Below are 115,343 nucleotides of genomic sequence, written 5' to 3' on the forward strand. Positions count from 1 at the left end.
CATGCATCAGGGGGATTCTGCTCATCTCCTGCCTGGCAAATGGTCGATCTTTGAGAGAGACCTCGGTTCCTGTCACTCCACATTCCAGGTTACTGTCGCTGGAACACACTAAACATACTGACAGATCAGTATTATCGGGAGGCATCCCAGCGTCTCCCCGTTCAATCCATGAGCTCCCGATTCCCCTTCAAAACCGCAGTCCTGCTGTGCCTTCTTGTATTGATACTGGGCTGGGGAGTCTTACGCAGTACGATCCGTACCTCCGGGGAAACGGAACTCAGTAAGAATGACATCAGGCAGGTCAAAGCCCGCAAACCCGTCATCGTAGATCAACTACCTGTCGACTGGGAACAGCCGGTCGAAATCGTGACGTTCCACAACCGACCGCGGTTTCCTCTCTCGATGCAAAAGGGCGACGACTACCTGCTCATTGTCAACAATCTCCAGTGGGATCCAGCCAAAGCAGAAAAAATCAGGCTGTCAATCGTCAGGGATCCTGCACAGCAGACAGCTTCGGGCTGCTACTTCCAGAACGCTCCGATGTTCTATGAAAAACAGGCAGACCAGGTTCGCCCTGTAGGCGCAGCACCTCGTTCCAGTGAAACGAACCGGGAAACCGAGACCCAGACCGACAAACCGGCCCCCGAGGATTCACGCTCTTTCTACCTGTTCGTGACAGATGGAGACCTTTCGGACAAAAAACAATATACCCGTGTGACAGGCAAGCTGATAAAGCACAGTCCGCGCGTAGCCATCTACCTGGATGAGCAGCAGCAGCCAACAGAGCTGGCAGCCGGGCTGATCGATGAAGTCATCAATTTACTGGAAGAACGGGTGCTGGACCATCTGGCGCAACACTGCGGTTCCCTGACCGATGTGGACGAGAACGGCCGGTTCACCGTATTGCTCTCCCCCTGGCTGGGAAAACTCCAGGGAGGCAAAACTTCGATCAATGGCTTCGTGCGCCCCAGCGATTTTCGAGAGAAGGTCGCTGCCCCATTCAGTAATCACTGTGACATGCTGTATCTCAATTCCGCTCTCAAACCAGGTCAGGAACTGTTCGACCTGCTCAGCCACGAGGTCACTCACGCTGTCGTCTCCAGTATTCGCATCAGACAGGAACAGTACCTGGGACACATGCTGTTGGATGAAGAGGACTGGCTGAATGAGGGTATTGCCCACATTATGGAGCCTGGGTTTACCAACCGGGATTACCGCATCAGTGAATTCTATTGCCAGCCGGAAGCATACCCGCTGATTGTCCCTGACTACTATCGGGCTCGTCTCTGGCGTAACCATGGCTGCCGCGGTGCGGTGAATCTGTTTCTCAAATGGTGTAATGAACTCGATCCCCGGCAGCGTTTCACCTGGGAATTCACCCATCATCCCCTGACCGGCGTCGACAAACTGGAAGACCTGACAGAGGTTTCCTTTGCGGAGCTCTTTCGTCAGTGGTCACTTTCACTGGCCAGTCAGGCACTGCAGAGTCGCTTCGCCTATGCGGGTCTGTCAGAACACGCGTCCCCTCTCCATTGTGGCAGGTTCCTGTTGGGAGGTCCTGCCTTACGCACCTGGGATCTCTCAGGCAACGATCAATACACGTTAAAAATCTCATCCACCGCATCGGCGTTCATACATCTGAGAGCTGATCAGAAACTGGACGTCCCGACAACGATCAGAGTGCGCGGTTTTCCCGGAATGCAGCTGACACTGGTCAGAATCCCCCGCAGCGTGCCACAGACATCATTGTCTGCAGAACTCGTTATTACTTCTGATTCGGAGCAAAACGCGACAAATAGCATCGAAATCAGGCTGCGTTGCCATCACCCGGCACAGTCGGAATTAGCTCTGATTGGCGCCGAGTATGTTGGCCCTGGTCTCTCGCGGTCCGATCGGCGGCCACGACACTTCAATACAGAAGACCTGCCGGAAACCTTATCGAGCACGACTGCCAGTCAGATTCAGATTTCCAGACCGGAAACGATCGGCAACGAATCAGGCAATGTCTCTGAATTTCAATTGAGAGTGCCGATAGCGACACAAAAACGGGACAATACCAGCCAAAGTCTACTGGTCAAAACCGTGGTTCGAACGCAGGCAGGTCAGCAACTGGTAGTACAGACCAAAATCGATCTGCCTGCCTCTTCAGGCTCGCGTCTGGCAGAAGTAGAAACGGCCCCCCGGCAGTGAGTTTCACCTTTAGAATCCGGTCGCGTCGTCCTGGTTTTCTCCCGAGTATTTCAGACGGGTGGCGAACAGTTTTTTCAGTCGGGAAACGGGATACATCCGGACGATCTTGTTTTTGTAAGTGATTCTTCCCTGATCGTCGCGTCCCAGGTGAGTTGCCACATCCGGTTTCGCCAGACCTGCATACAGACCGGCAAAGGTTTCTGGATCAACGCCATTTCCCGCTTCCAGATCTTCCAGGGCATTCACACCACCGCAAGAGGTCGCGAACGCGTTGAGACCTTTGGTCGCGGTCCGCATGAAGTTTTCCTGCTCCAGGGCTGACTGTGCTTCTACCAGCTGTTTCACACCCCGTTTGATTTTATCTTCGGTTTCCTCGGTGGGAGTTCCTGAGTTCTGCTGGGCATGCAGCGTTGGACTTTGGAAGCTCTGAGAAGCTCCCAGAACATAGCCTGCAGCAAGCAGCAGTAAACCCATCGCGATCTGGCTGAACCTGGACATCAGAGACTCCCCATAAAATCAATTTTTGTTATGCTTTGTGTGCTGTTAAGCAGATTTTTAAGCTGTTTAAATAATCTGAAGTCTTCAATTTGTCAGATTGAACCTCAGGAAGCAACAGCGGATGCACTTATTTACTAATAATTGACAGGCCCAGTCAATAAGAACCCTGAAAAATCAGAGTCTCTCCCCCGATACGACAAGGTCATGCAGAATGACACTCCCCGAATTCCAGAACAGTCTGTCCACTCTCGTGATGCAGTTTCAGGTAGCGAATTACGATGCACGCCATCTGTTGCTCGACCGCTCTGACCAGATCCTGGAACTGGCTGAGCAGACTCCAGCAGGTCTCCCGGACCGACTTTTAACGGAATGGCAGTCCATTTGTGCCGAGGTCAAATCAGTACAGCCCGAGTACAAGAGTCATCACAAAACATCGATTCTGTTCGACCGACAAGGCATGGGACAGCCCGGCGTACAAAAGGCCAAAACGCTGATCACCCGCATCGTTGCCCTCACCAGAAGCGTCGAGCGTCTGGAATCGTGAACCGGCTCTCAGAGTACAATTCGACCTAAATAATGCGAGAGCAGCTCCTTGTGCTGGACGATCATGACCGGATCTCCAGTTTTGCAGGCCTGCTCCAGTTCCGCTGCAATGCGGGACAGTTCGTCGAATCCGTAACCGGCTCCCGAACCTTTCAACTGATGCGCCAAGACCTGGATCTCCTCCCGCTGATCGGTAATGCTGGCCTGATTGAGAATCTGCTGTTTCTCAGCGATGCCATCAATAAACATCTCGATCAGTTCCTGGAAATCCTCATCATCACAAAACGCGGAGCGAACAGGGGCATTTTCTAAAGCGTCTAACATAGCTCTGTTCCATTGTAAGTAAGTTGGCAAATCTCTTCGGCCCTGGTAGGCCTATTCCGCGCCCCATCTCAGGGGTCCGATGTCGCGAAATAACAACTCTCCTTAATTAATAGGTTGAACTTTGGTCCCTGCTGAAAAAATGCTCAATTTATCCAGTTTACATATGAAGTACGTCGCTCGAGTGAATTAAATGTCGCGTTTGTATCAGTTTTGCCGATACCTGAATCAACAGGTTCTCAAAAACAGGCTGTAATAGTGCCGGATTCCCAAACTGCGGCCTGTCGGGAACGCATTGTCCATGCGTTCACAACCCAGGGGTCTGATATTGACTCAATCCTGCATCTTGACTTATACAGCTTTGGTCAAAGTTCCGACCATTGAGTCTGTTACAGCGATTTCGAGAACAAGTCCTGAGAGCAGCCCGGATTTACTCCCCTTCTCTTACTCCTGAGATTTAATTCACCAGTCATGCGATTGTTACAGCGCTATATACTTTTTGAGTTGTTGCGCGTTTTCACATTGATGATCACGGTCTTAACCGTCCTGCTGGTCTTTGTTGGTGCCTTCCAGCAAGCCACCAGCCAGGGACTGGGTGCGCTGCTGGTGTTGAAAATCCTGCCCTTTATCGTTCCCAGCATGCTCCCCTTTACGATCCCTGCCACGCTCCTGCTGACGGTCTGTGTGGTTTACGGTCGCATCTCGGGTGACCAGGAAATCACGGCAGCCAAAGCGGCCGGCATCAATGTACTCTCATTGCTCTGGCCCTCCTTTATCCTGGGGGGATTTCTGAGCCTGAGTTCGCTGCTGCTCAGTGATCAGATCATTCCCTGGGCGGAAAAGAACATCGAGAATACGATCGCCACCGAGCTGGAAACGATTTTCCTGGAAAAACTGCGTTCCCAAAACCAGATTCATGATCCCAACAGCGGCATTTCCATCACCGTTATGGGGGTCAGGGACAAAACGCTGCTCGTGCCGACGTTTCGTTATTCGCCCCCTGGTAAAAAACCGGTCCACCTGCAGGCGGAAGAAGCGACCCTGGAATTCGACCTCACTCACCAGCAGGTCATCCTCCACTTGGCAAAAGGACACATTGACTTTCCCGGGAAGCCCCGGTTCTACGTCGAGAAGGATTCATTCCCCTTCCCCCTGCCCAGTCAGACCTCGACGGCCAAGCCGCGCCATATGAGTGTCCGTTCCATTAAATCAGAACTGGGCGACATTGATAACAAAAAGAGTGACTTCGAATTTCAACGCGATATCGAAGTCGGCATGCTGCTGGCACTCGGCGAATTCGAACGCTTCCAGTCTCCCGAAGTCAATGCGGACCTCCCCCAGAATCAGCATGAGGAAAAACGCAAGAACAAATTGAAGACCGCTCTTTCCAGCCGTTTTGCTCTCAGCTGCAGCTGTTTCTTCTTCGTTCTGGTCGGCTGCCCCTTTTCGATCGCCCAGGCCCGCAGACAGTTCCTCACGAGCTTCTTCCTGGTCTTTATGCCGATCCTGCTGTTCTACTACCCCATCGTTCTCTTGATGATGAACCTGTCGAAACTGGGCAAAATCGAACCGAGCTGGTCACTCTGGCTGGGCAACGCAGGTCTCTTGATCGTCGCGATCCACATGCTGCGAAAAGTGCTGCGGAACTAAGAAATCGTCCAGCAGCATTGATTTCGCAGCTGGTTCAAAAGTCTGACTTACTTCTTTTCCCAGTTCGAGAAAAACGTCGTCAGCCGCTGGGTCTCGCCAAAGATATACAAGGCAGCGGAAATATGCCCCGCATCCAGCCAGACCAGTTCGGGCTGCTTCCCGATTGATTCCCAGAGCGCCACTGAGGTTGACGGAGGCAGAATCTCATCGTGTTTGGCAGCCACCATCAGCACATCCCGGTCTTTCAACAGGTGTCCGTAAGTATGCGGATCGACGGGTGACATGATTTTCACGAACGACTCAAACGTGCCCCCGTGTTCCAGCCACTGCTTGCGGAACAACCGGGCATGCGGATGCGGATTCTCCCAGATTCCCAGCGCCAGATTTCCTCCGCCAAGGTAAATCGCGACTTTGGAAAACCGCGGCTCCGCTTCTGAGGACAAGGCAGACATGATTCCGCCCAGGCTGATCCCGGTCACTCCCAGACGGTCTGCATCAACTTCTTCCCGACTGGCCAGCCAGGCTGCGGCACGACGGATATCCAGCACGGCCTGAGTCATTCCTGCAGCGGTATGTTCCGGCACGAATGAAATCATGCGTCTGCCACTGAATTCGCCGGTCCCCCGACGCTGGGCATAGTAAGGCATCTTAATCGTCAGTGCTGCAATCCCCTGTCGGGCGAGCGCGTTAGCTGACATTTCTGACAGTTCAAAACCTCCGCCCAGAATATGCAGACAGACACATGCTGGAAAGGGCCCCTCTCCCTCAGGCTGATAGTAATGCCCGTGGACAGTATTGTTTTCTTTCACCTCTGTCTTCACAGGTGATGGAAAGCTGACATCATACACTTTGACCGGTCCACTCATCCGTTTGAACTGGCACTGGAAAGGAAACGTATGCGGATCGAGGTGAAACCGCTCGGGAACCCGATCTTCTTTACTGGTCGTTTCAAAGCGAACCTCCCCCTGCTCTGGAATGTCCACATACAGAGGTTCCATCGGCTTGGATTCAGCCTGCACAGCAGGTGAGATCAGGGCCAGGCAGCCCAGAACAGCCCAGAGCATACTCCATGCTCGACGATGCAGTTTTAAGGTTTGTGGAATCGGCATTGTCAGTCTAACTTCCTGATTTATGACATGAAAATACGGGATAGATTCTCCTCCGTGAGAGTCTCGGGAGGCTGTGCCTATTCTACGCCAAAAGCACGGGAAACAGTAGACCGATTCTGCCTCAACCGAGGGCACTTGTCCCGGTCATTGGAAAACGTTTTTTTGTCTGGAGATCGAAAATCAAAGCTCGTCACCAGGCTTGGAATTTCACTAAATTATTTAATATCAGCGTTTTCGGGAAAGATAGTAAATTGACTCCCGCACCGCTGCTGATAATAATAAGAGTAGATTGGAAAGAAATTCTTAAAAAGAGTTCATCTTTCCGACAGGATTTGACGTAGTAATTACGTACTCCTGCTTACGGGGGCGATCGGATTCGACTGGTTCGCCGTATGTTAGGGTGGCGTGCCGTGGTTGATCAGTTGGCCACGTTAAAAGCTGATCACAACATAATTGCAAACAAGCAATTTTCAATGGCTGCTTAATTTAGCAACCCCGGCTTAGGAATCCCTGTCTGAGGAGTCCGAAGGCTGGTCACAAAATCAGACTGGCATCAGATCAATGTCCGCTCCGTCTGATGCGAGATTCGTGGTGGACTGGTTTCCGAAAGGCTTTGTTTGTTGTGCCCGAAGAAACGAGACTCAAACGATAAAATACGCACGTAGAGGCTTTAGCTGAGGGTTCACAGGACGCGGGTTCAATTCCCGCCGCCTCCAATTTGGCCAATTTGCGAGAAATCGCAAGTTGGCCTTTTTCATTGATTTACGGCTAATCCCTTGATTTTCAAAGCTTTCCAGCGTTAAATAGGTCCAATTAGAGGTCCAATTAAGCGGTTTCCTGGGTCCAATTAGACGTTAGTGGATAGAGCTTCGGAGGTCGAAATCAGCCAGCCCAACGGAAAGATCACGCGGCGGCACAGCCGTCAGAAATCGGGCCGAAACGGCGAAACCAAGGGGGAACGTTTTTTCCTTCAAGGTAAGCGGTGGCGGTTTCCCCGCGGTCTTACCCATCAGGAAGTGCAAACGCGTATTTCGCGGCTTCGGGAGCTATGGAATGACCATGAGCGATTCCAACACGCTCAAGTCTTCATCACCCCAGGAATCGTGGAAACTCTCCCAGAATTTGCCCTGGAGGATGAAGCGAAGCGTTTCCGGAAATGGCAACTGACTGCAGAAACCTCTGTCAGCGACTCCGAACAGGGGTTATCGTCTCACGGGTGGCCACCTTTCGGCAGCAGCGGGCGAAACGGCGGTGTAACTACGGGGGGAGCTGAAGCTGAATGGTCCCCCTGGCCTTATGGATTGCCGAGCAAATTAAAAAGGGCGTTCAACCCGTCCCACTACCGCCATTGCCCGAACTGCTGAAATCCATCTATCAGGAAGACCGCATTGATTACCGCTTTGGACATATCGCCCAGCTGTTTTCGGGGCCTCCTGAGTCGCACCCACCAACGACTGGTGATTTACGCTGGCAGGATGCGTTCAAGCTGCTGAACCGACTGACGGAAGCCTATCCATCCGTGCCATGGACCATGTCGCAGCGTCAAGTTGAAGAAACGGCCCAGTTCCATGAACAGACAGCCAGAGAGGCAATCGCGACAACAGCAAAGGTCCGTTCACAGAAGTCCCCCGAAACGAAGATCCCGCTTATTTCAGGAACCTTTCATCAGGCCCTCAAAGAATACTCCAAGTATAGAAAAGCACACTTTACCAAAGCTGGTGAGTTTGACGGTAGCGGCCACTACATGCTCGGTATGATTGAGAACTTTCAGAAACGACAACCTAACTTGCCCCTGGCAATACTGGACTTTACGCATTGCCAGGAAATTTATGACTTCTGGAGAAATCGTCCGCTGAACCTGAGAACAAACAAACCACTTTCCAAAAAGCACTGCTCCAGTCACATCGGTGAACTCAAGAGATTCTTTATCTGGCTCCACACCTCAGACAAGTTTGCCTGGCGTCGACCTGAAGATTTTGACCTGATCGAGACCAAGGTCCAAAAATTGCCCTCAGACCGACGGTCAATCCATGATATCGAAATTAAGACATTCAGCGTCGATCACCTTAAACTTTTATATAAGCACGCTCTGCCTGCACAGCGACTCAAGATAGTATGGTGCCTCAACTGTGCCCATGGTGCGGCAGAAATTGGACGGGTCGAATGGGAAGACTTGTTTCTGAATCAGCCCCATCCATGGACAAATGAAGGCCTTAAGATCACCAGCGACAATAATGATTCCTGGTGCGGACTGTTGCGGCCAAAGACAGACGTAGTCGGCTGGTGGTGGTTGTGGCCAGAGACAGTTCAATTGATTCAGTGGTGGAAATCAGATCTTCAGCGACGAATTAAACGGGATCTTAAGTCGTCCGAACGAATCATGCTTACGGACAAAGGAGCAAATCTGTATCGCGATTCATCCCGAAATGCCCAGTCATCATTTTCAAATGAATGGAGCCGCCTGCGGACACGCGTTGCTAAGGCGGAAGGTAAGGACGCGATACCAAAACTTCCCTTTGGTACCCTTCGGGATCAGTTCAGCAACTGGCTCGGCAGTGACCAGAACCGGGCCGTGATCGCCAGCGTCGCATTGGCACATGGAATCCCACACAAGGGCGACAAGCTGCTTTATAAGCACTACTCGAATCGCCCCTGGGCCCATCTCTTCGAAGCCCAAAAAGAATATCGTCAGGCTCTTCAGCCGATGTTCGACGAAGTCACTACGCCAGCTACCTGACAGTCACTTCAGCAAGTAATTCGAGCTAACCTGGGGCAATCGGTGAATTCTCTCTCCTTTTGCTTCCTTTCAAGAGAATAATAATGGAACTTTGTCCCACTGAGCTCTAACTTCGAATGGAACATTTACGGTTCATCCCGACGGTAACATGAAGCCGTGGATTCCCAATCCCGGACCAAGCCCGCCTCCCGAAGAAAATGGCAATACTCTTAAAAATTACGCATGCCCCCTGCTCTTTAACATGGTCAAATAACTGCAGACCTACCCGGGGACTTGTGATTGATATCTCGGTGTTCGGCTGGTTCAGTTAAACCCAAGACCATTGAGATTAAGTGACGTACAGAGAATAAAACCACTATGTTGCAACTTTAGCAACCTCCTGACTTTGCATCCACTCAGCTACATCCTTCTCAGCACGCTTCCCGAACTCCTGACCTCGCGACCATGCTTCATGGGCTTCTTCTGCAGTCAGAGGTGCCATATTAAGCCCAACGTGGGCGGCAAGCTGGCGAATCTGATCGGCCACAGCCGGAATAGCGGCTTCGTTGATGGCCATGGATTTCTGGACCAGCCACTGGCAGCCTGATTGAGACACATCATGTTCCAGTCTGAGTTTGTTCTTTTTCAGTCTGGCCCTGATCTCCAGCAGAGAAGCTTGTAACTTGTCCCAGGCCGAATGCCCCAGTACTGCGTTCAGGTCGCTGTTATTGAGCTTGAGATTGAAGCCGAGCCATAGTACGTGATCATTGCTGGTGAGGTCATAGATGGCGTCATGCTGACTTTCTTTGACCTGAAGCCCAGCAGATTGAAGGCGTTGGCAGATGGCCCCGTACGCGTTGACAGCGTCTTGTTTCGTGTCGGCGAAAACAGCGATGTCATCAGCATAGCGGACAAGAGTCGTGCCAGGGAATTGTTCGTTCCACCAGCGATCAAAGTAGTGATCGAGATAGACATTTAAACACAATGGCGACAGGCTTAGTCCTTGTGGAATCCCCCGCTTCCGTTTTCGGTCCAGAAGTTCTTCGATCAACCCTATGACAGGGGACTGGTGGAGACGTGATCGCAGGATCTTAAGCAGTCGAGCCTTGGGAACTGATCCGAATGCGTCCTTGACGTCGCAGACGACCATATGGTGCTTCCCCTGATCCACCAATAATTTCGCCGCGGCGATGCCGTGAGCCAGTGATCGACTGGGACGAAAGCCGATGCTCAGGTCATAGAAATTCGGATCCAGCATCGGTGTAAGCAGCGTGCATAGGTTTCGGGAAAGGATGCGGCTCGAATCGTCGGGAATCTCGATAGTGCGGAAACCCTCTTTGCCAATTTTGGGAATCTTAGCCTTGCGGTATTTCCCCCGTCGAAAGCTACCACTGAGAACTTCTTTCTGCAAATTACGCAGTTGATCCCAGGGAAACCAGTTTGGATCAGCTAATTCTGCAATATCGCCGAGCATTTCATACCGACCAATTTTATTGATCGCAACGGCCAGCAGCCTGGGATTAGCAGCAGCCTTTAGCAGGCACTGGCAGTGTTCATGCATTCGTTTTTTCGCGGTGCGAGCCCACTGGTTGAGGTCTTCGTGGTACGACTTGATGGGGTCAACGAATTCGGATCGGTTACCGAGATAATCTCGTTGAAGGTAATTGTGGCGTAGTCTGGAAACGGATTGATAGGGCATGTGTTGGGCCTTTCATGGAATGAATGAATTAAGAACCGGGGCGGAGCAAGTCTACCCAGCCCCGGCTGAAAAAATGAGGTTACGGCGGTAGCCGAACTTATTAAGAAAGCGAGCCTTGGCCCGCCTTCCTGTCTTCAGCTTCCCCTCGACCGGCCTAAACATGCCCAAAATAGTTAAGAGTAGGGATCAACACATGGTCTAGAGAAAATGACCGGAAACAGATCCTGGTAGTTTTCATTCATTGGCTATGCGGATCGAGAGTAGATGGAGTCACCTGTGGTGTAATATTGTTGTTTTATCTTTTCCCTCTCCATCCAGGGAATGAATTGTCCTCCTTCTGTTAGGGTTAAAGTGGTTCCGGGATCAACAGATATTGCCTTTGTTCTTTCCTGCATCCCCTGTTCAGAAACTGTATTTCTCTTGTGGAACCGAATTCTCGAAAGAGAGCTCGGTGCCCGAGAAATTGTTCGAGTTGGGATGCTGATTTATTCCTCGGTAGTCGTGTACTCCCGATGCGGATCTTGTGGATCGGCTTGAATAGGTCAGTGGGAAGGAATTAGGCAGAACTGGAAACATTCGTTTTCATTTCGCTTCATTGGGGCTCATTTGTTTTCGTGATCTTCTCAATTTAAATTCCGGATTTTAAATTGATTCAAAATGATCTTACTTCTTTGGTGATTTCTTTCGTGTCATTTCGCGTTGGTAGAATCGCATTGTATCTTGTTCGGCCCGGTTCATGATCGCATCGTGCATAAAGTCGCTGATGGACATTTCACATTCGGCTGCTGCCATCTTGATGAGCTTGCGTTCTTTTGCTGACAGTTTGACTTTCAGGTAGACTTCTTTCTCGTTCTCCTGAGTGGTTGCACTTTTCTTCTTTGCCATTGGATTCTCATTCATATATCATTGTTTGTCATGCGGCCAGAACACCCATATGGGGTGTGTTGACCAATTCGTTTTTCATGATACAATTTCAACCTGAGCAGTCAACGGCAAAATCACCAGTTCCGTTAGGAAGGCCCAACGAGTGGGCTCACGCACCACTTGTTTCAGGGTTTTCAATATGACCAGACCTGAGAGCGAATACGATTCGCATGCTTCTCACAATAATGGGCCTGCAAGCCAAACCGAAAGGAAGGATAACCGCCTCAACTACAGTGCAAGAAAATTTCTGCAATTTGTTCATGCCCCTGGGAGCATTATCCAGGTTTTCGTCAAGGAGGTGGACTTCCTACCTAACGGAAACCTCATCGGTTTCTATGACTTGGATCACCTGAATGAGCTTGCGGAGGATGTGAAGCAACATTCAGGCCAAGCCACTGCAATCTTCTACAGCTTGAACCCAGTCACACCATCTTGCCATAACCGGGCGAAGAACTGCCTGAAACCAGGCTCAGATACTCAACCAGCAAAGAAATCAGACATTCAGTGTCGACATTTAATGCTGATCGACATTGACCCTGTACGCGATTCAGACTGTTCGGCGACGGATGTTGAGAAAGAAGTTGCCTACTGGGTCGGGCGGATTGTGTCGCGTGATCTGAGAAAGGCGGGCTGGTCCAGACCGGTTGCGGTCGATTCGGGTATCGGTAACCAGATCCTGATATTGTGTGGCCTGAATTTACAGAATGCAGTCATTACAGAATCCATGGCCTGCTCTCATAAGGCTGCGAAGACTGGTAGCCCTGGCTGTGGCTTTTCCGGAAGGATGGTAACGCATTTACGCCGGAACAGATTGAAGTTCCCCAGCAGGTTCCAACAACAAGTATAATTTCAATCTTCAATAAAATAATCGGAATCAATCCGCTTAATGAAATATGACTGAGCTGTACTCACACCGACATTGAAGTCAATCATAAGCTGAGCGAGACGGTTGCCATCTATCAACACAACTTTGGGATCAATTGTCTCAACATATTGATGAGCATCACGGGAGAACGTGCTGGTCGTCAGAAACACGCCTTTCCTGGCCCGTTTACCATGTAAGGCACCTACAAACTTCTGAATCTCGGGTCTTCCGACCTGGTTTTCCCATCTTTTGGCCTGCAGATAGACAATATCCAGTCCGAGTTGATCTTCATTTATTACACCATCAATACCTTCATCGGCACCGGCAACGGTTAATGAACCTGCGGTATCCTGAGAGCCTCCGTACCCCATGGCAAGCATCAGATCCAGCACAAGCTTTTCAAAAAAGACCGGAGTCATTCGTTTCACTTGGTAAATTAAATCTGCTGCCAAATCTTCACGTATTTGCTTGTATGCAGTCTGTAATGCTTCTTCTGGTGTCTCTATCTCAGTCTTCTTCTCGACTGTGGTCTCATCATCATTTTTATCACGTGACTTAAAGTCTCTAAACTCATCAAATTGGAGTAAGAATGATTGATCAATTCGATCTACTGAGGAATTTAATACTTCACGACCACGGTCTGTTATTGTGAATTGACCTCGAGTGACCGTTTCCAATAATCCAGCACGCTCCATATAGGTCTTGGCCCAAGCGACACGGTTATGGAAAACAGTTTGCTGTCCGCTCGGCAACAACTTATGTCGCTCTTCATCAGAGAGCTCAAGATAATCCGCCAAGGTATCTTTCAATATGCGAACTGTATGAATTTTTCCATCAGAAATATGTTTTAAAAGCGGTAGCATAATGGTTTGAAAGTCGGGGATTGTCACGGTTGGCCCAGTCTACTATTTCGAAAGAGATGCGATTCGACCTTGTTCAATTATCACAGGCATAAGTATTGTCGCTCCACACTCACAATCAAGGTTATGTAGTGCTGTGATTCTGCTGCCACGACAACAATATCACTACGTTTATGGCTTTATTCTGAACAATATCCCACTTAGCTGGTCTGAGCACAACAATAAACAGAACGAGACACCGCAATAATCAAAAATCGACCGCCTGTTTAATCGCCTGCGGGATCTTCAATGTGATTCCCCCCCCTCCATATATTTAAAATCCGGAATTTATATATTTCACCAACCAGAAGCCAGGATCAAGTAGATCATGAATCGTTACAACATCGGTAAGCAGATCCTGAAAATGTATAGCCCGACGTCACCACACGGAGACGTTGCAGAAGTCAGCTGACCGCCCCAGCATCAATTGTGTTGCTGACCAGGAAGCGAGAGCTCTGATTCACAGCCCTACAAAAACCTCTCCAATAATCACAGTCGGTTTACGGCAACCTCCCTGGCGAGCCATAATCTCCGCCTGAAGCCGGTGGCTGCTCCAGCGGTGCCGGAGGGCCTCCCGGGTAAGCAGATCACGCCCCTGCCCTTCGGGCCAAGTGATGTTGCTCTAACGACCATCGTTTTTTGCCAGCAACCGGGGACTCATGGTATACAGTCAGACTAAAGAATCGAAAAAAACCAACAGTCAGACGACGGCACCAATCTATCCGATCGGCTGTCTGAGGGGTTTAAAAGACAGTGGACATGGCCTCCATCTTGAAGCTGGATGGCTTCCACAAATGCAAGAAGTTCTTGTTCTAATAGAAGTTACCAACTCCCAGAGTCACGAGTCATTTGTAACCGATATGTTTCTCTTACGTCATTCACAGAACCAACCGAATGAAGTTTTGGCCCTATACCATTTTGAGCCCTGTATACAAAAACGGAAGGTCCTTAATTTGACTTTTTGTAATCGTCGACGCCGTATTGACGCATTTTTGAAATGATTGTATCCGTTCGATACGGATTTTGTCTGTTTACGAAGACGAACCACACGATCGGCTATGTCTTCCTGAAATTCATTCGGCTCATTCATCTCGCCAGGATCTGGCAGTTGGATTGAGTAAACTCCCCATTTCAACGAATCGCGATTTATGGATTTCCTGATTATTTTGGCCCCTTTGCCGTACCTGTGGCACACCATTTTCATGAAACCACTTCACCAGTGGTAACCATTCTTCAGCTCGTTCATTATCTCGAACATGATTCTTCACGAGCGAAAGCATTTTATTCTTATCAGTTTTCGGAAGTTTGCAGTTGAGGAGCAGCCCATGCTCAGGGGTGCCGTTGTATCCAGGTGGTAGAAATGTCTTGGCTACTACATATTGACCATCATATTCAATTGGGCAATATCCCAGGCGATACTCGAAGCAGTCGTCGTCCGAGTCGTAATTCTGCTCTCCCAAAATTCCTTCCACATACACTTCGTGCGTGAAATAGATCGAACTCCCGCAGGCCCTGAAGAGAACAACGGCAGGTTGATTGTCGTGCAAAGTTGTCAATTCAACCCGTGGTACGTACGCTACAAATCGAACAATATCCATCAGGTCTGAAACGTGCGTTCTCCATCTGGGAGCGATTCGCTCACAGACCCGCTCTAGAGCATGCGTAGTGAAAACAAGATGCTTCGTGCCCTCCGCAACCTCAAGAGATGGAGTGTTCAATCCAAAATGAATATTTCCCTGCAAGGTCTTCTGAGAGATCACTCTCTGACAATTCAAAAAAATGATCTTATCTTTTGGCTGAATGATAAAGTAATTGTGAGGCATGAACCGGTTCTTAATGCTTTCAGGGATCAGTGAGTAGATAGCCTGCGAAAGTCTATTTTGTTCTTCCTGTAGCCAGGCGTCCCCAGCATTGGGGTTAAATTCCGCACGTTCCTCGTTCACAATTTCGCATAATGTTTCAAATGTGTGGAAGCCACAATGAGCCACACAATTCCAAGTCTTTTTGTCGAGGCTGTCAAAGAACTTGGTATCCTCAAAGTTGACTTTCTGGGCAGCAGAGTAAACCGCATCAGTGAATTCAGGGGCTGCCGTACAACCCGATGCGACCTTGAATTTCGGGAAGCGACTGCCTCGTTTCCATTGATCCTTGCGAACTGCATCCTGTTTTTGACGCTTACGACGCCTGAGTTCCTTTCGCTTTTTCTTTTGATGGCGTTTAACTGACTTTGTACCCGGCATTGATTTGCCTCCGCTTCTGTTAATGGATACTTGAAAATCCCTGAGTTGCTCTCTGTCGAACGAGCCTGTGAATTGCTCCTGGGACTCACTCTATGCATATCGAACCGGCGTAACACAAACTGGCTTCGGTTAGGGAATCCGTGGCAGCAAAACAAGGGCGACTTGAGGATGCTGCCTGAAACGTTAAAAAGCCGCCTGCAGACGAGTCTGCGGCGGCTTTGGAGTTATTAACACTGGAACCAACCCAACCAGACGTGTCGGCCATATCAGCCTCCTACGGACTGATACTTATCAGTCGCGATCACCTATAATCATTCCCAAAAAACATCGTAAAAGTGTCCATGATTGTCAAAAAGCCTAATTAAGATTCTTCCATATTTGTATCAGGGCTCAAAATGGTATAGGACCAAAGCTTTAATTTTCTCGTTCTCAAGCCGATGCCAGAAAGAATGCCGGACACAAATGACTCCTTCCCCTGGTTGGTAAAAATCCCACAAGAACAGAGATCTCTTGTATTTATAGAATTCTTCCCGTGTCAAATTGAAAGCCCATATCCATGTCCCTGAGATGCCTCACACAGCAGACATCGAATTTGTTTCCGGCGTCTGCTATCTACTTGTCTCACCAAGTAACATGAATATCCAGCTGATGGCAGCTACAGATCAAATCAATTGGCTCACACGCTCTCGCTAAACCGCTTAACGATGGGCTCAAACACTTTCCGCGTCTCGTCAAGACGCATTTCCAGGATTTCATCGTAGCTTTGAACCCCCTGTCTTACCTGCGGGATACCGTTTTCATGAAACCATTTCACCAGCGGTATCCATTCTTCAGCCTGGTCGTGATCCCGCACATGATTTTTAGCGAGTGACAGCAACCTGGTCTTTTCGCTGCTCCCAAGTCCGCTACCGTGAAGAAGGTCATATTCTGGGGTCCCCTTATACCCGGGTGGCAGGAATGTCTTGGCTACCGCAAATGGACCATCAATTTCGATTGGGCAATACCCAAGACGATACTCAGGCTCGTTACCATGTACATCGAAATTCTGACGCCCAAGAATCTCGTTTACGTAGATCCCATGAACAGTTGTGTGCGGATTTCCACAAACTGCAAATAACACAATCGCGGGTTGTACTCCATGTAGGTGGGTAGTTTCAAACGGAGGCACGTCCACTACAAAGCGAACAAAATCCATCAGCTGTACGAACTCGATTTTCCATTTAGGGGCAATCCGCTCACAGATTCGCTCCAGAGCGTGTGTCGTAAATCCCAGTGCCCGCTTTTCAGCATCAGATTCAAGAAATGGCGTTTGCAAACTGAAATGGATATTTCCTCGAGATGTTGGCTTTGTCATCAGGCCATGGCAGTGTAATTGTAATACCTTGTCCCTTGGTTCAATAATGAAGTGGTGATGGGGCATGAACCGATCTTTAATGCTAGCCGGAATCTGGGAATAAACAGCCTCGGCAAGTTTGGTCTGCGTCACTGCATATAAGCAGTCTAACTTATTTTTTGAAGTTGCCGCAAAGGGCCGCCCCGCTTTCCTCCAAACGTGCTTGACATATTGAAAGCCCATTGTGGCTATCGCCTCCCAAAACTCACGATCGAAGTCGTCAAAATTATTGCAATCATAGAAGTTTACCTTTCGAGCAGCAGCGTACACTGCATCAATGAATTCAGGGTCTGCCGTTAAGGTAGGCTCGACCACAAACTTAGGAAAGCGACAGGCACGCTGCCTTTGAGCCTTGTGAACTGCCTCCTGCTTCTGACGCTTTCGACGTTTGAGTTGCTTTTCCTTTTTCTTCTTTTGACGTTTAACGAACTTTGTACCTGGCATTGACATGTCTCCGCTTCTGTTAATGGATACTTGAGAAATCCCTGAGTTGCCCTCTTCCGAGAAGGCCTGTGAATTGCTCCTGGGACTCACTCTATGCATATCGTACCGGCGTAACACAAACTGGCTTCTGTGAGGGAATCGCCAACGGTAAATCAAAAGCGACTTGAGACTGTTGCCAGGGACGTGAAAAAGCCGCCTGCAGACGTCTCTGCGGCGGCTTGGGAGTTATCTAAGCTGGAACCAGGTCAAACCGCCGTGTCGGCTGTATCAGCCTTATACGGGCTGATACGGATCAGCTGTGATCGCTTAAATCCATTGACCAGGCCCTCAAACGCATCCAGATTGTGTGGACGGTAAAGTGCCATCCACTCAAGCCGGAGCACAGCCACCATGGCTTTAATGATGTTGTCATGCGTGACTTTTCCAAACATTTTTCCCTTAAGAGCTGGACGAATGCAGTACCTGTTTAGCTCTTTCGAAATTTCACAGTCTTTTGGAATGATCTGAATGCCAGAATGGCATAGCTGGACCTTGGGCTGACCTTGTGGAACATTCTCGTTCACGAACGGTACAACCATCTGGACGGTTACCAAGGCCTCACACCAAGTATGAGGACCATAATTAGATCGCAGAAATGGTAATTTTTCATCGTTTAAAGTAACACGTCCCCATGCAACAACCTGATACCCCTCACGTGCCGATACTGGCACTGCCAGTAACGCCCGGTAGGCCTTTACCAACCGAAGTCTTACAAAACACCAGGGGCACACCTTCGGATTCTTACAGGTCTTCGTCTTCGGAAGAGCGTTAAACCCACTCGGAGGGCAGTTCAAGGCGTAAGTATAAGCTCGCCTATTCTCCGGTTGGGCCGTAATCGCCCTGTAGTATTGATACCGATAGGCATTCAACAGAACCTGAGCTTTCGCCAGATCGGTACTGCCGTAATTCTGGGGCATCTTGTCGAGAATACAATGTCGAAGTAATAAGAGAGAAGTCGACTTGGCCTTCGGTGTTAGTTTGAAATCAATGGTGCTTTTGGGTTTCTGCGATTCCATGATCATGCCCCCTTCGAACTGAAATTATGGGGACTTAACCTGACAAAGTTGTCAAGTAAATCGTTTCTACTCTCCCTAGAGAGTATGTGTGGCGACAAGTCGCCCACGCATACAGAAGATGAAATCGCACATTGAAAGCATCTTAAAATCCGGATTTGAAGTTTCATTTTACTGCCTCGATTCGTGAAGTAAATGTTCCGCGGTGGTCTTACATTGAATCAAAGCCGGTTGAACTGAATTCTCCTTAGAAGGAACACTGATTCATTTCTTTGCGAGTCTTGTCTCAGGCCCGGATTTCATCCGGCCTGACATACTCTCTGAAGGAGAGTAGAAACGACTTATCTGACAAGTTTTGCAAGTTAGTTCCTGACTTGGGAAATCATTCCGACTTGATTCACCCATATCTATCGCGACTGCGTAACACGGGGTGGTTTCACGAAGCTTCCTCTTCTGAATGTCGCCCTGGCACCGAATGGTGGGGATACAAAATAACCTCACTCGAAACCAATAATGAATTCCGAGTGAGGCGAGAGGATACACAAGCGGTTTGTCAGTTATTAAGTGAAAAACCACTTCGCAACTACAAATTCAGATCGCTGGAGCGTAACACGACTAAAAGGTGCCGGTACCCAGAGCCAGAAAAGGCCGTCAACCACATTGACTAGAAGCAGGCCCCATGTGAACGGGCCCCACAAATAGGAAAGAAAAAGCCCGCCGACCGCGATTAAACGCAGCCGACGGGCCAGCAGGTGCACTCAGATCAAGATCTGAGCCATTGGCAGCGAAATCTCAGCATCAGACAATCTTAGGATGATCCTGGCTGATCACGATGCCATCCGAATCATCATCGGAACCGTTATCAGGACCATCATCAACTTCTGATTCCGTTTCATCAACCATGAAGAAGCCGTAACGATATGTGGCTTTTCCATTCTCGAATCGTTTCCGCAGCTTCTCCAGTCGGAACTCGACGCGTTGATCTTCCTCATCCTCAGAAGGTATTACGAACTTCTCATCCACATGAGCACTCAGCACTTTGCCTAGGCCCCGCTTTTGAGCTTCGTATGAACTCCGTTCATTCTTAGGAATGAGAGGATCAATAAGTCCCAGACGACCGACTTCAGCCACGACATCGCTGATGGGTAAACACTTATCTAATAAGTGTGCCCCCAGAACTGCGATGCTACTACGAATCGGATCGTCAGCCACACGTCGGTCAGCGTAGTTATCGAGGAAGCCCTCGATCCCGTTGACCATCAGAATGCCACCAATCACATGAGCCCATCCCGTACAGGGGTGGTACTTGGATTTATCCAGCGGCTTTCCTACTGCCCGCCAACGAGCGATCATGCCGTAAGCTTCCGCGGCAATCTCCTCTCGATAACGGGGCAGATACTCATGACGTGGATTACCAATGTCGCTATGACGGTCCGTTATGCTGCCTTTCGGCTTCAGGTGAATCGGGAGTCCCCGATTCAACAAGTCCTCTGACAACACCCCGAAGTTCGTCGACATCGACATCACGATCTCGTTGCGAATCCGTCGTGGTTCCGCCCTGCCCCCCGGGGAGAACAGCATCGGCGATGGATCCGTTACGAATCGTTCGACGAAAGCCGAAGCGATCTTCGACCTGCCACTCACACGGGCATTCTCAAGCCGAATCATTCCCAGTGAGGGATCCGTATTGAGACTGGCGATGATTGCCTTCTGAGTCGCCCAGTCTGCTGGTTCCCAGCTGACTGAGGTTTTAGGCGTCATCCCCGCGATAAAGTCCAGAACGGTATCCTTACCACTGTGGCTCTTCGATGCCGTCGCCAGGATGATCGGCTTAGCACCAGGCCAATGGTGCCTGAGTAAGACCGTCAGTAATCCGGCAACCGCATTCGCCCGGTCGGCCTGCGTGTGGAAATCCATCACGTCCAGGAACGTGTCAATCCGTTCCATTGAATCGGATTCTTCTGGAGATTCACCAACGAAGAACACTCGATGTCCAACACCACCGTCGTTGTAACCGGAATTCGTCAATGTGAATCCTGGCAGATACTCAGGTTGCGATGAAATTCGATCTACCGGGGCAAACCGAGAGAGAAATGCTTCGGTGTGAAGCATCTCATCCAGAGTCCCTGCCGAGATCCGACTGGGCTTCTGCTTTTCATTGTGAAACCGGTGCAAATCAATGCGATCGGCAATCACAGCGGAAAGCTGTTTGCCCTTGGTTATGCTTCTGGGCGTGCCATCAGGTTTGACCAGAAACAATCCACCATCGTGACCAGGCTGACGGAACAAATCGCCCGACATGGCCAGAGCCCTGCCGAGAGCCTCGAAGTTTTCCCGGGCTGGCGACTCGTCATGCCAATACACCTGCGTGCGGCCAGTTACGCTGCTGGTATTATTTGAACCATTTTTCACCTCATTTAAACTATTAGTTATCATAAGATTGTCCTTAAAGAAGGATTTTGTTGTCCCCACACACCTATCACACCATGCACAGTACTGGGATACTGCGTTCGCGTTAATCACCATGACTGTTGCACTTTATGATTGTGTTGTGGGATTGTGCGTTGGCCCCAATGGCCAATCATCACAGACAAACTGGTCCTTCCCTCCTTAGAGACCCGGAAGCTGTCGTCGCCAACGAGGCGACCCGAGTAGTGATTCGTTATGAATCGTAATCACATTTGGCAAGAGCTCCGGCCTTGTGTCGAATCTCAAGCCGCCTGTCACATGACATCCCAGTTTTATTGATGCCTGTGCCAGGATTGGGCCCTGGCGAGTGTCTTCCCACGAATATTTGGTTCGCAGGTCGACTTTCGGTGTTGTCCGGGCCGCATGGACCTCACCACCCCGCCTGCCCGTCAGCTCAACGGGCTCGACGCCGATCTTACCGTTCTGGTGATCGACGCCGATTGATGTGCTTTGCCTGGCTCCTCCTTACATTTACGTGTTACTCGGGTTTCCACTCAGGTTTCCTGGCCTGCTGTGACAGCCGTGTTGGGCGTGTCGGGGTACATAGACCATTTTTTCCTGACTCACCCAATTACTATCGCTGGGGCGTAACACGGAATTATCAGAATTTTCTCAAGCGGCATTCAGAATCTGGTTTCAGGGGAGAGAGGTAGCAGGATCTGGAAAGAATTTGTGAGAGGCGTGTGAGTTGTGCAGGGCTATATAAGAGAGAAAAAAACTTCGCGTGGAGTCTCAAACCTCATAATTTGAAACTCAGTGACTGCCTTCTTAATTTAATGAAAAATTCGATGATGCGAAGCTGGCCGGGTAACCAGAGCTCATCCCCGGGAACATTGTTTAAATTCCGGATTTTAAACATCTCCAAGGTCCCTACTCCAATTGTACTCCTCACATCGCGACCATCTTAATGGTGGCATTCTGTTACAGGCATTGTTACGCTTCAGTGGACAGATGCGACTACTGTCTCCGTCCACCGATAGGATTCTTTTATCCTCAGAAATAATTATCAGGTTGAATAGAAAACAATCATGACCACATTTGACAGCACGAAAGCCTCGCTCAAGGACCTCCTTCGAGAAATCAAAATGGGAGAGATTCAACTACCTGATTTCCAGCGTGGCTGGGTCTGGGATGATGACCACATTCGTGACCTGCTAGTGAGCATTGCCCGATCCTTTCCTATTGGTGCCGTGATGCTGCTGGAATCGGGTGGCGAAGTTCGATTTGAAACACGGCCCGTCGAAGGACTGGAGAATGAAATTTCCAAAGCGAAAGTACCGGAGAAGTTGATCCTTGATGGACAACAGCGACTGACGACTCTCACACAGGCACTTTCGTTGACAGAAGCGGTAAATACCCGAACCGCTAAAGGGAAAAAAATAAAGCGGCATTACTATTTCGATATCCAGCAAGCGGTAGACGCCCCTCACTCTCTGGAGGATGCGATTATAGCAGTCGATGAAAACAGACAGTTACGTACAAATTTTGGTCGTGACGTACAGCTGGATCTGTCAACACCCGAGTTGGAATGCCAGAACCTGCACTTCCCCTGCGATCATGTGATGAGTTCAGATGACTGGGAAAGCACTTTACATGCAGTCGCTCCCGACCAATTTGGGATGTACATGAATTTTCGGAAACAAATTTTGCAGCCTTTTCGTGACTATCAGTTACCCCTGATTCTACTAAAAAAAGAGACAACCAAAGAAGCGGTCTGCCTGGTCTTTGAGAAGGTCAATACAGGAGGTGTTCAACTTTCGGTGTTTGAGTTGATTACGGCCAGTTATGCAGCCGACGGTTATAACCTGCGGGATGACTGGTTTGGCTCAAAAGTTCGCAATGTCGACTCCCGCCGGAAACGTCTGGAATCCGATCCTCTTCTGGAAGGAATCGAAGCCACGGAATTCCTGCAAGCAATCAGCCTGATCTATACACATAATCGTCGTCAGTCAGATATTTCGGAGGGAAAAACAGGAAAGCAGGTTCGACCAGTCAGTGCGAAACGAGCTGATGTATTGCAATTGCCACTGAGTGCATGGGAGGAATGGGCTGACCCCTTGGAAAAAGGATTCAGACAGGTGGGGAGCTTTCTTAAAAAGGAATGTTTCTACAAACGTCGAGAATTACCGTACAGCACACAACTTGTCCCCTTGGCTGCGATCATGACTCAGCTCGGTGATCGCTGGCTGGAACCGAAAATCTACGACAAATTAACACAGTGGTATTGGTGCGGTCTGCTGGGTGAACTCTATGGGGGAGCCGTCGAATCGCGGATGGCGAATGACTATGAGGAAGTACTGAATTGGATTGAAGATGAAGAAGCCATTCCCCGAACAGTTAGAGATGCAAACTTCCAACCCGAACGTTTCGATACCCTCCGCTCACGTTTGAGTGCTGCCTACAAAGGAATTCATATTCTCGTTCTTCGGGAGGGCTCGAAAGACTGGTTTTGGAAGGCAAGTATTAAAGAGCTGGATACCGAAGAAATTGCTCTGGATATCCATCACATTTTTCCACGAGCCTGGTGCGAAAAAATGAATATCAGCAAAGATCTGTATGACAGCATCTTGAATAAAACCTCGATTTCCTACAAAGCCAATCGCAAAATCGGTGGAGAAGCTCCTTCGGATTATCTGCCACGCATCCAAAATGAAAAACAGGTCGCGATGGATAATGCGAAAATGGACGAGTTATTGCTCAGCCATGCCCTGTCTCCAGATCTGCTTCGAAGCGATTCCTTCCATGAATTCATAGAAGATAGACGAAAGCGGTTGAGTCAATTGGTAAGTAAAGCTATGGGTAAACCAGTCAGTCAATTCTCAGAAAGCGAAGATTACGGTGACGACGATGACTAATGGTGGCCAAAAAGAAAGAGCGACAAAGCCTGTATGGTGAAATAACCCACTAACACGCAGTGTTCCGGAAATAAGGGATATCGTTATCTCTGCAGCCGGGCAGACGGCGGTTCATTAGCAACACCAAAGGGAATATTCTTCGGAATTTCCTTCCACCTAGAATCGCAGGATTACAACGCTGCTTGGATCACCAATGCCCCGCATTAGCTGCACAAATCACCCCCTCGACAATCAACTTATATACCTCTATCTGCTTCAAATGGCTTTGATGATGAGTTCACTGCCGTTATAGCTAAGCAGATTATTTAGACACTTTCTTCTAAATGGTTATTCAAGATTGTTCGCACATCTTCGAGATGTAACTCCACAAAGCGGATAGAATGATTTACTCCATTTTCTATTGAAAAATCAAAAATGAAAGAAGGTGACTCTATTCCATCTAATGATGAAACGAATTTTTCGAGAGCAGCATCATCCTTTTTCAAGATGTATTTATACTTTGCGGCACACACTGGACAGAGTGCTAAATTAAGCTGATATACTTCCTCAGGATAATTGTCATTAACCTGGACAGCTTCAAAATAGTACTTGCCATTCAAAAGCCGAAATGGCATTTCATTCTCACACATCTGACATATCATTTTGTCATCATCATTTGTGTAAAGATCTCGAAGGTATTCTTTGGAATCCTCAAGAGGTTGAGATACTCTAACGGAACGTTCTCTGGTCTCATATGACCTGGAACCAGCACGTTCTTGCTGTTCTTTTACTTTACCACTTCTGCGTTCAGGGTTTTTCGAACTGCGTTCAGGAAATGGAGGTTTTGTGCTAGGCTTTTTTAAGACAAGTTGTAATTCAGAGAGTCTACTGGGCTCATTTATTAGTTCCATAATAAAGCTTGCATCATTTTGATTGACCCCCAACACCTCTTGCAACTCTATAATTCGGTTTTGCTTCTCCTCTGAATCACTTGGTTTAATACCGAGAGCATCGACTATCTTATCTTCTACTTTGAACTCTCTTGGCAACTCGTCAATTCTACACTCTGACGGTACCTTCCATTCTGTTTTTGTTTTGATCCATTTTGTTGAATCTAGTAATTTACCAAATTTTGAGACAAGATCCTCTGTTTCAGCATTACTAAAATCCTGCCGAGTAGCCGTTTCAATTTGCCCACGAATGAACTTGGAATACTTACAAGCAATTTCATTCCAGATGTAGACAGATAAGCCTGGAGTGATATTCTTCAAAGCATGTTCTAACCCAAAGACCTCTGCATCAGGGTCAAAACATTTTAGACCTCTACGGTGAGAGCCACGTTCGACAACTAAATCAATCTTTGCTGATTGATATTTATTACAATAAAATAAGCTCTGCCGGTGCATCCAGCCCGGAGAGTGTTTTACTCCTAACTCAGTCAGAATAGTTCGTTCATGCTGGTAGTCCTCACACACAAACCATGCTTCACCATTATCTCTGAAATACTGCTCTAACTCAGCAGAAGCCAGATATACCGCATTTGCTTTTAGAAACTTCTCATCTCCGGTTTTTGCATTCCGTGAAAGAATCCACGGTGTGCTCATCAATCGTCTTCTTAATTCAGAATTCTGTGGTGATATAACTAAATTGAAAGCTTCGCTAATTTGGTCTACATAGTCTTGATAATTCTCTTTTAGACTTTTGAACTCTTCTTCAGAGTGAGATTCAAATTTCCCAAGAACATTTTGCATGACTTCTGCACATATATCGGGCTTATTTAATCGAAGATCTCGCTCTAAAAATTCCTTTGCTTTCTGATTATGGTAAATCCTCCACTTTACCAGAGGCACATCTACTTCGGTTTTTACTGGAAGAAATACAACTGGAACTTCATCATGGGTATCTTTTTCAACTTCGAATGGAGGTCGAATCATGTCATCCTGACATTTGATGAATGGCTTTCGTCGAAGAAGCCCTTCTTTATAGTTTCCTGCTGCTCTCCAGAGAGCGTTTTGCCCTGAGAGAAATTCATATAATTGAATAAACCACTCATCCGACTGTTGTGCTAAAAATACTTCAGATAATTTGCCCGCAAATTTTTCGGGTGTGATTTCCTCAATACTGAGATGGTCTTCAAAATAATCATATAGTTCTTGATTTTTGTCCCTCGTAATATGCCCTGTTATCCACTTTATTTTTTCTTTGCTTAAAAGCATCTCTGTTAATTGATGAGTGTTAATCAAACTTCGGAGATCTTTTGTTCTCGAAATCTTTGCATTACATGACCTCGTAAAACTACCGTCGTCAGTTGGAAGTAGTTCAGAAACCTCAAATGCGTTCTTTGTAGCCTCATAGAGGGGACCGACAAGCCATTCGTCATGAAGCAGGACGTCGCGAATTGGCAAGCACTCTAGAAAGCTGACTGATAATAAACCTAAGTCTTTTACCACATGAAGAGTCTCAGAAAGCAGATCCCGAATTACCAGAACTAAGTTCTTATTCCATTCATTTTGCTTCGGAATATTGTCTCTTGCAGGTGTCGTTTTAAAAGGGCCTTGAACCAAGAACCCTAGGTGCGTTTCCTGGTCAGTGGGAAAAAAGACCGTCAGAAGAGATGACTGTATTGGAACTATCTCATGAGAGTTCTTTTTTCCTTCTTTTGTTTTGAGATGAAACGCAATTTCGGTCTTGAGATCATGGTATGGATCGGGAAGAGACTTGGAAAATATGAGCCATTGCTCATCAACCTCTTCTTCATTTTTTTGACCGATAACTTTAACGCGAGAGTGAGTTTCATGCTCCTCATTTTCTCGTAAGTAAGAGCCTGAAGATCCCCCTTCAATAATAAATGATATTTGTTCTAAATTTTTGAGAAACAGTAGAGTCCGTATCCCCAGGGATTTCAATCGATCTGATATTTCATCAAACGCTTCTTGGCTTGTGATCTGATTTAATTCTTCATTCTCTCTATCAAAAGGAAACACAAAAAGCGTAGAAAATGGTTTCGGTATTTTCCTCACAGCGATTTGATGAGGACGCACATAATGCTCGATGCAAAAATGATTGTCACCACAATGGATTTCCGGTTTTAGCGTGTATCCATATACGGATTTAAATCCTATACCAAAAGTCCCAATCTGGGTAAGGTCTTCGGATTTGGTCCCATCTCCTACACCACATATGCCTCTTACATCTTCTTCATTAAATAAGCGGCCGTTATGAGAGACTTCAAGACAATGAGCTTTGAGATGAAAGTTTATTTCAGACGCTTTTGCATCTTCAGCATTTTGAAGAAGCTCGTAAATAAAATGCGTTCTATCAGCGTACAAATTACCCAGAAATGACAAATGATGAGTTTTTTCACCATAGTCTTTTATGTTTTCACTACATATTTTCTCAAAATCAATTGTCATTATGCTCCGCTTCCACTCTCAAAATACCAAATACAATCGCACGAGCATGAATATCAGAACTACTTTCGGCTCCTTCAATATGGGCTTTCTGTCGTTCATAATCTCTGATAGCATTCGCGACTTGTGCCTGTTTCATCCTTCGAATTTTATCATTCGTTGATCTTTCTAACTGTTCGTGGAGTACATTCATCCTGCCTCGATGACTTGTATCCAGACTCTCTCGTCGAAAGGCACATATTTTGTGTTCTTTTTGCAGATGAGTTTCCTTGGCACTCTGCCACATTGCATGATGAGTCTTGTTTAGACTTTCGAATTGTTCTTCATGGAACAGATTAGAATCAGGTGATGGTAATGATGATCCACATTCCAGATAATCAAAGAAATTATCGCTCAATTCCTGATTATCAAATACAGGAACTAATCTAAGGTCTTCTCTGATTCCCTTATATTCCCAAGCATAGATGGAAAAGGGATAATCCCCACTTGGCACTTCATCAGTATAGATTTTAAAAGCCGTGTAAACAGGTTCGACAGCTTCAAGATAATTAGCCGCCTGTTTAACAAAGGGGTGTAGCGGGTAGATGAAGTGTGAATCACGTCTGTCAGAAGCACATGTAGAATCAAACGTCATAGCACAATGCTGGTCTGAGCCTTTAAGCCATTGCTCCCAAGATCGATAAACTGGATTTTTTTGCTGCTTATGGGAAGGGAGATTACGAAAATCTTCTAAAATAATTTGACGTGCTTCTTGTGACAGACGAAGTGTTTTCAGAAGTTTATCCCCCAAAATGTACTCACCTTCTCCACATCTCTTCGCAATATATCGCTCGATAAGAAATTGTATGGAATTAGGGGTCAGCCAATAATTTTCAGCCTGTTGGATATCATCATTGGTCTGGGATTGGGGCAAGCGGACTCCAAACAGCTCGTGTTCACGATCCTCCAATTCAGTCTGCTCCTGAATTTTCCTGACTTTGTTATCAGAAAGCTGATCCAGTTTTTCTGCTTTCTCTTCCTCTGTCAGATCAAAAGACTCAGCGATGGAGTGAATTTCCTGGGTAATTTCACCAAGTATCTCTTCACAATCTCCCAGACTTTCCTGAAAAACTCCAATACGTGAAAGGCATCGATCATAGATAGTAGCATCAACGGTCCCAGGCGTGATTAAGTTATTGATCACGACAACTTCGTTTTTCTGACCACGCCTGTCGATACGTCCAATACGCTGCTCAATTCGCATAGGGTTCCAAGGGAGATCGTAATTGATCATGGCATCACAAAACTGATAGTCGAGCCCTTCACAACCAACTTCAGAAAACAACATCACATCAAGAGCTTCTTCGTCCTCTTTCGGTTTTTCAAACTTTCCACGCAACAACCTGCGTTCTTCGTCTACAACATCACCATGAACTAGCCCTACCCTGTAACCTAATTCATCTAACTTGTTTTTCAGATATGAAAGCGTATGTCGAAAACTACTAAAAACCATCATTTTGTTATTGGGAAGTTTATTCTTTTCTTCAATTATTTCGCAGAATGCCTCTAGTTTTGGATCCCTGGGAGGAAGTGTTCTTGCCATCGCAGTAATTACTTCCGCCCTTTCCTTGAGAGATTGCAGAAATCTGTCCGGAATGTCTTCGACGATTTCTTCATCGGTCGTCTCTAACCATGCCAGGTGAGAAAGCCTCCTTGCGAGAATATCATTTATGAAAGGTGCCAGTCCAAAGATACAACTGGCAGCTTGCCGACGAATCGTAGTCATCATGAAGTTGACGTTTTGATCTCCATGAATCATGGTCAACGTTTCAGCTTCGAATTCCAAAAGCAGATCATGAAGAGCAGCTTGCTCCTCAGTGAATGGACATTCCACAGTTTCAGGTTTACGAATACAGAAGTCTTCAATATCCCTCCTTCTTGTTCTGTTAATCAGCCGAGAGAAACTATGAAAGCTCTCAATTTTCCGGGCAATTGCCAGACGTTCTTCCTGGTCCAACTGATTGTCAGTCAGGTCCTTGCACGTCGATTGAAAATCTGGATTTGAAACGAGAAGTGAACGCCCCCAATCTGTTCTTGCAGCACTCATCAGTGCTCGCTCAGCCCTTTCCTGCCAATCATCTTTACCTGATCGAACTTGCCTTAGAGCTTCATTTACATGTGGATTAGGCTCTGCCATGTGTGCAAAGGTCTCTTCGTCAATGACAAGGTCTGGACGAAGTGTATTCAAAAGTGTGAATAAGTCTTGATTCCCAAGTTGGACAGGTGTGGCTGTCATGAATACAACGGCTTCTGCATTTTCACAGAAGTAGCGTACTGCTTGATGTCTCTCGGTTGACGCATTTCTAATATGGTGAGCTTCATCAACAATCACTAAGTCAAAATGCGGAGGGGGATCGAGGTCAAGAAGACCTACCCTTTGTCGTCTTCCTTCATGAACCCCATGCAGCAGTCTTCTATCTAGCAGAGAATATGGAATGATTGCTTTTGAGAATTGATCTGGCCACTCCGCCTCGAGTTCAGCATCTGTAACACACTTTTGAAGTAATTTACCATCCAAATGAATAAAACGCTCATCGAAGCGTTTCATTTCAAGTTCCCACTTTCTTTCAGCAACCAGTGGTTTTGGACAGATAATTAGCACTGATTCAATATCCGTTCGTGCCTGCAATTCTCTTAAGATCAATCCTGCTTCGATTGTTTTACCAACACCTACACTATCAGCAATTAAAATTCGTGGCTGATCAGACCGGAGTAGCTTCAATGCAGGTCGGAATTGATAAGGAACAAAATCAATCCTCGCGGCATTTAAAGAATAGAGGGTAGAAAGTGAGGGATGCTTGACATGAAAAGATGTAAGAAGCGTATGTAGTTCTTTAATTGATACATTTTTTCGCTCATTCTGCTCGATTACTGGCAGTACTTGAGACGCATAAAAAAGGCGTCTCTGGTTTTCCATAAAAACTGCATACTGAGTTGAATCTCCCGTCCCCAGGATTTCTATGACAGCTCCTTGCCGGCTTGGATCACTCTTCAAAGAAATCATATTTCCAAGTTTTATCTCTCCAGATACTGGAGAGTTTTGCTGTTCTGGTTTCGGTACTGCTGAAGAGAGTTCTTTGGGCTCTTCTTCTTTTTGGGGGGAGTTTATTGATATGATCGAGGCCTTGAGTTCTTTGGCCTTAACTACTAATTCTTGATCTGCTTTTAATATTCCAAGAAATCGCTGGAGAGTATCTACGTCACGATACACGTCATCTTGTGGGATTCCTTCTGCCTCTACATGTGCCCATCGGTTTCTAACAGTCTGCATTTCCTTTGCGATATTTCTGTCAGTGGCAGTGAATTGTAACTTCTGGGAAATGAGGTACCAATTTTTATCGAGCAGTCTTAAAAGTGCTGCTAAATCCAAATTTTGTAATCGAGTCACTCCATCATTCTCAACGCGTAGTCTTTGTTGATGAGAAAGATTATTGAGAACCAGCTGATCCCACCAGTCCTCTCTTTGCGTTGAAAGTTTATCTAGTAACCAGTCGGAAAGAACATGCCCCGTAGAAAGCAGCAGTACTGTCATCTGTCCCGCAGTTGAATTAAAAGACATCGTTTGATTGTTCTCCCATTCAGATCCTTGTGACCTAAATCAAAAATGGTGGGTGACCTAAATCAAAAATGGTGGCTCAACGAACGCTGTGAATCGGCCAACCATCAATTGTGATTCTGTCCATGAGGTACATTGGCTGAAAATTGATACGTTTAGAATCAACTCATACTTCTAATTCTCCCCACGGTAAACAAGAGCACACTCAACATCAATGAACAGTTATGTAAATGTCTAATTGGTTCTGGGTAATAAAGTACTGTCCACTTCTCTCCAAACACATTATTCAAGCCTTTGCGGTTTTCATCATTTACTTCCGGATAATATTGCACTTCTGGTGCCAGAAACTAATCAAGAGCTTTGATATTTGAAAAACCAGCTAGATATGTTGCTTTTAACGAGCATTTACGCTCCGAAAGCATACCACTCAATTGCCGTACACGTTGCTCAGCTGTACAATCTGATTTGTGATTACACAATTGGAATGGTGATATGACAGCAAAGAAACGCATTCTTGTTCAATGGATCGGCCATAGTGACTTTCGGGCATTGGCTGGAAGTTTACCTGCGAACAGAGCAAAGAAAATCTTAGATCGCCTCAAAGGTTCTCCCTCTGAAGAGGAAAATCTGGGACCAACCAAGACCCTGCTCTCCACTCAGAAGTTTGATGAAGTACGCCTTCTCAGTAACTATGACAAAGAGTGGAATAAGTGGTTTCAGAGCTGGTTGAATACCCCCACTGATCTGATTCAGGTAGATCTGGAAAAACCGACCGATTATCGGGGGATCTTCGAGATTGTCGACCGGGAATTGTCCACATTAAAGGAGTCAAAAAGCTGGTCCAATTCTGAATTGTGTCTCCACTTAAGCCCTGGCACACCGGCCATGTCTGCCGTTCTGTTGTTGCTGGGGAAAACGCGTTACCCTGCTACTTTTTACGAAACATCCAGGGATGGGAAGTCATGGATCACAGATATCCCTTTTGATCTGATCGACATTATCCCTGAGATTTTGCGAAAACCTGACGCCTATTTACAGCATCTATCAACACGGGCACCGGCTGAAATCAAAGGGTTCGAAGACCTTGCTGGCGATAGCCGTGCGATCCGAGATGCGGTGGGGAGAGCTCAACGTGCTGCCATTCGAAGCGTTTCCATCCTGTTGATCGGAGAGAGCGGTACTGGTAAAGAAATGTTTGCCCAGGCCATTCATAAAGCCAGTCAACGCCATGACAAGCCCTTAAAAACAGTTAACTCTGCTGCCCTCTCTAAAAGTCTGCTTGAATCAGAACTCTTTGGTCATCGAAAGGGGGCATTTACCGGAGCTGATAGTGACCGGGAAGGCCTTTTTGAAGCTGCTGATGGCGGGACCCTCTTCCTGGACGAAATCGGTGAGTGCGATTTGGAAACCCAGGCAAAACTACTTCGCGTATTGCAGCCAGTGACTGGAGAAGGCCCCTCAGTTCGATATATCTGTCGTCTGGGAGAGAATAAAGATCGAAAGGTTGACGTTAGAATCATTGCGGCAACCAACAAAGATCTGTTTGCAGCAATACAGTCGGGAGAATTCCGGGAAGACCTTTATTACAGGCTGGCGAACCTGTTGATCAATCTTCCCCCACTCCGAGACCGAAAGTCTGATATACCAAAAATCGCGAATCATTTACTGGGAATGCTGAATCAGCAGTTCGAAGCAGAAGAACCGGGCTACATTCACAAATCCCTTTCTGCTTCCGCAATTTCATTTGTGAAATCACAACCCTGGAAAGGGAATGTACGACAACTGTACAATGCTCTCATGCAGGCGGCGATCCTGACCGATGGCAGTGAAATCGGGAAGAAAGAAATTGACGCATCCATTGCCCAAACTCCTGATTCAGCCCGGACTCTGAACTCGGTAATGGATCGTCCTCTCGGGGATGATTTTAATCTGGAAGAACATCTGAATGACATACATCGTAAATACTTAGCACGTGCGTTAGAGGATGCTCATGGGGTCAAAGCAGAGGCTGCAAGGTTGTTGGGAATTAAAAACTATCAGACACTTGACGCCCAGCTGAAACGTCTGGGAGTTCAGGATACCGGGGATAAGAAAAAGAGAACCAAACGAAAATAGACCAGAAGATTGGCACACCTGTTGCTTTACTCTTCTGGCATGTTTACAGAATCCGAATTCAATATGAAATCAATCAACTTTGAGTTTCTCAGACCAAAGTGGCCAGAACTGGCAGGCTTGGGGGGATTTGCAGAAGCTTACGCACATCCGGATCCCGTCGGTGCTATTTCCAAGCTCCGAGTCTTCTGTGAACAAATTGTCGAATGGATTCATGATAACCAGCGACTCCCCAAACCCTTCAAGGCAAATCTCAACGACCTTCTCCACAACCAGCCTTTTAAAGACGTCGTTCCTGAAGTCATTCTTGCTAAACTTCATGCACTTCGTATGGAAGGGAATAATGCGGCCCATGGAAACAAGGGAGATACGACAACCGCTCTCCGGTTAATCAACGAGTCCTACAATATTTCTCGTTGGTTGCACGTTAATTATGCCAGCGGCAATGTCGCAGATTGTCCTGACTATGTAGAACCACCAGAGGGAGGTGTCGAAGGATACCAAAAGCGTAAAGAGAAGAGAGCGATCCTGGAACGCATTACTGCCCAGGAAGCTCAAATGCAAAAACTGCTAGCTGATCTGGAAAAAGAACGTTCTGACCGAGAAAAAGAACGCTCAAGAGCAGATCAGGCAGAAGCGACAGCCCAAGAACGTCAGGCCGCTTTGGAAGCAGCTCTGCAGGCAACCCAGCAACTGCAGACCATTGATCCTATGGCATTCAATGAGGAAGAGACGCGAAATTATCTAATCGACCAGATGCTCACGGATGAAGGCTGGGATGTGGGTAAAGGGTTCACTGACACTGAAGAAGTCAAGAAAGAAGATCTCTTAACAGGCCAACCTACAGAATCAGGCCAAGGGAAAGCTGACTATGTATTATTTGATGATAATGGTAAACCATTAGCGGTTATTGAAGCCAAACGGACTAGTAAGGATGCCAGCTTAGGCCGTAAACAGGCAGTCCTCTACGCCGATGGAGTAGAGGAAAAGTATGGCCAGCGTCCCGTCATTTTCTATACCAACGGTTATGATCTCTGGATCTGGAACGACGCAGCTGATGAGCCACCACGCAAGATTTATGGTTTCTATTCCAAGGACAGCCTGCAACATCTACACTTCCAACGAACAGCAAAACTTCCTGTCAGTGAAGTCTCTGCCAATCCGGAAATCGCAGGACGAATGTATCAGATTGAAGCCGTCCGGCGTGTGGTTGAAAAGTTTGCCGAAAAAAAACGAAAGGCTTTAATAGTTCAAGCCACGGGGACAGGAAAAACCCGAGTTTCGATTTCACTCTGTGACGCAATGGTCAAAGCAAACTGGGCCAAACGAATTCTGTTCCTGTGCGACCGTCGCGAACTCCGACGCCAGGCGAACAATGCCTTCAATGAATTCCTGCCATCCTTACCACGCACGTTTGTTACAGGGAAATCTGCCGGAAATACTGTCGATCGTATTTTTCTATCAACCTATCCCGCCATGATAAAGGTCTATGAATCATTTGATGTCGGATTCTTTGACCTGATAATTGCCGACGAATCTCACCGCAGCCTCTATAACCGTTATCGGGAGCTGTTTGAGTATTTTGATTGTTATCAAGTCGGTTTAACCGCAACTCCCATTGCATATCTAAAGTCTGATCGAAATACGTTCAAAATGTTTCAGTGCGAGATTGGAGATCCGACAGCTCATTACACATTCGAAGAGGCAATCAACCATAATCCTCCCTACCTGGTACCGTTTGAAGTAGATAATCATACCACCGAGTTCTTAAGAGAAGGAATCAAGTACTCGGAAATGTCAGATGAGCAGAAGGCTCAACTTCTTGATGACATTGATCTCCCCGAAGGTGTTGACTTTGATCCCAGTCAGGTAAACAAGCTGGTCTTCAACAAGGATACAAACCGTCGGATTCTTCGCAATCTGATGGATAACGGAATCCGGGTCGGCAGTCGGATCGGCAAAACGATTGTTTTTGCCTGCAACATGAGGCATGCCCGATTACTGGAAGAACTGTTTAATGAGATGTACCCGCAGTACGGTGGAAAGTTCTGTCAGACGATTGTCAGCGATGATCCCAGGGCTGAATCTCTCATTGATGACTTTAAAGGTAATGGGACTAATCCGGATCTGACAGTAGCTATTTCAGTGGACATGCTGGATACCGGTATTGATGTCCCAGAATGTGTCAATTTAGTTTTCGCAAAGCCGGTTGGGTCTCCCGTGAAATTCTGGCAGATGATTGGGCGAGGAACTCGGCTATGCAAAGACCTGTTTGGACATGGAAAGGATAAAACCCACTTTCAGATTTTCGATCACTGTGGAAACTTTGAAAAATGGGAACAGGATTACAAGCCTGCTGATCCTTCACGAGATAAATCACTTAGCGAACATGTCTTTACTGCTCGTATTGAGCTGGCAGAGCTGGCTCTGGAACAACAGAATGTGTCTGCTTTTGAGATCGCCACAAGCCTTATCCATCAACAGATTGCCGATCTGCCCAGAAATAGCATCGCGATCAAGGAAAAATGGAAGCTGGTCCAATCCGTCTCTTCAGAAGAGACAGTAAAACAGTTTGATGCAGCCACGAAAGCGACATTACAACAGGACATTGCCCCTTTGATGCAGTGGGTCGACATCAACAAGTATGAAGAAGCTTATAAATTCGACCGTCTGATTGCCCAGCTCCAGTCTGAACTCATTCGGGGCGGAGGGAAATTTGCTGATTATCAGGCTACAGTAAAAAACCTGGTAAGCAGCTTGCGAATCAATCTGTCCCAGGTAAAAGCTAAACTTTCAGTTATTGAACGGGTCAAGAGTGACGAGTTCTGGGTTGAAGTCACCATCGAGGATTTGGAAGAGGTCCGTAAGCAATTGCGAGGAATCATTCAATTCCGTCGTAAAGATGATCCCAGCCGTTTTGAACCAGTTGTCCTAGATGTCACGGAAGACGAATCACAGATCCAGCAAAACAAACATAAGGTTCGCCTGGATAAACTTGATGACCTGGACATGGTTGCCTATCGCAACCGGGTGAATCAAGTTCTGCAGACGATCATTGATCAGAATGAAACTCTGCGAAAAATACGTCTCGGACAACCGGTCACTGAAAAAGATCTCGAAGACCTCTGCTCTCTTGTACTGACTCAGGAACCAGGACTCGATCTACACGACTTGATGGAATATTTCAAGCAGGCCAAATCACTCGATCAGGCCATCCGCGGAATCATCGGCATGGATGCGGAAGCGGTTCATCAACGTTTTACAAAGTTCGTACAGGCCCATCCCAATCTGGCTTCACACCAGATCAAGTTTTTGGATCTGCTGCAAAACCACATAGCAAAATACGGTTCCATTAAAACTGACGAACTGTTTCAACCACCATTCACTTCCCTGCACTCAGATGGCCTGGACGGCCTGTTTGAGGGAACACTGGCTGATGAGTTGTTTGACATTATCGACTCATTTCAGGAACAGAAAGAATAAAACCGTTACCGCTGGTAGTTACCGACTGAAAGACCAGGCTTAATAATAAAACAGGAATTATGCTGCACGGTTTGAACAAGGTCGTGCAGATTCAAGAACAAGGATTTTAGGAATATCAATGATTACAGGACAGTTACGCAGCAAAATCGACAAGCTCTGGGAAGAATTCTGGACAGGCGGTATTACCAACCCGCTGACCGTAATTGAACAGATTTCCTTCCTGATGTTTGCCCGTTTGCTCGACATGCGAGAAAGCACCGAAGAAAAAAAATGGTCCCGCAAGCATAAAAACAAACCGTTTCCCGGCGTGTATTTCTCCCCCGATCAGCAGCACCTCCGCTGGAGTCAGCTCCGTCAGGAAGCCGATGGAGAGAAAATCCTGAAGATCGTGCGGGATGAAGTCTTCCCTCATTTTCGTCATCTTGGACAGCAGGCAGACCAGGCAGGGGCAACCGTCCCCCAGAACACCTTCAATCAGTATATGAAGGATGCCACGCTGATGATCAACAAGCCGACTCTGCTGGTTTCGGCAATCACCATGATTGATGCCCTTCCGCTGAATCAGGGGGACACCAAGGGGGACCTCTATGAATACCTGCTCAGCAAGCTGACCACAGCTGGCATCAACGGTCAGTTCCGTACCCCCCGGCATATTATCCGCACCATGGTCGACCTGGTGCTGGAAGGGAACCATGAGGAAGCCATTTCCTGGACCGTGGGGGACCCGGCCTGTGGAACGGGGGGCTTTCTGGTGGAATTCATGCAGGCACTTCGCGAGCATTTTACCTCTCCGCAAGGCATTCATGTTGACGAAGAGACAGGAGAAAAGACTTATACCGGCGACCTGATTGAACCGGCCCAGTGGAAGCACATCAAAAGCGAGATGTATCACGGGTTTGATTTCGACGTTACCATGCTGCGGATTGCGGCCATGAACCTGATGCTGCATGAAATCGACACGCCAGACATCAACTACCAGGATACCCTCAGCACGAACTTCACCGATCGGAAGGAAACGCAGCAGTGGGCCGAAGACGCCTTTGACCTGATTTTGGCCAATCCTCCGTTCAAGGGGTCGCTGGATGAAGAAGATGTCCACAAAACACTGACTGGGAAGGTTAAGACTAAAAAGACCGAACTGCTGTTTCTGGTTCTGATGCTGCGAATGCTCAAGCTGGGAGGCCGCTGTGCAGTGATTGTGCCGGACGGTGTGACTTTCGGATCTTCCAAGGCTCACAAAATGCTGCGTCAGATGCTGGTAGAAGAGAACCAGCTGGAGGCAATCATCAAACTCCCCTCCGGGGTCTTTAAGCCATACGCCGGTGTGAGTACGGCGATCCTGCTGTTTACCAAAGGGGGTCAGACAGACAACGTCTTCTTCTTCGATGTCCAGGCCGATGGCCGGACGCTGGACGACAAGCGGGACAAGATCGGAGCCGCCGACGACTGGCAGGACCTGGATGTCCTCCGGAAAATCTGGCCGAAATGGAACGGGGGAGCGGGTAAGAAGCATTTCCAGGACCGCACAGCTCAAGCCTTTTGTGTGCCGAAAAAAGAGCTTAAGGAAAACGCCTATGATCTTTCGATTAACCGGTACAAGGAAATTGTGCATGAAGAAGAGGAGTATGATCCACCGAAAGTGATTCTGACTCGTCTGAAAAAACTGGAAGCAGAAATCGCCTCCGATCTTGAAGAACTGGAGGCAATGCTGGGATGACCTTACTGACGAAAACAGAGATGCGGCCTTTGGGCGACGTCTGCGAAGTTTTCGCTGGCTATGCCTGGAAATCGAAGCAATTCAATACCTGCGGACGCGGACTTCCGGTTATCCGGATTCAAAATGTTGGAACAAGCGATCATTCTGATCTTGTCTATTGGGAGCACGATTACAATTCGCGTTTCCTGATCAATGAAGGCGACTTGCTTCTGTCTCTGTCAGGGAGCTTTCGAATTGCCAAGTGGGATGGTCCGCTGGCATTGCTAAATCAACGCGTTGTAAAGCTCACCCCAAATGAAGAGTTGAATGAGCGGTGGTTATACTACGCAATAAGCCGCCAACTCGATCACATTGAACGGATGGGGAAACATGCCCTAGTAAACAATGTGTCAATTGCCGATCTTCGGAGACTTGAGATCCCTCTCCCGCCGCTGTCGGAGCAGAAGCGGATCGCCGACATCCTCGACAAAGCCGACGCCATCCGCCGCAAACGGCAGGAAGCAACCGTAAAATATGGAACGTTGGGGGCTTCGGCGTTTCTTGAATTTTTCGGAGACCCATTGACGAATCCGCAGGGTTGGAAACTCGAAACACTTGATATAGTCGCCAGTCAAGGGAGTCGCGGTCTAAAACGCGGTCCTTTCGGTGGAGCACTCAAGAAAGAGATCTTCGTCGATCAAGGATTCAAAGTGTATGAACAAAAGCATGCGATTGCCGACGACTTCACCATCGGTAGTTACTATATCGACGAAGATAAATATGAGGAAATGAAAGCGTTTTCGGTTCTTCCTAACGATCTGATCGTGAGTTGCTCAGGTACGATGGGGCGAGTAGCTATTGTTCCTGAAACAGCTGAACCGGGAATCATCAATCAAGCACTACTGAGAATTACTCCCGACACGTCAAAAGTATCATCACTCTATTTGAAAATGCTGCTTGAAACGACGCCTGTCCAACGGCATTTGTACGGTTTCTCACGCGGATCTGGGCTGAAGAACTTTCCCCCTATGTCTGAGGTTCGGTCGCTGCCAGTTCCCATCCCTTCCTCGGAGAGACTTTCAGACTTCCACAAATATATGGTCAAAGTAGATACAGCTGGTAAAAAGCTTGCCGAAGTGGAGAAGGACACGGAGAAGCTTTTTAACTCTCTCGTTCAACGTGCATTTAAAGGGCAATTGTAGATAAAACAACACACCGGCATGCTAGTTTATACTCCTGCTAATGAAGAAGCGGATACATGAGTGCCCCCGAGAAGTACATTCTGCTCGATGCCAATTTGCTGGCGGGATATTATGCTCCTCAGACGTTTAATAAGTATTCAAAGCCTGCAGAAGATAAAATTACCAATTTGATCGACGCCGTTCGGACTGGATGTGCTCCTCATGCTCGATTACTGACTCCTGAGATCTGTGTCTCCGAAGCCCAGACAGTCCTTTCCAAACATGCCAATAGCAAGTGGAAGGGAACTATGCCGAAGAGCGGGGATACGGAGGCGATCCATGGTAAGAGCTACAAGACGATCGTCAAAAAAATGCGGGAGGATCTTCATGGTGGAAACGTGATTGAGTCGATTCCGCTGGCACGGTATCACGTCCTGGCAAAACACCTGATTACACCTATTGATCACAATTTACATCTGAAACAACGCGTTGGAAATAAGCCGGTTAAAGAGATGGGTGGGACAGACCAGCTGATCTGTGGAATGGCGATCTGGCTGACACGTTTTCTCGGTCATGAACGACTTCATGTCTTCACTGCCGATTATCGGATGTACAAAGTCCTGGAGAAGGCACGAAAAATTACTCCCCGGCAGATGGAAACCTGGGGGATCATTGAAATGGCAGAGAAGAATATCGGTTTCTCATGGAGTGCTGATTATTTTCCACAGTATGTTTATCTGCCTCAAGCATCTGATAAGCAGCTTCGGGATATATTCGGCTCCTGGCCACTCCCTACCACAAAAAAGAAAACTCTCAAACATCCAAAGGCGGTTAAGGAAGCCGATGTGGAAACTCTGCTTGCTCTTTATAAAGCAATTGGAGTTGGACGGGACCGCCTCCCCTATTCCCCCAAAATTGAAATACTCACCAGGCAGTTTAATGATTCGACTGGTCACTCTCTTTCTGAAGCAGAGATATGGTCTTATCTTATCTCGCGGTTGAAAAAGGGTGGTGGAAAACTCAATAGATAGCAGGTTACACACATGTCAAAAGCAGTAGCATCTGTTGCAGAACCGATTGGTATGATCGAACGAGATGAACTCCGCCTGCCCTTTACGGTGATCAGGCGTCTGACCTGTGTACTGGGGCCGACAAAGGAAGCGGTACTTGCTGAAAAAAGAAACTCGAATCATCTGGAATCCCTCCCGGGCCTCTTCCTTCTGAAGGAGTCCGGGACATTTTTGTGTGCTTTAGCATCTAAGGAGACTGCGGAATGAGTCCCCGCTATGCCATCCGGGATAGTTGGTGTCGCAAGATCCCGCTGCTGCATCAGATCCTGGCAGGAACACGCTCACATAAGGAATTTCCTGATCCGACACATGTGATTGAGTTGGATGAGGCGTGTGCTACTTGGGAACCACTGCACTACCTTCTGAAGTCACTACTTGGCTGGCAGTCGCCCGCTCAGGGGCTTTCATGGTGGTACGAGCAAGGCCAACCCACCCGGCATTCCGAGTTACTACAACTGGTCACACAATTGTGGGGTGGGAACCACGCAGTGGACTACTACGCAGCATGGACCTGGGACAGCGGTGACCTGACCACAGGGGAAAAACCTCATGGTGCTTTTCCAGACGAAACATGGTGGACCGAGTTTCGCAGGCGACCTGAGCCTGCATGGCATGATCCTTATCACTGTGGAGGTAACCCGCTGCATCTGGGGCATAGCGACATTGATCCATTTGGGGGAATTGAGGGCAAACTGGAACTGACACAAGCCTGGGAACTATTCTTCGATGAATCTACACGGCGTGCAGTGGTCCTCGTGAATCATATCGGTGTCTGGCGGGATGCTCTGGAACGTGTAGAGGGACGGTTACCTGACATCGGGGACCACTCATGGTACGTCAGTGTATTCGACCACCAATACGGCTATTTCGCAAGAGTCGCGTGACAGGTCGCTGGTTTCAGGGAAAACACAGTATCCACATGGTGGGGAATCCGTCAGGATTAGAAGATCTGAGATCCGTGAAAGCCTCAAATCGCTCATTCTGAACTAACTCGGCTTATATGAAAAGCTCAAACCCAGATCAGTAGGAGCATAACTGAATTTACCTAATGGCCATACTTGCTCTGTTAGAGTCTGATTTACTTGATGATTACTGGCAGAGAATTTGGCTAACCAACGGGGATAGATGTGAAGCTGAGCGGGATAAATCTCAAATGAAGAGAAAGTAAAGAGTGAGAAAGAAATGAAAGATCGAAAACAATCAGGGCATTTTCACTACCCGACGCGGCTCGCCCAGATGATCGCTGATATTGCGAGACTCTATCAACCTAGCACTGCAATTGATCCAAATTGCGATGATCTAACAGTCTTGAATCACTGCGATTTTCTAGCTGCAAAACGAGCAATCTTCCGAAATCCAAACTCATTGGATCAAGCGGAAGCGACCGGCACTGACATTGATCTGGGGATAGGAGATTTTTGGAGAGAACCTTTGGATGAACTCTTCGACCTCGTTATAACAACGACACTCCCTTTCGGAGCTCGAATTGAAATTGGTGGACGAATAAAAAAGCTCGACGAGATAATTGCAAACAGATGTCTGGACATTGTCGCCCCGAACGGAATTTGTATTTTGATCGTACCAAGTCACTATCTCTACTTATCAGTATATAATTCTCTTCGCGAGCGAATTCTTGACTACATGTCTCTAGATGCATCGATCGAAATTACTCCCAGTACTCTCAGAGACTCTTTAGAAATCAGCATTCCACTAACTCTTCTAGTAATCAGAAATGGCCCTCAAAAGTCACAAGGAACTTTCTTAGCCAAGTATGAGTCAGGTAGCGAGTCAGAAATCGTATCATCAATTGAAAGCGGGACAGGGGATTTCTTTGTTCAATCAGACAAATTGAGAGATCGATGGGATAGAAGTTTTCACGATCCTGCCTATCAGAAATTAGAAAATAAACTGAAAGGTTTTGAGACGAAGGCCCTGAGAGACATTGCACAAATCCGACGAGGCAAGCCTACGACTCGCGATCAATACTCGGATTTTGGGGAGATTCTCATCGTCTCACCTCGTCACGTCCACTCCGGTGATCTGACAGTTACCGATCGAGACAGATGTGTTTCTAACGTCGATGATTCCGAACTTCTTCAGCCTGGCGATGTACTTGTTAGCCTCTCTCGACCATCGGTATGTGTTTATCAGCCAGATTCCCCTCCAGCCATAGCTGGCATGCAAGTCGCTGTTATAAGGAGCCTTCAAGGAAACTACATCGCAACTTTCCTCCGAAGTGAGATGGGATCATCAATTTTTCAACAACAGATGGATCGTCATTCTAAGGGTACCACGATTGAATCTATCTCTCCGTCAGATTTGATTAAAATACAAATTCCAATTCTTCCTCTCGAAGATTTGAATTCTATTAGCGATGAGGCGATTTCGGAGGCAGACTCCTCCGAACTAGAAGCTTTAAAAACTGAGCTTCTTAGAGTTCGTCACATGCTAGAAACGTCTGAAGCAAGAAGAGAATCAGCAGAATCGCAACTCGAAGAAGAAAAGACCACCAATAGGGAAAATAATGCTCACCATCAACTGGTCGAATCTCAGTTGGGCAAGATTCTTGAACAGCAAACTGTACTGAACTCTCAGATCGATCAGGTTTTAAAGATACTTACAGGAATGCGTGAGCAGATTGATTCAATCAAGCAGGGATCAAGAAAAGATGAAGAAAAACTTTCGTTGATCTGTACTCAACTTGAAGAGTGGACAAAACAATCGGTTTCACAGAAAAGAAATTTCGCAGGGTATGTGAGGATCGTTCAGAGTTGGCTAGATGAGTGGGACATACTCGATCAATTGACACAGCAATTTTTACCATCTGCCGAACACCTCTACGATGAGCTGGAAAGATTAAAAGCTTCGGATTTCTCGCCGTTTATAGTGCAGTACTGTAGATCACTTGAGAATGAAATATTGACGAAGCTGTTCGTGACTTACCACGAAGACTTCAATAAACGCATCTCGAACAAAGAGTGCTTTCTGAAATCCGACTTAATCGATTTGGAATCGGGGGATTTACATCCAAAAACTGGAAAATTCGCGAAGGCTTTGAAGAACGATCAGCAAAAGTACACACTAGGTGACATGAAATGGGTCATGGGCCTAATGAAATCAGGTGGAAAAACTTTGGCGTCCAGTCCATTGCTTCAGGATTTCAAGGCATTCTCCTTAAAATATTTTGATGAAAGGATCACGCAGAAGGATTTCTTAAAGATGCTTACAGAGATCACTGATGATTATCGCAACAAGTCTGCTCATCCTTACCTCATGGGTAAATCAGAAGCCGATAAGTGTCTTCAACTCGTAAGACGTTCTCTCACTGATTTTCTCGAATCTTATCAAAGTGATAGCAATCCCCTTTCGGACAAAGACAAATGACCAACTTCGCCCAAATCTTTAACAAGGTATAGATCTTTGCCCATATCCTGCGAGTCCATTAACTGCCGTGTATGCCACCTGCTTGTTAAATGATAATTTGGACACAGTAACAATAACCGGATAAAAACTAACATTTCGATCGAACCAATATTTAAATTCCGGATTTTATGCTACCAGCCACACTGTAGCCAACATCGAAAGCAAATCATGAAACGTTACCTGACCAAATCTCGATTCATCCTCGGCCACGTCTGCCCAACAAAGCTCTTCTACACGGGGAAAACTGAGTACGCGAACTCGCGGCAGACGGACGATTTTCTTCAGGGACTCGCGGAAGGCGGGATGATTGTTGGTGAGCTGGCCAAGCTCTACTTTCCCGAGGGACGACCAGTTTCGTCGCTGGACGATGCCCAGGCACTGGAAGAAACCAACCAACTGCTTCTCCAGGACAATGTTGTCATCTTTGAGGCTGCTGTCACGATCGCCAATCTATTCTGCCGGATCGAGGTATTGGTCAAGACAGGAAATGAGTTGCAGCTGATCGAGGTAAAGGCCAAGTCGATTGATGGAACTGACGACGATCCATTTCGGGGCTCCCAAGGCCGTATTAGCTCCGACTGGAAGGATTACCTGCTGGATATCGCTTTCCAGCGTTATATCTTACAGCAGGCATTCCCAGAGTTTAGTGTCACTTCCTGGTTGATGTGCGTTGATAAAAGTCAGGAATGTACCGTCGACGGTCTGCATCGACTTTTCAAGATCGAGAAAGACGGCTCGCGAACTTCCTGTGTCTTCGTCGGCGATGATGCTGAGAACTCAATTTGCCGAGAAATACTGAAGGCCCGAAAAGTCGATGGACACATTGACGAATTATGCAGCGAAGACTTCGATGGTCGAAACTTTGAACAATATGTCCGTTGGCTGGCTGACAATTGCGAACAAGACACAAAATTCTCTCCCGAAATTGAGGTTCGCTGTCGGAATTGCGAATTTCGTTGCACACCAGAGCAACGCAATGAAGGCTTACGGGACGGTTTCCGGGAGTGCTGGTCAGAAGTCCTCGGCTGGTCTGATGCTGATTTTGACCGTCCCACAGTTTTCGATCTTTACAATTTTCGACAAGCCGAGGATTTCATCAGTCAGCGTCGTATTAAATTGGAGGATCTTTCCGAAGGAGACCTTGATACGGGGACAGACCCGAAGCCCGGTTTACACCCCAGCGAAATGCAACGGATTCGGTTGAATTACCTTAAGACTGGCAGGAACGAATCTTTCGTCGACATTGATGGCCTTGATGAAGTAAAACGAAACTGGAGATTTCCTCTGCACTTCATCGACTTCGAAACGGCGGCCCCTCCTGTGCCACTACATCAGGGCTTACGGCCTTACCAGAGCCTGGCGTTTCAGTTTTCTCACCATACGCTTCAGGAAGATGGGGATGTTTTCCATACGGGTGAATACTTAAACGCAGTACCCGGGGCATTCCCTAATTTTGATTTCCTTCGAAACCTGAAGTCTTCGTTAGACGGTGATAATGGAACCATTTTCCGGTATGCGGCTCATGAAAACACAATTCTTAACCACATCGTCGAACAACTGGATGAGTTTGGTCATGAGGAGAGTGATTACGAAGAGCTGCGGAATTTCGCCTGTTCTATTTCAATTCCTACAAAGTCTCAACCAAATCCATGGAGGCCTGGCGATCGAGAAATGGTCGACTTACGGGAGCTTGTGGCTCGCCACTATTACCATCCCAGAATGAAGGGTTCACAATCCATTAAATACGTCCTGCCCGCTGTTTTGACCGAATCCACTTTTCTTCGCGACAAGTATTCAAAGCCCATATACGGCTATGAAGTTAATCCCGGCTCCAGCCGCAACTTTCCCAAAAAGGAATGGATTCAGTACAAAGATGACACAGTCATTGATCCCTACGAACTTCTGCCTGCTGTGTTCGATGAAGTTGACAAGAATACCTGGGACAATTTGTGGGCTGGTGACGAAATCCGAGGAGGCGGAGCTGCAATGGCTGCTTATCTTCGTCTACAGCAGGACGGGCTTCCCCAGGAATATCGTGACGACATTGAACAGGGCCTGCTTAGGTATTGCGAACTCGATACGCTTGCCATGGTGATGATCGTCGAATCGTGGCTCAATCACAGGAATTAAGATCTTCCACAACCCATCTTTAAATTCCGGATTTTAAGATGCTGATTCAATCTGCCCCTTCCGACATCCGCTCGTCACATGCCCTTTACTAATGGCATTCTGTCACATACTTTGTTACCCTTTGGGGGACAGACGTCACGACGTTCTCCCCCTACCAAGCGGGTACGAGATGAGCGAATATCTGAAAACGGAAGAGGCAGCAGAGTTCTTGGGCGTCAGTCAGAATACGCAGAGGAACTGGACCAAGCTGGGAAAGATTCCCGTTCAGTTTAATACACTGAACAATTAACGTCTGTTTCGGCGGAAGGACCTTCAAGCCTTCCTCGATTTGGTCGCCAGGCCGGTGATGCGGAAACCGAGATAACAACCAACAGAAGAACAGACGCAGGAAGTGACTTACTTATGAGCCAAGTGACTTACTTATGAGCCAACAGAATCTTTCTTCATTTATCTGGTCCGTCGCGGTCATTCTTCGAGGTGATCATAAGCAATCTAAGTACGGTCGTGCAATCCTACCGTTTACGGTGCTCAGGCGTCTGGACTGCGTACTGAAGCCGACGAAAGAAGCAGTACTCTCCGAAAAAAAGAAACGCGAATCAGCTGGAATCAACTCGCCGGTTCTGACCAAAGAGATCATGAACACGATGGACTTTCAGTCCGAACTGAGTACCCGGGCATTTAATTCAGCTGAGATCCGCGAAAGCCTTAAGTCTTCCATGCTGAACCAGCTCGGTTTGTGCGAAAAACTCAAATCCCGAGCTGCAGGAGCGTGATGAATGTTTACCCCTGAAACTCCGCCCGCTCAATCAGACTATGTGAATGCGATCAATGAAATCCGCGAAAGTCTGAGCGAACGCAGTTTGAAGGTTCTACGCTTTCAATTTCAGCAGCCTGGGCGGTCCGTCACCTCTCAGGACCTCCGTGATCATTTTGGGTACAGCAGCATCGGGGCATCCAATCTGCTTTACGGAAACCTCGGCAAGCAGTTCGCAGTTGCACTGCCGATGCAGACTGAGCCAGAAGACTCATCTCGATCTCGATACTGGAAAGCCTTGGCAACTGGTGATGGGAGTGGAGAGCACTTTATCTGGATCATGCGGCCTGAGTTGGCCAATGCTCTGGTTCAGACCAGTCTGGTTGATCCGTCGACAGATGGCTTGATTATGGTACCGGACATTGACGTCCATACATCGAGTATTTCGGCGGTCGAAGGTCGCCAAAAGCTCGTGATTCACCTGGTTCGAGAACGCAGTCGATCTATCGTTTCTGCAAAAAAGGCTTCAGCAGAATCATTGGCGTGTGAAATCTGTGGATTTGATTCGACAGCGGTATACGGCGAAGAGTACTGCGAAGTTCACCACCTGACACCATTGGCGGAGCTTAAAGAGGATGCGGAGACGAGTCTCGATGACCTGGCGATTATTTGTGCTAATTGCCACCGCATCATCCACCTTTACTCGCCACCGCTAACGCTCGATCAAGTCCGTGAAAAGATAAACGATGAACTGAGTTAACGCCTTGGCTGAACGCCCACTGGTAACGCGTCTCGATGTGTTCGTTCTTCGAGGCCGCAAAAATGAAAACCAATGAACAAGACTGAGAAAACTGTGAGCTGAATGAGAGAATGAGCAATGCAATCTGATGAATCTTCCCTCCAACCTCCGCAACCGGAGTCAAAGTCCCGTTTAGCAACCCGTTCCAGCCTGATCCAAGATCTGAAGCTCGAAGAAGTCTCCCAGGAACGCTGGCGAGAGTTCGAGCTGATCTACAAGCCTCTCTTGCTATTCTGGATGAGAAAGAAAAACGTCCCCGCATCAGCTGAGGACGAAGTCCTGCAGGAGTGTTGGATCTCGGCATTTAAGGCGATTGGCAACTTTGAGCGTGGAGAAGATAAAGGAACCTTTCGTGGTTGGCTGCGGACGATCGTTCATCGCCGGGCGGCTGACTATTTCAGAAAGGTGCCCAAGGACCAGGGCGTCTCCCCAGAACTGCTGAATGCCATCGCGACTCCCGAGCAAAAGGACGCCAATGAGCTCGAAGGCGAAGAAGTGGCACTTCGGGAGATTGAGGCTCGAGCATTGGAAGTTGTTCGCAGCACTCTGAAAACGAAAAACACCTGGGATATGTTTTGGATGACGACCGTCGAAAAGGTGCCAACAGAAGAGGTTGCCAAGAAGTTCAATGTTTCAAAAGCTGGAGTGCGGATGGCAAAACAGCGAGTTTTGAAGCGGCTCAAGGAGCTTGGGTTTGAGGTTTGACGACAATTATGGGAATTTGAGTTTTCGTGTTACGCCTCTCCGATAGTCATAAATAGGAGATCCTTGTGGCCCAAAATAACAGATAGCAATAGAACAGATGCGGTGAACTAGAGATGGCACAAATACTCAAATGTCCCACACGCGACGAACTCATTCGACTGAATAACGACGAGTTACCCGGAAATCTGAGTGAATCGCTTTTCGATCACATCGAGAGCTGTGGGCGGTGCTCGTCCATCTATGGTGAGCTTGAAGAACCACAGGACAACTTTGCGAGTCACTTTGCTCACATCTCTCCCGAAGACCTGGAGAAAGCTCGGGAGGGCATTGCAGCCGATGCACTTCGAGAGTCGGCAACGTCGCTCTTTCCAAAGTTATCTGGCCTCTTACGTGATAGAGAACGGAGGTCAGCCCTTCATCCGCCATGCGATGTAAGAGACTACAGGGTGCTGAAGCAAATCGGCATCGGTGGGATGGGAGAAGTGTATGAGGCCAAACACATATTATCCGGGCGACACGATGCAATTAAAGTTATCCGACGGTTCAGGCAAGATACTCCTGAAGCAGAAGAGCGTTTCCTAAGTGAAATCAGGACTGTTGCTCAGCTCAATCACCCCAATATTGTGATCACCTATGGTCCGTGGCGTGAGCAAGATGGCAATCTTTATCTGGCCCAGGAACTCCTGAAGGGTAAATCGCTCCAAGATTTGGTTAACCTGGACGAGTTCGGTGGACCGAAAGAGATCATCGACGCCATGATTGGCACATGTCGCGGTCTGGAGTATGCACACGACAAAAAATACTTCCATCGAGATATCAAGCCTGCCAATGTCATGCGATTAGAGGACGGCACGATCAAAGTCATCGACTTTGGTTTAGCGTCAGCTGCTGAATCAGGGGAGTCTGCAATTCTGGTAGGTGCTGGCACTGTCGGCTACATGTCCCCTGAGCAGGCACATGGCACCGGACCAGTCGACCATCGTTCTGACATCTATTCTGCAGGCCGCATGTTGAAGTACTTATTGACCAAAACTCCAATCGACCCTGCCAGCAAAAAACAGATCCGTGCGGTTAAAAAACTGAACAAACTTGCTGAGTGGATGACCCGTAATTCTCCCGGAAAAAGACCAAAGAATATCACGGTCGTCATCTCACGGCTTGAGAAGATTCGACGGGCTCTCATCAGATCCCGGGTGAAGACAGCCCTTACAGCTTCCGCAATCCTGGCCACAGTAGCCCTTGGCATTTGGGGGTTTGTCGTAAACTACGGCGACATTTCAGGAGGGATGGTGAACCGATTCATCGTCCAAGATGAAGTCGCAAGGCAGCTCGATGCACGGCAGCAGGAGGCCAATGAGGCACTGTCCAAAGAATGGAATAACGAGGTTGCCCCTCGCCTGAAGCGTAACACTGCTGAATTCCGCACCAATGTGGAATCGACGCTTGAAGGTCTCCGCTCTGGCCAGCCGGACCAAGTGCCCGCAAATGACTTGGCTTCGATCTTACAGCAGCTCCCCGGAATGGTGACAGCAAAAGTCCCGCAGCCCCCCACGTACGATCAGGGAGCGGATGAGCTCATCTACTCCGTTAAACTTGCTCCGGATGAAGCCGCCTACCGTGCCACCCTGCCCCGACTAAAACAAACACTCGATTCAATTGCGATTGGCAATCCTGAAGAAGTAACGGTTCGACCAACGTCACTCAGATCCGATAAATCAGAAGATGGCGTGCCTGTTTACTCGTTACCACAAATCGAAAGCGATCCGCGAACCGCTGGAACGCAGGGCATCGTCTCGTTACTTATTGACTGGAACAGTGCTCAGACCTTTCAGGTCTGGAGGCACTATGTTGTGGACTTTGGTGCGATCAATGTGAAGGGTACTGGATGGCAGTTCATAAAACCGACAAACCAACACTGGCTTCAAACAGTTGCTGCCCGAGGAGACGATGACTTTGGGAAACTGATGGCGTTTCCCCTCATGTCTCGCACCATTGAGACGCAGTTTCTTGATGACTCCGGTACCAAAGTCGATGTCGACTCCTGGGAGTGGCTCGGTCGCAATTATGTCGACGTTGGATTGCCCCAAAATACGCTGAGCAATGGTCTCCCGACAGATCGCATGCTCAGTGGCGTCCCAAACCTGCTGGTCTCGCCGATTCATCGGCATTTGGGACGTCCCGATGAATCTGTGCTGGTCACTGGCTGGACGCAGGGGTCGCAGTCGAAAACCAATAATTTCCATGTCACCATTGCTCCCTTCTGCATGGTGCAAAGCACGTTCGCTGGAACCACCCGGGCTCTCGTTTTCTCCCCGGCTTCGGTGCAGACGCGGAAAATCCGGCTGGATTCCGAGCTCTGGCAAAAGATCTCCACGGTCAAAGTGAGCAACCGGACAGCCACGGAGAACTAGCTCAAGAGCGGCGAAGGGACGCTTCTTCCCCTACAAATCTGCGTCAACGCCTTAGCAGGCGGCCCCTCTGCCGATGGGATTCCAGGGTTCACGTGTGCTTTCCGCACGCTCTCAGGCTGTCATTCGAGAGGTCCTCGGACCGATCAATCCTACCAGGCCCGATTTTGCGAAATTAGCAAGCTTCCGTCGTCCAGTGTTACACGTCCGCGATAGGCATGAGTGTGAAGAGTCAAAGATCGTTTCTTGACTCGCAGAAGAATCCCTCCCTATGGAGACTACTCATGTCAGAGCGAGCGAAGTTAGAAGTGTCTATCCCCCTCGAGGCCGCCACCAGTCGATTGATGAACAGGAAATTCCCGACTCATGTTCGCAGGTTAATGCATCATTTGGGTGGGCAGAACATCTCAGGCACCAGCGAAGAGGACGGAAGGAAACCTGGCTTCTTCATGGATGCGATTTTTTCCAACCGTCAGACCGCCTTGAGTGCCGCCATGGCAATCCGAGCATTATCACTTGGGCATTCTGGGACATCCGCGAAGGACTTTTGGTACACAATCGACGACGACGAGATGCTGCTGTTCAAGAACAAAGGTGACTTGTATGCATACGAGTCAAAGAGTTTTGCAAGGGTCTTGGAGGAAAAATTGGGAAGCAAAGTAACTGAAGCCTTTGGTGGTTTCGTAGGCTTCTAAAGAAAAGAGCCGTATCGAGTACCAGTTACAGCTCAAACCAAGAGCTCTAAGCAAGAGCTATTTATCCAGCCCGCTTCCTTCACCACGAGGGAAAGCGGGTTTCTCTTTCCAAGAACCGACATGAAGCTCCATCAGTGCCATAGCAAGATCAGGCAGTGAGCCGCCTTGGAGAATGCCCATCCAAACAGACACCTGTCTTCAGAATAGCTTGTGTTTCTACATATCTGGGTTAAAGAATTTCCTTTTCGACTTCCTTGTTACGCCGCCTCGAGAGGTATGAATGTGAACGGAACTGGTCCGTTCGGTCCATGCAACTCTTTTCGGAAGAACTCACAATGCGTAAGCCAGAACAAGAAAGCGACCTACAGGCCGCTGGCCCTCAGGACGAATCTGATGACACCTTTCATCGGATTGTCTACGAAGCCCCTGAACAGAAGCGATGCGAATTGCTGCACAGTATGTGGCGAGATAAATTTCTATTTCAAGTCGCGGATACCGAATTAGGGGAGATTCTATGCGGGAGTCAACCTTTAGTGCGTGTCTTTACGATCTCAAACAAGCTGGTCGCTCAGAAACTTAAATGGAAGCATGATATTGATTTTGTTGATGAAAAAGTCGTGGCTTCTCAAACCGAAAAGATCCTGAGTTCTATTCAGGATTCAGTACAAAGCAACTATGGAGTCGTCGCGAGTGGAGATGTTGAGACAGAGGTCTGTTCTGAGTTTCCGTTCTTAGAGTTTGGGAACGATGGGTTCGTTATCGGACTATTCTTCTCCCGTGACAGTAGGAATACTGCCACAGATAAAATCCTCACTGACTGGAAAGCCTGGGGGGTCGGAACAGAAATCAATCTGACTGAACTTCAACAACGCCAAGAGTGGCGAGAGAACTTCCAGCAGTGCTTTGATGACAGTGAAGTTAGGTCGCGTCTCAACGGCATGTCACACGAAGAGCGACTGCAAGAAATTCAAGTTCTTTGGCAGCAAGGCGTTGCTTTTGAAATGACGGATCCTGATATGGGTACGAAGTACAGCAGCGTCGGAAGCGATATATATTTCTACGTGGATTATTCTCTGGGTATTGTCCCACCTTGTGACCGTTCGGACTGTTCTTTCCCAATTGATGAGTCGATCATCCGCGAATACATGGAGTTCTTGGATGACGAAGATGGAGAAAGAATGCGAACGATCGTCCAGATTGAACGAACAATCCGCGATGACGTCGAAGTTAATGGCGGGGAAGTTTTCGTCTTTGAACGCATGCTTCATGAAAACGAAGATGGAACCATCATATATGAGGGGCCGTCATCCACAATGATTGGTTGTCGATTTCCGACCGAAGCAGTCCGTAACCAGTTCGCCAGGGAGATCTTGGACTCCCTAAGCATATATGGAGTGGAGATCGACGAAGATACGAGGGAGGTCATAATGAATCTCAACGAGAGGATTGCATACGCAGCATGGATGAAAGCCCGTATCGAAAGTGACCCGGACAGAGAAAATCAACTTCGTCTCATGAAAGGCCCTGCATTCGATGAACTAAAAGAACAAGTCATCAATAATCAGATTGCGAATTGGGAATCTACACAGAAAGAAAAAGACACTTGAGACAAAATCTTCCTTGGTCAGTTAATACTGAAAAACAACCACAATGTTCGATATCTGGCCCACTTCTTCAAAGGTAGAGGAAGTGGGCATTTAAGATCGACTGTGTTATTTTCTTGCCTCTCTTCATATGGAAACAATGAGAATCTTCTAACCAGATAATGTTAGAGCAGCTAAAGCCATAATTCAGAAATGTCGTTCTTTCAAATATCTCTTCCCATCTAAAAACAATCAAAGGCAATCTTCAATCCGGCCACGATCCACGCAATCTCTTAATTGAATTCACTCGCAGACAGTTTCTGTGAGGTGAGGGACAATTATATTTCATCTCAGTTTGTTTTTGGTTTTTCATAAGAATTTGTAGCCACTCTGATATATTGCACCGAATCCAGTTTCATTCGTTCCAGGTTATCCGTCAAATCATGCCCACCGCCCAGCACGATAACATTGATTCCCTGCCCTTTACGTAAGATCTTGAGCATCTCATCTTCCCGTTTCTCTTCAGCCTCCTGATCAACTTGGATCTTGCCATCTTTGGCAATGGGATTGGCCGATTTAAACGCTGCTGAATTTTCCAGTGGGATGATTGATTTCAATTCATTTGTAATCATCAACTGGGCAGGAACTCCCAGTTGCATCAAATCTCGTCGATACTGTTCTTTCAAAAAAAGATCAAATGCACCATCACCTTCTGGCACTTCGAATTCCCGAAGCGTTTTAACGAATGAATTGAACGCATTTAAGTTTTTCTCAGTGAGCCCTTCCAGGTACACAGATCGAACTTCGTGATTCTTGATCAGGTACCTCAGGATCTGCTTCTGCTCTTTCTGAATCGCTTCAACATCCTCCAGGAATTCAAAATACTGCCTTTCGATCTCTGCTTCAGATAATTTACCACTTGAGGAATCAGAAAGATCAGTAGCGAAATCATCTCGGGACACAAAGTGCCAGTTCAGCAGATGAATGATTATTTGTTTGGGTTTGGACTTGATCGGCGTATTTACGACGGAAGCCGCGGTGGGTATTTTACGCAACTGGGAGCTGAGATCTGCCCCTGGACTCGGTTCATCGGCGAAGGTAGCCGCGACTGCGAAGTGCAAGCATAAGAGGACACAGGCACAAAGAGACAACTTGGGCATGGCTGGGCAATTTAAAAAGGATCCATTCGTAAAAAAAGCCGCCTGTGTGCCTGCTCCAGACGGCTGATTTATTATACTGCCATGCACATAAAAGCAAACAACTATTTATAAAAAGAACCGCTATGATCTTTCGTCTCTCTCAAAGGCTCAAGCAGAAAATCAAAACAGGCACACTTGATGTCCATCCCTTAAATCGGAACCCTTTTGGTGACTGGTCATGCCACATTTTCCTAGCAAATCGCCGTCAGTACATTTTGCTGTGCAATACCAAATCATTCTATTGCTGTGTCATGCCAGCCAAAGGTATTACAAACCAGAAGCTCTTCGTCAAAAGCACTATGAACTGTATCCGAGATTTCACAGCGGATGATGCCAATCAGTGGACTTTCCGAAAATTCATTGCTCCTGAATTTGAAACAGTTCAGTTTGGTAAAGCATTAAATCGCTCTGTAACAAGTTCGATGAACCAACTCATTGAATATGCTCAAGATTTGCTGATAGAAAATGCAATGTCTCCACATGAGGTGGGATTTAAGCTGAATGATTTTTTGCTGTCAGCTATTGCGGAGAAAAAATCAGATGGGTATGGCACGCCCAATGATGCATTTCGGAGAATGGTGGATTCGAGAAAACTGGAAGCAGCAGAATCAGATCAGCGAGAAGACGAAATACCGGAAAACACAACCACATGGTTTGTTTACATTCTCATGTGTGCTGATGAATCCTTATACACAGGAATTACGACAGATCTAAACCGTAGATGTGAGCAGCATAATGCGGGTACTGCTTCACGCTACACCCGTAGCCGTCTTCCAGTGACTATGGTGTATCATGAAAGACAAGAGAATCGAAGTATGGCTCTCAAGCGTGAACTGGAAATCAAGGCGATGTCACGATCAGCAAAAGAATCGCTCATCAAGTCTATAAAGTGAGAATTTACCCACCACATCTGCCACATGCTTTCCCATCATTCGGTCCACAAATCCGACCACGCTTCGTATTCTTAAAGTATTCGCAGTTTTCATTGTGCCGCACATTGGATGATGTATTCAGCCAGAACTTTGTGCCGGGGGGGTACTCGGCCTTCTCTTCCTGGCCCGATACTCCCAGGGAGGAAGCGGATTGGCATCAGCCCAGAGACCTCGTTTCGCCTGACGTGCTGATCGTTCTAATTTCGCCAGGCGTTCTTCATTATTATATTTTTTATAATGCCAGGCCCAGCCGTCTTTAATCATCTTTGCATTGGCGTCCAGGCCGCCCACCATTATGACTCCGAGTGTGCGACCATAGCGGTCCTCCCCCGTCTTTTTTACCGTCACGGTTTTACCGAAAACCATCTTTGATAATGCCTGCTTGGATTTTGTCCCGAAGCTCTGGCTTGACTCCGGTGCATCAATACCTTCGAGTCGTACTTTAACTGTCTGGCGGTTGACCAGGACTTTGATGGTGTCGCCATCAGTGACTCCGATCACTTTTCCAGTGAGGGTACTGATAACCTTTGGTGGAGCAGCAGATACAAGCCCTAAGATGAGCAGAGTCAGGATGGCAACGATGAAACGCATACTATTCCTTCTTATAAAGTAGCTCGATAGAGGACTGGATCAAGTTGGCACAGCTGACTCAATGAACCGTGCAAAATATACAACCTGGGAGATCTTCCGAAATCAAAGACTCTGAACAATTGGAACTGTTCGGGAATGTCTTCTGAACAACGTAATTCATTGGATGTAACATAGAAGGGGAAAAACTTTCCAAGACCAGTTGCTTTTACTTCCAGCATTCGTTCAGAATCATCAGCCTCATCGAACGAAAGGATATCAAAACCCAAACCATCGCCAATGACTTTTGAGGCCCAGACAACCTTCTGAGCCAGATCGTCTCGGCCAGCCACATTGAGTCGATGTCGCTCAAGGTCAAAAACAAACTGTTCGGCAAGAGTGCCAAGTTTCCTGTTTTGGGCATCACGCTCGGCAAAGTCGATCTTTTTCGCCCTGCGTGATAGCCATGGTTTTTCAGCTGGCTTCGGTGGTTTGATTACCTCTGGAGGGTCGACAATTACTTTTCCAAAATCGGGGTTGGAAAGACTCTTTGGCTTGCTGGGGTTGAGCAATGGTGCAGTTTCAATCCTTCTCAGTACATTGGGATTCTCATCCAAAAAAGAATCGACTGCTGCTGCCAGTAATCCCTGATAGTTGCCACGAGGCTTGTAGCCTTCTATGTAAGGCCAGCCCTGTTCCACCATCACAGCACTGATGTTCTGGTGTTTGAATTCAATTGAGCCTTCTGATCGCCCGACTAATTTAGGTATAAGTGCTTTCCGATGCTCTGACTTTTTGTACTTCTTATCGAGCAACTCGGCTTCTAACATGTCGAAGTAATCAGCAATAATCAATCGAACTTCATTCTCATTCCAATCTTTACCAGTCTGTGGCTCTTCCTGCCCATCCCCTTTACGAACGACAGTGAAGCCGAGCTTCCTGAGTACAAAGTTCGCTTGTCCAGGTGCCTCTCCGCCACTGAACTCCTCAGGTAGGAGGATTCGACCGATAGAGTAGCGACAGGCTAAACCAACCACGGTTTTCGGAGCATATCGCTTCTGCTCGTAGACAAGTTCATAGCCGGTAGAGGGACCGAACGGATGCTTCACCCCATCATTCAGGTCCGCCAATGTCTTGAGGATATGATATTTAGTGAGACCAGCGGGGATTGATTGTGGCACGAAAAACTTACCTTTCTCACGCCGGTTGAGCTATTGTGGTGAGGACGACTGCCACAATTTGGTTAAATAAGTGTCTTCTTATTTGAATAGCCACCTATCTGATTGAATACCATATATGAACATTGTAGAATGCGAACATTTGTTATTCAACCATAATGAAATCTAGGGGTTAGCCATTTGAAGACCATCTAAACTGAAGAGCTGGTCAACGAATGTTAGTAATCTTTCCCACAATAACTTCCACATGATTAGAGAGTTTCCCGCCGTCCCTTACTAAGTGTCCGCCATATTTTAAAACCAGCCTCTACTCTTCCCAGAAATTCGGCTACCAAACGCTGAGGGTGGAGTGAAATTTTTGGAGACTTCACATGAGATTTCCTTCATATGCTCAATTCGTGGCTGTAATGGGATATTGTCCCGCAGATCCATCCGTGATCGACAGGGGAGGCACATCGATCTGGAGGATTTCAAAAAACGATAACCTTTGTCGTTTCAGTGAGGATGGAAGAAGCCGAGTCACGGCCTGCTATACTCGTAACGGCCAAATCGGTTACGTCTGGAACGTTGGTAATGATAGCGGGTGGAATGGACCTTTCAATTCATTTGATGATGCGATGGATCATGCGGACTTGCATGTCTTTGGGGAGTGAAACATGGCGAGGGTTCAAGACAATAAACACGAGGAGCGTAAAATGCACAGCGATGACAGTGATCAGCACCGTCAACTTTTGGAAAATGATCCCCCTGCATTCGTTGATCGTGTTGACACTCCATGGGAACAAATCCCTGACCTTGCCTCTTATAATGGAATGGCTTTCAAGCGAATCAGTCGTGATTTAAATCGGCTGTCCACAGAGCAGGAGGCGATGAGAACTTCAGGGGCATCGCTCCCAAGCTCCAGGGGAGTTCTCGTTCTGGGCGAGGCTGGTACAGGAAAAACTCATCTTCTGATGAGGTTGGCACAGAATCTTGCAAAATCAAATCACATCCTGTTCGTAAGGCGTCCCAACAATGAAGAGGCAATCGCACAACATATCTGGACTAACATCGTAAATAGTTTAACTCGTACTGTCGGAGGAGGAACTCGATCCCAGATTGATGATTTATTAGGACATGTCTTTTCGAGTGTACTGATTCCTGAGTTTGAAAGTGATATCCAAAAAGGAATTGATGTCGAACAACGTCAACGTTGGGTCAATACTTTAAAACAAGACCCATGTAATTTATTTGAAATGTTAGGAGAAGGTCAGAAGCGTTCGGATAATATGCGAGCAATTAGACGACGCACTCTCCGCTTCCTTCAAATCAATCAACCAGATGTTGACCAAAGTATTGCACATGCACTAATCACTTATTGTTTTGTTGCCCGAGAAGAACGTCGCCGGATCCTACTAACATGGTTGTCGGGACAAGACATTGATCCAGAAGATGCAAAATCGATGGGACTTCCGGAATCATGGGTCACCTTCAACGAGTCCTCGACAGACCTTTCTATTCAACAGCAGCGAGAGGAACAGGCTCTACGAGCAATCCAATCACTTGGAATCCTATCAACATATTACCAGCCTCTGATTTTAGCTTTTGACCAATTAGAAGGATTACGAGACGAGGAGCGGCTAACCCATCGCTGGGGAGACATTGTTAAGGAAATTTTTACAATGGCTCCAAACCTCCTAATTGTAACCTGTATTTTTCCATCGCTCTGGGAATCGTGGTTTGGTCATGTACTTGATGATGCAGCCAAGCAAAGAATCGCCCAACGTACCCTTGAATTGGAAAAATTCGGTCAACAGCATGCGACAGCGTTACTTGAAACGCATTTACGAGAGCATTTCACCAGGTACCGACTTCCCACGAGTATATTTCCATTCACAGAAGACGACATTGGGCATCTTTGCTTCGAAGCAACCTCACCACGAGTTTTTCTTCAGAAAGCTCGAACCTGGTTTGAGACGTGGCTTGACGAAGATGATGTTTCCAAAAACAACTTCGAAACTACACGAGTAACTGTCACTCAAGATTCGATAGACACCGCTATTCAGTCTGCCCTCAATCATTTTGAGTCCGAACAACGCAAGCAGTATGGATCAGAGATACCCAATGAACAAGATTTCTTCGGACGAATCAAGAATATCTTCAAGGACTTTCTGAAAGAATCTGACACCAATGTTATCTATGACAAGGCAAGTTGTGGCAAGTACGTGATGCCGCCGAACCTGATTATTAAACACCAGGAAAATAAAGAGTCCCTCTGTGTTGCCGTGATCAATAGCGTGGGCAATGCTTTTGCGGCACGTATAAGAAATCTGCGAAAGGTCGCAAAAAATAGAGATCAGTTTAATCACTTGATTGTAATCCGTGACCGACGATCTAAACAAATTGGAGCGAAGAGCCAAGAATATCTTGATGACGTGCAAGAGAACGGTGGTGCGTACGTTCAAGCTGAAATAGATGAGATCACATTGCTCAATGCGATTTATGACACAATTGTCGCCATCGAAGAGCATGACCTGTCGATTGGATCACATGAAATCGACAAGCGGCAGTTTGTCGAATATTTACGATCCAATAATGTATTCAGTCGGATGCAGCTTTTCCGTCAAGCTGGCCGTCTCTCAGAAATTATCGGTCATGCTACTAATGGAAATGGGGATGAGAAGACCGAAGACGATGAACTGTCTCATTTTGAAGGTTCTCATTTAAGTGCTCCGAAAGAACTTGCACCAATACCTTCCCCCACCGATAATTCACATCCTCCAAGGGCGAAAAAGGAACAAACACATAAATCAAGCGGTTTTCCTGTTAAAGTAGTTGTAGGTGATTCCAATCTCGCAAGCACTCACCTTGGGATAGTTGGACGATTACGGAATGACGGGCGGTGCCTTGGCCTCTCACTGACCAAACCACAATGTGCCGTCGTGCTGGGCTATATGGGATCAGGAAAGTCGTATGCCCTGGGGGTACTGATTGAGAATGCCCTTCTCAGCACGCCTACTCTTGTGCAACAATCTCGCCCCATGACCGCTGTGGCTTTCAACTTTAGACGGAATCCCGAGGCTCGCTTTGAATATGCTGGCTTTGGGCAGCCAAACACAGAGGCTAATGAAGTCCAGAAATTGATTTCCGAGTACGCCATTGACCCCGACAAAATCGGGACTGTCAATGTATTTGGCTACGAACCAGAGCTACTGCGACGAGCGGGCGATTACGAAGGACTTCCTACTTATCCGATTCAGTTTCGTTCCGATGAGCTCGGAGCAGATCACTGGGAAATTCTAATGAAACCCCCTAGTGCACAGTCCGAATACATGGCCATCGTCAGAGACATCATCCAAAAGCTATTTTATGAAGATCGGCTTACTTTCAAAAATCTAGAGAGGCACATTCTCACCGATGAGCGTCTTTCCAACGCACAGCGGCAACGGGCAAAGAACCGTCTCAGCTTTGCTGAACGCTGGATCGATGACGACCGAACTTACACATGGTCCGATGTCCTTCAAGCAGGATCGCTGAATATCTTTGATTTGCGAATGCAAACAATGGAAGCTTCGGAAGCCTTAAAGCTTTGTCTTGTGATTACGGACTTGGTGCGTCGGACCCGAAATGGTGTAAATAAACTCGTCGTTTTTGATGAAGCACACGAGTACGTGGACTGCAAGGAACTAGTTGGGGAGCTTGAGAACTCAATCACTCAAATCAGGCATGATGGCTTGTCATTTATCTTGGCATCTCAATTTCCTGAACGTATCCCCGAGCGAATTTTCAAGTATCTTTTGACTCGGTTCATCTTCAAATTACCGACTCAGAAAGCAATCAATTACGTCCGAAAAGCCGCACCGAATTTGGAATCTTTGTCTGCCCAGGGGGTTTCCAACCTCGATCTTGAACAAGGTATCTGCTTTATTCAGACCGACGACGATTGCAGCGATTCGATGTTGAAAGTACCGCAATTACTTGAAGTTCGACCAAGATGCACGCAGCATGGTGGAGCGACTCTCAGACAAAAGGGAAGTGAAGAAGAGAATTCCACAAACACAGAACACCATGAGGAACTCGTCGATGTGGAATTCGAAGAGGAAGTGGAACTCTGTCCGAAATGCGGGGAAACACTAATTCTTCGGCAGACCAAAAAAGGTCCGGCGATGGTCTGCGGAAGCTATCCAGCCTGCCGATATGCACGACGAGCTACTGAAAACTGATGCGTCTAAAGCCAAAGATAATCTGACAAATAAATTTAATGGGCAAATCCCAATAACCTAGAAGACATCAACATGACTGGCCGCATTTACCTTTTAAATGATCATTCGGATCTCATATCGATGGAAGAAGCTCCTTACGACTCTGAAGACATCCTCCAAGAGATGCTAGCCAATCACCCTCACCTTCTGGCTGGCGAACAGATCAATAGTGACGATCCAAGACGATGGCTTCTCATACCCCGTGATGGGGATTATTTAATTCAGTAATAGCCTGAAATAGATGATCACGAAAATCATCTGCTCCTAAAATCTTTTCAACATCCTCGTTTTCAATTGATGAAGGAGCGTCATCCACTAGGAGACGTTGAATTGATTCGGTTAAATCAAATGTTCTATCTTGAAGGACATTCAAGCCATCGTCTGAATCTACATAATCTCTCAAACGATTATGAAAGATTGCGGAGTATATTCGATCTAAGATCTCCTGATTGTCTGTTGGTCTCATTTCAGCCATAGCAGCTCTCTCTAAGCTTGAATATCGTGGAACATTCTGGATCTCTGCCAATCAGTCGATGGATAGACTCATTACCATCTATTTTGAATGACCAGGATCGAACTTTCCATCTTTTTTGTCATCTGCCGTTATTCTTTTCACAAGGCATCTAATCATTTATCCATAGTGCTCTCACATACTACACCAAATTACGCTCATTGATCTCTTCATGACCACCGAAAAATGGTGAATGATTTATTCCAAGCCACACATTGCCATTTCCTCATCTGTACACTCAATACCACAGAATTTCAGCAATATCTTCTGTGTTACGCTCCTGCGATAGAAATTGATGAAGACAACACCCGTTGTCGTTGAATTCAATTACTCATTTCAAGGAAGCCATATGACATTCGCATGCGAGTACACACATGACGAAATTCTTGAGTTCGACATTTGGTTACCAGGTGGCTCAAGATGCATAATTTGCATTCTTAACTCAACAAAAGGACTGACGGACCAAGAGTTGGATGAAGTTCGTGAAGCTTTGATTGATTTGGGGGACCTGGATAATCAGATTGACCGTATTTGGTACAAAATCGCCCCCCCAATAAGGATCTTTACGATCTCTTCTGAGGAAGCATCAGAAAGATCACAGGAGAGAAACGGCTGCAATTTGATATCCTGGGAAGAGTTTGAAACGCGGATACCAGAGATCAAATCAGGTATCCAAAGTGTAATCGCTAACAATAACGGGGTTACATACCCGGACGATTTCGGGCCAGTACGATATTTTGACTCTCCTACCAATCGCGATTTCGTATCAGGCTATTTGGAGAATTTTGGGGAGGATGACTGCGTGATTGGATTGTTTAAGTCATGGGATGCCCTCGCGAGAGCAACTGACGAAGTCATGTCAATATGGGAAGATATGGGAGTAGAATACCTTGAGAACGAGCAAGATACCTTGGAACAGCTTGACGACATCGTCGGGCCTCAAGTCACTTTCTGTATGCGATACGATTTCGAGCCAGTCGAATACCTGTCCACGTCTCAGCGAAAAAAAACGGCGTGCAAAGAAACATCATCGGATGAAGACCGCAAATATGAAATCGCCAAGGTAAAGATGATTCGAGAGATTTTACGACTTGAAGAAATCATTCAGGAGATGGTCGAAGAACGCGGGGGGTTAGTCTGGGTGTTGAGACGGGAGGCTCATTTAGTAACAGAGTCACGAAAGGCACCTGACATGCAAGTTTGCACAAAGTTTTGGTGTTTATTCCGGGATTATAGAACACGTGATCGCGTGGCCTGGAAAGTCAGGGAAGCAATGCAGGGGTACGAAGCATACACTTTGACAGTTGAGTATCAAGAGGTGCGATAGCTCGCGTTGCAGTTCTGTGCGTTGCTCCTTCCAATCGTGGATTTGGGATTGGACTTGGCCTCGATCAACGCTTCTCTGACTTGGCGGGCGTGGTCGAGCATTCCTTTCCACTGTGACTGGACTTCGGGGGGATGCTTGTTTGCTTCATCGGCAAGTGCTGTCAAACGATTGCCGAGTGCCGCACCGGTCATCTTACGACCGATGCCATAACCGTCCATCGGGTGCGGGGTTCTGTATTTGGCATCTGATGTAAGCTCCTGCAACGTTCGTGTAGAGGTTCTACATGTTTTTCTCACAAGAGCAACCGACTTACAAGCTGGGACATCGGTAAGCCTGCGAATAAGCCCGATGTCGCGTCGCTGGCGGTGTTTTAAGAGGCTGGGAGGTGGTTGGAGCCGTGTTGGGTGGTGAGGCGGTTGACGGCGGCGGAATGGCTCAAGCCCCCGAGTCGCCGCGTCCGATTCTGGACCACGCCCCGCGAAACTCGTCTGCGTCGTATGCGTTAGGTTGGAGCCAGAAAGAGACACGCCCTTCCTTTTCGCCACGATGTGCCAGTTGCCGAACTTCGTCAGGCGTAAGTATGAAAGCTGTCGGGTCAACTGAAACCTTGTTGACGATTACCCAAAAGTCGCCCATCACTTTATCGAGCGTTTTCCCAAGGGGTACGGGAGCACGTTTGCTGAGTGCCTTCACCTGCACACCAATGTATCTCTCGCCGTCTCCGCTATACGCCACGACATCGATGCCTCTTGCGTTTCTGGCTGTCGGCATCACATTCCAACCGAGGAGGGATAATTGGTAACACGTGAAGTACAATCCTGCATTGCCTACGATTTGGCCGTCTAGTTTCATGTTGTGTTTTCTTTTCTAATTCCTTCGTGGCAGATTTCAGCCAGGCGTTTCCACCATGAAACATTGCGTTATCGAGGGTATAAATGCTCTTCTCGACACCGACCGGCGATTCTGCAAGTTTGGTAAAGATCGTTCGGAATCCGTCAATGGCTCGATTGACTAACCAAGTCATCTCCGACTGACCAGTCCCTTTGCTTTCATGCACAACTTGGCTCCGGGCAGGATGGGAGTGATGTAACGCATACTGTTCTTCCTTGTATGGTGGCCTGACATAATACTGAATCAAACTAAAAAAGCTGCCCAGTGATCTTTAATCAGCAATGATTAGTTGGACTTCTTTTCCAGACCATTTTGAATTACTTTGGGAGTTTCGGGTATTTCGATTAAGTACTTAGTGCAATCCCTATTTAAAAGTGCCTGCTTCGGCACTGACACCTGCACAGAATTGTAATGTTGTCAATCTACGGTAGCAATAAAGGAATACAGATGAAACGAACAATCATTTTCGCCTCCATGTTCTTCTTGATAGCCACTGTATCCAAGGCTGACGAACGTAATCTCTTCACCTTTGACAAGCCTGGATCTGCTCAACCATGGCAGACGGTCAATGACGGCGTGATGGGTGGACGGTCCGATGGTCGCTTCAAAATCAACGACGACAAAAACATGGAGTTCTTCGGCACATTGTCGCTGGAGAACAATGGTGGCTTTGCCTCAGTGAGAGTCAGGGGCGGCAACCTTACATTGAAGAAAGACGACGTGATCGTGGTCAGAGTTAAAGGTGATGGCCGAGAGTACAAATTCAATGTCTATGATCAACCGAACCTCAACGGCTTTTCCTATCGGCAGTCTTTTAAAACTAAAAATAATGAATGGATTGAAGTCGAGTTGCCGGTCAGGAACTTCGTGGCGACCTGGAGAGGCCGGTTTTTCCCCAACCAGAAACTCGATCCCAGTAATGTGGCTGGACTGGGATTTCTACTGGGGGATAAGAAAGCTGGCCCTTTCAAGCTGGAAGTCGAGTGGATAAAGGTGAAGAAAACCGAAGAGTAAATCGTCCCCTTCCGGAGCGATCTGAAACAACGCTGAGGATCAAGCTCCTCTGAGAATAGAGGGACTTATGCGACCTGTCAGTAAATCAATGGAAAGTAAGCAGCATGCCCTACTTCATCTGCACAACTTGCGGAACGCAATTCAATAAATCCGACCAACCATCTGCCGAATGCAAGATTTGTACTGATGAGCGGCAGTATGTTGGCTGGAATGGGCAACAATGGACGACTTTTGCTGATCTTCAAGAATCGCATCGAAACGTCATTCGGCTTAAAGAAGCTGGTCTCTATGGGATCGGAATGGAACCATCCTTTGCCATTGGTCAACGGGCACTCCTCATTGTCCGTCCGGAAGGAAATATCCTCTGGGACTGCATTCCCCTCATTGATGATGGCCTCATGGAAATGATCGAAGGCATTGGTGGTATTTCAGCCATCGCCATTTCACATCCGCACTACTACACGAGTATGGTGGAATGGAGCCGGGCATTTGATTGTCCGATCTATTTGCACAAGGACGACCGGGAGTGGGTGATGCGGTCTGATCCGTCTATCCAGTTTTGGGATGGTGAAACGAAGGAGATCAGCAATGATCTGACGTTGATTCGGTGCGGAGGACACTTTGACGGGGGCACGGTCCTGCACTGGTCAGAAGGTGCCGCTGGAGAGGGGGTACTTCTTACCGGCGATATTCTGCAAGTGGTTCAGGATCGACGCTGGGTAAGCTTTATGTACTCTTACCCCAATCTGATCCCACTGCCAGCATCGGTAGTTCGGCGAATTGCTGACACCGTCGAACCGTTCTGTTTCTCTCGTATTTACGGAGCCTTCTGGGGAAAGATTGTTGCCACAGATGCAAAAGCGGCTGTCCAGAGATCAGCAGAACGGTACATCAAATCTCTGGAATAATAATTTCCGTATTGATGACTCTCACGTGATGATGAGCGACAGGATCAGTACATGTCACAACATCACCGAAACATAGTCCTCAGGTTCGGAACCAGTTCATACTCACCCTTCAGGTTCTTTATCATGGCCAACTGAGTTTCAAGTTCGTACTGAATCTGAGGATGCTCGAACAGGGTTTCCGGTGTATAACCGGGATCATCTTTTTCAAGCTTGCAGTCAAGGCCATCAATCACTGACTGAGCAACATCCTGGGACAATCCCACATCGTTTCTGCGACAGCAGAGAATACACATCCCGATGCTCTGTTGCACTATGGATATAATGGGATCAACATCTCGCATGGGATCGGCCCATCCGTCATCGACTTCCATGAAGTCCATGTCGAGGGCATTCAGTTGATCCTTTTCAGGGATCACACCATTCAACAATGAATCCCAGATATCGTTCAGGATGTCCTGTAATGTTCGCAGATCAGATTGTGACAGATTCTTAATGAGGTGATCGGCGTGTGATATTAACAGGCGGTCGGCACACCAAACTGCAAACAAACATCGTTCAAAATGACGGAGCATACGGAGTTGCTTCGTCATGAATTCATATTGGTCGTCCATGTCATTGATCGTCTTATTCATACGTCCTTATGATCCTTGGTGCCAATCAATTCAGGAATCATCCTGATCAGTGCCTTTACTGGCATAATTTCGAGACCGTGTATACCAGAACGCCCACAGCACAAATACCCCCTGCAACGGCAGTCGCAGCAGGTGAATGGTGGGTGAAGCCGGTAGGATCTCCTGGTTCTGGTAGAGGTAGATGTTGGCAGGAAACACAGCAATCAACAGGGCTATGATCCCCCAGGCTGCCAGATGTGAATATTTCGGTATCAGCAGCAGAGCCCCCAGCAGGATCTCAAAAACGCCACTGACCAGAACCAGTTCTTCATGAAACGGAAGATAGGGTGGCATTATTTTCAGAAAGAATGCTGGATTCGCAAAGTGCATCGTGCCAGCCACGATCATGAAGGTCGCGAGAAGGAACTTTGAGATTGATTTCACCTGACGCATCTGTGTTCTCGCTTGGGGATGGGGCTTCCCTACTTGTTTTTCTAACTTTAGATTGAAAAGAGCGGTATCCAGTAATTGTAGTCGACAGGGATACTTAAGCATATGACTTCCCTGTCAGCCAGACTGCTTCCAAACATCACTCCAATCCATCACCGGAATTTTCCTATCCTCTTTCTCTAAATCAGGTTACAGACCAATCCAGACCGTCTGCATGGCTCCCACTGTGTCAGTTGTGTCGGGTGTGTAGGTCAACTCTATATATACAGAATATTTTACGATCCCAGTGTTACGCTCTCGCGATAGGTATGGAAAAGCGATTTACGCCAGTATTTCCATATTTCCATTACTCGTCAGGAGCAAACCATGGCAGAAGATCAAGAAAAAATAACTGACTCCAAGTTCTCGTCAACAATCGGTGCCGCTTTCATCATGAGCCTCATCGGCTTGCTTTACCAATCGTATTATAAGACCGACAAACCGACTGTCGTAAAAGATTTTATTGCAGGATTTGACACAATCTCCGATGCAGAAACAGCTTTCCTCATCGGACTTTCTACATCAGAACTCCGCCAAAGACTTGGCAAACCCGATAATGTCAAATTTTCAGCCAGGAACTACCCGGTACCACAAACATCAGTCACTTCGGAAACTAAGCCCGACGAAACCTGGGTCTACTTCAGCAAAGTTAATCATAAGGCATCTGGTACGAAGATGAGCCTGACTTGTGATATCAGGGACGGTAAATGCATCGCCGCGAAAAGCTACTGAATTCTGGACCACACATAGTCTCCCCCACCGTTCTCACTGGTCATGACAACTCCCCATAGAAACAGACTTCAAAATAGTCGGACTAAAAATAATGAGCCAAGAACATAATTCCCCTCAATTCTCGCAAGTTGATTATACAACCCTGAAACAACAGTTTTCAGACATGCTGCTGGCCCCAGACTCCCCGGTGGCAAATGAGGCAGCATTCAAACGAGATCGGGAAAGTTACTTTGACCTACTTGAACAGCGTAAGAAAACCCAGGAACAGATAACGCTACTTAAGTCAGAGACTAAAAATGTTAGTGAAGCTGAGAACGCAGCCAAAGAAGCTGAGTCTCAATTACAGGTTAAACGGAAGCAACTGCTTGAACTAGCCACAACACTGGGTAAAACGGCTTTTAAGGGCCTGCAATCAGGTGATATCGCCGATGACCTCCGATTCAATCCCCGAAAGGAACTTGAATCACGAATTGAAGCACTGCGGAGACAGAAAGATTCAGTGACTTCGGAAAATCCAGCTGGGGTTCTTGAGCAAACCGCACTTAAAGCCAAGCAGTTGAAACTGACTGGTCAGATAAAGGCGGAAGAGTTCAGAATTAAGACGGTCAATCAGGAACTTGGTAAGGCTCTTCTCTCCGCGAAAGCGGAGGAGACAGTCCGTTGTAGTGAGACTGAAAAAGTTTTAGAAAAAATAAATCGACTGCGAGAGCGTATTGCAAAAGCCAAAGACAAACATCAGAAGTCTGAATTAAATTATAAAAACACCCAAGAGCGAGCTGCTGAACAACTCGGAGTGGACTCTGTTTCTACCGCCATCTCGCTACAAGCCGAACTCAAACAGAAAGAATCTGAACTTCGCTCCATCGAAATACAAATCGAAGATCTTCAGGACGAAGTCGCTGTGAAAGCTCTTGATTACGAATGGCTTCGCGACAATCCTGCTCTCAAAGAGATACTGGAACGACTCACTCAACTGAAAAAAGAGTCGACTCCCCGTAAAATATCCGTGTGGCCCCTCGCAGCTGTTGTCATCACAGGACATCTGTTTGCGAGTTTTGGCAGCGAACCTTTGAACTTGAGTCACTTTGGAATTTTGGTTCTCTACCTGGCTACTGGCCTTGGTGGACTGGGACTGCTCGCATATTACAAACCTGATTTAGTAGCTGGTGAGCGTCGTTACAAATCTCTCCTTCTACTTTTTTCATATTCAATCATCAGTGTAATCTGCATATTGTTATTTCAGGAGTTGGCAGAATATGCACTCAATAACTGGTCTGATCGGCAGAAATGGGCCAGGGGCCGTCTGATACTCTTCGATTTACCTCGGATATTTCTCGTGGCTGTGGGGACAGCCTATCAAGACACGTTCTCTATAATGCAAGGAACAGGCGTCCCGGAATCATTTTCGGTTTATTTCCGAAATCACATGTTGAGCATTGGTCTTTGCGAAGAACTTATCAAGTTGTCTCCAGCTTTAATTGCCTTTGCTGCACACACAGGTAGTTGGCGTTCCCGAAGCCAGGAATTTAACTCGCGATTAGTCTACCTTGCCATGATCGGGGGACTTGCATTTGGGCTTGGGGAAGCGGTGTACTATCACTTCACAATGTACGCTCCGATGCAGGTAGGCTGGGGCCTTTACGCTATACGCTTCCTCAGCCTGGTAACCATCCACGCCGTCTGGGCCGGAATCTCAGGCTGGATCCTGGCACACGTCACAGGCGGATGGATTCGCTCCGCTTTTACGACCGCAGCTCATGGATGGGGACCAGTTGGAGGATGTTTGCTGATTGCAGCGACAGTTGGAGTATCCGATGTTCTGCATACAAGTCATAACCTATCGAATGATCCCCTTTGGATGCTGACATGGGATGTAATCAGCTTAGTCATATTTGCCTGGTTAATTCGCTGCTCGAATGTGTCACAACTGGTTCCGGATCAAGCCAGGAGGCTCTGGAGGCGGGGCTTCAGCACTGCAGAAATAGCCGCGGTGGCTGCCAGTATGAAGAATCGTGTTGTGGAAGACATTGACAATTCGCCCCAGGCAAACACTGTTACTCAGACAACCACAGAAGTAAGTGAGGCTACCCCAAATGCGTCCAGTGAACCAGAATTGTGGAATCCGAATGCAGCTGGTTTCTGGTCGCTATTACTAACCCCCATATTCGGTGCCTGGTTGCATGCAAAGAACTGGACCAACTTGAATGAAACGGAAAGATCTAAAAAATCTTTTAAATGGGTTTACGGTAGCATCGGAGTGGTAGTACTGACCTTGATCCTGCCTGACTTGATATCAAATCTTGCCTTCGGTGCATTGCTGGTTGCCTGGTGGATGAAATCAGGAAATGAGCAGTACAAATATGTAAAAGAAAATCACCCTGATTATCAAAAGAAAAAATGGGGGACGCCACTGTCGATCGCTGGCCTCACCGTAATTGGCGTTTTTATTCTATTCGGTGCACTTGAGCTAGACAGAATTGAAAGTCAGAAGGAAGAAATACTTGTCGGACAGTGGGCGGAGGAATTCGTGGCCAATGCAGACGAACTTTCCATAACTTCTGCAGAAACAGGTCACCAATTATCACGAATGTCTATGAAGGGAGTGGCAATCTATTCAAATGACCGGAAAAGTAGGCATGAGTTCGAGTGGCTCAGGAGTGGAAAAGCAGCTGATGGCTCTCGTTTCCGGTATATTCTCCAGATTACGCTGATCGGACAGTGGTCGTTTGATGGTGAAAATTTAACTGAATACGTGGATAAGTTAAAAATTATCCCAGCAGATAACGCGACCAAGATCGCCTTTGAGCGATCGTCAAAAGGATTAGAAAATCTTAAGAAACTATATACAGACCGTCCCTTTTCTTATGCCGTCAACATTATTAGTAGCGATCAACTTGAGTTCGTCGATCAAGATACAGGGATTATCAAACAGTTGCGACGACTTCACGGGGAGTGAAAACTGCGTTTCGTTTCAAAGGCTGATAAAGACGGAAGTTACCGGCCCTATAAGCACTCCGCCCTTTAAGGGCCATGCTTCCCTTTTCGAGCGATATGCTGCCTGGGAACCTGGCACCGTATGGATGCCTATTCTTGAACACCTAAAAAAAAGCCTGCGGTCCCCAACGGGATCGCAGGCCTTTGGTGTTGTCCCCTGTGTCCTGAATGCAGTATCCGTATCCAGGGCACAGCACGGGAAATATTAGCTTCTGATACTCAGGTACTGACACTCTGATCAGAATTCAGGCTACGACGCCAGTCCTGGCTCTGTTCGCGAAGCTGGGCTATCAAGTCGCGTATATGTGAGACCGTTTCTGTTAAGCCACCACAAAGCGTCTTCATTTGAGTTAAAACCTGTTCTGGAACGATGTCCGGTTTCTGACCTGATTGATCCTGTTCAGCAATAGGTTTCTGCTTCGATCGAGACTGGGCTGGCTGGGAAGACACCGACGTAGACTCAATGCGTACGGCATCAGACTGTGGTTGCACAGCTTCCGCCTGAGTCAGGAGAGCCCAGACATAGGTCCGGTCCCCTTCTCTGCAGGAAGCGGGCGTATCGGGTCCACTCAGATTGATCTCCCGAAAGCCCAGCTGCAGAGCACGTCTGAAATAGTCCCGACTCGTATTGATCCGCAGGCTTTCACCGGATCGCTCTGAACGACACAGAACATAGTCTCGCTGCTGTTCCTGCCCCCCTTCCCGGGCACGTACCGTGACCTCTCCATTCAGGTCCAGAGTCACTTTATCAGCATCTCCCTGGTGAAATGGTTTCGGTTTCAGGGCTGAGCAGATAAACTCTGCATCCGCATCCGGAACTTGTAAAGTGGCCACCGTTTCTGGCCGTTTATGAACCAGTTCCAGCACATTGGGATAACGTGCCTTTTCGTTAATCTTCAGCCAGATGGTCCACGGCCCCGATCGGAAGGTCACCCACTCTGCCGTACTTCCGACCTCAACTGACTTGCCGCGTCGCAATTCCCGGCTGCAAAGCAGGCGATTGGCAGGAACCAGAAACTCACCCTCCCAGGGAAACTGGAAACCATCCTGAATCAACAGCTGCCTGCCATCTGTACCGATCACCTGCCCCTCAGAGCCACGCAGCTGTAGATGATCCAGGGCATACCGTGCCGAATCAGTTGTTGCCGTTTCACAGGCATCCCCTAAAGTAACCATCAGACGGAAATCATTGGATGCGAGACGTTCTGGAAGTTCCGGAAACTCCTCGCATTCCACGACTGGATACTCAATCGACTGTGGAATACCGGCATCCTGCCACTCCGCACAGATTTTTTCGTTTTCAACCTGCAGCTGAACCGGATCTGACTTCACGCCCTGGCAGCATCGTAACAGCCCAAAGGGTGAGACAATCTGCTGACTCTGCAGTCCTTCGAGAGGAAGACGATATTCCAACGCGATCTGCTGGTTTCGGGTCCGAATCCGTAGACCATGCTGGTCGACCAGGAATTCGACTGGTGGACCGGTTTGGCGGCTGGTAATTCCCAGTCCACGACTGAAAACGGTTTTTAACTCACGCATTAAAGAACCGGATATAGTAATCATCGTTTCTCCTGTGTGAACAGAAAAAAAGTCGATCCGGTGGCTGTCACCGGATCGGCAGGGAAACAGCGGCTATACAAAAGCGTTGATAATGCCAGGCTGATGAAAGAAAGCGACATTCCGCTCCAGATCTGCCTGATCCCAGTCCAGGATCTGCGGCGGCAAGTCACAGGGTTCGGGATCGAAACTGACAGTCATGGGATCCGCTAGGCTGAAACCACGAAACCGAACTTCCCGAAGATCTTCACCCGTCGCTCTGGCGACCTGCTGATCGAGTTGAGTTTGTGTCATTTGCGTTTACTCCTGTTAAGTTTGAGAAAACGCTGCCCCCTCGGAGCAGCGTGAAAACACACCGCCCCTGAGGGCACTAAAATAAGTTCACTTCATGTTTGGACAGCTGGTAGCCAGTGTGCTTCCAGCCAGTTACGTTCCGCGTCCAATGCAGCACTGCGATTGGGGAACGGCCCCAGCAGTGGTCCTGCGACCGGTGATAAATCCGCCGTCCATTGCCCGTCTGCATCGGGTTCGACATGCGAACCGCGTTCGATCCGCAACTGGCCCAGTCCCTGTAGATCCAGCGTTTCGTCATACAGACAGCGAACGCCGCCGTCCGGTTTGATCAATAATTGCATCCTTTCCCCCTTTAACGTGGACGACGCTGGATGTTTCGGCGGGGACGATCTACCAGTAACTGATCCAGGTCGGATTGAACCACAGACATCTGTGACGCAACCTGTTCTCTTAACGCCTGGCTGTTACGGAGCTGTTGTGGGTCAACACCGGTAATCACACGCTGGGCGTTCTCCACCAGATCATCCAGCTGTTCGTTCGACCGGATATTGAGACTGCGAAACCGGTCAAAGAACTCCGTCAGGTTGGTCACTGCCGAATCGCGAAAGACCTTCGGCTTTCCGTCCTGCCGTCCACTGAGACGTTCTGTCAGATGCTCCACCATCTGCGTCAGTTCGCTTAAAAACGCCTGCTCGGCCAGCTGCACCGCCTCGTCAAACCGGGACTGCACCCGCTGGCACTCCTGCTCATACAGTTCGGGATTGAGCTGCTGCAGATAATTCGGCGGTTCCACTGACGGGTAGTCATGTTCGATCGCAAACATCCCGATCAGCGATGGTGGATAATCGTCTGGATTAAACAAATCTCCCAGTCGCTTCCGGGCTGCACTCCGCAGCTCGTCATAGTGACGATCCAGTTCAAACACCGCTTCATCCAGCTCATCGCGGAAAGCGGCGATCTGCTGATCGAAATCGGAGATAGCATCCTGACGGATCAGACGGATCCCCGGCTCTGGAAACGGAAGTGAAACCCCTTTCCAGTACGCGACTGTGCGACCGCGAATGGCTGTGACCGCCTTGAACGCCGCATGACGCGTATCCAGCAGCTTCTTCCCCGCTGAAAGGAATTTCCCTTCAGCACCAAACGAATTGGCGGCCTGGTCTTTCTGAGACGAGCTCAGAGACTTACGGACTCCCAGCCAGTTGAAGCTCAATCGGGCTGCGGCCATGGCTGATCGAAGTCGACCACTGGCAGACGTCGAAGCCTGTGTGACAGGTTCATCTAAAACACTGGACATATTGGTTACTCCTCTGAAATGAAACTGGCTGGACGACTTCCCCGCGGGACACCACCCAGCCTGATTTAAAATCCGGAATTTAAAATTTCAGCAAATCAGTTGTTCGAAGCATCACGCTTCACACTGCGACGGGACCGGGACGCCTTCCCCTTCTGACGGTAGATGCCGGACTGACTGGCCGACAGACACCGCCCGCTGGCCCAGGTCCGTAATCGTCCCACTGACTCTGCAGCGGTGACTGCGACGGGAACCACGTTCTGAGCGGCTTGACGCAGAGGCAGATCAAGCAAGGCTGCCAGGCGGCAGCAGGACTTGATTTCCGCACCGGTCCAGTCGGTGTCATCTGGAGCAGACTGGTCCGAGTCGATCTCGAACAGATCCCGGTAGAGTGCCCAGATCGCGTCTTTCTCCTCACGATCGGGGAGATCCAGGAAGAACACCCCGTCAAAACGTTCACTCCGACTGAACTCCGGGGGCAACTTGGAGACGTCATTGGCGGTGCAGACCACGAACACGTCGGACTGGTGGTCGTTCAGCCACGACAGGAACGTTCCAAACATTCTTGATGCGACTCCGGAGTCGCCACTGCCGTTCATACCGGCAAAGGCCTTCTCGACTTCGTCGATCATGGCAATACAGGGAGCCATCGCATCAATGACTTTCAGGGCCTCCCGAGTGCGTTCCTCTGACTGCCCCACAAGCGACCCCATCAGGCTGCCAATGTCGAGATTGAGCACAGGACGACCCACCTCCCTGCCGAGTGCTTTGCAGAACTGGGACTTGCCACAACCAGGTGGGGACAACAGCAGAACCCCACGCGGGCGTTTCAACGGATTCCCACGCTGCGGGTGCAGCATGGCCCGTTTACAGAACGCCTTGAGGGCCGCCAGGCCTCCCAGGCTGCTGAAATCATCGTCGCTGCGGTACAGCGAAAGCAGACCGCTTTTCTTTAGCGTTTGGGTCTTCAGCTCCCAGACTGCGTCGCCTGTGATTCTCCCATCCCGAACCAGTGACAGGCTGAACGCATTCTCCGCTTCCATCCGAGTGAGTCCGGCTGCCGCATCAAGAATCACCTGTAACTCAGCTTCTGCAGGCAGTTCCCCGTCTTCGGTGGCAATCCCACGAGCGATTTCTTCCAGCTCCTGCCGGTCGGGGAGATCGTGCTCCATCGCGACAAACATGCGTTCCAGCTCGGTGGGGATTTGCACCACAGGCGACAGCACGATCACAATCGCCCTGTTTTGCTTTCCCGTGTTGATCTGCTGAGACAACGCCTGGACAACTTCTGCGGACTGCAGGAACCGGTGAAAGTTCTGCAGCACGAGAATGGCCGTTCCTTCAGGTGTGGCCAGAGCATTGATCGCCTTGATGGCGGTTAGCGGATCATTACTACTTCCGCCCTGCTCTGTCTGGCCGGGGACGCTGAGTCCCGTGTCGATGTCCCAGGTGGCCAGCTGCCACTCTGAATCATGGCAGAGTTGAGCAATTTCTGTTAATGCATCCTGGTGCTCATGGGACTGAATCCACAGTCCCGGGAAACATGCCGCGACATGTTCGGCCAGTTTCTGGGTTAATGAAGTGACTGTCGGCATAGCGACTCCTTTTTAAGTCTGTAAATGAAAAAGCCCCAGCTGAAACCGGGGCGTTGATAAAACAATTCGATTTTGGATGTGTAGAGCCAGCCTGTCAGGTACGATTCTCCAGGTCCGCCAACTGGCGTTCCATGCGGGCGATCCGCTCCTGAAGCTTCTCTACCTTGTGAAATGCACGTTTCAGGCGAGTCATCCAGCGACTGAGGGCATCCTGCTCTTTGATCAGGTCTGCATGCTTCTTACGAATACGGGCAATACGGCGTGCCTCGACTGCCGGATCCTCACGGGGCTGTCGTTGGATCTGTCGACGGACCTTGGCCATCAACCACCTCCTTCCCGAAGACGTTGCCGTTCATCGGCGACCTGAAAGAACTCCGGCGTTTTCCGTTCACTGGTCCGTTTTCCCAGGGCTTCCTCAATGAACCGGCTGGCGTCGATGCAGGCCGAACCTGTGAAGCCCCTGGTTTGGACACGCGTGGATCCGTTGGATTCAACAATGATTTCGATGGTACGAGTACTCATGCAGCACCTCCCACTGAAACGGTCAACTTGATGGAGCCGTCGGCCTGTGACTGCTCCGTAACGGTGTGCCCCTTCTTACGGGCTTCAATTTTTGTCTTTTCTACGGCATACCCTTGCAGGAAGCGATCTAGTTGCCTCTGTTCGCCCCAACGACCTTCGTAGTTGTCGAAGCGGGCCTGACCGGACTGTGTATCGAACACAGCCGGATATCGCCAGCCAGGCAGCTTGACGATCGTACCGGTGGCAGTGTCGCTGAAGAGCTTAGCCGTCCCCTGCGTGGGTGCTTCCAGTTTTAGACGTTGGCAGGCAGCACTGATGGCTGTCTCGTCCCGGACTTCGGTTTTGATTTCTACAATATGGCTCATGGATTGGTTCTCCTTATGTTGAATGCTGATTTAAAAAGCGGATCGACATCATTGGATTAGACGGCAATAGTTACGACGACAGTGTTTTCTCGTCTTCCTGGGCCAGCGTACCTTGATGCAGACGTGGGCCGGGAAGCAGAAGTGGTTCATCACTGGTCAAATCCAGTGTCAGCAGCTCAGCAACCGCGGCATGATCCGGTTCCTGTGACTGCATCTGCCAGATCACCTGGACGGCTACTAGCAGTGGCAAAAGACAGGCGATTACCAGACCGATATTCTGAATCACGGCAGCAATGATGGGATCACGGTGCCGTTGCTCAGCTATTTCGCGACGATCCTGTTCCAGCTGATCATGGCCTGTGTAAATCGCTGACTGCTGCTCGTTGAGCTGCGAAGTCAGCTCCTTTTGAGCCGTAATCAGCTCGTGACGGGCCTCTGCGTCCCGTTCAACCAGCTCCTTCGCGGCTTCCGCGAGCTGATGGCTTTCTTCGACGATCGCTTCCGACTGATCGGCCATACGTTGGTTCTGACGGATCTGCTCCGTCATCGTCTGCTGAGCGAATTCAGCCAGTCGCTCATCGGGTGACCTGCTACATCCGGCGATCGTTCCCAGAATAAGCACGGTCATGAGCATCGTGATTTTTTGGAGCCGGTTCAGTTGCTTCATGGGTATTTCTCCACTGGGTAAAGATGCGGGCCAGGAGCGACTGCAGAGCACGCCGCAGCCGAAACTCCCTGGCCCAGACAAATGTCAGCAACACGACCAGCACACTGCTGGTCGCAACAAGAGCGAAAGTCATGGAATCTCCTTGGGAATCAGATGTGCAGAAACTAAAAAAGCCCGCCTTCCGAGCATCTCGTGGTGAGATGACCGGAAGACGGGGCTGCGACAGTGAAAGTGAGGGGTTGGAAGAGCTAAGTTTCCCTTACATATAATAGTGACACCGATTGGAGCCGGATTTAGGTCCCTCACACGACGGCCCTATGATTGTCTGATGCCCCCCAGCTTATCAGGTCATATGGGGGGGGGAAATTTTTGATAAAGCAACAAACATTCTGTAAATTTCCGGGGCCTTCGGTCTCTGTGATCAGCATTAAATTGTCAGGTATCTCATGCCGGTTTCCCAGTCGTCGCTGAGTTCCACCAGGACCGCGGTCACCAGCCTCAGCAACGACTCCTCATTGGGAAACAGTCCCGCTACGCGGGTACGCCGTTTTAATTCCTTATTCTGCCGTTCGAGCATGTTTGTGGTTCGCATCCGCTTGCGATGACCGGCAGGGATGGTAAATACGGTCAGTCCTTCCAGGATGTTTTCTTCCGCCCAACTCGCCAGTTTCGGAGCTGTTTTTTCATGAGTGGAAACGAACCGTTTCAGTTCATTCAGCGCATCATCCAGGTCTCTGGCATTAAAGATATTGCGTAATTCATCGCTCACCTGTTTGCGCAAATGAACCTTGGGAACGTATTGCATCGCGTTTTGCATCAAATGAAACTGGCAACGCTGCCAGGGCGTGCCAGCGAGCATGTTCTGTCGTGCCGCTTTCAGGCCTTCGTGTGCATCACTGACGATCAGCTTCACGCCATGCAGTCCGCGCTGGTTGAGTGAACCCAGGAATTCACGCCAATGGACTTCGGCTTCGGAGAGCGACACAGACACTCCGAGTACGCTCCGATGACCGCTGGCCAGGACGCCGATCGCAATCAGCACGGCACAGTCCCGCACGCTGCCTTCCACGCGAACTTTTTCATAGCGGGCGTCGAGGATCAGGTATTCCACCTGCCCCAGCGGTCGATTACGCCACGTTTCCAGCTCTTCGTCGAGCAGTTTCGCTGCCCGACTGACCTGTGTACTGGTGACATCAAATCCACAGAGTTCGGTGGTGATTTTGGCGACCTTACGGGTAGAGACGCCTTGAACATACATTTCAGCGATTGCCAGCTTCAGTGCGCGTTCACTCCGTTCGCCGCGTTCCAGTGCAGAGGGATAAAAGTCGCCATCGCGTGTCTGGGGCACTTGCAGTTCCAGCTTTCCGAGGCGACTTTGAAATGATTTTGGCTTGAAACCGTTGGCATAAGAACGGCGTGTTACGCTGCGTTGATACGGTTCGGCACCGAGGTATTCGGAACGTTCCAGCTTCATCGCTTCGTTGAACAGGATCTGGAGTGCTTGCGACATTTCATCGAATCCATGATCGGCCAGGAGCTGGACAGCGTCGAGAATGTTGTTAGATTGTTGTTGGTGGGCCATGGTTGGAGTTCCTTTTCTGTTGTGGAAAACATTAAAAAGAAACCGATCTGGCCCACCCTTTCAAGGGCTCGCCGGAGTGGTGCTTGTTATTTTCGCTACGCTCAAATAACAAGCACCACTCCGGCACACAGGTAATTTACAGAAGAGATGTTACAGTAACAAATTTTTATCAGTGGTAAATCTAAGACATTACATTCAGAAGTCCCCAAACAGAGTGTATACACATATTCTCAGTGTGGCATATGCTTACCTGACAGCAAGTTTGCAGCGTTGGTACCGAATTATTCTAGGCTTACAGAAATCCTATTCCTTATCTCTAGAGAAATACTTTTATTCATAATTTCAGCCATAGATCGAAACTAATTGGCTTTATTCAATATTTGGGTCAGTCTATTCTCATAATACTGTATGTTTAAAACATCACACTTCTATGGAGATTACTGATGACTAAACTTGAAAATACTAAGCTTTTCAGAGGTGGTGTTACTGCACCGAAATGGGGTGAAATATTAAATGTTTCGAAGTGTTCTATTTTTCAAGGAACAATCAAATTTGACTTTGAGATTGACTCCAAGGGCGGGGGGAAGACTCAGCTTAAACTGGTAATAGAGGAAGATGATGTACTTGCTATTTTAAATGAATTCATTGACACTAATTCCGAGTGCGTTAAGTTCGTTCCAAAATTTGTGAAGCTAGTAAATAAGAAGTAATGGCTTTAGGTATCTTGTTAAGAATTTTCTCTTCGACTTCCTGCAAATTGTAATCAGCCATGGGAGTAAAATGAGTTAACAACGATACGGAAATTGATAAATGCCTATCGTAGTTGGCGACAGGTGCCATGGTTTTAGTTGCTCTGCAGATGACGGTCATTCGTCGCAGTCAGTATTCCAGCAAAACGTACCAATGTGCCCCAGAGAATCGAATCATCATCAGGAGATGATCAAGTGATATTTGCGATTTTAGACGAAGATGAAAAAAAGTTACTTGAAGCATACATCCTGACTAAGGCTATGTTAGGAGAGTGTGAAGGATGGGATCCATCATTTTTAAAGCCAGGTCAAACTTTATGGGAGTGGTTTGGGTATGAAACAGAAAAGCAATGTCGCCGTGATTTATTTCAACTGAGAGAGGAAATTAAGAATTTTCCATGTATCGAGATTAAATTGAATCAGAAAGAATGGTTCATAGAGTGGGAAGATGGAAAATATTTTTTGAGTTACAAAATGTCACCACTCAGAGAAAAGCTTGCTTTGTTTTCCAATGCCTTTGAGTCATTTATTAGTAATAAAGAGGTAAGAATATTTGGCATCGGAGTTCTAGTGGGAGCAACAGCCCTTTCTTCTATATATGCTCCTTGGCTGTTGCATAAAATATTCGTTTTTATTCTGTGCTTTTGTGTTTATGGACTAATGGCTGGGATAATATTCCTTGTATTCTTAAATGAACACTTAAAAAAATATTTGCATAAGAGATATCACGAAGTTTTGCTTATTGCTTTATTTATAATCGCTATTTCCATTGCAATTTCACTTTCTCTTTTCATGGTTGGCTCGATTGGGAAAAATCCTGTCAGTCCAGAGTTCGATGGAGAGCAAACATATCCATGATTGGCCTGTTTTACCTATGGGGACTTTCAGATGGTGATACACAACCAGCCCGACCTGCAAAAAACACTGCCATTGACCCAATAAAGTTGTGAGGTAAGTTAACCATGCGTTTTGTCGTCTGGAATACTGGGTGGGCGGTCCCTGGTTCGAAGCGTGGACTACTTCTTTCTAAACAAATCCAACAACAGCAGCCTGATGTGATCTGCCTTACGGAAGCCAAGGCAGGGTTACTACCCCAGCAAGGCCACGTAATCGGTTCCGCTCCCGACTACGGATATCCACTCAAACCAGGTCGGCGTAAAGTCATACTGTGGAGCAAACTGCCCTGGAGTGAAATTTCGATTCATGAACATCTCGATTTTCCTTCAGGACGCATCGTTAGTGGGATTACACATGGAATTCGTCTGGTGGGGGTCTGCATTCCCTGGAGTGCCGCCCATGTCAATGGAGGCCGAAGGGACCGGAAAAACTGGGAAGACCATCTTCTCTATCTTGATGCACTAAAGCAATTGGTGAAAGAACTGGATCACAATCTCCCCCTGGCGATCATTGGAGATTACAACCAGCGTCTGCCCCGATCAAAACAGCCAAAATATGCCTATGAAAAACTGAACGATGTACTTTCTTCCGGGCTTACGATACACACCGCAGGCAATCTGGGACCAGAAGGAGTCCAGCTGATTGACCACATCGCAACCTCGGAAGATCTGCAGGTACATGATCTGACCGTATTGGACCGGGAGACCACAGAGGGAGACAGGTTATCTGATCACTTTGGAATCGCTGGTTTCATTAAACCATCTAAGTTGAAAAGAGAATAATGTGTCCCCCACATGCGACGGGTTTCATTCGCGGGAGCACGTTAGGAGTCAGTATAACCTAAATACAAAACCCGCTATTTCTGTGGAACTTCTGAATAATACTTGAGCGATTCAGATTGATACCAATTTACCAATGAGAATGTAACCTGAGTTAGAGAATCCGGGGTCAAGTAGTCGGTATTGTACATTTCCAACTGCAGTAAACCTATGAATGCATTGCGGTGGCAAACACATCACTCGCTATCAGCTATCAGCTTGCTAATGTTCCACACCTGTATGAACACCGTACTGAATCAATGTCTGCACGAATTCGTTGCACAGATAATCGAAGGAGAGGGGTTTCGTATCGCGGTTCAAGCTCACGTCTCTGGGGGGGGCTCGGTGCATTGGTCTGATGGAGTTGGCCAATGGCCGCAGTGGTTAATGAAAATAGTCCGACTTGCCAGCGATCCAGCGTCCTTCGACTTCGCGTCCGACTATCTGACTAATCGCCTCCTTGCTGGCAGAAGAAAGCGGCTCCTCCGGACCCGTGGCTACTTTTCCCTCTCGAATAGTCACGAATTTGTTTTCATACAAATAGTCGCATCCAAATAAACAAATTGGCATGACAACGTATGGGTCGATTCGTTCTGCTTCGGAACACTCGCTACGTTTCTTTTTGTGGGCGGTTCGCAGAGCGGCCGATTCGAATTCCTTGCCGCAGATTGCACAAGATTCACACAGTTTGTCTCCAAAGATCCATTCTCGTAATAGATCCTGCTCTCGCCGCCGGTTCGCTTCATGTTCGGCATCTGTTCCCAATTCCGCAATGTCTTTCAGCCTGTTAACGAATTCCTGATAGCGATCGTCTTTTTGATTACCTGTAGAATCATCATCTTTATTGCAGACGAGCGAAAATTGGTAGGTCTTTCTGCCACCTGTTTTATCAATGTGGATTAGAGGCGAGTTGTGCACGGTTTTATTGATCAGCGAATCACCGTATTCCAAGGATTTCAGATGCCTCTTCAACTTTGGCGAATCGACTGGTTCTCGATCAATTGAATCGAAAAAATGAATACACTCGTTTTCAATATCCGAAAGCGTGCCTTTCTCACCATGAAAGGTCACAAATTCATTTTGAACTCGGGTCAACTTTGAAGACCTGAGAAACTGTTGAATAACGGCAACTGGTGGGAAAGGTAGTTTAGAAGACCGGCTCCGCAATCCGTTTTCAAGTGTCTCGGCAAGACGTTCAATCTCGCAACTTGAACCGGTACAGTATGCCTTCTCCATTAGATTGATCAAACGGTTGTCTCTATCTTCAAAAAGAAACCATGTCTGATTCTCGTGAAGACATTGCCAAGACTCAGGAATCCCGTTGATTAGACGCTTTATTTCCTGATCATTGAAATGTGTAAGCTCGAGTGCATCCAAGGTAATCATACCGTGTCTAGATGGGAAATTTCGCAATGTGATGATATCTCTCATCACATTTTTTTTCACATCCTTGTGGACAAACAGAAACTGTTCGAATTTCGCTGCATTCGAACGGGCAACTTTTTCACCCGTTGGCGTGTAGAGCTCGAATTCCTCGCACATGCCTAAATCCTTTAGTAGGACATGCAAATGAGCAGCCAAGTAATATTGAGGTATGAAACCAAATTTACAAAGTGCCGATTTGATTTCAGACCAGAAAGAAACGGGTTTAGACGAAACAAGTTTTGCAGCACCTTGAATGCCATCTATCTGCTTGATTCTCGAGTTCGTTGTAAAAAATTCTTCGAGGATCTGCCTAACCCTCTCCCTAGTACCAATTGAGTACTTCTCCGAGATAAATTCCAATGTTGGCAAAATGTCATTGGAAAATCCGTAGTAAGCTAACGCAACTTTCGCGTTTCTCGCTTTGTGTTCCGTTTGACGAGCAGAGGTCACAAATACCTCAAGGATTTCTTCTTCAATGCTTTTCATCATGGAAACCATCCTGAAAGTTCGTTGAATCTGCAATAATATTCGTAGGACGCTAGCGGATTAGCTCAGATTGCGAATAACTTAAAAAGATCATACAAGCTCGCGGCACAAACCTCACCAACCCCGTAGGGTCAAAAATCTCCACCGACGGTTAGATGCAAGAGATTCCTTACATCCGAAAACCGAATAATCTTATTCTCAGCCGATTGATCCTAAGCAAATCTGTCACAACTCAGCGATCGGCTTGGTGTGCATCCAAAGCCTCTCTGCTGATACCGCGTCTGGTTTTTGACGTCAAGCCCGAAAAGTGCCAGCAGACTGCAGGAGTGATGATCTTCCCTTTCAGTTTGGCGGTGTAGTGGTTGAATCCACCGATCTCACCAGAGTAATAATTGCTTGGCGGACGTGCTACGGCAGCTCCGGCCAGCGAGTCATCAGGTAAGCAAGATCTCGCTCGGTTTGTGCCAGTGGGTGTCCAAAACTCGCACAAATAAGATGACGGGGACGTCGTGACAAACAGCACAGCGAAGTCGAGAACCGCGATTTGCTTTTCGCTATCGAAGAGCTACCAAAGATCCAGTAACTCGACCACTTCATCGGTCAACAGGATTCCCGCGAAGTCCCCACGTACTACGAGTACAATTTTGTGTACTGGCTAGTTATGATCCAAAGTGTCAAATAGCATTGAGAGGCTAATAAAGTCACACTGTCATTAAGAATGGTTGCAATATCATAACTTTGACAACTCACTAACGAAAAGGAGTTTTATTGACATGCCACTCTGGGATAATGAATGTGATGTTCTTGTTAATCAGGAACTAAGTATCAATGGTACATTTAGAAAAACACCACTCCAGTATAAACATCAAGAAACACTCAATCGGATGAATGACAACAATTTGCCTGATGGAGTTAGACTCATTAAAGCACTTTATGCTCGAATGGTTGAAAACTGGGAACTTGGTGGGAGCCCGCAGAATACATCAGATGAAAACTGGCGTTTTACACAATGTCTTGTTTTGGGTAAAAATAATTACACTCACGAAGTAACTTTAGAACGCACAATGATCACTGTCTTGAATAATGAGAATTGGGTGAATCAAATCCCCGTCGATTCAGGGCTCCTTGAAAATTCTAATCGCTCTGTTGATCTAGCGTATAGAGAAGGCAATACGATTCAACTTATTGAACTGAAAGTAGACTCAAATACACCACTGTCTGCAGCAATTCAAATTCTGAAATATGGTCTTACTAATGCATTCTTTCGCACACATTCAGAGGAACTTGAGACACAGAATCTACAAACACCGCTGCTTAGTGCTGATGAAATTCAACTCCGCGTCCTTGCTCCGGCAGCTTATTACAATCGTTTCGATGAACAGACTGAATGGTTAAGGAATTTCGGGAATAGAATCAATGATGGACTTGCGGAATTCTCAGCTAAGCAACTTATGGATTCTGGTATGAACCTCACAACATTCCAGTTTGAGGTATTCCCTGACAATTTCCAATGGGACCCTACAAGACAAGCTGATGATGAACACCGAAATGAAGTACTGACCGCCGTAAATGGCAGGAGACCATTATAAAAACACCCTACTTTCATTTTAGTGAGCCATTACAGGCTCCTGTAAATCATTTTTTTGGACCTTAGGTATAAACGAAGAGGGCATAAGGTCTTTTCAAAAGACATGAAAGACATCAAGTTTGCTTTTGAAGTGATGACGCCCAAAACATGTGAGATATATAATTCCGAAAAACGCTGCAGATCAATTCCGACAGTTCGGCCTATTACCAGAGTTGGTATAGTTGGCCTGAATTGGTGGGTAGTACAGTTCTTGCCGTCGATGATCTTGACGGCCCCCCCCTTGCGACAATGAGTTGTTACCTTAATAGCTCCGAAAGATTTCAACTTTGAAAAGTGATTTTCCTGAAGTGGTGTTGAAACCATTTTCTGGAACATCGCTTGTCATTAAAAGGAGCTGTTATGTTAAGAAGCAACTTACCTGATAAATGGATCACGTGGGGAGAATCTCTCCCAGAATATTGGTCTTCAATTATCAACGATCCAGAACTTCACCCTGAAATACGAGACAATACAGTCACTGTGTATTATCGCGGGGCAGCCCTGATTCGAAATCTCTCCCCGTCAGGCGATACTTTCATCGGAGATGTCCGCTTCAAATACGTGCCAGTACATACCACCAATGGTTCAGAATACCTCCGTTTTTCAGGTAATGCTCAAGGATTACGGTTTGAAAACAATCTGGAAGCACAAAACTTAGGAGACTGTGGTCAAGATGTGCTAAATGAGTACAAACGAAAGATGCGATCTGTAGTATGTTATGGCGAATCACAGGTTCTCCATCACGTTGCTTCCCATCCAGCTAACGTGATTATTGATCAGGAAATTCCACTTCAGACTACTGGTAGCCCTACCTCTGAAAAACTCAATCTTAGTCATTATGACACACAACACCAATCCGCGGTCTTCGTAAAAATCAGCATGATTCATGATCCCAGGCTTAAAGCGGATGCCAACCAGGTCCCTGAAATCATCCAGCAATTAAAACGATTTCGCGAACAAATAGAAAAGCATCACCATGCAATGATCGAAACCTCTCAGAGGACAGTAGTAATCAAACGTCAGATCGGCCTGTCAGAACGGTTCGAAGCCATACCACCTTCAGAGCCTTCCCGACTGATGAAAAAAGTACTCCTGGTCATCGGTGGATGCAGTCAACAGGATATTGAATCTGTGCTTAACGGAAAGGGTGAATGGTCTGTCTTCCGCGAGGCAGTAGAAAAAGAGGCTGCCGGACTGATTCTCTGTGGAACGGCAGGCTGCCCGTTAGTGCTGGAACCAGGTAGCCAATCTCTGATTTTTGACACGTCTGTGTACAACGCCTCTTAACATTAAGCTGCTTTAGCAGATCATGCCTCAACCAAGAATGGTTCACCATCCTGAAGAAGTTGCACATTCTCAAAGTGTTCTAGAAATCGGCCAGGCTCAAACGTATGAACTGGAACAATGGCCTGGGGATTGATGTTCCGCACAAGTTGGACAATGTCTGCTGAAAGCATATGTCCGCTGGTATGAACCTCATGGATTGTTCCATCGACCTGCATTATGGAATGGCGAGTAGATTCCCAGCCTGACTGCTCCAGATAACCATGCCAGCGTGAATACAGACAACAGACATCCTGGGGAAGTCCCTCCTTAAAATCATCCAGCATCGAAGAGCGAAAGACCATCACATATTTCTCAGGACTTTGCATTATTTCGTCCAGTTTGATTTCTGCATGCTCGAATCGCTCCACCTGCTGAACTCTCCCCCTGCGTGTATTCGGCTGCCTGAGGCTCTCAGGGACGTAGACCCGAACCAATCCTGCTGACTTGGGCTGCGGTATTGTTGGGATCTCATTTTTCAGCAGATACATAATGAAAGCAGTATAGACATCAGCCACGAAGGTTCGCTTTGTTTTTATGGCCGCACGGATGAAGGCCACCAGTCGGTCTACATGCTGCGGCGAAAAGGATGCGAGAACCAGGCTTTCGCTTTCCCGAACGAGCTCTGTGATCTCCTTTTCGAGCTCGTATTCGTTCTTCGAATTTCCATCCGGAAAACCGAAGTGCGTGCCTTCCATCAACATCACATCAATGGTTTTGTCCTGGAGCACTTCGATCAACCGGCGGTTCATTCCCGGTTTTCTGCCATGGGACCTGAGATCACCGGAATACAAAATCGACTGCCCCTCAGCCTCTATTAAATATGCCAGACATCCATAGATGGAATGATCTACGGGGAACCCTGTGATTTTGAAATCCCCGATGGTGACGGGGGATTCTGGCAGGACCTCACGGAATTGTTCACGCGACAGTCCCACCTGAGCTGCAAACAGGCTTCCTGCCAGCATCATTTTGCTCGTACCAGAGCTGGCATAGACCGGAATCTGAGACTGACAGTGCTCAAGCAGTCCCGTGTGATCCATGTGTGCATGGGACAGCAGAATGGCATCAGGGCCCCCTGCCCCTTCATATAAGCCCGGAATCTCTGGCAATAACCCCTCATTTCGAAGCTGCTCTCTTGTCATCCTTTTGATTGCAAAGCTGTCCAGAGCCTGTCGATTGCGATTAAATAGGGGTAAACCTATATCCAGAATAATTCGTGAGTTGTCCGTACTGACCTCAATACAGCTCCCCCCCACTTCCTGAGTTCCCCGATGTACTGTAATCCTCAAATAAATTATCCTAATTCAATATTCTTGACCTGAATCTGACCGTCGTCAGTCTGTTCCAAGACCACCTCGGGACAGTCTGGGTTCTGTCCCAGGAACTCCAATTTCACAATATGGTCATCTTCATCAATAGTCAGCCGAGCTACAACGTCGTATTCCCGAACAGAATTGTTTTCGCGGAACTCCCCCATATACACTCTGTAGCCTTCATGCGTCCCCGACAGACGAATTATTCGGAATGTTGTCTTGTTTTCATCAAGAAACCAAAGCCCCTCCCAGCCCTTTACACGAAGAAACTCAATTTGCATCAGAGGATCATCCTCCCAGTAATCTGTATCCAGTTCCGAATTCTGTGGATTGGAAATTTGTGATGCCAGATAATCCGGCTCATGCTCTGGTATGCCTGTCTCCATCTGGATATTGAGTGCCACTCGAGTCCGACTCTCCGTTTTCATCAGCCTGGGCTCTGATGCTTTCCAGTTGTCTCCCAATGTCGCTCGCAGCTCAAACCACTCATAATCGTCTTTCAGTAGTTTTCCATCCCGGAGAGGGTACCACCAGTCCATCTGCCCAGCTGTGAAAATGGCAGCTTTTACCGTGGTCCCGAAAAAGGCTCTGGATCGGTTGATTTCGACCCAGATCCCTGGTTCTGATGAGCTCGGGTTTTCATGGACAGAGCCAAGATATTGATGATCCTCAGGGAGCAAGATCTCTAAAATAGCATCTATAATTATCTGCCGATCTTCCTCAGTCATTTCAATCTCTCCAAGTGAACGCAGAAGCTTCTATCAGTTCCTGTCTTTCACATACCATTTCTTTTCAAAAGCGTTCCAGGTGAGCGTATATGTTGCGACCTGCTCCAAGGGTGTTCCTGCTCGCGAGATCGACCCATAGACTACGTTAAAACGATAGGCTGGCCATTCTTTCCAGTCTTTCGTCAGATTCTCTGACTTAGCAATCGCTAAGGGATCTGGTTGATCCGGAACCACGCTTCGAATTTCGTAGCTGATGGGGTTCACCTGCGACTGCAAGCGGGCTTTGAAGGTGGCGGCCTCATTGTCCTGCCCCGACATCCATTTATCATATTCACCCGCCAGATAGGCTCTGGACGCCTGCTCTGACCCTTCTGGTCCCGTTCCACACCCCTGGATAAGTATGATGGCTGCGAACATCAAAGAAAAGGATTTTCGTGATTTCATTTTGGCTTCCTTCGAACACTGGAAAAGATTGAGTAAGTCTTTTCTTTAGTACCCGAAGGTAACGACAAAGGTGGGTCCTACTTTTGACTGCTTGTTTGATTCGATAAAAAAAGCCGATTCTGACCTATCACTCGATGTGTTCTTTCAGAGACCGCTTGATAATCTGGCCATACTTTGGTGTTATTGGCAACTAATAACAGATCCGGATACTTTGTGCGTTGTGCCGCTTGATACAAGGGCGACTCTTCACCCCCAAAAGAAGCATAATTTCCACCCCACGCATGATCCTGGAGAACCACAGCGAACGGGTTCACGTCTGCTTTCGACCACAGATTCTGACATGCCCAGACAGCTTCAGCCTGGATATGTAAGAAAGCCAGATACTCAAATCCGTGTTCGTCGGCACGATCCTGGTCTCGCTCGAGAATGGTCCAAAATACGGATTTTAAAACAGGCACTTGATCCCGAACCGGGTGCGTCATATCGAGCCTCATAAGTCGGCGGAATATTTCAGTGGATATTCCTGAAGCAACTACGGGAGTATAACCATTACAACCTTGGGGCGGACCGGCTTTTAAATCGTCACTTACCTGCTGAGCTGTTGTGGTTAAGTCGATATGGACGAAGCAATAAGCACTTTTTGTGGCATTAAAGATCGCGATCGCTCTCCCGTCAGTGCAAGCCCCGGGATAGTAGACCACCCTGGATGAGAAAAACCGCCTGATCGTTTCCGCAGTGAACTCTGGTTGATGACAAACCCATTCTGGCTGGTTAATCCGTAACTCACTCAGATACTCATCGACTGTCGGCATAAGTTGCCCTTCTGTCGTATTACGGGACATGAAACTGAATGAGACCGTAATGGCCAGATGTCATCACATTCAGTGCTTATGATTGGTCGAGTTAAGACTGATTGCAGCATTCAGTTCCTGAAGCAGCATCGTTCTGAGCGTTTCGGGAGCCTCCACCTTCACTTTTCCGGACCAGGCTAAGACCCAGTGCAGGATTTCATCGAGGCCATCCACGGTAAAATTGAGCGTCACAGAGCCATCTTGATGTTGTTTGACCTCTTGAGTATGGTGCCAGATGGTTTCCGCAACAATTCTGGCTGCCTGCGGCTCAAACCGTAATTTGACTTGATAAGACTTCTCTCCCCGATAAACAGACCAGGCATTTCCGAAATACTCACCAAGATCAAACTGGTCAGGTACCAATGCCGGTTCTTCCAGCATCCGTAGGCTTTTAAAACGAGCCACGCGGAACGTTTTCGCCTCTGTTTCGCCCTCTATATGGCCGATCACATACCAGGCCTGCTTGACTAGACAGAGACGATAGGGATGAATTGTCAGCCGTACTGTCTCGTCTTCGTAAGGGGAATCATATCTTCCAGAAACTTTATTTCCCTGAAGCAAAGCGTTTTGCAGCGTTTTTACAACTACCTGATGCTGGCTGTGATCGACCAGCTTGAGATCAAATACTTCAATCATACGAGCAGCATCGGCAATCAGTTGCTGAATCTCGCCATTGCCGGTTGCAGCCAGCTTTCGTGTTGTAGGACTGGCACCAGAACTGATATCCAGTCCCGAAGCCTTGGACAGTGCTGTGGCGACCACCTGTCCGATCGTTTCATCCTGAGTGAGCATCAATGTGGGAAATTGATAGTCTGCCCGGACCCGGTAACATTTATCAGCAGGATCGACATACCAGGGCACTCCAGCAAATTCCAGTACTTCCAGATCCCGCTGGATCGTTCGGGTAGAGCATTCCAGTTCGCTGGCAATCGCCTTCAGATTCCATCTCCCTCGAGACTGAATTAAATTCAGGACCCCCAGCACGCGTGCGATGCGTGCATTTTGCCGAACTCTCCGGTCACGATCCAGACGACGCGGGACACTGGAATCTGGTGGTAATTTTTTCTTTTTGGAATTCATCAAATTGACATGTTCTGAGAAAATAAGGGACCAGTCATGATTTCCATCTTATTACGCACTTATGACAAAGGTGGGTCATATCCATAAAATTACCAATGATCGCGAATTCATGCTTCCAGGATTTCACCTGTCTCTGTAACCTGCCAGACTCTTTTTGATTCAACATCCATTGCAGTAAGGATGCCTTCAAAGCCACACCCTGTGTCGATGCATCGGTAAAACCCCTCATCCCGAACCGAGCCAGGCGTGTGTCCCAAGATTACGGTTTTGCCGCTGACGTGTGGTCGTGGGGTAGATTCTTCGAGGGAGAGCCAGCGGAGTAGCGAAGAAGGTTGATCATTGAGTGCAGAGTACCAGCAATAATTCGCATGAGTGAATATGAAATCCTCCGTTTCATAATACGAACGGCACTGAGAAAGAAAGTCCCAATGAGTCTGAGGAATCTGTTCGATTCCAGAATTGCCGCCGTAGGATTGTATCGTGGCCTCTCCTCCGTGAAACCGCCACCGTTGTTCTGCATGACGATCGTCGCGACTGTCCAGCATCATTTCTTCATGGTTTCCCAGGATCGGAATCAAATGACACTGTTCCTGAAGCCCCAGGAGAGTTTCCAGAACGCCTCGACTGTCAGGACCGCGATTGATATAGTCCCCTAAGGTTACAATGACATCGCCTTTTCCAGGTGAAATATGATTCAGCAATGCCTGCAACGCTAAACTGTGCCCGTGAATATCGCCAATCGCGATCAGCCGCACGGAGACTTTCGAATTTTCCTCAGCCACATAATCTCTTTCTGTAATCAGTGCCCTCTTCCGTAGCAAGCATTATAGCAAAGAGTTTTATGCAAAGGTGGGTTCGATCGAGATATTACCTTGGCATTTTAAGAGCAACAGCCCAGGAATCCGCTTTTAATCTGACTACACTACCATACTTGATTGATTTAAATCGACGACTGTCTTTCTCGTCATGAAGAGGAAAAGAATGCATATGACCAAGATAAACACCATTTTTTGCATAGATGGAAGTGGTAGCCGGAATCAGAGAGTGGCCCGCCAGAAAACGCCAATTTATGAATTTTCAATTGATAATCAGTCTGTAAAAAGGGCGTTGTGGAAAACAGAATGTTCAGTCTTCGATTTCTTTAAGACTGAGGCCCAAAAAGCTATCTCGAATGATAAGAAAATATTGATTGCGGCCGACCTACCAATCGGTATCCCAGATAATCCATGCGATGTATTCCAGCACTTAGAAACTCCGTCATTTATAAACTTGTTAGAAAACTTTGGAGAACGTTGTCAGAATAGGGACTGGAGAGAAGTATTGATCGCAAATGGGCCAGAGAAAAGATCGCCACTGATGCCGTTCGTAAGTGTTCCCCGCGGTGCGGAAATCGGTGAATGGGCAGGAAAACGCAAGTGCGATCATATTTCCAATGGAAATAGTATATATCCAGTCGATAATTCATCAAAACAGGTTGGGCGAGCTGCATTGCAATTTTGGATTGAGGTGCTTATTCCATTGAGGACACAGTTTAAAAATCAATTACGAGTCTGGCCATTCGAGGATCTTTCTGGGGCCTCAATCGTGGTTGCTGAATGTTACCCCCGGCTATGTCAACAAGACTTGTATGGAAAAGTCATTTCAAAACGCAATCCTATTGCTGTTGTCCATGCACTGGATAATTTTCGAAAGTCGAATAAGGACTATTTAAAAGTAGATCATAAAGTCTGGATGCATGCCGCCTCTTCGGAAGATGAGTTTGACATGTTCTCGACAGCAGTTGTTTTAGGTAGATGGTTTAAGGATCAGCTAATCCCATTCGCGGTCCCCAAACAGGACGTTGTTCAGAACATGGAAGGATGGATGCTTGGTCTGTCACCAGAGGGTCAAAAAGAACCTTCCCCTAAAAAACGTCAGAAATATAACTCATCAGAAAGACAATTTCCTTGCCCAATCGAAGGCTGTAAACACGTTTTTCATGGTTCTCGGGGGGGCTGGGATCCTCATGTCGGTTCACCACGAATTCATCCTGAATGGAACCCCGATATCACCGACAAGCGAGAGCGAATGGATAAGTTTAGGATTGAATTTCCAGAATGGTTCGAAAACGGATAAATACATTCATAACGCTCATGATTTTGCCCCCTTAACCGCATCCAGATCTTGATATACTAATCAGGAATCTGGACCGATTGAAGAGGAGGCGATCATGCCCACCAAGCGTCATTCATCCGAACAGATTATTTCGAAGCTCCGGGAAGCCGAAGTCCATTCTGCCCAAGGAATGATGATTCCCCTGATGTGCAAAAAAATGGGAATCCACCAGTAGACTTACTATAAGTTGCGTCGTGAATAAGGTGCTTTACGGATGGACCAGGCGAAACGTCTGAAAGAGCTGGAGAAGGAAAATGCCCGTCTCAAGAAGCTGCTGGCAGAGTCGGAACCGGATAAAGCCATTTTGTGGGAAGCTACCTCGGGGATGGTACACGGTCGTACTTATTGATGTCCCCAATGCAAACCCATTTTCCTCACCGAGGTCAGTGATTGAGTTTTCAAACAGGTTTCGATAAACTGATCAGATGGTAATCTAAATGATTTCATTACTCTTTTTCCGTGCACTCGCCACGGTGAAGAGACCGAGTCAGGGGCTATTTTGCCCTCAAAACATTGATGTCATTTCCGCGATTTTACAACACGAGGACGGAAGATTATCAATCGACCTTTCCTTGCGACGAACTTTTTGCAGAAAGACAACATGAATCAATCATCTTCACAAGATTCCAATTCTCCCGAGAGTGGTACAGCTGACTGGCAAGACTACGGAAAGTACCGCGGGCGAGTTCTTCATCGGGAAAAACTGGCGAACAATGTCAGTCGATACATCGTCGAAAAACCGGAAGGATTTACGTTCCAGCCCGGACAGGCCGTTGAATTAGCAATTGACGAAGAGGGGTGGCGTGAAGATAAGCGACCGTTCACAATGACGAGTCTACCCAGCAATCCCAGGCTGGAATTCATTATCAAATCCTATAAGACGGAAGAAAATCCCCAGCACGATGGTATGACAGAGCACTTAGGACGTGATGTCGAAGTCGGAGACCGTGTGATTTTCGGAGATGCATGGGGAACGATTACTTACCGGGGTCCGGGAATCTTTATCGCCGGCGGAGCTGGACTGACGCCGTTCATTGCAATCTTCCGGTCTCTGGAACAGCAGGAGCAGATCGAAGGAAATCGATTGTTTTTCTCCAATAAAACGAAGAATGACGTGTTTCTACAAGGAGACTTGTTTCGCATGCTCGGTCGGTCCGCAGTTTGCACGCTGACTCAGGAGACACACCCGGACTATGAGTCGGGCCGCATTGATCGGGAGTGGCTCGAACATCGCGTAGACGATTTCTCACAGAATTTCTATGTTTGCGGTCCTCCCGCGATGGTGGAAGACATTCAAGAGATTTTGAAAAGTCTGGGGGCTGATCCCGAAGCTTTGGTCTTTGAAGGTAAAGAATGATTGGGCCGTGCCCAGTAGATAGGTTCCGTCTCTAGCCCATAATGCCGAATATTTCCCTTTAGCTTTGCAAACTATTAAGCTTTGGAAACTGTTCTTCACGCATTGTTGGAACGATTCCGCTGCCGTATGAATTGTGATTTCTTCGCCAATAATTTTATTCCGCGACTGGACATTTAAGATTACGTTCCTTCTTCAGTGTCAGCATTGATCTGGCCCCAACTCTGTACCTGTTGGAATGTGAGTGAACAAGGGTTTTCAGACCAGGCATGCCTGGTCTGAAAACTTCGCAAACCCCAGAGGCGTCCTGTTGCCCAATACACTGTGGGGACGTCGCCCGCTGTAATCCTTACGCCAGGAATCCCGTTTTTTCTGGGCAGCTTCCAGTGATAGGAACCAGTGCTGGTTCAGACATTCCTGTCTCAGTCGATCAATGTGTGGATGCACTCAATTGACTGCCGCACCAGGAAATTGGTCTCATTATTTTTTTGACCGATTTTGTAATATTTATTAGAATCATTATCACTTAAATTCAAACACGACTATAAGTGCTTGGAATTATCTTAGGAGAGAAGAAGAGACATGTCCGGCTCAATTTTTCGTCGTAAGGAAATCTGGGTTGACCTCTTCGTAAGTACATCTCTCAGCGTCCCTGTCGGCATTGTGGCCGCACTTTTGTCTCCGTTCACTTATCTGCTATTTAAAAAAACAGAGGATCTTCAATTCACAGTGACGGTGATAGACCATCTCTATGAATATTATGTCCCATATGCTCTGACTGGTGGATTCATATTTAGTCTACTGTTTGGTTTCGCAACCTCCGTGTACTGTCTGGTAGTGCGAAGGTATTATGCTTCTATTTTTGCATTACCGATTCTCGCATTTGGTGCTGGCATATTTGCGATCCGCATTGTTCTGAACCCCACTATCGCTGCAGGTTTGACGACACCTTTTGGGATGATGTTTGGACCAACAAGTGCGTTCTGTACGGCGTTTTCGATTTGTTTGTACGTTGGGATTTGGTCATATTGGAGCGTCTATCATGACACTAAAATTGAAAGTGAACTGAATCCGGAAACGGATTGATCATTCGCATTTCCTCAAAGTGGCTGGCTAAGGGATGGGAAGAATATTCTGCCGGGTTATTTTGAATTGAATAGTCCATTGAGAATTCGTATCGTGACTTTCTTTGTCCGATACTCGATGTGTCAAATTTCTGGAAGAGATCATCAAATGATAAATTCACCGATCTCACCAACGTCATGATGGCCTGTCTGGTGTGCTGTGCAGGTTGGGCCGGCGAGAAACATGACCTTGCCCAGTTAACCGGATCCAGAACTTGATATACTAATCAGAATTCTGGACTAATTGAGGAGACGAGCATGTTCACCAAGCATCATTCATACGAACAGACCACTTCGAAACTCCGGGAAGCGGAAGTCCATCTCGCCCGGGGGGTGACGATTCCCAACCTCAACGAAAGCGAAAAAATCACATCCCAGAAGAGGTCCAATTAGGCGTCCAAAATGGTCCAATCCCGGGTCCAATTAGAAAAACGCACTCTCCATAAACCACTTGTTTTCAGGTATTTACGACTTCCATTCTGGAAACCCGCCGCCTCCACTCAATGGCCACTTACCGAAACTGGTAAGTGGCCATTTTTATTGCGCTTACTAATTCCCGCCGTCCCACAACTGCTGTCCCAACACCCCCTATTTGGGTAAAAGTCCGATAAATAGTCCGATTAAATGTCCGATAAGGGGCTTTTCGGGGTCCGATTTCGCCCCTATTCTTGCTTATCGGACAGAGACTCCAATAAAATTTTGGGACAAAGGAGGGGCAAAATGGCCACCAGAACGGGCCGCCTGAACAAGCCGGATCGACAGGGACAATACGTTCGCCAGCTGGGCTGGAAACGGAATGACAGCGGTCGAAAAATACAGCATAAATTCCGCCTGGGATCAGACCGCCGCGAAGCCGAGAGACGGGATGGACTGCTGCGACAACTCTGGGAAGAGATCGAGGGGGCCGCGACAGAGCAGGAGCCGCTCTGGAATGAATTCACCCTGGATCTGGCCAGGGCCATAGCCAAAGGATCGGCTGTCTCCGGCCGAGTTCGTCAAGAGTATTCGCAGAGGGGGCGATAATAAAGCATTTGAAAAAGCGGGCTATCCAACAATGCCCGGGGAGAGCTATCGAGGTATGTGGTGGGTCTTGCACAATGAGCATGGTGCATTCGCTGCGCGTGGGGTGCATGGCCAAACCATCTATGTCGATCCTACCGCAGAGATGGTAATTGTTCGCTTGGCCTCTCACCCTAAAGCGAAAAATGCTCACATCGATCCCACCAGCCTTCCCAGCTACCAGGCTGTTGCTGAGTATCTCCTGTCTATCAATAAATAGCCCGCTGGTTTCATTTACAGAGCCTCGGTACCAGAAGCCAATCCGTTCTGCTCGCCCGCTTCCACTCCGCTCCAACAGGCAAGCAATGACCTGCCCCCACGGACGAAAACGACCGAAAGATTTGGAATTGCAGGGCCGCGTTTCTCGACGTTCGATACTTTCAATGGGAATATCTTCAACAATCCAGCCTGCTAAAACAACGACAGTAAAAACAGTATGCCACTTTCTGACTACCTGTCATTCTTAACTAAAATATTTTGCCTCAAATATCATTTTCATATACATTATATTCAGTCTTTTTTCCTTTGCGATATTGTATGAACTCCCGCACTATATCAATGTCACCAGTCACTTACTCTAAGAGAGATCTGTCAGATGACAAACGAGACTCCATCACCGACGAAATTATTCATCCTGTTGACCTTAGTACTGTTTTCCCTAATGCCAGTTATCGAGTTACATGCTGAGGGCGATCTGCCGAATATTACATCTCTTCAGTTATCGGTTGGGGAGGATGGTAACTGCACACTTAAAGTAGATAGTCGCGACACTGAAGAAGCCCATAAGCGAGATGAAAAAGTCAAAGGTGAAGAAATCAAGCTTGAAGCATTTGGTGACGCCAAGGTAAATAAGCTAGATGATGGCCGCCTTAATGTAATTTATGATTTTGCAACGATCAAAGATGCAACTCAACTGTTTCCTTCATTTCTCAATGATCAAGCAAAAAAACAGCTAGGTCAGTCAATCAGTATTGATGAAGACGAAGGTGTACTGGTCCTGACTCCAGCCAATAACAAAAGGGTTAATCTCCCTCTTCCTAGAATGCTTCGTCCTCCATTTACTGTAAGGATAGATTTGCTTGGGCATTCAGAAGGTATGTTTCAATTAACCGCATCACCGGGTGGGAATTTAATAGCAACATCCTTACATGGATCCAAAACACCTGAGAAAAGTGCATCTGTCGGTGATATTCGAGTTATCTCACGATCCGCAAACAGCAAGCAACTGAATTCTCTTCTTAAAGTGAACCATCAGAAAGCAGAACTAAGAGACTATCATTTCAAGGTAGATCCAGAAGCGGTCAAAAACAACGCAATGCTTGGAATTGGTTATTTCGGAGATCTTCCTATTGCCGTTAAAAAAATTGAAATCACAGCCAAAATTCCTCCTTCATTCGGAATTGCTTTAAAACAGGTTGGAACAAGAATCATAGCTCAACAGGTTGTGGATGGTAGTGCGGCACAGAAAGCAGGAATTAGAAAAAATGATGTTATCGTGGCCATTGGAGATAAAAAGGCAAAAAGTGCCAAAGATGCTCTAAATTCATTCTCTGAATGTGAACTTGGAAAAGAGGTCGTTCTGAAGGTCCAAAGATACGGCAAAGACAGAGCAATTAAAGTGATTCCCCAATAGGTATGGGGGTTTGATGTTTCAATCGTACTCAGGTCATCAATCATTAAGTTGGAATGAGTGTCAATCTCTGACTCTCAGGTTCAATGAAGCAGCCAAAATCTGAAATCAAGGTAGAACTTGTGAGTTCTGATAGAACTTCAGGCTACGTACAAGTGGCTGTACGTCTAATCAAAGGTGGCACACCGTGTCCAACGATGAAGATGAGACTCAATGATGGCAGCAGCCTCTGGGGAGTCACAGGCTACGGTATTGACCTTGCCCCTTATCTGCGACCAGAACGATCCGAACCATAAGACCAGATCATGATTAAGCGTCTGCTTTCTCAATCCAAGTATCAAATTAACCGGGGCTCTCAGAATTAATTCTCAGGCCAAAAAACTGCATGCCCCCTCTGTCAAGAGTACTCGAGCAAAAATGCCTGAACACTGCAATTGACAGCAGTACAAAATCTAAGGTAGAGGAACTGGTGCAGGAGGCGGTGTTTTTGACTTATCGTCCTTATCAGCCTGATAGACTGAAATAACTTCCTCTTTCAAAATCCAGCCCCGTGGGTAAGGGAACTTCAGCTTCTCTACCCAGAGCCACTTGTTATTGGACTGGACCACCCTGATCATTTCTCCTTTTGCAATTTTCGCAATGGTCTCCGACTTGGCTTTGATTTCCGTTGCCTTTACGGCCACCGCAATCAGCCAATCAGGCTCTAAGGAAGATTTGTCCTTCAATGCCTCTTCCCAGTTCCCCAGGGATGCATACGCATCCGAACGCCCCGATAACGCCTCGTGATATCCGGGCTTCTTATCCAAAGCAGCAGTAAAGATTTTTACTGCGTTTGAAAATTTTCCTTCCTTCAACATCGCCAACCCTGCTTGAGTCTGCGAATACCAATCCAGCATCCCCGCGTATTCCGCGGAGATCGCCAGAATTTCATCCAGATATGCATCCCTCTCAAAGCGTTCCTGGTCATCCCAGGAGATGCGTTTGGGCGTAACCTGCTGCTCCTGCTGTGCCAGGAAGGCCAACTCATTCAGCGGGGTGGTTTTCCGCTTGATCTGCTGACCATAACGTTTGACCTCTGCAAGGTACTTTCGAAATTCCAGCGAGTCAGTGCGGCGTTGTTTCGAGTGACTCAACAATTCTCGGATGATATCAGAGCTAACCAGTTCATACTGGGAAACCGGAGTCGCATCCATCGATTCAACCTGAAATGATTCCCGGTTCAATTCATCAAAGGTTTTCGCATACTCGGTAAACGAAGGTATCCACAGGTCAGTCTTGACGCCATCCACATGCAGACGCTTTCCCCCAGGCCGAAAAAAGACCCGGGTCGCTATCTGTAACCGGCCCAGTTGCGGAGGCTCTTTTTCCTGAGAGACCTTTTTCCCAATATCAAAAAAATCCTGAACCATCACACTTCCAAACGTGGAACTGTCGCCGATGATCAGGCCACGCTGGTAATCCTGAATGGCGGCGGTCAGAATTTCGGCTCCCCCCGCACTGTACTTACTAGTCAGTACCACCAACGGACCTTTCCAGACCTGTGTTGGTTTTCCGCCATTATATTTCTTGATTTCACCAGCCTGGTCTTTCAGTTGTGTCACTGGTCGGTTTCCAATGAAGAGACTGGCAAACCGTAGGGATTCATTCAGCAGCCCCCCCGAGTTATTTCGCAGATCCAGCACAAGCACGTCGACATCCTGTTTCCGGAAATCGGCTAATAGCTTCTGCATATCACTGAAACTGCTCCGGGATGAGGCGTCCTTACCTGTCATGTAGAAGCCGGGAACGGCCACAAAGCCCACCCGAGTTTTGTGCTTATCTCCGGGAGCCTGTTCAATAAATACGGTACTCCTCAGGCCGGACAGTTTCACATTCTCGCGTGTGAGTTCAATAATCCGGGGCTCGGCTGCTTTTACAGGTTTGGAGACCACCTTGAGACGGACTCGACTGCCCTCAGGGCCTCGAATCATTCCTACGACTTTATCGAGTCGTAATCCCGATGTGGTTTTAAAATCTGCATTCTCTTCAGCGACTCCAATGATCTGGTCTCCACGGTGGAGCTTTCCTGACCGAGCTGCGGGACCACCGGCTGGGACTTCAATCACTTCAATAGTACCGTCCACCAATTGGAGACGAGCTCCGATCCCCTGCAAACGCCGCCGCAAGTTATCCTGATATTGTCTCATGGACTGGGTTGAGAAATAGCGGCTCCCGCTATTATAAGCGTTTGCCAGTGCTGTCAGAGCCGACTCCAGTAACTGTTCATCATCGATCCCCTCCTGGATCCGAAACTGGTTTTCGACATGATGCTTAACTCCCTCTTTGGCTTCGATCAGCCCCATTCCCCGGGCTTTGCGTTTGAGCAACTCCAGCTTCACTCGTTTCCGCCAGATCTCCCGAGCCTCCAGTTCGTTTTCCGGATAGGGAACTTCATCGTGACGCATGATTTCTTCATTCTGTGAAAAATCATGCTCCATCGCCAGGTACTCTCTGATGATTTTCAGATTCTGGCTTCTTCTCTCCAGATACCTGTGAAAAACCTCGTAGGCAAAGTCAATCTTACCCTCTTTGACTTCGTCATCGATTTGTTTGGATCGAGTTAGGAATTCATCGATATCAGACTGATAAAAGAAGAGTTTCACAGGATCCAGTTGTTCGATGTAGTTCAGCATCCAACGGCGTGCGATCGCGTCATCCAGTTCGTGTGGATGATAATGTTTTTGCGTCAGCAGATCCACGACCTCTTTGATAATCCGCCTGCTTCGCGTATCCTGCCCTTTCAGGTTATCCTTCAAATGGGGAGCCGTTTCGGCGGGAACCGGAATCACGCTGGCCGCATACATCCGCATCAGACGGGCTACCGGCTGCGAACCGGTGTCATCGATAAACAGCAGGACCCGCCCGGCCTGATACAACTGAGGTTTCCACTTGGAAGAAACCGTCATACCGATCTTTGCCGCTTCAGAAAGCCCCCCTTCCCGGGGTTCACCCAGTTTAAAGATTTGGGCCACCGCATCGGGTGAGACGCCATCGGGTAACGTGACATCGATACTCTGCACCACCCCCTTTCGCGTCGTGACCTGAATCTGTTTGTAGCCGCGTACCTGGTACTGCAGAATTTCAGTCTGGTTGTCCCGTTTTTCGCGTGCAGCCGGTTTCCCCCATTTTTCATCCGCTTCCAGTTCTGCGACCGTTGTGGCGCCGGCCTCCGCATTGCGGAAGAAAAAAGACTGCTGATCATCGGGCGTGGCTTCTGTCGGCGGTGTCGTGGGAGTGCCCGGCGGCGTTTGCGGAGTCACGCTGGCCACTTCGGGGATCGGATCCAGTTCTACCGGGGAGGCATTGACGTCGCAGCCTTTATTGACTTCATCGAGCGACTTCCAGCCCCAGCTCGGGTTTACTTCGATGACGTGACCGGCGATGAACTGTTCGCGGTAATATTGCCGAAGGTAGCGGGACGGATCGACACCCGGTGCTTCGGGAATATGGATGATGGAGCCGTCCGGCTGAAATGCCGTGTTGGGATAATCCAGACCCGGTGAGCCATCGTATTGATTTTCAGGACCATGGTGGACGACGTTGCCGCCGGAATAATGAATGGCTGCGTTGATTTCCTTGATCAGATTAATTTGCCAGGGATAGACACCACCGTACTGCTCCTCGTCAAAGATGCGTTTCTGTCCCGGCTCGAAGACGGGTTTGGTGGGAGGGGCACGCTCTGCAGGAGGCCCCCGCGGCGTTCCCACTGCCAGCAGATCGTAGTCCGCCGTTAACGGGTTGCCCGTGCTGTCTGCTAGCACGAGGAATTCCTGTTCGGTCACCGCATAATCGCTGGCATTCAGTTTCTGATCATGTTCCGGATCATAGTAGCTGCCATCACCGAGATCCACCACGACCTGTTCCGGGTTATTCGCTTCCCTGTATTTGACAACGATCAGCGGTTTGCCGTCATAAGGCGCCTCGTCATACTTCAGCGGGACCGAGATCGCATCCCGGTTGGCCATACAGGACTGGACCTGGTCATCATATTTCTTGATTTCCTCCGGGGTCACGCCGATCTTGCGCCCCAGCTTACTGAACCGCTGCAGGACCGGGATGAATCCCTTATGAGGTCCCCAGTCCGAACTTTTGCCCTTGATCTTCATGTTTTTGGTCGCGGCCCCCTGTCGGATCCGCATGGTGGCATGCTCGTTGACCGGGCGGACCAGAATCACCAGGTCCGTTTCGCGTGCGACCCGGGACAGGATTTCGGCATGCTCCGGCAGAACGTTCGAGCGGGCAATCGCTTCACTCCGGCTGACGACAGTCCAGTCCCGCGGTATATTGCCGGACTGTCCCGGCTTCACGTTACTCAAAGGCTGGCCTGCGGACAGAAAACCGCGATCATCGAACTGCTCTGCCGAGCCGGTCAACAATTCAATGATCCGGTTCTGCACTTCGGGATAGCGGGGAGCATAGCCATGCAGGACGTTACAGATGGTGGTCGTATATTTTGGACGCAACGTTCCCAGCTGACTCTGCAGGCGGACGGTACAGTCATTTTGCGTATTGCCAAACACCGCAGCCCGGAACAGGAGCATCAGCACCTGTTCGTCGTTCATGTTTCCGCCCAGGAAACCTTTGTTCCGCCGGTAATCCAGGGTCTGCAGGTAATCCAGCAGTCGGTTCGCGTCTTCTTTCTGCTGGACCTGGGTAAACACCTTTTCCAGCATATTGGGATGTTCGTAAAAGATCTCGCAGACGGCAATCGCTTCATTGCGGTATTTGGCTTCAAAGTCGTACATATCCCGCGCCGTCGCAACCAGCCCAATCGCATGCGACGGAATGGGGGTCGGGCCGATTTTCTGTAACGCGCGCGAGCCCGGGATCTGGTCCAGAGCGGCACCGGTATCCAAGCCCGTTTTCCAGTCGGCAAAACCATACAGCCCGCGCGAGGCAAGCCAGTCGAAGAGCCCCTGCTCCCCGATTTTGATGGCCCGCAGGGCGTGGAACACCCGCGGCATATCCGATCCATGGTGCGTGGAGGCAATTGTGAGCAGCCGATGAATATCACCCTGCTGGAAGTTCGCCGGACGCTTATAATCCGGGTTGTACTGGGGCGAGGCATACACCCGGGGGAGTACGCCTCCCAGGCTATGGCCGACGACGTCTGCCTGGGTCGCGGCAAGTTCTAATTGACTGGAGCGGAAATCAAGCAGTGCCTGTTCGATCCCGTTATGCGCTTTATCCCAGACTACGGTTTTGTTGTCTTCAAACCGGCTCGGGCCGCTTCCTTTCCGGCCGTTACTCTTTTCAAAATCGACCATGTAAACTGCCAGACCGGCATTGGTTAAGCGTCGTAACAGCGAAGGGCCGCGCCGGGTTGTGGTCTGCCAGCAGTTCTCTGGATTGTCATACGTGCCATGCACCAGCACAACCGGTGGGCGGGCAAGCTGGATCGGAAATTCTTTTGTGGCAGGGTTCGTTGACGATCCCGAGTCTGCAGTTTGCAGCGCCACTTCCACCGGGATCGATCGCAGTTCCACCTGGACCTCCCGCTCTCCGATATTGAGCGTCCTGCGGGTCGATTTCGCTGAAGACACACCGGAGAAATCTCGCGGGGGCGCATAGAGCGCAAAGGCATAATGCTTCCCTTCAAACTCGACCGTTTTTGCGTCGAGACTCTGCAGATCCAGTGAGGCGGAGGGTTTCTTGAACTTCTGTTTCAGCTGGAGACCATCCAGATGATCTAGGGAACCGGCCTGCTGATTCGGTAAACGAAATGTGACCGTCCCCGCTTTATTGGACTCGGCGCGGAGCAACAGCAGACTCACCCCATCAGCAACGGTGCCCTTGCGTTTCAGATCCCATTTGACCAGATCTTCTTTTTCCTGATTGATCCGGTTCTGTCGCGCCTGCTGGAGTGCTTCGCCTTCCAGTCCCTCTCCCTGCTCGATCTTGAGGGGCAATTGCAGATCGGACGCTTCTGAATTGAGAGTCGTATTCGCATCGAGCAGAGTCAGCTCAACCGGTTCAGCCGCGATCTCGGCCTGACGGTAGCGTAGAATCAGATCGTACTGATTGACCATTCGTCCGGGGATCGGCCCTCCCTCATCTCCAATTGTATCGGCAATATGCAGCGTGACCGTGATGTAGTAGGGTGTTTCTTTCCGCCGGGGCAGAGGCTGAATGGAGTTGATCAACCCACTGTTCGCGGGGAGCGTGAGCGTGTGGGTAAATCCGTCTTCACCTCCCGGTTTGCCTTTGGATTTCTGGAAATACGTATGCGAACTGCGATACTTGACCGGCGAGGTGGATTCCGCCAGCGGGATTCCCAGCATCTGAAACCACTGCAGTTGTCCCGCAGAAGAGACATCCTGAAAAGTCTCCTGCTTTCCCTGCTGTCCAAAGCCGACCAGGGGATCCTGGTGGAACAGCTGCGGATCACTCAGACGCAGTCCGCGGGGCGTCCAGGGAGTACCAACGCTGATCCGGTGTGTGGTTTCTAATGGAAACCCCTGACTGTTCGGGTTTTCATAGTTTCCAATGATGCGCGAGCGTGTGGAAAAGCGGACCGACTGTTTCAGCAGGGCTGCGATCAGCGGAGGAAAAGAGCCCTGGTTAATTGGCTTGACCAGATGGGCAAATTTCATCTCCTTCGGAAATTCATAGTGTACCTGGACCCTGACGGTTTTGTAGTCCCCTTGTGGTTTTTTGATTCGACGTGGCCAGAGCTTGCGAACAAATTCGGCGGTATAATTCGTGCCGTCTCCGCCGGGTGTCACATCCTGGGGAGTATGGACGATGCGGGTGCGTCTACTGCCTGCAGCATCCCGTTTTTTCTGATCCTCTTCAGGATCAATTACACGTAGCTGGACTTTATCCAGTACAAACTGGGTCGGCCCCAGATCGATGGCCAGTTTTTCCTGTGGCGGGTCTGCAGCAAAACTGTGCCCCAATGAAATCAGCAGGCACAGTGAGAAACAAATCAAGGCGTGAATCAATAAACGAGAGGGAATCATCAGCTAGTCCTCCCCAGGCGGGCATGGCATCAATCACTTAATAAAACTTGAGACGCACACCAGATGATTGCCAGTTATTTGACTGCAAAAAACCGGGCAGTGGCGGATTGAAACTCATCACAAGAAAAGTGAGAGGCTTTCATAGCATGAAAAAACTGCTGTCGTTCCTCGACAACAACACTCGCGATTATAAATTGGACATACAGGTTGTCAATAAGTTCCTGACAGTGAGTCACGCAGTTCTGTTGAAAAGAGAGTCGATCCTGGTTTTCGTAACCTGCAAATCGCGCCACACCGGGATTTTCCCGATGGCCTAACAGGGTCTTCTACCTAAAACTTCCAGTTTCTGCTCACTGCTTTTCTTCCATTCAGCTCTTGGGGGCAATGTGAAGAGCAAGCAGATGTCATATCTGAGTCCAATTCAGTGGCTGACAGAAAGCAGTCGTGGATAAAAAAGAATAGCTCTTCCCAGATCTGATTCACAACATTGGATTGATATCTGTCTGGGTGTTCCTGCTGGCCTGCTCCAGGTGTAACCAGTGACAAGCTTATACAACTCAGCTGCTGAAGACATCGTGATTACTGTTCATTTTGAAACACGAAGTATTCAGGTCTGATGTATAGATTCCTCTCAATCACAGATGAACCTGATCTCGAATTAAGATCAGGCCAACTAAAAAGCCAACAATTAATGGATGTTTCTATCCACTATTAATTGCCATCATTCTGAAAGCGATTTATGATGGATAGAAGAAGTTTTTCGGCACATTGATTTTGATCGCTTGTCCGACTGCTTCCTGGCTCGGATACGCGGTCCAGCTTCCACATTGGGGAGGGTGGCTTGATGAAATCCAAAACAGTTTTGGTCACCGCATTGCTGCTGCTTTCAGTCTTGGTGATTACATCTCTCGGTCAGCTCGTCGTGAATGGCGAAACTAATCAGCCTGACAGTCCGAAGAACAAGCATAATTCTCCCGTTGCTGAAACGACTGATGCTCTTTCAGTTGCCAGTGATTCGTCCCTTTCCGGTATCCTGATTTTTTCCGCAGCCGATGCGCAAGGAGTCATCAATCCACAGTCAGGCCGGCTGAATCTACAGGTGACAGATCTCAGTGCGCTGAGCGGTAAGAGTCCTCTCGAACTCCAGCGTTCGCTGCAAAGGGAAAGCACAGGGCCTGGCCTGCTCGGCTCTCTCTGGAAACTGAATTGGGAATCCCGGCTCCTTAAGGCCGGCTCAGTGGTGTCCCTGGTGGAACCGACTGGCATCACCTATTTCACATCGAACGCTGGCGAGTCGATCTATCATAGTTCATCAGGCGAACAGCTGACTTTTATCGGTGATCGCGTACTGCGGGAAAAGATCGATGGGGCAAACGAGATTTTCGATGAGGAAGGACGGCTCCTGGAACGGACCACCAGCCAGGGAAATACATTTTTTCTGACTTACAAGCCGGACGGCACTCTTGAGCGTGTGGAGGGTCCTGATGGAACTTTTCTTCAATTCATCTCAAACGAGACTGGTCAACTCGAAAAAGTCCAACACTCGAGTGGTCTCTCAGTCAGATATCAATACTTGTCAGGTGAGCTTTGCAAAGTAGAAGCAGATCATGGCCCTGATGTCGTATACGCCTATGCCACAGGGGGGCTGCTTTCCCGTATCGACCACCAGCAATTTGGCAGTATTCACTTTGAATACGATCAAAAGAAGCGGGTCTTGAAACGTCGCTGGTCCGATGGAAGCCAGGAAAGTTTCGAGTATGACGATGCTAACCGGACAGTACAGCATACTGACGCAGACGGCGTGGTCACGTCGATCCACACCAGTCCTGATCAGCGTCGGGAAGAATATACAGATGGGTTGGGGCATAAAACGGTACTCGAGTACGACTCAAATGGTCGTGTCACCCAGGCGATCGGTCCGACGAACCAGGTTGTAAAACTGACCTATGATGAACTGGGACGCACCACCAGAGTAGAGAACGAGAAAGTCGGCTCGGTTCAGATCGGCTATCGTGGTGAGAGTCGAGTGCCAGCAGCGGTATCCGGTCCGGGTAGAATCCACAAGTCGTTTGAATACGATGATCAACACAAACTGTTAAGCATGAGTGAGGGAAAGCATTCCCAGGTTCAACTGGAATACGATGCAGACGGTAAACTCAAAAGTTTGAATTCCTGTGCGTCGTGCGGCAAGGTGGACCTTTCCTTTCACTACAACGCCCGTGGCCAGATAACCTCTGTCACCGATGCGGAGGGGAATGCCTGGAAATACGAACGGGACGCTTTGGGAAATATTCTGCGGGAAGTGAGCCCCATCGGAGGAATCACGACCCGACGTTATGATGGGCGAGGCAATCTCGTCAGCCAGATCGCGCCTGAGGGAGGCGCCCGCATCTACCGATATGCGCCCGGCGGGCTGATGACCTCCATGACAGACGCCATGGGGGCAACAACCCGTTACCACTATGCAGGGCGACAGATTACCGTCACTGATTCAGAGGGGCGAAACACACAGTACGAGTACACACCAACCGGACGGCTTAAAAAAATCACTGCCCCCGGTAACAGGGCATACCAGTTCGAGTACAATGCTGCAGGCAAACTGAAGAGAACGCTCAATCCCCTGGGTAAAGCGATTGAGCAGCAATACGATGCGTTAGGCCAGTTGACTCAGGCAACAGATACGGCAGGTGGAGTGACGCGCTATGAATACGCCGCATCAGGCCAACCAAGTAAGGTCATTGCTCCCTCAGGGCTCAGCACCCATTACGAGTATAACGCAGAAGGCAAGTTGCAGACCTTGACTGATCACAGAGGCCGGCAAACACGATATGAGTACACTGACGACCTGCAGTTGGCGAAAGTCATACTCCCCACCGGAACGGAAATCAGTTATCAATACAATGATCAGGGACAATTGTCAGCCCGGCTGGAAAACCAGAAATTGATCGTTCATTACGAGTATGATCTGCTGGGCCGCGTGAACAGAGAAAACTATGCCAGTGGTCTGGAACGCTCTTTTCGCTACGATGCCTTGGGGAATCTGCTCAGCCGCCACGATAATGGGGGGGGACGGACTATGATTACGACAAGCAAAGTCGGCTGATAGCGACCAGAAACACAGCGGGCACATCCAGACGTTTTCGCTATGACCTGACCGGGAACCTGCTGGGGATCACGAACTCCTTCGGAGATTCTAAACGCTTCAGGTATACCTCGACAGGCAAACTGGCCCAGGTCACTGAAATGAATGGAGATACCGCCAGCTATGACTACGATCCGGCAGGAAACCTGGCCACGATCCATCACCCCGGCGGGAGTAAAACGCATTACGAATATGACGCTCTGGGAAATCCCACCAAGCTGACTGATTCACAGGGCAAACAGTCTGTCCTGGGTTACGACGACGCTGGCCGCCTGATTCGTCGTACCGATGCCAAAAGACAGACCACCACCTTCACCTACGATCGCGCCGGGCGATTGCTGCAAAAAAAGCTGCATGATGGCAAGGTCATTACCTGGCAGTACGGCACTGATGGAAACCTGGAGAGTGTCGATGATGGTGAGTTTCCCGTGCATTATGCCTATGATGCCAACGGGCACCTCAGTCAAATCGAGTATCCCGCGATCCATCAGAAGTTGAACTACCGGTACGATCGGTCGGGACTGCTGAAAGAATTTACGAGGTCGGGAGGGCAGACATTCAAATACGAATACGATGCACATCAACGCCTGACAGAGATCAAGCTGGATGAAGGCAAACAGATTGCTTTTACGTATGACACCAGAAATCGCCCCACATCCGTCACCTATCCCAACGGGGTCCAACAGAGCTGGAAGTACAACTCCGAGAATCGCCCCACTCGAATCACCCACACTGATCCAGCAGGCAAGATACTTTCCGATCTGAGCTATGAATACGATGCTGCCGGCAGGCTGGTCCAGACGATTGATACCCAAAAGGGTAAGACCCGCTACGGGTACGACGAGTCAGGCCAGCTCACCAGAGAAGAACCCAGCCAGGGGCCGACCATTCAGTACAGCTACCTGCCTGGCGGTAACCGTGACAAACGGATCACTGGTTCAAAGCAGACGGAATATGAATACGACCAGGGGGACAACCTGCTTAGTGCCGGGCAGGAATCTTTTAAAACCGACGCCAATGGAAATCTGATTGAGCGTAAAAGTCCTCGCGGAACGACTCGCTATACTTATGATTCCGAGAACAGGCTGGTGCAAGTTGACTTACCCGATGGGAAGCAGGTGGCCTTTGGTTATGCGCCTACGGGAGAACGTATCTGGCGGGAGGACTCGAAAGGCAAGACCTATTTCGTTACCGACGGAACCAACCTGATCGCAGAGCTGGATGGTGACCTGAAATCCCGGTCAAGCTATCTGCACGGCCCGGGAATCGACCGCCCCCTGATGATGACTCACGATCAGGATCAGTACTTCTACCTGACCGATGCACTTCAAAGTGTTGTCCGGCTGACAGACACCACAGGAAAAGTCATTGGGACAAACGAAATGGATGCGTTCGGGAACCTGGACCAACAGGTAACTAAGGTTCCAAACCCGTTTGCTTTCACATCCCGGGAGTATGATGCAGACCTGGGGATCTATTACTATCGAGCGCGGCATTACGATCCGCAGCTGGGGCGTTTTTTGAGTGCGGACCCGCATCCCCCCTCCATCGAAAGTCCTGCGTCCCTCAATCGCTTCGCTTATGTCCTGAATGCGCCCACCCGCTACACTGACCCACTGGGCCTTTCGGAAGGACTCGTGCCCGTTGATACTGCAGGACCAGTATCTGCCGCGAGTGATTTCAGCACCGCGCAACCAGTCAATTTACACCCGAATGAAGTGCCCTTTTCTCGTGTCTTACCAAATACACCTGCGAGCAGTCCATCGCTGTCCAGCCCACCCACTGCTTCTCAATCGAGCAGTCAGCTGCAACCGGTGCGACAAACACTGGCACCTCGCCCCCCAAGCCTGCCCCGGATCCCGACCGCACAGGCTACGCCTCGCGTGCCAGCCGCCTCTCGCCTCCCGGGTTCGCGAATCGCACCTCGTGCGCCAAATGTTTCGGGCAGACCGCCTATCGCTTCCAATATCTACGAACGATACCCGACAGTGCCGCGTGTCGGGGAGGCCTCCGGTCAGTACCCCACGATACGTCAGCCACCGCCGACCTGGGGGCAGCGCATCTCCGGCGCAATGACCGTCCTGAATCCCATCACCATCGGCACCGATTTTATTGCCTGCCGTGAGGAAGGCCATCCACTGGGCACCTGCCTTGGAGATGCGACGATCAAAGCCGGAACTTCGCTTGTGATCGGGGTAGCTGTCGGTGTTGCCGCAGCATCTGCCCCGGCCTGGGTCACGGCTGGCCTCGGTGCCGCCGCAGTTGTTCACGGCGTGCACGGCGCCTATACCGCCTCCACACGTCTGACCAATGCCATTGCGAATCGACCGGCACGCGCCGCCGATGAACGCCTCGATAATCAAAGACTCGTTAATACAGAACACCTGTCGCGAGTCATCACGGCCCTCAACCGGAAGCTTGACGATTTAACGGCTCACAGGCAATCGGGACTCACCGCTTACAAGACAGCCGAGCAGGAAGTGGAAAAAGCCCGGGCAGCAATCCAGACTGTCCAGCAGAGATTTGAAACCATCGCACAACTCAATGGCCAGAACCAAAACGCCTCTGATGCTTGCAAGCGAACCGGAGAGCTCTCGCAGGTAATCCACCGGGATACGGATCTGGCAGTCGATAAATCAAAACAGGTAGAGCAACTCCTGGATGCGGCTGATGATCGGGCAGCAAACCTGAAAACTGATGCGCAGGCCAAAAGTACGCTGGCGGATTACAATCAGGCCAAAAGTCTGGTTAAGGAGATTGCAGATCTCGTGAACCGGGTTCAGAGCAATAATGACAGGCTTAAAAAAGTTATTGCTGATGCCAATCAGGTTATTGAATCCCTGAAGCAAATAGAACAATTAGCTAACCAGGCTGCCTCGCAGGCTCAGCTGTTTAAGGATGCAAACAATCAAGCATCTAGCCAAGTTAATCTGGCTGAGAAGAGTTTCTTGCAACTTCAGACCCAATCCGCTGAATTACGGGGCCAGATCATGCGGCTGCGTAACGTCTTTCCCCCCGATTATCCTGAAGCCATGCAGAAGTTTGTGGACCTGCTGAGACGACTGGATGCGATTGTGACCGTACCCGACATGGATGGTTTGCGGGCACGCCTCAACTCAGTCAACTCTTTAGCCGCACAGGTCGCTAAACTATCCACACAGGTTAATAATTTGAATCAGGCTGAAGGAGGACTGGATGCGGCTGGGATCGGTCGCTGTGCTGCAGTGGAACCAGAAAATGATAAGGTCGTGCAGGCCAAAGCAGCGCTGGCGGTCGCGATTGCACGCCTGGCACGCAGCGCCGGACTCCCTGACCAGATCGCATCGGCAACAGCCACGATGACAAATAGTCCCCCCAAGGGGAAACCTGCCGATGCCGATCTCTCCGGGGCAGCGGGTGCGGTGACCATGATCAAGCCCGGTGGAACCAGTGGCAGTATGGATGCGGATCTGTCCAAGGCAGCAGGGTCCGTCACCATCGTCAAACCCGGTGATGGTGAAGGTTCTGAAACAAAAACGCCCCCTGCTCAGCCAGAGGGGCCAGTGACAATGATCAAGCCCAAACCCAAACCGGTTCGCCCCCCTAAAACCAAGCCTCCCCAACCACAACCCACCAGGAAAGTTCCTCCTCCTGAAAAGAGTGAACTGAAACCATTCTACGCCGTTTATAACGTGCATGCCTGGGCAAATAATACCCAGAAGACGGGGAAGATTGCTTTTCTGGTCACTGGAGAAGTCCTCCGCGATTTTGAGAAACACAAAATCGCGGAGCCGGAAAAACCGTATCAATACTTTCGTCCCGGCAAGTACCATCAGAATGTGAATGTCAAAACAGCTGATGGCTTTACTTTTAATGTCCCCATTTTGCTGTCGTATGATCGGACTTCGCCTACACGCCCCGGTGGTGTCAATGGGGCGGATATCGGCTTTGGCATTGATTTCCCCGGATTTGTCGGTTCCATGTCAAATCTCAAGGCCCCCGGTGCAGGATGGAGCTACACAGATCGTGCCGGTTCCGTGATTAGAACCGGTTCACTTATCTATGATGGGCCTGCCAACTGGAAAGGAACCACATTGAATCAGTTACGAAATGAAGCACAACGCTTCCTGAGAGGTTTTCTTGACCGATAAAGTTCCTCTACAGGAGCCAATAAACTATCGGAAATACTTGAGCAATATTCCAACTGCACGGCATGCTTGAAGCAGAGAAGATCGCTGATAAGAGAGATGAGGTTAGGAATGAATCATGATTTAAGTTCAACAAAGATCCTGCAACTTGTTTTGTGTCTCCTGACTTCAAGCGTGAGTATGGCTGCTTCTGCTCTGAATGCAGCCGACCCTCCCCGGGTTGCATTTCACGGAATCGTGGTCGGCGAGACAACCGAAACAGAACTGCTCAATAATAAGCAATGGGGCCAGGGTCAACTTTTCCAACCAGCGCTGGGCAGCAACAAAGAGAAAGTGTTGGATTATAAGCTGGGGATCTGGAAGAAAGTCCTGGTCACGATCTCCGAGGACCAGATTGTAAAGACGATTGATGTCACGCCTCCGGATCGAGCGCGCGCGGACGATCTGGTCAAGGTTCTGAAACTGGGTAAAATGATTCCTGTTGAATCGATTGATCAGTCGTTAATTCCAAACCCCTTAGCCGGCCTGAACATCTTCCAGGATTATCAGGTATTCCGCTGTGAAAATGCGTCCGGCGTATTAATTTTTACCGAGAAAGTCGATCAGAAATTATATGCGAAACAGATGCGGTTTTACCTCACGCCCCTGGAGCATGCGAAACAGCACATCGCCAAGGGACAGACTTATATGAAACAGGAAGAATACGGGAAAGCGGTCAGTCATTTCAGCGAGTCAATCCGTCTGAACCCGAACAATCTCTATGCCTATACCCTCAGAGGTATGGCGCATACTGAACTCATCAAAAAACATGAGGGTACTTTCAACAAGATCAATAAGTTACTGGAAGCGGAGCCTGATAATCCGGATTACTACAATAGGCGCGGAGTGGTCTACTCCAAACTGGGGGAATATGACGATGCAGCACAAGATTTTACAACGGCAATCCGCCTTGCGCCTAAGGAAGCCAAAGGCTATTTCAATCGCGCATATATGATGTTCCACAAGCAAGAGTACGACAAAGCCATCGTCGATTTTGATAAAGCAATCCAGCTCGATCCTCAGTATGCGTCTGCCTATTATGGACGCGGATATGCTTATTTCAGAAAGGGCCTGTCTAAAGCAGCACAGGAAGACAGAAGCCGTGCCATTCAATTAGATTCAAAAATCGCAAAACTCACCTATAAATCAACTATCATCGATTGACCACATCACGGGCCCGATTTAACTTGACTGTATATTTCTCTTATTCCGGCTCTCGGAGTCTTAGTTTGAGAGCAATTCAACCTGGCAGTGTGTGATAGCATTACGAACCTTTTTACGTGAGTTCTCGCGCCTCGAAGTGAACCATTCTTTTACAGAACTCCGCGTTGATTGACGGAGGCTGAATCGTATGATCTGCAAGCCCGGATCCTGAAAATGACGTGAGCAGAAACCTTCCCCATGACAGTGGAATCAGCCTGGATCAGCCTGCTTCATCCAGCAGCCGACAGAACAGGTTCACACATTTGACCTGCCCCTAGGAATGACACCAGTCACACGACTTGTATGTTTGACTTGTCAGGATCAGACGGCGTCCGACGACAGATCGACCACGACTGGGTCTTTCAAGACCGACACTAAGCAGGATCGTCGCCGGTTTTTGGATTTTAGCCCGAACAGCCGCCAGAGCCGTTCTACTCGCTTGTGATTCACTTTCCAGCCTCGCCGCAGTAACTCTGTCACCCGACGGTAACCATAACGGCCGTACTGACTCGCCAGATCAATGATCTCCCGAACCAGCTGGGGTTCATCTGAGGGAACCACAGGCTGCCTCCGTTGCGTGGAACGGGATTATCCCAGAACACGACAGGCCCGGCGTTCCGAGACTTGATCATGTCCCAGGGAATCTCTTGCAAAATTCACCGCCTTACTCCGTTTCGACGGACTCAGTAGTTTCCCGAGGCAGCTTCCCGCAAAATGGCTTTATCCAGTTCCGACTCTGCCAGCAGTTTTTTGAGTCGGGCATTTTCCTTTTCCAACTCTTTCAGACGTTTGGCCTGATCCATCCGCAAACCACCATATTCACGACGCCACTTGTAGTACGTCTGCTGGTGGATCCCCAGTCCCTTGTACATCAGGGGAATCGTCATCCCCTGCGCGAGATGGACCTCCGCTTCCCGGAGTTTTGAAATGATCTGTTCGGATGAATGACGTTTGGTGGGCATGCTGCCTCCTCCTCAATTGGGCCAGAATCCTGAGTAGTATATCAAGTTCTGGATGGGGTTAAGGGGGGCACGTCAAATCCATACCGGGAATCTTGGATAAATAAGTCGGCATCGGCTAGCTTTTGATAGCATTAACAACGCCTAAATTGATATGGTGAAGATAGACACCGATTTATTGTAGAGTCCATACTTTGACCGGTTCCAAACTCAATCTCTGAGAGAGTGCTCCGAAATGCAAAATAAAAATCTCCCCCCTGAGAATAAGAACAGCAAGCTGACGCGACGTGATTTCATTGCAGCTGCCAGTACTGCTTTTATTGTGCCGACTATCGTTCCCAATTCTGTCTTTGGTGCGAATGCCCCCAGTAACCGCGTCAACATCGCACAGATTGGTTGTGGAAATCAGAGTCGTGCCGACTTGCCCGGCATGTTGCGGCTCGCTGATGCTCAGGTGGTTGCCGTCTGCGACGTCAACAAAGCCAGTGGCGGATATGCTCGTAAAGAGCATTTTCTGGGACGCGATCCCGCTCAGAAAAAAGTGAATGAGTACTATGCCCAAAAAACGCGTTCGGGGAAGTACAAGGGATGTGATGCCTACAGCGACTTTCGTGATGTTCTGGCACGCGAAGACATCGATGCGGTCATGATCACTTTGCCCGATCATTGGCATGCGTTGGCGACTGTAAAAGCCTGTGAAGCTGGCAAAGACGTCTATTGCCAGAAACCCATGTCACTCACCGTTCATGATGGTCAGCAGATGATCAAAGCGGTCCGCAAGCACAATCGTATTTTACAGACCGGCTCTCAGTATCGCTCGAATAAAGTTGTGCGACGCATGTGTGAACTGGTACGCAATGGTCGCATCGGCGAGGTCAAACGCGTGGTTTCTATTATTAATAGCAGTGGTGCAGGACCGGGCCCAGGTTGGCAGGAAATGCCGGTACCCGCTGGATTTGATTATAACATGTGGTTAGGCCCCGCACCGCTGGCCCCCTATCACAGCGATCGCTGCTTCTACCGTTTCCGTTTCCACCTCGATTATTCAGGGGGACAGGTCACCAACACCGGTGCGCATTCAACCGATATCATCCAGTGGGCGCTGGACATGGACGGCACTGGCCCGGTGGAATTCGAGAACCAACCAGGGGTCGTTTGGCCGCCCAAAGGGCATCTATACACCACCGCGATGAAAACCGACTTTCGCGCACGCTACGCCAACGGGATTGAGTTTATCTGTCGTACACAGGAACCTGGGTTCGGAGCCCGCATCGAGGGCACCGATGGCTGGGTTCAATTCAGTGTCAACAATATGCGCGAGGTGGAAGCATCCTCGGATGCCATCAAAAATACGGTGATCGCAGCTGATGAGATTCACCTGCCCGTCAGCGAGAATCATTACCAGAACTTCATTGACTCCGTCAAGTCGCGGAAAGAACCCATCGAA

Annotated in this window: 82 protein-coding genes, 1 other RNA gene and 4 pseudogenes (1 of these 87 cut by a window edge); 46 read left to right on the top strand and 41 right to left on the bottom strand. The window is 48.3% G+C overall.

Going from position 1 to position 115,343, the window contains the following annotated elements; translation table 11 throughout:
• The first annotated feature begins 168 nt into the window (after window positions 1-168).
• Window positions 169-2,190 (top strand): hypothetical protein, encoded by a 2,022-nt coding sequence (locus F1728_RS04185; RefSeq protein WP_155363022.1) that lies wholly within the window; start codon window positions 169-171, stop codon window positions 2,188-2,190.
• 9 nt (window positions 2,191-2,199) lie between these two features.
• Here the strand turns inward: F1728_RS04185 and F1728_RS04190 are convergent, their stop codons facing one another.
• A complete protein-coding gene (locus tag F1728_RS04190; RefSeq protein WP_155363023.1) occupies window positions 2,200-2,688 on the bottom strand; it encodes a hypothetical protein in 489 nt (162 codons plus the stop codon).
• A 211-nt stretch (window positions 2,689-2,899) separates the two neighbouring features.
• Here F1728_RS04190 and F1728_RS04195 point away from each other — a divergent pair, with 211 nt between their 5' ends.
• Window positions 2,900-3,232 carry a hypothetical protein gene (locus F1728_RS04195; RefSeq protein ID WP_155363024.1) on the top strand — a complete coding sequence of 111 codons (333 nt, stop codon included), beginning with the start codon at window positions 2,900-2,902 and terminating at the stop codon, window positions 3,230-3,232.
• Window positions 3,233-3,240: 8 nt separating this feature from the next.
• On the opposite strand, the gene F1728_RS04200 is transcribed toward F1728_RS04195, so the two are convergent.
• Entirely contained in the window at window positions 3,241-3,555 is a 315-nt protein-coding gene (locus F1728_RS04200) for an Hpt domain-containing protein (RefSeq protein ID WP_155363025.1), read from the bottom strand.
• A 468-nt stretch (window positions 3,556-4,023) separates the two neighbouring features.
• Here F1728_RS04200 and F1728_RS04205 point away from each other — a divergent pair, with 468 nt between their 5' ends.
• The gene (locus F1728_RS04205) at window positions 4,024-5,202 is read left to right on the top strand and encodes an LptF/LptG family permease (RefSeq protein WP_145039209.1); all 1,179 of its coding nucleotides are present in this window, start codon (window positions 4,024-4,026) and stop codon (window positions 5,200-5,202) included.
• Between the two features lie 47 nt (window positions 5,203-5,249).
• Here F1728_RS04205 and F1728_RS04210 read toward each other — a convergent pair whose 3' ends face one another.
• Window positions 5,250-6,311, bottom strand: coding sequence for an alpha/beta hydrolase family protein (locus F1728_RS04210; protein WP_155363026.1), 1,062 nt, complete (start codon window positions 6,309-6,311; stop codon window positions 5,250-5,252).
• 362 nt (window positions 6,312-6,673) lie between these two features.
• Here F1728_RS04210 and ssrA point away from each other — a divergent pair.
• Both ssrA and F1728_RS04220 read left to right on the top strand, forming a co-directional pair.
• Window positions 6,674-7,030, top strand: a transfer-messenger RNA (tmRNA) gene (gene ssrA, locus F1728_RS04215).
• A 560-nt stretch (window positions 7,031-7,590) separates the two neighbouring features.
• Window positions 7,591-9,048, top strand: coding sequence for a hypothetical protein (locus F1728_RS04220; RefSeq protein WP_155363027.1), 1,458 nt, complete (start codon window positions 7,591-7,593; stop codon window positions 9,046-9,048).
• A gap of 355 nt (window positions 9,049-9,403) precedes the next feature.
• Here the strand turns inward: F1728_RS04220 and F1728_RS04225 are convergent, their stop codons facing one another.
• Together F1728_RS04225 and F1728_RS04230 are read right to left on the bottom strand one after the other, a co-directional pair.
• Window positions 9,404-10,726, bottom strand: a complete 1,323-nt coding sequence (locus F1728_RS04225) for a reverse transcriptase/maturase family protein (RefSeq protein ID WP_155363028.1) — start codon at window positions 10,724-10,726, stop codon at window positions 9,404-9,406.
• 663 nt (window positions 10,727-11,389) lie between these two features.
• Window positions 11,390-11,611 (bottom strand): plasmid mobilization protein, encoded by a 222-nt coding sequence (locus F1728_RS04230; RefSeq protein ID WP_194242679.1) that lies wholly within the window; start codon window positions 11,609-11,611, stop codon window positions 11,390-11,392.
• A gap of 178 nt (window positions 11,612-11,789) precedes the next feature.
• Here F1728_RS04230 and F1728_RS04235 point away from each other — a divergent pair, with 178 nt between their 5' ends.
• A complete protein-coding gene (locus F1728_RS04235; protein WP_155363030.1) occupies window positions 11,790-12,497 on the top strand; it encodes a hypothetical protein in 708 nt (235 codons plus the stop codon).
• 2 nt (window positions 12,498-12,499) lie between these two features.
• Here F1728_RS04235 and F1728_RS04240 read toward each other — a convergent pair whose 3' ends face one another.
• The 5 genes from F1728_RS04240 to F1728_RS04260 form a co-directional block, all read right to left on the bottom strand.
• Window positions 12,500-13,405, bottom strand: a complete 906-nt coding sequence (locus F1728_RS04240; protein WP_155363031.1) for a restriction endonuclease — start codon at window positions 13,403-13,405, stop codon at window positions 12,500-12,502.
• 1,091 nt (window positions 13,406-14,496) lie between these two features.
• Complete coding sequence (locus F1728_RS04245) at window positions 14,497-15,654, bottom strand: hypothetical protein (RefSeq protein WP_155363032.1); 1,158 nt, start codon at window positions 15,652-15,654, stop codon at window positions 14,497-14,499.
• A 676-nt stretch (window positions 15,655-16,330) separates the two neighbouring features.
• Complete coding sequence (locus F1728_RS04250; protein WP_155363033.1) at window positions 16,331-17,497, bottom strand: hypothetical protein; 1,167 nt, start codon at window positions 17,495-17,497, stop codon at window positions 16,331-16,333.
• A gap of 239 nt (window positions 17,498-17,736) precedes the next feature.
• Window positions 17,737-18,546: a hypothetical protein gene (locus F1728_RS04255; RefSeq protein ID WP_155363034.1), complete on the bottom strand. Its 810-nt coding sequence runs from the start codon at window positions 18,544-18,546 to the stop codon at window positions 17,737-17,739.
• Window positions 18,547-19,341: 795 nt separating this feature from the next.
• Window positions 19,342-20,844: a hypothetical protein gene (locus F1728_RS04260; RefSeq protein ID WP_155363035.1), complete on the bottom strand. Its 1,503-nt coding sequence runs from the start codon at window positions 20,842-20,844 to the stop codon at window positions 19,342-19,344.
• Between the two features lie 1,196 nt (window positions 20,845-22,040).
• Here F1728_RS04260 and F1728_RS04265 point away from each other — a divergent pair.
• On the top strand, window positions 22,041-23,867 hold the full coding sequence (locus F1728_RS04265) for a GmrSD restriction endonuclease domain-containing protein (protein ID WP_155363036.1): 1,827 nt from the start codon (window positions 22,041-22,043) through the stop codon (window positions 23,865-23,867).
• Window positions 23,868-24,172: 305 nt separating this feature from the next.
• On the opposite strand, the gene F1728_RS04270 is transcribed toward F1728_RS04265, so the two are convergent.
• A complete protein-coding gene (locus F1728_RS04270; protein ID WP_155363037.1) occupies window positions 24,173-27,259 on the bottom strand; it encodes a sacsin N-terminal ATP-binding-like domain-containing protein in 3,087 nt (1,028 codons plus the stop codon).
• Complete coding sequence (locus F1728_RS04275; protein ID WP_228030502.1) at window positions 27,249-30,854, bottom strand: helicase-related protein; 3,606 nt, start codon at window positions 30,852-30,854, stop codon at window positions 27,249-27,251. The genes F1728_RS04270 and F1728_RS04275 overlap by 11 nt, the downstream gene beginning before the upstream one ends.
• A 489-nt stretch (window positions 30,855-31,343) precedes the next feature.
• On the opposite strand from F1728_RS04275, the gene F1728_RS04280 reads away from it, so the two are divergent.
• The 15 genes and pseudogenes from F1728_RS04280 to F1728_RS04350 all read left to right on the top strand — a co-directional run bounded on the left by F1728_RS04280 (window position 31,344) and on the right by F1728_RS04350 (window position 52,914).
• The gene (locus F1728_RS04280) at window positions 31,344-32,966 is read left to right on the top strand and encodes a sigma-54 interaction domain-containing protein (RefSeq protein ID WP_155363038.1); all 1,623 of its coding nucleotides are present in this window, start codon (window positions 31,344-31,346) and stop codon (window positions 32,964-32,966) included.
• Between the two features lie 63 nt (window positions 32,967-33,029).
• Window positions 33,030-36,446 carry a DEAD/DEAH box helicase family protein gene (locus F1728_RS04285; protein ID WP_155363039.1) on the top strand — a complete coding sequence of 1,139 codons (3,417 nt, stop codon included), beginning with the start codon at window positions 33,030-33,032 and terminating at the stop codon, window positions 36,444-36,446.
• A gap of 118 nt (window positions 36,447-36,564) precedes the next feature.
• Entirely contained in the window at window positions 36,565-38,163 is a 1,599-nt protein-coding gene (locus F1728_RS04290) for a type I restriction-modification system subunit M (RefSeq protein WP_155363040.1), read from the top strand.
• Window positions 38,160-39,344 (top strand): restriction endonuclease subunit S, encoded by a 1,185-nt coding sequence (locus F1728_RS04295; protein WP_155363041.1) that lies wholly within the window; start codon window positions 38,160-38,162, stop codon window positions 39,342-39,344. The genes F1728_RS04290 and F1728_RS04295 overlap by 4 nt, the downstream gene beginning before the upstream one ends.
• A gap of 56 nt (window positions 39,345-39,400) precedes the next feature.
• Window positions 39,401-40,354: a hypothetical protein gene (locus tag F1728_RS04300; RefSeq protein ID WP_155363042.1), complete on the top strand. Its 954-nt coding sequence runs from the start codon at window positions 39,401-39,403 to the stop codon at window positions 40,352-40,354.
• A 242-nt stretch (window positions 40,355-40,596) separates the two neighbouring features.
• Window positions 40,597-41,277 (top strand): hypothetical protein, encoded by a 681-nt coding sequence (locus F1728_RS04305; RefSeq protein ID WP_155363043.1) that lies wholly within the window; start codon window positions 40,597-40,599, stop codon window positions 41,275-41,277.
• 298 nt (window positions 41,278-41,575) lie between these two features.
• Window positions 41,576-43,777 carry a restriction endonuclease subunit S domain-containing protein gene (locus F1728_RS04310; RefSeq protein WP_155363044.1) on the top strand — a complete coding sequence of 734 codons (2,202 nt, stop codon included), beginning with the start codon at window positions 41,576-41,578 and terminating at the stop codon, window positions 43,775-43,777.
• Window positions 43,778-43,984: 207 nt separating this feature from the next.
• Complete coding sequence (locus F1728_RS04315; RefSeq protein ID WP_155363045.1) at window positions 43,985-45,946, top strand: DUF2779 domain-containing protein; 1,962 nt, start codon at window positions 43,985-43,987, stop codon at window positions 45,944-45,946.
• A gap of 169 nt (window positions 45,947-46,115) precedes the next feature.
• Window positions 46,116-46,235, top strand: a complete 120-nt coding sequence (locus F1728_RS32470; protein WP_228030503.1) for a helix-turn-helix domain-containing protein — start codon at window positions 46,116-46,118, stop codon at window positions 46,233-46,235.
• Between the two features lie 133 nt (window positions 46,236-46,368).
• A pseudogene (locus tag F1728_RS32475) lies at window positions 46,369-46,557 on the top strand (type I restriction-modification system subunit M N-terminal domain-containing protein); the annotation flags it as partial.
• 165 nt (window positions 46,558-46,722) lie between these two features.
• Window positions 46,723-47,460: an HNH endonuclease gene (locus tag F1728_RS04330; RefSeq protein WP_155363047.1), complete on the top strand. Its 738-nt coding sequence runs from the start codon at window positions 46,723-46,725 to the stop codon at window positions 47,458-47,460.
• A 117-nt stretch (window positions 47,461-47,577) separates the two neighbouring features.
• Window positions 47,578-48,204: an RNA polymerase sigma factor gene (locus tag F1728_RS04335; protein WP_155363048.1), complete on the top strand. Its 627-nt coding sequence runs from the start codon at window positions 47,578-47,580 to the stop codon at window positions 48,202-48,204.
• A 113-nt stretch (window positions 48,205-48,317) separates the two neighbouring features.
• The gene (locus F1728_RS04340) at window positions 48,318-50,615 is read left to right on the top strand and encodes a serine/threonine-protein kinase (RefSeq protein WP_155363049.1); all 2,298 of its coding nucleotides are present in this window, start codon (window positions 48,318-48,320) and stop codon (window positions 50,613-50,615) included.
• Window positions 50,616-50,896: 281 nt separating this feature from the next.
• Window positions 50,897-51,307 (top strand): hypothetical protein, encoded by a 411-nt coding sequence (locus F1728_RS04345; protein ID WP_155363050.1) that lies wholly within the window; start codon window positions 50,897-50,899, stop codon window positions 51,305-51,307.
• A 335-nt stretch (window positions 51,308-51,642) separates the two neighbouring features.
• Entirely contained in the window at window positions 51,643-52,914 is a 1,272-nt protein-coding gene (locus F1728_RS04350; protein ID WP_155363051.1) for a hypothetical protein, read from the top strand.
• Window positions 52,915-53,240: 326 nt separating this feature from the next.
• Here the strand turns inward: F1728_RS04350 and F1728_RS04355 are convergent, their stop codons facing one another.
• A complete protein-coding gene (locus F1728_RS04355; RefSeq protein ID WP_155363052.1) occupies window positions 53,241-54,050 on the bottom strand; it encodes a hypothetical protein in 810 nt (269 codons plus the stop codon).
• A gap of 122 nt (window positions 54,051-54,172) precedes the next feature.
• On the opposite strand from F1728_RS04355, the gene F1728_RS31510 reads away from it, so the two are divergent.
• On the top strand, window positions 54,173-54,982 hold the full coding sequence (locus F1728_RS31510; RefSeq protein WP_155363053.1) for a GIY-YIG nuclease family protein: 810 nt from the start codon (window positions 54,173-54,175) through the stop codon (window positions 54,980-54,982).
• Window positions 54,983-55,099: 117 nt separating this feature from the next.
• On the opposite strand, the gene F1728_RS04365 is transcribed toward F1728_RS31510, so the two are convergent.
• Window positions 55,100-55,612 (bottom strand): thermonuclease family protein, encoded by a 513-nt coding sequence (locus tag F1728_RS04365; RefSeq protein WP_155363054.1) that lies wholly within the window; start codon window positions 55,610-55,612, stop codon window positions 55,100-55,102.
• An 11-nt stretch (window positions 55,613-55,623) separates the two neighbouring features.
• Complete coding sequence (locus tag F1728_RS04370) at window positions 55,624-56,769, bottom strand: DUF3883 domain-containing protein (RefSeq protein WP_155363055.1); 1,146 nt, start codon at window positions 56,767-56,769, stop codon at window positions 55,624-55,626.
• A 653-nt stretch (window positions 56,770-57,422) separates the two neighbouring features.
• Between F1728_RS04370 and F1728_RS04375 the strand changes: the two genes are divergently transcribed.
• Window positions 57,423-60,968, top strand: a complete 3,546-nt coding sequence (locus F1728_RS04375) for a topoisomerase DNA-binding C4 zinc finger domain-containing protein (protein ID WP_155363056.1) — start codon at window positions 57,423-57,425, stop codon at window positions 60,966-60,968.
• Between the two features lie 232 nt (window positions 60,969-61,200).
• Here the strand turns inward: F1728_RS04375 and F1728_RS04380 are convergent, their stop codons facing one another.
• Window positions 61,201-61,482, bottom strand: coding sequence for a hypothetical protein (locus F1728_RS04380; protein WP_155363057.1), 282 nt, complete (start codon window positions 61,480-61,482; stop codon window positions 61,201-61,203).
• Window positions 61,483-61,813: 331 nt separating this feature from the next.
• Between F1728_RS04380 and F1728_RS04385 the strand changes: the two genes are divergently transcribed.
• On the top strand, window positions 61,814-62,845 hold the full coding sequence (locus F1728_RS04385; RefSeq protein WP_155363058.1) for a hypothetical protein: 1,032 nt from the start codon (window positions 61,814-61,816) through the stop codon (window positions 62,843-62,845).
• On the opposite strand, the gene F1728_RS04390 is transcribed toward F1728_RS04385, so the two are convergent.
• Complete coding sequence (locus tag F1728_RS04390) at window positions 62,830-63,063, bottom strand: hypothetical protein (RefSeq protein ID WP_155363059.1); 234 nt, start codon at window positions 63,061-63,063, stop codon at window positions 62,830-62,832. The genes F1728_RS04385 and F1728_RS04390 overlap by 16 nt on opposite strands.
• A 217-nt stretch (window positions 63,064-63,280) precedes the next feature.
• Complete coding sequence (locus tag F1728_RS04395) at window positions 63,281-63,580, bottom strand: hypothetical protein (protein WP_228030505.1); 300 nt, start codon at window positions 63,578-63,580, stop codon at window positions 63,281-63,283.
• A gap of 603 nt (window positions 63,581-64,183) precedes the next feature.
• On the opposite strand from F1728_RS04395, the gene F1728_RS04400 reads away from it, so the two are divergent.
• Both F1728_RS04400 and F1728_RS04405 read left to right on the top strand, forming a co-directional pair.
• A complete protein-coding gene (locus tag F1728_RS04400; protein ID WP_155363061.1) occupies window positions 64,184-64,750 on the top strand; it encodes a CIA30 family protein in 567 nt (188 codons plus the stop codon).
• A 104-nt stretch (window positions 64,751-64,854) separates the two neighbouring features.
• Window positions 64,855-65,658, top strand: a complete 804-nt coding sequence (locus F1728_RS04405; protein ID WP_155363062.1) for an MBL fold metallo-hydrolase — start codon at window positions 64,855-64,857, stop codon at window positions 65,656-65,658.
• A 62-nt stretch (window positions 65,659-65,720) separates the two neighbouring features.
• Here F1728_RS04405 and F1728_RS04410 read toward each other — a convergent pair whose 3' ends face one another.
• Together F1728_RS04410 and F1728_RS04415 are read right to left on the bottom strand one after the other, a co-directional pair.
• Window positions 65,721-66,290 (bottom strand): DUF416 family protein, encoded by a 570-nt coding sequence (locus tag F1728_RS04410; RefSeq protein ID WP_155363063.1) that lies wholly within the window; start codon window positions 66,288-66,290, stop codon window positions 65,721-65,723.
• Window positions 66,291-66,320: 30 nt separating this feature from the next.
• Window positions 66,321-66,722, bottom strand: coding sequence for a DoxX family protein (locus F1728_RS04415; RefSeq protein WP_155363064.1), 402 nt, complete (start codon window positions 66,720-66,722; stop codon window positions 66,321-66,323).
• A 363-nt stretch (window positions 66,723-67,085) separates the two neighbouring features.
• On the opposite strand from F1728_RS04415, the gene F1728_RS04420 reads away from it, so the two are divergent.
• The gene (locus F1728_RS04420) at window positions 67,086-67,490 is read left to right on the top strand and encodes a hypothetical protein (RefSeq protein ID WP_155363065.1); all 405 of its coding nucleotides are present in this window, start codon (window positions 67,086-67,088) and stop codon (window positions 67,488-67,490) included.
• A 91-nt stretch (window positions 67,491-67,581) separates the two neighbouring features.
• Window positions 67,582-70,446 (top strand): PrsW family glutamic-type intramembrane protease, encoded by a 2,865-nt coding sequence (locus F1728_RS04425; protein ID WP_155363066.1) that lies wholly within the window; start codon window positions 67,582-67,584, stop codon window positions 70,444-70,446.
• 257 nt (window positions 70,447-70,703) lie between these two features.
• Here F1728_RS04425 and F1728_RS04430 read toward each other — a convergent pair whose 3' ends face one another.
• The 11 genes from F1728_RS04430 to F1728_RS04480 form a co-directional block, all read right to left on the bottom strand.
• Window positions 70,704-72,047 (bottom strand): hypothetical protein, encoded by a 1,344-nt coding sequence (locus tag F1728_RS04430; RefSeq protein WP_155363067.1) that lies wholly within the window; start codon window positions 72,045-72,047, stop codon window positions 70,704-70,706.
• A 69-nt stretch (window positions 72,048-72,116) separates the two neighbouring features.
• Window positions 72,117-72,335 carry a hypothetical protein gene (locus F1728_RS04435; protein ID WP_155363068.1) on the bottom strand — a complete coding sequence of 73 codons (219 nt, stop codon included), beginning with the start codon at window positions 72,333-72,335 and terminating at the stop codon, window positions 72,117-72,119.
• A gap of 92 nt (window positions 72,336-72,427) precedes the next feature.
• The gene (locus tag F1728_RS04440; protein ID WP_155363069.1) at window positions 72,428-72,676 is read right to left on the bottom strand and encodes a hypothetical protein; all 249 of its coding nucleotides are present in this window, start codon (window positions 72,674-72,676) and stop codon (window positions 72,428-72,430) included.
• Window positions 72,677-72,687: 11 nt separating this feature from the next.
• On the bottom strand, window positions 72,688-73,632 hold the full coding sequence (locus F1728_RS04445) for a hypothetical protein (protein ID WP_155363070.1): 945 nt from the start codon (window positions 73,630-73,632) through the stop codon (window positions 72,688-72,690).
• Between the two features lie 95 nt (window positions 73,633-73,727).
• Entirely contained in the window at window positions 73,728-75,224 is a 1,497-nt protein-coding gene (locus F1728_RS04450) for an AAA family ATPase (protein ID WP_155363071.1), read from the bottom strand.
• 94 nt (window positions 75,225-75,318) lie between these two features.
• Window positions 75,319-75,546: a hypothetical protein gene (locus F1728_RS04455; RefSeq protein ID WP_155363072.1), complete on the bottom strand. Its 228-nt coding sequence runs from the start codon at window positions 75,544-75,546 to the stop codon at window positions 75,319-75,321.
• Window positions 75,546-75,746, bottom strand: coding sequence for a DUF2997 domain-containing protein (locus tag F1728_RS04460; protein ID WP_155363073.1), 201 nt, complete (start codon window positions 75,744-75,746; stop codon window positions 75,546-75,548). The genes F1728_RS04455 and F1728_RS04460 overlap by 1 nt, the downstream gene beginning before the upstream one ends.
• Entirely contained in the window at window positions 75,743-76,111 is a 369-nt protein-coding gene (locus F1728_RS04465) for a DUF1257 domain-containing protein (RefSeq protein WP_155363074.1), read from the bottom strand. The genes F1728_RS04460 and F1728_RS04465 overlap by 4 nt, the downstream gene beginning before the upstream one ends.
• Window positions 76,112-76,181: 70 nt before the next feature.
• Window positions 76,182-76,739: a hypothetical protein gene (locus tag F1728_RS04470; protein ID WP_155363075.1), complete on the bottom strand. Its 558-nt coding sequence runs from the start codon at window positions 76,737-76,739 to the stop codon at window positions 76,182-76,184.
• Window positions 76,702-76,911: a hypothetical protein gene (locus F1728_RS04475; RefSeq protein ID WP_155363076.1), complete on the bottom strand. Its 210-nt coding sequence runs from the start codon at window positions 76,909-76,911 to the stop codon at window positions 76,702-76,704. Before F1728_RS04475 ends, F1728_RS04470 begins: the two co-directional genes overlap by 38 nt.
• Before the next feature lie 294 nt (window positions 76,912-77,205).
• The gene (locus F1728_RS04480; protein ID WP_155363077.1) at window positions 77,206-78,360 is read right to left on the bottom strand and encodes an IS256 family transposase; all 1,155 of its coding nucleotides are present in this window, start codon (window positions 78,358-78,360) and stop codon (window positions 77,206-77,208) included.
• 443 nt (window positions 78,361-78,803) lie between these two features.
• Here F1728_RS04480 and F1728_RS04485 point away from each other — a divergent pair, with 443 nt between their 5' ends.
• From F1728_RS04485 to F1728_RS04495, 3 genes are all read left to right on the top strand, one after another.
• Entirely contained in the window at window positions 78,804-79,070 is a 267-nt protein-coding gene (locus F1728_RS04485) for a hypothetical protein (protein WP_155363078.1), read from the top strand.
• Window positions 79,071-79,304: 234 nt separating this feature from the next.
• Entirely contained in the window at window positions 79,305-79,967 is a 663-nt protein-coding gene (locus tag F1728_RS04490; protein WP_155363079.1) for a hypothetical protein, read from the top strand.
• A 104-nt stretch (window positions 79,968-80,071) separates the two neighbouring features.
• A complete protein-coding gene (locus tag F1728_RS04495) occupies window positions 80,072-80,788 on the top strand; it encodes an endonuclease/exonuclease/phosphatase family protein (protein WP_155363080.1) in 717 nt (238 codons plus the stop codon).
• A 420-nt stretch (window positions 80,789-81,208) separates the two neighbouring features.
• On the opposite strand, the gene F1728_RS04500 is transcribed toward F1728_RS04495, so the two are convergent.
• Complete coding sequence (locus tag F1728_RS04500) at window positions 81,209-82,738, bottom strand: hypothetical protein (protein ID WP_155363081.1); 1,530 nt, start codon at window positions 82,736-82,738, stop codon at window positions 81,209-81,211.
• Between the two features lie 770 nt (window positions 82,739-83,508).
• Between F1728_RS04500 and F1728_RS04505 the strand changes: the two genes are divergently transcribed.
• Together F1728_RS04505 and F1728_RS04510 are read left to right on the top strand one after the other, a co-directional pair.
• Window positions 83,509-84,324, top strand: a complete 816-nt coding sequence (locus F1728_RS04505; protein WP_155363082.1) for a hypothetical protein — start codon at window positions 83,509-83,511, stop codon at window positions 84,322-84,324.
• A gap of 398 nt (window positions 84,325-84,722) precedes the next feature.
• Window positions 84,723-85,649 (top strand): hypothetical protein, encoded by a 927-nt coding sequence (locus tag F1728_RS04510; protein ID WP_155363083.1) that lies wholly within the window; start codon window positions 84,723-84,725, stop codon window positions 85,647-85,649.
• Window positions 85,650-85,669: 20 nt separating this feature from the next.
• Here F1728_RS04510 and F1728_RS04515 read toward each other — a convergent pair whose 3' ends face one another.
• The 6 genes from F1728_RS04515 to F1728_RS04540 form a co-directional block, all read right to left on the bottom strand.
• Window positions 85,670-86,797, bottom strand: coding sequence for an MBL fold metallo-hydrolase (locus F1728_RS04515; RefSeq protein ID WP_390643448.1), 1,128 nt, complete (start codon window positions 86,795-86,797; stop codon window positions 85,670-85,672).
• 185 nt (window positions 86,798-86,982) lie between these two features.
• Window positions 86,983-87,729 (bottom strand): hypothetical protein, encoded by a 747-nt coding sequence (locus tag F1728_RS04520; RefSeq protein WP_155363085.1) that lies wholly within the window; start codon window positions 87,727-87,729, stop codon window positions 86,983-86,985.
• 33 nt (window positions 87,730-87,762) lie between these two features.
• Entirely contained in the window at window positions 87,763-88,173 is a 411-nt protein-coding gene (locus tag F1728_RS04525; RefSeq protein WP_155363086.1) for a hypothetical protein, read from the bottom strand.
• Window positions 88,174-88,250: 77 nt separating this feature from the next.
• Window positions 88,251-88,985, bottom strand: coding sequence for a hypothetical protein (locus tag F1728_RS04530; protein ID WP_155363087.1), 735 nt, complete (start codon window positions 88,983-88,985; stop codon window positions 88,251-88,253).
• 69 nt (window positions 88,986-89,054) lie between these two features.
• Complete coding sequence (locus F1728_RS04535) at window positions 89,055-90,104, bottom strand: helix-turn-helix transcriptional regulator (RefSeq protein WP_155363088.1); 1,050 nt, start codon at window positions 90,102-90,104, stop codon at window positions 89,055-89,057.
• Between the two features lie 107 nt (window positions 90,105-90,211).
• A complete protein-coding gene (locus F1728_RS04540) occupies window positions 90,212-90,886 on the bottom strand; it encodes a metallophosphoesterase (protein WP_155363089.1) in 675 nt (224 codons plus the stop codon).
• A 205-nt stretch (window positions 90,887-91,091) separates the two neighbouring features.
• Here F1728_RS04540 and F1728_RS04545 point away from each other — a divergent pair, with 205 nt between their 5' ends.
• The 3 genes from F1728_RS04545 (at window position 91,092) to F1728_RS04550 (ending at window position 93,615) form a co-directional block, all read left to right on the top strand.
• A complete protein-coding gene (locus F1728_RS04545) occupies window positions 91,092-92,219 on the top strand; it encodes a hypothetical protein (RefSeq protein WP_155363090.1) in 1,128 nt (375 codons plus the stop codon).
• A 253-nt stretch (window positions 92,220-92,472) separates the two neighbouring features.
• A complete protein-coding gene (locus F1728_RS32075; protein ID WP_261344507.1) occupies window positions 92,473-92,607 on the top strand; it encodes a hypothetical protein in 135 nt (44 codons plus the stop codon).
• Window positions 92,608-92,859: 252 nt separating this feature from the next.
• Window positions 92,860-93,615, top strand: a complete 756-nt coding sequence (locus F1728_RS04550) for a ferredoxin reductase domain-containing protein (protein WP_155363091.1) — start codon at window positions 92,860-92,862, stop codon at window positions 93,613-93,615.
• Window positions 93,616-93,903: 288 nt separating this feature from the next.
• Here the strand turns inward: F1728_RS04550 and F1728_RS04555 are convergent.
• Window positions 93,904-94,041: pseudogene (locus tag F1728_RS04555) on the bottom strand (integrase core domain-containing protein); the annotation flags it as partial.
• A gap of 153 nt (window positions 94,042-94,194) precedes the next feature.
• Between F1728_RS04555 and F1728_RS04560 the strand changes: the two are divergent.
• The 5 genes and pseudogenes from F1728_RS04560 to F1728_RS04570 all read left to right on the top strand — a co-directional run bounded on the left by F1728_RS04560 (window position 94,195) and on the right by F1728_RS04570 (window position 97,428).
• Complete coding sequence (locus tag F1728_RS04560) at window positions 94,195-94,698, top strand: hypothetical protein (protein ID WP_155363093.1); 504 nt, start codon at window positions 94,195-94,197, stop codon at window positions 94,696-94,698.
• Between the two features lie 296 nt (window positions 94,699-94,994).
• Window positions 94,995-95,129, top strand: a complete 135-nt coding sequence (locus F1728_RS32080) for a hypothetical protein (protein WP_261344508.1) — start codon at window positions 94,995-94,997, stop codon at window positions 95,127-95,129.
• A 327-nt stretch (window positions 95,130-95,456) separates the two neighbouring features.
• On the top strand, window positions 95,457-95,759 hold the full coding sequence (locus tag F1728_RS04565; protein ID WP_155363094.1) for a hypothetical protein: 303 nt from the start codon (window positions 95,457-95,459) through the stop codon (window positions 95,757-95,759).
• Window positions 95,707-96,015 (top strand): annotated as a pseudogene (locus F1728_RS32480) (6-aminohexanoate hydrolase); the annotation flags it as partial. The gene F1728_RS04565 and the pseudogene F1728_RS32480, both read left to right, overlap by 53 nt.
• Window positions 96,016-96,390: 375 nt before the next feature.
• Window positions 96,391-97,428, top strand: a complete 1,038-nt coding sequence (locus tag F1728_RS04570) for a PDZ domain-containing protein (RefSeq protein WP_155363095.1) — start codon at window positions 96,391-96,393, stop codon at window positions 97,426-97,428.
• 449 nt (window positions 97,429-97,877) lie between these two features.
• Here F1728_RS04570 and F1728_RS04575 read toward each other — a convergent pair whose 3' ends face one another.
• Entirely contained in the window at window positions 97,878-104,426 is a 6,549-nt protein-coding gene (locus F1728_RS04575) for an alpha/beta fold hydrolase (protein ID WP_155363096.1), read from the bottom strand.
• An 844-nt stretch (window positions 104,427-105,270) separates the two neighbouring features.
• On the opposite strand from F1728_RS04575, the gene F1728_RS04580 reads away from it, so the two are divergent.
• The 3 genes from F1728_RS04580 to F1728_RS04595 all read left to right on the top strand — a co-directional run bounded on the left by F1728_RS04580 (window position 105,271) and on the right by F1728_RS04595 (window position 112,898).
• On the top strand, window positions 105,271-107,529 hold the full coding sequence (locus F1728_RS04580) for a DUF6531 domain-containing protein (protein WP_155363097.1): 2,259 nt from the start codon (window positions 105,271-105,273) through the stop codon (window positions 107,527-107,529).
• A 140-nt stretch (window positions 107,530-107,669) separates the two neighbouring features.
• Complete coding sequence (locus F1728_RS04590) at window positions 107,670-111,698, top strand: RHS repeat-associated core domain-containing protein (RefSeq protein ID WP_155363098.1); 4,029 nt, start codon at window positions 107,670-107,672, stop codon at window positions 111,696-111,698.
• A 66-nt stretch (window positions 111,699-111,764) separates the two neighbouring features.
• The gene (locus tag F1728_RS04595) at window positions 111,765-112,898 is read left to right on the top strand and encodes a tetratricopeptide repeat protein (protein WP_155363099.1); all 1,134 of its coding nucleotides are present in this window, start codon (window positions 111,765-111,767) and stop codon (window positions 112,896-112,898) included.
• 441 nt (window positions 112,899-113,339) lie between these two features.
• On the opposite strand, the pseudogene F1728_RS31515 reads toward F1728_RS04595, so the two are convergent.
• Window positions 113,340-113,899: pseudogene (locus F1728_RS31515) on the bottom strand (transposase); the annotation flags it as partial.
• Window positions 113,900-114,131: 232 nt separating this feature from the next.
• On the opposite strand from F1728_RS31515, the gene F1728_RS04610 reads away from it, so the two are divergent.
• Window positions 114,132-115,343 carry the 5' portion of a Gfo/Idh/MocA family protein gene (locus F1728_RS04610; protein WP_155363102.1) on the top strand. 165 nt of this gene lie beyond the right edge of the window, so 1,212 of the gene's 1,377 nt are visible here — the first part of the coding sequence; its start codon is at window positions 114,132-114,134; its stop codon lies beyond the right edge, outside the window.

It is taken from the genome of Gimesia benthica, from assembly GCF_009720525.1.
Classification (GTDB): Bacteria; Planctomycetota; Planctomycetia; order Planctomycetales; family Planctomycetaceae; genus Gimesia; species Gimesia benthica.

Coding starts and splice junctions, on each gene's coding strand:
- F1728_RS04185 (WP_155363022.1), top strand. CDS start 169: ATGAGCTCCCGATTCCCCTTCAAAACCGCAGTCCTGCTGTGCCTTCTT.
- F1728_RS04190 (WP_155363023.1), bottom strand. CDS start 2,688: ATGTCCAGGTTCAGCCAGATCGCGATGGGTTTACTGCTGCTTGCTGCA.
- F1728_RS04195 (WP_155363024.1), top strand. CDS start 2,900: ATGACACTCCCCGAATTCCAGAACAGTCTGTCCACTCTCGTGATGCAG.
- F1728_RS04200 (WP_155363025.1), bottom strand. CDS start 3,555: ATGTTAGACGCTTTAGAAAATGCCCCTGTTCGCTCCGCGTTTTGTGAT.
- F1728_RS04205 (WP_145039209.1), top strand. CDS start 4,024: ATGCGATTGTTACAGCGCTATATACTTTTTGAGTTGTTGCGCGTTTTC.
- F1728_RS04210 (WP_155363026.1), bottom strand. CDS start 6,311: ATGCCGATTCCACAAACCTTAAAACTGCATCGTCGAGCATGGAGTATG.
- F1728_RS04220 (WP_155363027.1), top strand. CDS start 7,591: ATGGTCCCCCTGGCCTTATGGATTGCCGAGCAAATTAAAAAGGGCGTT.
- F1728_RS04225 (WP_155363028.1), bottom strand. CDS start 10,726: ATGCCCTATCAATCCGTTTCCAGACTACGCCACAATTACCTTCAACGA.
- F1728_RS04230 (WP_194242679.1), bottom strand. CDS start 11,611: ATGGCAAAGAAGAAAAGTGCAACCACTCAGGAGAACGAGAAAGAAGTC.
- F1728_RS04235 (WP_155363030.1), top strand. CDS start 11,790: ATGACCAGACCTGAGAGCGAATACGATTCGCATGCTTCTCACAATAAT.
- F1728_RS04245 (WP_155363032.1), bottom strand. CDS start 15,654: ATGCCGGGTACAAAGTCAGTTAAACGCCATCAAAAGAAAAAGCGAAAG.
- F1728_RS04250 (WP_155363033.1), bottom strand. CDS start 17,497: ATGTCAATGCCAGGTACAAAGTTCGTTAAACGTCAAAAGAAGAAAAAG.
- F1728_RS04255 (WP_155363034.1), bottom strand. CDS start 18,546: ATGGAATCGCAGAAACCCAAAAGCACCATTGATTTCAAACTAACACCG.
- F1728_RS04260 (WP_155363035.1), bottom strand. CDS start 20,844: ATGTCGGGCGATTTGTTCCGTCAGCCTGGTCACGATGGTGGATTGTTT.
- F1728_RS04265 (WP_155363036.1), top strand. CDS start 22,041: ATGACCACATTTGACAGCACGAAAGCCTCGCTCAAGGACCTCCTTCGA.
- F1728_RS04270 (WP_155363037.1), bottom strand. CDS start 27,259: ATGACAATTGATTTTGAGAAAATATGTAGTGAAAACATAAAAGACTAT.
- F1728_RS04275 (WP_228030502.1), bottom strand. CDS start 30,854: ATGTCTTTTAATTCAACTGCGGGACAGATGACAGTACTGCTGCTTTCT.
- F1728_RS04280 (WP_155363038.1), top strand. CDS start 31,344: ATGACAGCAAAGAAACGCATTCTTGTTCAATGGATCGGCCATAGTGAC.
- F1728_RS04285 (WP_155363039.1), top strand. CDS start 33,030: ATGAAATCAATCAACTTTGAGTTTCTCAGACCAAAGTGGCCAGAACTG.
- F1728_RS04290 (WP_155363040.1), top strand. CDS start 36,565: ATGATTACAGGACAGTTACGCAGCAAAATCGACAAGCTCTGGGAAGAA.
- F1728_RS04295 (WP_155363041.1), top strand. CDS start 38,160: ATGACCTTACTGACGAAAACAGAGATGCGGCCTTTGGGCGACGTCTGC.
- F1728_RS04300 (WP_155363042.1), top strand. CDS start 39,401: ATGAGTGCCCCCGAGAAGTACATTCTGCTCGATGCCAATTTGCTGGCG.
- F1728_RS04305 (WP_155363043.1), top strand. CDS start 40,597: ATGAGTCCCCGCTATGCCATCCGGGATAGTTGGTGTCGCAAGATCCCG.
- F1728_RS04310 (WP_155363044.1), top strand. CDS start 41,576: ATGAAAGATCGAAAACAATCAGGGCATTTTCACTACCCGACGCGGCTC.
- F1728_RS04315 (WP_155363045.1), top strand. CDS start 43,985: ATGAAACGTTACCTGACCAAATCTCGATTCATCCTCGGCCACGTCTGC.
- F1728_RS32470 (WP_228030503.1), top strand. CDS start 46,116: ATGAGCGAATATCTGAAAACGGAAGAGGCAGCAGAGTTCTTGGGCGTC.
- F1728_RS04330 (WP_155363047.1), top strand. CDS start 46,723: ATGTTTACCCCTGAAACTCCGCCCGCTCAATCAGACTATGTGAATGCG.
- F1728_RS04335 (WP_155363048.1), top strand. CDS start 47,578: ATGCAATCTGATGAATCTTCCCTCCAACCTCCGCAACCGGAGTCAAAG.
- F1728_RS04340 (WP_155363049.1), top strand. CDS start 48,318: ATGGCACAAATACTCAAATGTCCCACACGCGACGAACTCATTCGACTG.
- F1728_RS04345 (WP_155363050.1), top strand. CDS start 50,897: ATGTCAGAGCGAGCGAAGTTAGAAGTGTCTATCCCCCTCGAGGCCGCC.
- F1728_RS04350 (WP_155363051.1), top strand. CDS start 51,643: ATGCGTAAGCCAGAACAAGAAAGCGACCTACAGGCCGCTGGCCCTCAG.
- F1728_RS04355 (WP_155363052.1), bottom strand. CDS start 54,050: ATGCCCAAGTTGTCTCTTTGTGCCTGTGTCCTCTTATGCTTGCACTTC.
- F1728_RS31510 (WP_155363053.1), top strand. CDS start 54,173: ATGATCTTTCGTCTCTCTCAAAGGCTCAAGCAGAAAATCAAAACAGGC.
- F1728_RS04365 (WP_155363054.1), bottom strand. CDS start 55,612: ATGCGTTTCATCGTTGCCATCCTGACTCTGCTCATCTTAGGGCTTGTA.
- F1728_RS04375 (WP_155363056.1), top strand. CDS start 57,423: ATGGCGAGGGTTCAAGACAATAAACACGAGGAGCGTAAAATGCACAGC.
- F1728_RS04380 (WP_155363057.1), bottom strand. CDS start 61,482: ATGGCTGAAATGAGACCAACAGACAATCAGGAGATCTTAGATCGAATA.
- F1728_RS04385 (WP_155363058.1), top strand. CDS start 61,814: ATGAAGACAACACCCGTTGTCGTTGAATTCAATTACTCATTTCAAGGA.
- F1728_RS04390 (WP_155363059.1), bottom strand. CDS start 63,063: ATGGACGGTTATGGCATCGGTCGTAAGATGACCGGTGCGGCACTCGGC.
- F1728_RS04400 (WP_155363061.1), top strand. CDS start 64,184: ATGAAACGAACAATCATTTTCGCCTCCATGTTCTTCTTGATAGCCACT.
- F1728_RS04405 (WP_155363062.1), top strand. CDS start 64,855: ATGCCCTACTTCATCTGCACAACTTGCGGAACGCAATTCAATAAATCC.
- F1728_RS04410 (WP_155363063.1), bottom strand. CDS start 66,290: ATGAATAAGACGATCAATGACATGGACGACCAATATGAATTCATGACG.
- F1728_RS04415 (WP_155363064.1), bottom strand. CDS start 66,722: ATGCGTCAGGTGAAATCAATCTCAAAGTTCCTTCTCGCGACCTTCATG.
- F1728_RS04420 (WP_155363065.1), top strand. CDS start 67,086: ATGGCAGAAGATCAAGAAAAAATAACTGACTCCAAGTTCTCGTCAACA.
- F1728_RS04425 (WP_155363066.1), top strand. CDS start 67,582: ATGAGCCAAGAACATAATTCCCCTCAATTCTCGCAAGTTGATTATACA.
- F1728_RS04430 (WP_155363067.1), bottom strand. CDS start 72,047: ATGATTACTATATCCGGTTCTTTAATGCGTGAGTTAAAAACCGTTTTC.
- F1728_RS04435 (WP_155363068.1), bottom strand. CDS start 72,335: ATGACACAAACTCAACTCGATCAGCAGGTCGCCAGAGCGACGGGTGAA.
- F1728_RS04440 (WP_155363069.1), bottom strand. CDS start 72,676: ATGCAATTATTGATCAAACCGGACGGCGGCGTTCGCTGTCTGTATGAC.
- F1728_RS04445 (WP_155363070.1), bottom strand. CDS start 73,632: ATGTCCAGTGTTTTAGATGAACCTGTCACACAGGCTTCGACGTCTGCC.
- F1728_RS04450 (WP_155363071.1), bottom strand. CDS start 75,224: ATGCCGACAGTCACTTCATTAACCCAGAAACTGGCCGAACATGTCGCG.
- F1728_RS04455 (WP_155363072.1), bottom strand. CDS start 75,546: ATGGCCAAGGTCCGTCGACAGATCCAACGACAGCCCCGTGAGGATCCG.
- F1728_RS04460 (WP_155363073.1), bottom strand. CDS start 75,746: ATGAGTACTCGTACCATCGAAATCATTGTTGAATCCAACGGATCCACG.
- F1728_RS04465 (WP_155363074.1), bottom strand. CDS start 76,111: ATGAGCCATATTGTAGAAATCAAAACCGAAGTCCGGGACGAGACAGCC.
- F1728_RS04470 (WP_155363075.1), bottom strand. CDS start 76,739: ATGACCGTGCTTATTCTGGGAACGATCGCCGGATGTAGCAGGTCACCC.
- F1728_RS04475 (WP_155363076.1), bottom strand. CDS start 76,911: ATGACTTTCGCTCTTGTTGCGACCAGCAGTGTGCTGGTCGTGTTGCTG.
- F1728_RS04480 (WP_155363077.1), bottom strand. CDS start 78,360: ATGGCCCACCAACAACAATCTAACAACATTCTCGACGCTGTCCAGCTC.
- F1728_RS04485 (WP_155363078.1), top strand. CDS start 78,804: ATGACTAAACTTGAAAATACTAAGCTTTTCAGAGGTGGTGTTACTGCA.
- F1728_RS04495 (WP_155363080.1), top strand. CDS start 80,072: ATGCGTTTTGTCGTCTGGAATACTGGGTGGGCGGTCCCTGGTTCGAAG.
- F1728_RS04500 (WP_155363081.1), bottom strand. CDS start 82,738: ATGATGAAAAGCATTGAAGAAGAAATCCTTGAGGTATTTGTGACCTCT.
- F1728_RS04505 (WP_155363082.1), top strand. CDS start 83,509: ATGCCACTCTGGGATAATGAATGTGATGTTCTTGTTAATCAGGAACTA.
- F1728_RS04510 (WP_155363083.1), top strand. CDS start 84,723: ATGTTAAGAAGCAACTTACCTGATAAATGGATCACGTGGGGAGAATCT.
- F1728_RS04520 (WP_155363085.1), bottom strand. CDS start 87,729: ATGACTGAGGAAGATCGGCAGATAATTATAGATGCTATTTTAGAGATC.
- F1728_RS04525 (WP_155363086.1), bottom strand. CDS start 88,173: ATGAAATCACGAAAATCCTTTTCTTTGATGTTCGCAGCCATCATACTT.
- F1728_RS04530 (WP_155363087.1), bottom strand. CDS start 88,985: ATGCCGACAGTCGATGAGTATCTGAGTGAGTTACGGATTAACCAGCCA.
- F1728_RS04535 (WP_155363088.1), bottom strand. CDS start 90,104: ATGAATTCCAAAAAGAAAAAATTACCACCAGATTCCAGTGTCCCGCGT.
- F1728_RS04545 (WP_155363090.1), top strand. CDS start 91,092: ATGACCAAGATAAACACCATTTTTTGCATAGATGGAAGTGGTAGCCGG.
- F1728_RS32075 (WP_261344507.1), top strand. CDS start 92,473: ATGGACCAGGCGAAACGTCTGAAAGAGCTGGAGAAGGAAAATGCCCGT.
- F1728_RS04550 (WP_155363091.1), top strand. CDS start 92,860: ATGAATCAATCATCTTCACAAGATTCCAATTCTCCCGAGAGTGGTACA.
- F1728_RS04560 (WP_155363093.1), top strand. CDS start 94,195: ATGTCCGGCTCAATTTTTCGTCGTAAGGAAATCTGGGTTGACCTCTTC.
- F1728_RS32080 (WP_261344508.1), top strand. CDS start 94,995: ATGTTCACCAAGCATCATTCATACGAACAGACCACTTCGAAACTCCGG.
- F1728_RS04565 (WP_155363094.1), top strand. CDS start 95,457: ATGGCCACCAGAACGGGCCGCCTGAACAAGCCGGATCGACAGGGACAA.
- F1728_RS04570 (WP_155363095.1), top strand. CDS start 96,391: ATGACAAACGAGACTCCATCACCGACGAAATTATTCATCCTGTTGACC.
- F1728_RS04575 (WP_155363096.1), bottom strand. CDS start 104,426: ATGATTCCCTCTCGTTTATTGATTCACGCCTTGATTTGTTTCTCACTG.
- F1728_RS04580 (WP_155363097.1), top strand. CDS start 105,271: ATGAAATCCAAAACAGTTTTGGTCACCGCATTGCTGCTGCTTTCAGTC.
- F1728_RS04590 (WP_155363098.1), top strand. CDS start 107,670: ATGAATGGAGATACCGCCAGCTATGACTACGATCCGGCAGGAAACCTG.